Source organism: Paraburkholderia sp. RAU6.4a (assembly GCF_050435625.1).
Lineage (GTDB): Bacteria > Pseudomonadota > Gammaproteobacteria > Burkholderiales > Burkholderiaceae > Paraburkholderia > Paraburkholderia tuberum.
On the sequence record NZ_JBNDKQ010000001.1, the window covers coordinates 690,972 to 806,314 of the forward strand.

General features: G+C 59.1%; 94 protein-coding genes and 15 pseudogenes (1 of these 109 only partly in view). 73 read left to right on the forward strand and 36 right to left on the reverse strand.

Annotation, left to right across the window (positions count from 1 at the left end; genetic code table 11):
* Positions 1 to 7 precede the first annotated feature (7 nt).
* Genes sufC through nirD form a run of 6 tightly spaced genes read left to right on the forward strand, consistent with a single transcriptional unit; the run spans position 8 to position 4,519 of the window.
* A complete protein-coding gene (gene sufC, locus OKW40_RS03135) occupies positions 8 to 799 on the forward strand; it encodes a Fe-S cluster assembly ATPase SufC (RefSeq protein WP_184058733.1) in 792 nt (263 codons plus the stop codon).
* Positions 796 to 2,118 carry a Fe-S cluster assembly protein SufD gene (gene sufD, locus OKW40_RS03140; RefSeq protein ID WP_429488089.1) on the forward strand — a complete coding sequence of 441 codons (1,323 nt, stop codon included), beginning with the start codon at positions 796 to 798 and terminating at the stop codon, positions 2,116 to 2,118. Before sufC ends, sufD begins: the two co-directional genes overlap by 4 nt.
* Positions 2,115 to 3,368: a cysteine desulfurase gene (locus OKW40_RS03145; RefSeq protein WP_316251658.1), complete on the forward strand. Its 1,254-nt coding sequence runs from the start codon at positions 2,115 to 2,117 to the stop codon at positions 3,366 to 3,368. Before sufD ends, OKW40_RS03145 begins: the two co-directional genes overlap by 4 nt.
* Entirely contained in the window at positions 3,365 to 3,820 is a 456-nt protein-coding gene (gene sufU, locus OKW40_RS03150; RefSeq protein WP_184058729.1) for a Fe-S cluster assembly sulfur transfer protein SufU, read from the forward strand. The genes OKW40_RS03145 and sufU overlap by 4 nt, the downstream gene beginning before the upstream one ends.
* Positions 3,821 to 3,828: 8 nt before the next feature.
* Positions 3,829 to 4,197 (forward strand): SUF system Fe-S cluster assembly protein, encoded by a 369-nt coding sequence (locus OKW40_RS03155; RefSeq protein ID WP_090811480.1) that lies wholly within the window; start codon positions 3,829 to 3,831, stop codon positions 4,195 to 4,197.
* A 1-nt stretch (position 4,198) separates the two neighbouring features.
* Positions 4,199 to 4,519, forward strand: coding sequence for a nitrite reductase small subunit NirD (gene nirD / locus OKW40_RS03160; RefSeq protein WP_090811477.1), 321 nt, complete (start codon positions 4,199 to 4,201; stop codon positions 4,517 to 4,519).
* Positions 4,520 to 4,619: 100 nt separating this feature from the next.
* On the opposite strand, the pseudogene OKW40_RS03165 reads toward nirD, so the two are convergent.
* The 6 genes and pseudogenes from OKW40_RS03165 to OKW40_RS03190 all read right to left on the reverse strand — a co-directional run.
* Positions 4,620 to 5,128: pseudogene (locus OKW40_RS03165) on the reverse strand (IS66 family transposase); the annotation flags it as partial.
* Positions 5,129 to 5,346: 218 nt separating this feature from the next.
* Positions 5,347 to 5,616, reverse strand: a pseudogene (locus OKW40_RS03170) (DDE-type integrase/transposase/recombinase); the annotation flags it as partial.
* Between the two features lie 112 nt (positions 5,617 to 5,728).
* Entirely contained in the window at positions 5,729 to 6,070 is a 342-nt protein-coding gene (locus OKW40_RS03175; RefSeq protein WP_429488091.1) for a hypothetical protein, read from the reverse strand.
* 3 nt (positions 6,071 to 6,073) lie between these two features.
* The gene (locus OKW40_RS03180) at positions 6,074 to 6,871 is read right to left on the reverse strand and encodes an alpha/beta hydrolase (RefSeq protein ID WP_429488093.1); all 798 of its coding nucleotides are present in this window, start codon (positions 6,869 to 6,871) and stop codon (positions 6,074 to 6,076) included.
* A 755-nt stretch (positions 6,872 to 7,626) separates the two neighbouring features.
* Positions 7,627 to 7,935, reverse strand: coding sequence for a hypothetical protein (locus OKW40_RS03185; RefSeq protein WP_184058723.1), 309 nt, complete (start codon positions 7,933 to 7,935; stop codon positions 7,627 to 7,629).
* Between the two features lie 196 nt (positions 7,936 to 8,131).
* A complete protein-coding gene (locus tag OKW40_RS03190) occupies positions 8,132 to 8,350 on the reverse strand; it encodes a hypothetical protein (RefSeq protein ID WP_090811471.1) in 219 nt (72 codons plus the stop codon).
* Between the two features lie 75 nt (positions 8,351 to 8,425).
* Between OKW40_RS03190 and OKW40_RS03195 the strand changes: the two are divergent.
* Positions 8,426 to 8,551, forward strand: a pseudogene (locus tag OKW40_RS03195) (IS30 family transposase); the annotation flags it as partial.
* Positions 8,552 to 8,782: 231 nt separating this feature from the next.
* On the opposite strand, the gene OKW40_RS03200 reads toward OKW40_RS03195, so the two are convergent.
* The gene (locus tag OKW40_RS03200) at positions 8,783 to 9,862 is read right to left on the reverse strand and encodes an alcohol dehydrogenase catalytic domain-containing protein (RefSeq protein WP_187611930.1); all 1,080 of its coding nucleotides are present in this window, start codon (positions 9,860 to 9,862) and stop codon (positions 8,783 to 8,785) included.
* Between the two features lie 116 nt (positions 9,863 to 9,978).
* Here OKW40_RS03200 and OKW40_RS03205 point away from each other — a divergent pair, with 116 nt between their 5' ends.
* The 5 genes and pseudogenes from OKW40_RS03205 (at position 9,979) to OKW40_RS03225 (ending at position 16,303) form a co-directional block, all read left to right on the forward strand.
* Positions 9,979 to 10,752 carry a helix-turn-helix transcriptional regulator gene (locus OKW40_RS03205; protein ID WP_429488095.1) on the forward strand — a complete coding sequence of 258 codons (774 nt, stop codon included), beginning with the start codon at positions 9,979 to 9,981 and terminating at the stop codon, positions 10,750 to 10,752.
* Positions 10,753 to 11,179: 427 nt separating this feature from the next.
* The gene (locus OKW40_RS03210; protein WP_429354970.1) at positions 11,180 to 14,206 is read left to right on the forward strand and encodes an ankyrin repeat domain-containing protein; all 3,027 of its coding nucleotides are present in this window, start codon (positions 11,180 to 11,182) and stop codon (positions 14,204 to 14,206) included.
* A gap of 94 nt (positions 14,207 to 14,300) precedes the next feature.
* Positions 14,301 to 14,483 (forward strand): annotated as a pseudogene (locus OKW40_RS03215) (LysR family transcriptional regulator); the annotation flags it as partial.
* Positions 14,484 to 14,952: 469 nt separating this feature from the next.
* The gene (locus tag OKW40_RS03220) at positions 14,953 to 15,189 is read left to right on the forward strand and encodes a hypothetical protein (protein WP_184058717.1); all 237 of its coding nucleotides are present in this window, start codon (positions 14,953 to 14,955) and stop codon (positions 15,187 to 15,189) included.
* Positions 15,190 to 15,499: 310 nt separating this feature from the next.
* Entirely contained in the window at positions 15,500 to 16,303 is an 804-nt protein-coding gene (locus tag OKW40_RS03225) for a transglutaminase-like domain-containing protein (RefSeq protein ID WP_429488097.1), read from the forward strand.
* A gap of 513 nt (positions 16,304 to 16,816) precedes the next feature.
* Here the strand turns inward: OKW40_RS03225 and OKW40_RS03230 are convergent.
* Both OKW40_RS03230 and OKW40_RS03235 read right to left on the reverse strand, forming a co-directional pair.
* Positions 16,817 to 19,267, reverse strand: a complete 2,451-nt coding sequence (locus tag OKW40_RS03230; RefSeq protein WP_429488099.1) for a glycoside hydrolase family 15 protein — start codon at positions 19,265 to 19,267, stop codon at positions 16,817 to 16,819.
* Positions 19,251 to 19,724: a TOTE conflict system archaeo-eukaryotic primase domain-containing protein gene (locus tag OKW40_RS03235; protein WP_429488101.1), complete on the reverse strand. Its 474-nt coding sequence runs from the start codon at positions 19,722 to 19,724 to the stop codon at positions 19,251 to 19,253. Before OKW40_RS03235 ends, OKW40_RS03230 begins: the two co-directional genes overlap by 17 nt.
* 742 nt (positions 19,725 to 20,466) lie before the next feature.
* On the opposite strand from OKW40_RS03235, the gene OKW40_RS03240 reads away from it, so the two are divergent.
* The gene (locus tag OKW40_RS03240; RefSeq protein WP_429488103.1) at positions 20,467 to 20,889 is read left to right on the forward strand and encodes a type II toxin-antitoxin system CcdA family antitoxin; all 423 of its coding nucleotides are present in this window, start codon (positions 20,467 to 20,469) and stop codon (positions 20,887 to 20,889) included.
* Positions 20,889 to 21,206 carry a CcdB family protein gene (locus OKW40_RS03245; protein ID WP_429354965.1) on the forward strand — a complete coding sequence of 106 codons (318 nt, stop codon included), beginning with the start codon at positions 20,889 to 20,891 and terminating at the stop codon, positions 21,204 to 21,206. Before OKW40_RS03240 ends, OKW40_RS03245 begins: the two co-directional genes overlap by 1 nt.
* A 340-nt stretch (positions 21,207 to 21,546) precedes the next feature.
* Here the strand turns inward: OKW40_RS03245 and OKW40_RS03250 are convergent.
* From OKW40_RS03250 to OKW40_RS03260, 3 genes and pseudogenes are all read right to left on the reverse strand, one after another.
* Positions 21,547 to 21,757, reverse strand: a pseudogene (locus tag OKW40_RS03250) (helix-turn-helix domain-containing protein); the annotation flags it as partial.
* Between the two features lie 77 nt (positions 21,758 to 21,834).
* The gene (locus OKW40_RS03255; protein ID WP_260321061.1) at positions 21,835 to 22,020 is read right to left on the reverse strand and encodes a hypothetical protein; all 186 of its coding nucleotides are present in this window, start codon (positions 22,018 to 22,020) and stop codon (positions 21,835 to 21,837) included.
* A gap of 491 nt (positions 22,021 to 22,511) precedes the next feature.
* Positions 22,512 to 22,784: a hypothetical protein gene (locus OKW40_RS03260; RefSeq protein ID WP_429488106.1), complete on the reverse strand. Its 273-nt coding sequence runs from the start codon at positions 22,782 to 22,784 to the stop codon at positions 22,512 to 22,514.
* Positions 22,785 to 23,145: 361 nt separating this feature from the next.
* Here OKW40_RS03260 and OKW40_RS03265 point away from each other — a divergent pair, with 361 nt between their 5' ends.
* From OKW40_RS03265 to OKW40_RS03335, 15 genes are all read left to right on the forward strand, one after another.
* Positions 23,146 to 23,787 (forward strand): hypothetical protein, encoded by a 642-nt coding sequence (locus OKW40_RS03265; protein WP_429488108.1) that lies wholly within the window; start codon positions 23,146 to 23,148, stop codon positions 23,785 to 23,787.
* Complete coding sequence (locus OKW40_RS03270) at positions 23,784 to 25,781, forward strand: hypothetical protein (protein ID WP_429488110.1); 1,998 nt, start codon at positions 23,784 to 23,786, stop codon at positions 25,779 to 25,781. Before OKW40_RS03265 ends, OKW40_RS03270 begins: the two co-directional genes overlap by 4 nt.
* Before the next feature lie 9 nt (positions 25,782 to 25,790).
* Positions 25,791 to 26,771, forward strand: a complete 981-nt coding sequence (locus tag OKW40_RS03275; protein ID WP_429488112.1) for an ATP-binding protein — start codon at positions 25,791 to 25,793, stop codon at positions 26,769 to 26,771.
* Positions 26,772 to 27,017: 246 nt separating this feature from the next.
* A complete protein-coding gene (locus OKW40_RS03280; protein WP_429488114.1) occupies positions 27,018 to 28,589 on the forward strand; it encodes a hypothetical protein in 1,572 nt (523 codons plus the stop codon).
* Between the two features lie 552 nt (positions 28,590 to 29,141).
* The gene (locus OKW40_RS03285; RefSeq protein WP_429488116.1) at positions 29,142 to 29,384 is read left to right on the forward strand and encodes a helix-turn-helix domain-containing protein; all 243 of its coding nucleotides are present in this window, start codon (positions 29,142 to 29,144) and stop codon (positions 29,382 to 29,384) included.
* 303 nt (positions 29,385 to 29,687) lie between these two features.
* A complete protein-coding gene (locus OKW40_RS03290) occupies positions 29,688 to 29,903 on the forward strand; it encodes a hypothetical protein (protein WP_429488118.1) in 216 nt (71 codons plus the stop codon).
* Positions 29,904 to 29,947: 44 nt separating this feature from the next.
* Positions 29,948 to 30,397 (forward strand): hypothetical protein, encoded by a 450-nt coding sequence (locus tag OKW40_RS03295; protein ID WP_429488120.1) that lies wholly within the window; start codon positions 29,948 to 29,950, stop codon positions 30,395 to 30,397.
* Positions 30,394 to 30,576: a hypothetical protein gene (locus OKW40_RS03300; protein ID WP_429488122.1), complete on the forward strand. Its 183-nt coding sequence runs from the start codon at positions 30,394 to 30,396 to the stop codon at positions 30,574 to 30,576. The genes OKW40_RS03295 and OKW40_RS03300 overlap by 4 nt, the downstream gene beginning before the upstream one ends.
* A 65-nt stretch (positions 30,577 to 30,641) precedes the next feature.
* Entirely contained in the window at positions 30,642 to 31,043 is a 402-nt protein-coding gene (locus OKW40_RS03305; protein WP_429488124.1) for a hypothetical protein, read from the forward strand.
* A gap of 174 nt (positions 31,044 to 31,217) precedes the next feature.
* Positions 31,218 to 31,553, forward strand: a complete 336-nt coding sequence (locus OKW40_RS03310) for a hypothetical protein (RefSeq protein ID WP_429488126.1) — start codon at positions 31,218 to 31,220, stop codon at positions 31,551 to 31,553.
* A complete protein-coding gene (locus tag OKW40_RS03315) occupies positions 31,543 to 31,902 on the forward strand; it encodes a hypothetical protein (protein WP_429488128.1) in 360 nt (119 codons plus the stop codon). Before OKW40_RS03310 ends, OKW40_RS03315 begins: the two co-directional genes overlap by 11 nt.
* Before the next feature lie 68 nt (positions 31,903 to 31,970).
* Entirely contained in the window at positions 31,971 to 32,393 is a 423-nt protein-coding gene (locus OKW40_RS03320; protein WP_429488130.1) for an antitoxin Xre/MbcA/ParS toxin-binding domain-containing protein, read from the forward strand.
* Positions 32,394 to 32,432: 39 nt separating this feature from the next.
* Entirely contained in the window at positions 32,433 to 33,122 is a 690-nt protein-coding gene (locus tag OKW40_RS03325; RefSeq protein WP_429488132.1) for a hypothetical protein, read from the forward strand.
* A 13-nt stretch (positions 33,123 to 33,135) separates the two neighbouring features.
* Positions 33,136 to 33,828, forward strand: a complete 693-nt coding sequence (locus tag OKW40_RS03330; RefSeq protein WP_429488133.1) for a hypothetical protein — start codon at positions 33,136 to 33,138, stop codon at positions 33,826 to 33,828.
* A 163-nt stretch (positions 33,829 to 33,991) separates the two neighbouring features.
* On the forward strand, positions 33,992 to 34,453 hold the full coding sequence (locus OKW40_RS03335) for a hypothetical protein (protein WP_429488135.1): 462 nt from the start codon (positions 33,992 to 33,994) through the stop codon (positions 34,451 to 34,453).
* A 370-nt stretch (positions 34,454 to 34,823) separates the two neighbouring features.
* Here OKW40_RS03335 and OKW40_RS03340 read toward each other — a convergent pair.
* A pseudogene (locus tag OKW40_RS03340) lies at positions 34,824 to 34,963 on the reverse strand (IS5/IS1182 family transposase); the annotation flags it as partial.
* Between the two features lie 202 nt (positions 34,964 to 35,165).
* Here OKW40_RS03340 and OKW40_RS03345 point away from each other — a divergent pair.
* The 5 genes from OKW40_RS03345 to OKW40_RS03365 all read left to right on the forward strand — a co-directional run bounded on the left by OKW40_RS03345 (position 35,166) and on the right by OKW40_RS03365 (position 41,433).
* Positions 35,166 to 36,659, forward strand: coding sequence for an aldehyde dehydrogenase family protein (locus OKW40_RS03345; protein WP_429488137.1), 1,494 nt, complete (start codon positions 35,166 to 35,168; stop codon positions 36,657 to 36,659).
* A gap of 15 nt (positions 36,660 to 36,674) precedes the next feature.
* On the forward strand, positions 36,675 to 38,453 hold the full coding sequence (locus OKW40_RS03350) for a thiamine pyrophosphate-binding protein (protein WP_429488139.1): 1,779 nt from the start codon (positions 36,675 to 36,677) through the stop codon (positions 38,451 to 38,453).
* A complete protein-coding gene (locus tag OKW40_RS03355; protein ID WP_429488141.1) occupies positions 38,440 to 39,576 on the forward strand; it encodes a Rieske 2Fe-2S domain-containing protein in 1,137 nt (378 codons plus the stop codon). The genes OKW40_RS03350 and OKW40_RS03355 overlap by 14 nt, the downstream gene beginning before the upstream one ends.
* Positions 39,577 to 39,633: 57 nt before the next feature.
* On the forward strand, positions 39,634 to 40,437 hold the full coding sequence (locus tag OKW40_RS03360; RefSeq protein WP_429488143.1) for an SDR family NAD(P)-dependent oxidoreductase: 804 nt from the start codon (positions 39,634 to 39,636) through the stop codon (positions 40,435 to 40,437).
* Positions 40,438 to 40,530: 93 nt separating this feature from the next.
* Positions 40,531 to 41,433 (forward strand): alpha/beta hydrolase, encoded by a 903-nt coding sequence (locus OKW40_RS03365; protein WP_429488145.1) that lies wholly within the window; start codon positions 40,531 to 40,533, stop codon positions 41,431 to 41,433.
* A gap of 53 nt (positions 41,434 to 41,486) precedes the next feature.
* Here the strand turns inward: OKW40_RS03365 and OKW40_RS03370 are convergent, their stop codons facing one another.
* Entirely contained in the window at positions 41,487 to 42,776 is a 1,290-nt protein-coding gene (locus OKW40_RS03370) for a citrate/2-methylcitrate synthase (RefSeq protein ID WP_429488147.1), read from the reverse strand.
* A 191-nt stretch (positions 42,777 to 42,967) separates the two neighbouring features.
* Here OKW40_RS03370 and OKW40_RS03375 point away from each other — a divergent pair, with 191 nt between their 5' ends.
* From OKW40_RS03375 to OKW40_RS03385, 3 genes are all read left to right on the forward strand, one after another.
* Positions 42,968 to 44,146 (forward strand): porin, encoded by a 1,179-nt coding sequence (locus OKW40_RS03375; RefSeq protein ID WP_429488149.1) that lies wholly within the window; start codon positions 42,968 to 42,970, stop codon positions 44,144 to 44,146.
* Positions 44,147 to 44,283: 137 nt separating this feature from the next.
* Positions 44,284 to 45,618, forward strand: coding sequence for an MFS transporter (locus OKW40_RS03380; RefSeq protein WP_429488151.1), 1,335 nt, complete (start codon positions 44,284 to 44,286; stop codon positions 45,616 to 45,618).
* A 752-nt stretch (positions 45,619 to 46,370) separates the two neighbouring features.
* Positions 46,371 to 47,948 (forward strand): methyl-accepting chemotaxis protein, encoded by a 1,578-nt coding sequence (locus OKW40_RS03385; RefSeq protein WP_429488153.1) that lies wholly within the window; start codon positions 46,371 to 46,373, stop codon positions 47,946 to 47,948.
* A gap of 469 nt (positions 47,949 to 48,417) precedes the next feature.
* Here the strand turns inward: OKW40_RS03385 and OKW40_RS03390 are convergent, their stop codons facing one another.
* On the reverse strand, positions 48,418 to 49,296 hold the full coding sequence (locus OKW40_RS03390; RefSeq protein ID WP_429488155.1) for an IclR family transcriptional regulator: 879 nt from the start codon (positions 49,294 to 49,296) through the stop codon (positions 48,418 to 48,420).
* A gap of 918 nt (positions 49,297 to 50,214) precedes the next feature.
* On the opposite strand from OKW40_RS03390, the gene OKW40_RS03395 reads away from it, so the two are divergent.
* From OKW40_RS03395 to OKW40_RS03435, 9 genes are all read left to right on the forward strand, one after another.
* Positions 50,215 to 51,258: a homogentisate 1,2-dioxygenase gene (locus OKW40_RS03395; protein ID WP_429488157.1), complete on the forward strand. Its 1,044-nt coding sequence runs from the start codon at positions 50,215 to 50,217 to the stop codon at positions 51,256 to 51,258.
* Between the two features lie 134 nt (positions 51,259 to 51,392).
* The gene (locus OKW40_RS03400) at positions 51,393 to 51,569 is read left to right on the forward strand and encodes a hypothetical protein (protein WP_429488159.1); all 177 of its coding nucleotides are present in this window, start codon (positions 51,393 to 51,395) and stop codon (positions 51,567 to 51,569) included.
* Positions 51,511 to 52,344, forward strand: coding sequence for a 3-keto-5-aminohexanoate cleavage protein (locus OKW40_RS03405; RefSeq protein ID WP_429488161.1), 834 nt, complete (start codon positions 51,511 to 51,513; stop codon positions 52,342 to 52,344). The genes OKW40_RS03400 and OKW40_RS03405 overlap by 59 nt, the downstream gene beginning before the upstream one ends.
* An 87-nt stretch (positions 52,345 to 52,431) precedes the next feature.
* Positions 52,432 to 52,809 (forward strand): nuclear transport factor 2 family protein, encoded by a 378-nt coding sequence (locus OKW40_RS03410; protein ID WP_429488163.1) that lies wholly within the window; start codon positions 52,432 to 52,434, stop codon positions 52,807 to 52,809.
* 20 nt (positions 52,810 to 52,829) lie between these two features.
* Positions 52,830 to 53,597 carry an SDR family NAD(P)-dependent oxidoreductase gene (locus tag OKW40_RS03415; RefSeq protein ID WP_429488165.1) on the forward strand — a complete coding sequence of 256 codons (768 nt, stop codon included), beginning with the start codon at positions 52,830 to 52,832 and terminating at the stop codon, positions 53,595 to 53,597.
* A 44-nt stretch (positions 53,598 to 53,641) separates the two neighbouring features.
* On the forward strand, positions 53,642 to 54,418 hold the full coding sequence (locus OKW40_RS03420) for an SDR family NAD(P)-dependent oxidoreductase (RefSeq protein ID WP_429488167.1): 777 nt from the start codon (positions 53,642 to 53,644) through the stop codon (positions 54,416 to 54,418).
* 239 nt (positions 54,419 to 54,657) lie between these two features.
* Positions 54,658 to 55,842: an OmpP1/FadL family transporter gene (locus OKW40_RS03425; protein WP_429488169.1), complete on the forward strand. Its 1,185-nt coding sequence runs from the start codon at positions 54,658 to 54,660 to the stop codon at positions 55,840 to 55,842.
* Positions 55,843 to 56,026: 184 nt separating this feature from the next.
* Entirely contained in the window at positions 56,027 to 57,205 is a 1,179-nt protein-coding gene (locus tag OKW40_RS03430; RefSeq protein WP_429488171.1) for a porin, read from the forward strand.
* 139 nt (positions 57,206 to 57,344) lie between these two features.
* Positions 57,345 to 58,679 (forward strand): MFS transporter, encoded by a 1,335-nt coding sequence (locus OKW40_RS03435; protein WP_429488173.1) that lies wholly within the window; start codon positions 57,345 to 57,347, stop codon positions 58,677 to 58,679.
* Between the two features lie 547 nt (positions 58,680 to 59,226).
* Here OKW40_RS03435 and nadC read toward each other — a convergent pair.
* The 7 genes from nadC to OKW40_RS03470 all read right to left on the reverse strand — a co-directional run bounded on the left by nadC (position 59,227) and on the right by OKW40_RS03470 (position 67,536).
* Positions 59,227 to 60,087, reverse strand: a complete 861-nt coding sequence (gene nadC, locus OKW40_RS03440) for a carboxylating nicotinate-nucleotide diphosphorylase (protein ID WP_429488175.1) — start codon at positions 60,085 to 60,087, stop codon at positions 59,227 to 59,229.
* Between the two features lie 818 nt (positions 60,088 to 60,905).
* Positions 60,906 to 62,327: an MFS transporter gene (locus OKW40_RS03445; protein ID WP_429488177.1), complete on the reverse strand. Its 1,422-nt coding sequence runs from the start codon at positions 62,325 to 62,327 to the stop codon at positions 60,906 to 60,908.
* A 125-nt stretch (positions 62,328 to 62,452) separates the two neighbouring features.
* Complete coding sequence (locus tag OKW40_RS03450; protein ID WP_429488179.1) at positions 62,453 to 63,433, reverse strand: ornithine cyclodeaminase family protein; 981 nt, start codon at positions 63,431 to 63,433, stop codon at positions 62,453 to 62,455.
* Between the two features lie 7 nt (positions 63,434 to 63,440).
* Positions 63,441 to 63,962, reverse strand: coding sequence for a hypothetical protein (locus tag OKW40_RS03455; RefSeq protein ID WP_429488181.1), 522 nt, complete (start codon positions 63,960 to 63,962; stop codon positions 63,441 to 63,443).
* 53 nt (positions 63,963 to 64,015) lie between these two features.
* On the reverse strand, positions 64,016 to 65,494 hold the full coding sequence (locus tag OKW40_RS03460) for an NAD-dependent succinate-semialdehyde dehydrogenase (RefSeq protein WP_429488183.1): 1,479 nt from the start codon (positions 65,492 to 65,494) through the stop codon (positions 64,016 to 64,018).
* Between the two features lie 18 nt (positions 65,495 to 65,512).
* On the reverse strand, positions 65,513 to 66,376 hold the full coding sequence (gene dapA / locus OKW40_RS03465; protein WP_429488185.1) for a 4-hydroxy-tetrahydrodipicolinate synthase: 864 nt from the start codon (positions 66,374 to 66,376) through the stop codon (positions 65,513 to 65,515).
* Between the two features lie 41 nt (positions 66,377 to 66,417).
* The gene (locus OKW40_RS03470) at positions 66,418 to 67,536 is read right to left on the reverse strand and encodes a cupin domain-containing protein (RefSeq protein ID WP_120294783.1); all 1,119 of its coding nucleotides are present in this window, start codon (positions 67,534 to 67,536) and stop codon (positions 66,418 to 66,420) included.
* A 217-nt stretch (positions 67,537 to 67,753) separates the two neighbouring features.
* Between OKW40_RS03470 and OKW40_RS03475 the strand changes: the two genes are divergently transcribed.
* The 6 genes from OKW40_RS03475 to OKW40_RS03500 all read left to right on the forward strand — a co-directional run bounded on the left by OKW40_RS03475 (position 67,754) and on the right by OKW40_RS03500 (position 73,172).
* Entirely contained in the window at positions 67,754 to 69,007 is a 1,254-nt protein-coding gene (locus OKW40_RS03475) for a citrate/2-methylcitrate synthase (protein WP_429488187.1), read from the forward strand.
* 98 nt (positions 69,008 to 69,105) lie between these two features.
* Positions 69,106 to 69,687, forward strand: a complete 582-nt coding sequence (locus OKW40_RS03480) for a TetR/AcrR family transcriptional regulator (RefSeq protein ID WP_429488189.1) — start codon at positions 69,106 to 69,108, stop codon at positions 69,685 to 69,687.
* 66 nt (positions 69,688 to 69,753) lie between these two features.
* Complete coding sequence (locus OKW40_RS03485; protein WP_429488191.1) at positions 69,754 to 70,839, forward strand: alkene reductase; 1,086 nt, start codon at positions 69,754 to 69,756, stop codon at positions 70,837 to 70,839.
* A 101-nt stretch (positions 70,840 to 70,940) separates the two neighbouring features.
* Entirely contained in the window at positions 70,941 to 71,819 is an 879-nt protein-coding gene (locus OKW40_RS03490; protein WP_429488193.1) for an SDR family oxidoreductase, read from the forward strand.
* A 54-nt stretch (positions 71,820 to 71,873) separates the two neighbouring features.
* Positions 71,874 to 72,326, forward strand: a complete 453-nt coding sequence (locus OKW40_RS03495) for a LysR family transcriptional regulator (RefSeq protein ID WP_429488195.1) — start codon at positions 71,874 to 71,876, stop codon at positions 72,324 to 72,326.
* A 141-nt stretch (positions 72,327 to 72,467) separates the two neighbouring features.
* Positions 72,468 to 73,172, forward strand: a complete 705-nt coding sequence (locus OKW40_RS03500; RefSeq protein ID WP_429488197.1) for an SDR family NAD(P)-dependent oxidoreductase — start codon at positions 72,468 to 72,470, stop codon at positions 73,170 to 73,172.
* A 535-nt stretch (positions 73,173 to 73,707) separates the two neighbouring features.
* Here OKW40_RS03500 and OKW40_RS03505 read toward each other — a convergent pair.
* Positions 73,708 to 74,122: pseudogene (locus tag OKW40_RS03505) on the reverse strand (tyrosine-type recombinase/integrase); the annotation flags it as partial.
* A 383-nt stretch (positions 74,123 to 74,505) separates the two neighbouring features.
* Between OKW40_RS03505 and OKW40_RS03510 the strand changes: the two are divergent.
* Both OKW40_RS03510 and OKW40_RS03515 read left to right on the forward strand, forming a co-directional pair.
* Positions 74,506 to 75,471, forward strand: coding sequence for a DNA-binding protein (locus OKW40_RS03510; protein WP_429488199.1), 966 nt, complete (start codon positions 74,506 to 74,508; stop codon positions 75,469 to 75,471).
* On the forward strand, positions 75,468 to 76,961 hold the full coding sequence (locus tag OKW40_RS03515; protein ID WP_429488201.1) for a tyrosine-type recombinase/integrase: 1,494 nt from the start codon (positions 75,468 to 75,470) through the stop codon (positions 76,959 to 76,961). The genes OKW40_RS03510 and OKW40_RS03515 overlap by 4 nt, the downstream gene beginning before the upstream one ends.
* A gap of 375 nt (positions 76,962 to 77,336) precedes the next feature.
* Here the strand turns inward: OKW40_RS03515 and OKW40_RS03520 are convergent.
* Positions 77,337 to 78,339, reverse strand: a pseudogene (locus OKW40_RS03520) (transketolase family protein).
* Entirely contained in the window at positions 78,336 to 79,181 is an 846-nt protein-coding gene (locus tag OKW40_RS03525; protein WP_429488203.1) for a transketolase, read from the reverse strand. The pseudogene OKW40_RS03520 and the gene OKW40_RS03525 overlap by 4 nt, the downstream one beginning before the upstream one ends.
* Positions 79,182 to 79,422: 241 nt before the next feature.
* Between OKW40_RS03525 and OKW40_RS03530 the strand changes: the two genes are divergently transcribed.
* Positions 79,423 to 79,902: an amidohydrolase family protein gene (locus OKW40_RS03530; RefSeq protein ID WP_429488205.1), complete on the forward strand. Its 480-nt coding sequence runs from the start codon at positions 79,423 to 79,425 to the stop codon at positions 79,900 to 79,902.
* A gap of 206 nt (positions 79,903 to 80,108) precedes the next feature.
* Here OKW40_RS03530 and OKW40_RS03535 read toward each other — a convergent pair.
* A pseudogene (locus OKW40_RS03535) lies at positions 80,109 to 80,252 on the reverse strand (ISL3 family transposase); the annotation flags it as partial.
* Positions 80,253 to 80,731: 479 nt separating this feature from the next.
* Here OKW40_RS03535 and OKW40_RS03540 point away from each other — a divergent pair.
* The 4 genes from OKW40_RS03540 (at position 80,732) to OKW40_RS03555 (ending at position 84,626) form a co-directional block, all read left to right on the forward strand.
* Entirely contained in the window at positions 80,732 to 81,001 is a 270-nt protein-coding gene (locus tag OKW40_RS03540) for a hypothetical protein (protein ID WP_429488207.1), read from the forward strand.
* Positions 81,002 to 81,055: 54 nt separating this feature from the next.
* Entirely contained in the window at positions 81,056 to 82,030 is a 975-nt protein-coding gene (locus OKW40_RS03545) for a PDR/VanB family oxidoreductase (RefSeq protein WP_429488209.1), read from the forward strand.
* 68 nt (positions 82,031 to 82,098) lie between these two features.
* Complete coding sequence (locus OKW40_RS03550) at positions 82,099 to 83,415, forward strand: Rieske 2Fe-2S domain-containing protein (protein ID WP_429488211.1); 1,317 nt, start codon at positions 82,099 to 82,101, stop codon at positions 83,413 to 83,415.
* 5 nt (positions 83,416 to 83,420) lie between these two features.
* Complete coding sequence (locus tag OKW40_RS03555; protein ID WP_429488213.1) at positions 83,421 to 84,626, forward strand: Gfo/Idh/MocA family protein; 1,206 nt, start codon at positions 83,421 to 83,423, stop codon at positions 84,624 to 84,626.
* Between the two features lie 27 nt (positions 84,627 to 84,653).
* On the opposite strand, the pseudogene OKW40_RS03560 reads toward OKW40_RS03555, so the two are convergent.
* From OKW40_RS03560 to OKW40_RS03570, 3 genes and pseudogenes are all read right to left on the reverse strand, one after another.
* A pseudogene (locus OKW40_RS03560) lies at positions 84,654 to 85,163 on the reverse strand (transposase).
* A gap of 977 nt (positions 85,164 to 86,140) precedes the next feature.
* On the reverse strand, positions 86,141 to 87,088 hold the full coding sequence (locus OKW40_RS03565; RefSeq protein WP_429488215.1) for a VOC family protein: 948 nt from the start codon (positions 87,086 to 87,088) through the stop codon (positions 86,141 to 86,143).
* A gap of 41 nt (positions 87,089 to 87,129) precedes the next feature.
* Positions 87,130 to 87,966 (reverse strand): fumarylacetoacetate hydrolase family protein, encoded by an 837-nt coding sequence (locus OKW40_RS03570; RefSeq protein ID WP_429488217.1) that lies wholly within the window; start codon positions 87,964 to 87,966, stop codon positions 87,130 to 87,132.
* 258 nt (positions 87,967 to 88,224) lie between these two features.
* On the opposite strand from OKW40_RS03570, the gene OKW40_RS03575 reads away from it, so the two are divergent.
* From OKW40_RS03575 to OKW40_RS03590, 4 genes and pseudogenes are all read left to right on the forward strand, one after another.
* Complete coding sequence (locus OKW40_RS03575) at positions 88,225 to 89,220, forward strand: ABC transporter substrate-binding protein (protein ID WP_429488219.1); 996 nt, start codon at positions 88,225 to 88,227, stop codon at positions 89,218 to 89,220.
* A 56-nt stretch (positions 89,221 to 89,276) separates the two neighbouring features.
* Positions 89,277 to 91,043 (forward strand): FAD-dependent monooxygenase, encoded by a 1,767-nt coding sequence (locus tag OKW40_RS03580; RefSeq protein WP_429488221.1) that lies wholly within the window; start codon positions 89,277 to 89,279, stop codon positions 91,041 to 91,043.
* Positions 91,044 to 91,179: 136 nt separating this feature from the next.
* Positions 91,180 to 92,553: an MFS transporter gene (locus OKW40_RS03585; RefSeq protein ID WP_429488223.1), complete on the forward strand. Its 1,374-nt coding sequence runs from the start codon at positions 91,180 to 91,182 to the stop codon at positions 92,551 to 92,553.
* Between the two features lie 118 nt (positions 92,554 to 92,671).
* Positions 92,672 to 93,855 (forward strand): annotated as a pseudogene (locus tag OKW40_RS03590) (porin).
* Positions 93,856 to 94,047: 192 nt separating this feature from the next.
* On the opposite strand, the pseudogene OKW40_RS03595 reads toward OKW40_RS03590, so the two are convergent.
* Positions 94,048 to 94,732 (reverse strand): annotated as a pseudogene (locus OKW40_RS03595) (transposase); the annotation flags it as partial.
* 399 nt (positions 94,733 to 95,131) lie between these two features.
* Between OKW40_RS03595 and OKW40_RS03600 the strand changes: the two are divergent.
* Together OKW40_RS03600 and OKW40_RS03605 are read left to right on the forward strand one after the other, a co-directional pair.
* A complete protein-coding gene (locus tag OKW40_RS03600; protein ID WP_429488225.1) occupies positions 95,132 to 95,749 on the forward strand; it encodes a MarR family winged helix-turn-helix transcriptional regulator in 618 nt (205 codons plus the stop codon).
* Positions 95,750 to 96,420: 671 nt separating this feature from the next.
* A pseudogene (locus OKW40_RS03605) lies at positions 96,421 to 96,767 on the forward strand (Asp/Glu racemase); the annotation flags it as partial.
* Between the two features lie 555 nt (positions 96,768 to 97,322).
* Here the strand turns inward: OKW40_RS03605 and OKW40_RS03610 are convergent.
* A complete protein-coding gene (locus OKW40_RS03610; protein WP_429488226.1) occupies positions 97,323 to 98,120 on the reverse strand; it encodes an IclR family transcriptional regulator in 798 nt (265 codons plus the stop codon).
* Positions 98,121 to 98,367: 247 nt separating this feature from the next.
* Here OKW40_RS03610 and OKW40_RS03615 point away from each other — a divergent pair, with 247 nt between their 5' ends.
* The 7 genes and pseudogenes from OKW40_RS03615 (at position 98,368) to OKW40_RS03645 (ending at position 105,684) form a co-directional block, all read left to right on the forward strand.
* Positions 98,368 to 98,682 carry a DUF485 domain-containing protein gene (locus tag OKW40_RS03615; protein ID WP_429488228.1) on the forward strand — a complete coding sequence of 105 codons (315 nt, stop codon included), beginning with the start codon at positions 98,368 to 98,370 and terminating at the stop codon, positions 98,680 to 98,682.
* Positions 98,679 to 100,220 (forward strand): solute symporter family protein, encoded by a 1,542-nt coding sequence (locus tag OKW40_RS03620; RefSeq protein WP_429488230.1) that lies wholly within the window; start codon positions 98,679 to 98,681, stop codon positions 100,218 to 100,220. Before OKW40_RS03615 ends, OKW40_RS03620 begins: the two co-directional genes overlap by 4 nt.
* On the forward strand, positions 100,221 to 100,955 hold the full coding sequence (locus tag OKW40_RS03625; RefSeq protein WP_429488232.1) for a maleate cis-trans isomerase family protein: 735 nt from the start codon (positions 100,221 to 100,223) through the stop codon (positions 100,953 to 100,955).
* Positions 100,956 to 101,016: 61 nt separating this feature from the next.
* Positions 101,017 to 101,535 carry a cupin domain-containing protein gene (locus OKW40_RS03630; protein ID WP_429488234.1) on the forward strand — a complete coding sequence of 173 codons (519 nt, stop codon included), beginning with the start codon at positions 101,017 to 101,019 and terminating at the stop codon, positions 101,533 to 101,535.
* A 97-nt stretch (positions 101,536 to 101,632) separates the two neighbouring features.
* The gene (locus tag OKW40_RS03635; protein WP_429488235.1) at positions 101,633 to 102,502 is read left to right on the forward strand and encodes an amidohydrolase family protein; all 870 of its coding nucleotides are present in this window, start codon (positions 101,633 to 101,635) and stop codon (positions 102,500 to 102,502) included.
* Positions 102,503 to 103,288: 786 nt separating this feature from the next.
* A complete protein-coding gene (locus OKW40_RS03640; RefSeq protein ID WP_429488237.1) occupies positions 103,289 to 104,455 on the forward strand; it encodes a porin in 1,167 nt (388 codons plus the stop codon).
* A gap of 79 nt (positions 104,456 to 104,534) precedes the next feature.
* Positions 104,535 to 105,684 (forward strand): annotated as a pseudogene (locus OKW40_RS03645) (IS110 family transposase).
* Between the two features lie 512 nt (positions 105,685 to 106,196).
* Here the strand turns inward: OKW40_RS03645 and OKW40_RS03650 are convergent.
* From OKW40_RS03650 to OKW40_RS03660, 3 genes and pseudogenes are all read right to left on the reverse strand, one after another.
* Positions 106,197 to 106,658: pseudogene (locus tag OKW40_RS03650) on the reverse strand (transposase); the annotation flags it as partial.
* A 98-nt stretch (positions 106,659 to 106,756) separates the two neighbouring features.
* The gene (locus OKW40_RS03655) at positions 106,757 to 109,687 is read right to left on the reverse strand and encodes a Tn3 family transposase (RefSeq protein WP_429488239.1); all 2,931 of its coding nucleotides are present in this window, start codon (positions 109,685 to 109,687) and stop codon (positions 106,757 to 106,759) included.
* Between the two features lie 711 nt (positions 109,688 to 110,398).
* Positions 110,399 to 111,352 carry a DNA-binding protein gene (locus tag OKW40_RS03660; protein ID WP_429488241.1) on the reverse strand — a complete coding sequence of 318 codons (954 nt, stop codon included), beginning with the start codon at positions 111,350 to 111,352 and terminating at the stop codon, positions 110,399 to 110,401.
* Between the two features lie 179 nt (positions 111,353 to 111,531).
* On the opposite strand from OKW40_RS03660, the gene OKW40_RS03665 reads away from it, so the two are divergent.
* The gene (locus tag OKW40_RS03665; protein WP_429488243.1) at positions 111,532 to 112,719 is read left to right on the forward strand and encodes a tyrosine-type recombinase/integrase; all 1,188 of its coding nucleotides are present in this window, start codon (positions 111,532 to 111,534) and stop codon (positions 112,717 to 112,719) included.
* Between the two features lie 475 nt (positions 112,720 to 113,194).
* Here the strand turns inward: OKW40_RS03665 and OKW40_RS03670 are convergent, their stop codons facing one another.
* Together OKW40_RS03670 and OKW40_RS03675 are read right to left on the reverse strand one after the other, a co-directional pair.
* Positions 113,195 to 113,863, reverse strand: a complete 669-nt coding sequence (locus OKW40_RS03670; protein ID WP_429488244.1) for an IS6 family transposase — start codon at positions 113,861 to 113,863, stop codon at positions 113,195 to 113,197.
* A 274-nt stretch (positions 113,864 to 114,137) separates the two neighbouring features.
* Positions 114,138 to 115,343 carry the final stretch of a hypothetical protein gene (locus OKW40_RS03675; RefSeq protein ID WP_429488246.1) on the reverse strand. It continues 3,030 nt past the right edge of the window, so 1,206 of the gene's 4,236 nt are visible here — the last part of the coding sequence; its start codon lies off the right edge, out of view; it ends in the stop codon at positions 114,138 to 114,140.

A 115,343-nucleotide genomic window follows, 5' to 3' on the forward strand; every position in this document is an offset into this window, starting at 1 on the left:
TCGGACCATGCTTGAAATCAGTAATCTGCAGGTCGAAGTCGACGGCAAGAAAATTCTGCGTGGCATCGATCTGGATGTAAGGGCCGGCGAGGTGCACGCGATCATGGGTCCAAACGGCTCGGGCAAGAGCACGCTTGCCCAGGTGCTGGCCGGGCGCGAGGACTTTGCTGTCACGGGCGGCGAGGTCTCGTATCTCGGCCGCGACCTGCTGGCGCTCGCACCCGAGGAGCGCGCACACCAAGGACTGTTTCTCGCGTTCCAGTATCCCGTCGAGATACCCGGCGTGAGCAACGTTTATCTGCTGAAGGCGGCGCTGAATGCGCAGCGGCGGTATCGTGGCGAGCCGGAGTTCGATGCGATGGAGTTTCTGCAACGGGTCAAGGAGAGGATGACGCTGATGCGGATGGACGAGAGTCTGCTGTATCGCGCCGTGAACGAAGGGTTTTCCGGCGGAGAGAAGAAACGCAACGAGATTCTGCAGATGGTCGTGCTGGAGCCCCGGCTCGCCATTCTCGACGAAACGGATTCCGGACTCGACATCGACGCATTGCAGATTGTCGCGCAGGGCGTCAACAGCATGCGCAGTCCAGAACGGGCGATCGTGCTCGTGACGCACTATCAGCGGCTATTGGACTACGTCGTGCCGGATCGCGTGCATGTGCTGGCGAATGGCCGGATCGTGAAGTCGGGGTCCCGTGAACTGGCGCTGGAGCTGGAGCGTAAAGGCTATGGTTGGATCGACGATGAAGCGGTGCAACCAGAAAATACAGCAAGCCAGGAAAGTGCGGGGCATCCATGAAAAACGAATCTCTTGACTATTTCCATCAGTTTGGGCAACTCGCGAAGACGTTGCCCGGCGTTGAGTTTCCATGGCTGCGTGCCGCGCGCCGAAGCGCGTTCGACCAGTTCGACGCGCTGGGTTTGCCGACCACGCGGCACGAGGACTGGAAATACACGAACGTGTCGGCGATTGGCAAGCGTCCCTGGCATTTCAAGGCACAACGCACGGACGATAGCGACGTGCGGCACGTCATCGATGAACTCAAGCTGGACCCTGCCGCGCATCGACTGGTCTTTGTCAACGGTCGGCATGTGCCGCGGCCGTCGAAACTGAATGGTTTGCCACACGGGGTATTTGTGGGCTCGCTCACCCGGGCGTTGAGAGAAATGCCACAACAACTGGAATCGGCATTCGCTTCGCAGGCGTATTCAGATGGCTTTGCCGCGCTAAATACGGCGTTTATGACGGATGGGTTTGCCATCGTGCTGCCGCCTGGCGAGGTCATCGAACAACCGCTGCAGATCCTGTTCCTGACCGACGAAGCGGGTCTTGCGGTGCAGCCGTTCAATGTCGTGCTTGCAGGAGCACGCTCGGGCTGCACGATCGTCGAGCATTTTGTAGGGCTGAGCGGCGACGCGTACTGGACCAATGCGGTTACCCGCATCGTCGCAGACGAGCAGGCGGACGTGCAGCACTACCGGTTGCAGCGAGAGGGCCCGAAGGCTTTTCATATTGCGTCGGTCGCCGCTGCGCAGCAACGGGGCAGCTGTTTTACCTCACATGCGTTCGCGTTCGGCGCCGCGTTGTCGCGCACTGGTATCGGCACAAGCCTGAACGCCGCGAACGCGGAAGCGACGTTGAACGGTCTCTATTTCGTCGGGGGCCGGCAGCACGTCGATCACCACACGCGCATCGATCACACAGAGCCGCATGGCACGAGTCGCGAACATTACCGCGGGGTGCTCGACGGCGCGGCGCGCGGCGTGTTCAACGGGCGCGTCATCGTGCATCGCGATGCACAGCAAACGGACACGCATCAGGCGAATCACAACCTGCTGCTGTCACGCGATGCGGAAATCGACACGAAGCCGCAACTCGAGATCTACGCCGACGACGTGAAATGCACACACGGCGCGACGGTCGGTCAACTGGACGACAACCAGCTGTTCTATTTACGTGCACGAGGTGTCGAAGAGCGCATGGCACGGGCGCTACTGACATACGCATTTGCGCGCGACATAGTCGAAGGTGTGCGCATCGATTCGCTGCGTGGCCGGCTCGAAAACCTGCTGTTCGCGCGCACCCCGGAAGGCGAGCGCATCAGGGAGCTGCTATGAAGCCGATCGAACAGATGCAGACGCCCGATCCGCGCAATGTCGAGCACTGGCGAGCCGATTTTCCGATTCTGGGCGAGCGCGTGCATGGCCGGCCATTGGTCTATCTCGACAATGGCGCCACGACGCAAAAGCCTGCCTCGGTCATCTACGCGGAAAACGCTTACTACCGGCATAGCAACGCCAATGTGCACCGCGGCGTGCATCTGCTGTCGCAGCGCGCGACCGATTCATTCGAGGCCGCACGCGCGAAGATTGCACGCTTCATCAATGCGCAGCGTCCGGAGGAGATCGTGTTCGTGCGTGGCACGACCGAAGCGATCAATCTCGTCGCCCAGAGCTATGCTCGCCCGCAGATCAAGCCCGGCGACGAAATCCTGATTAGCGCGATGGAGCACCATTCGAACATTGTGCCGTGGCAGCTCGTCTGCGAGCAGACGGGCGCGGCGCTGAAAGTCGTGCCGATCGACGATACGGGCGCACTCGATGCCGGCGCGTACGAGCGCTTGTTAAGCGAACGTACGCGGCTGGTCGCGATGACGCACTTGGCCAACGCGCTCGGCAGCATCAATCCGGTGGAGCGCATCGTTGCAGCGGCACACGCGCGGGGCGTGCCGGTGCTGCTGGATGGCGCACAGGCAATCACGCATCTGCCGGTCGACGTCCGCGCGATAGATTGCGATTTCTACGCGTTGTCCGGGCATAAGGTGTACGGACCGACTGGCATTGGCGTGCTATACGCCAAGGCCGCACTGCTTGAAGCGATGCCGCCATGGCAGGGCGGCGGCGACATGATCCGATCGGTAACGTTCGAGAAAACGGAATACAACGCGATTCCGTGGAAGTTCGAGGCGGGTACGCCGAACATTGCCGGCGCGATTGCGCTGGGCGCGGCGCTCGACTATGTCGACAGCATCGGCATGGAAGTCATCGCCGCGCACGAGAACGAACTGCTCGCCTATGCGACGGCCGCCCTGCGGGTGATACCGGGCTTGCGTTTTATCGGTAGCGCACGCGACAAGGCAGGCATTCTGTCGTTCGTGCTCGACGGCGTGCATGCCCATGATGTCGGCACGATTCTCGATCATCACGGCATCGCGGTGCGTGCGGGCCATCATTGCGCGATGCCGGTGATGCAGCGTTTCGGCGTACCGGCGACCGTGCGCGCGTCGCTCGCCCTCTACAACACGCACCAGGATATCGACGCGCTGATCGAAGGTCTCGGAAAGGTCAGGGAGATATTCGGAAAATGAGCGATCTGCGCGATCTGTATCAGGAAGTCATCTTCGACCACTACCGGCGGCCGCGTAACTGTCATGGACTGTCCGGTGCCAATCACACGGCTGAGGGCTATAACCCGCTGTGCGGCGACCGGATAACGCTTTATCTGCGAATCGAGGACGGCATCGTCAAAGAAGCGAGTTTCGAAGGCGCGGGCTGTGCAATTGCGACAGCATCAGCGTCGCTGATGACCGAGGCGCTGAAAGGCAAAACGGAAGCAGAGGCCGAAGCGCTGTTCGGGCGCTTTCACGACATGGTGACAACACCCGCTGCAGGGCAGGCGACAGCCGCGCCGGAGATGGGCAAGCTGGCGGTGCTGTCCGGTGTACGTGAATTTCCCGAGCGTGTGAAGTGCGCGACGCTGGCCTGGCATACGCTCCACGCCGCGCTGCACGACGAGGATCGCCCCGTTTCGACAGAGTGAGGCAGACGATGAGCACATTCGACTGGCTGAAGCGCGCTGAGGCCGCACAACCCGGCAGTGGCACGACAACAGAAGGTCTTGAAGAACGCGTGATCGATGCACTGCGCACCGTGTTCGACCCGGAGATTCCGGTCAACATCTACGATCTGGGGCTTGTTTATGGTCTTGACGTGGACGAAGCCGAAGGCCGCGTTGGGATCCGCATGACGCTGACCGCGCCCGGCTGCCCGGTCGCGCAGACCTTCCCGGCGACGGTGGAGGATGCGGTGTTCTCGGCGAGCGGAGTGAACGACGTGCACGTTGAACTGGTGTGGGATCCGCCGTGGTCGAGAGACCGGATGTCGGATGCGGCGCGCCTGCAATTGGGGATGCTTTGACATGTCAGACTGGGTCGACGTCGCTGCGATCGGGGATTTTCCGGCCGGGTCTGTTCGCAGCGTCGAGGTCGACGGCGCGCAGGTTGCTGTGTTCAACGTCGACGGCACCTGTTATGCAATCGAGGATGTCTGCCCGCACGACGGCGGCATCCTGACTGGCGGTGTGGTCGAAGGCGACGTGGTCGTCTGTCCGCGCCACGGTGCACGATTTTGCATCAGGACCGGAAAGGTGCTGGCGCCGCCGGCATATGAGGATGTGGTGGCGTTTCCGGTGCGGATCGAGGCGGGCGTCGTTCAGGTGCGTGACGAGCGGTGGGATTGAGGTGCGCTGTCGACCGGCTCTCGTTCTCAGTAAGCGGCTCAGCTGGGCCGTTCGTCCGTTCGCGCGCGCGTGAGGCATGATGGCGAACTGGAGCTGGCGGTCAGGTGGCGGGATTCGGCGGACTGGCTCGCGTGTGCAGTTTGTTGGCCACACACCAAGGCAGGAGCTCGTCGATGCAATTGATTTTGTGATCGGCGATGTGGGTTAGCACGTAGTCCAGGTAGGCGCGCGGATCGATGTCATTCAGTGCGCAAGTTCCGATCAGTGCGTACATCGCGGCTGCCCGTTCGCCGCGATGTTGTTGTCGATCTCGAGCGTACCGTCTTCGCAATACAGCGTCAGTGCGCTCCACTGGTTCAGCGAGTAGTTGATTGCCCTGGCTGCATCGGACTTTGACGAAAGCGTTTCGAGCTTTGCCCTGAGCCACGCTTCGTAGATTTGAAGCAGTGGCCTGGCTCTCTCCTGCCGTATTCGCAGCCGTTCGGCCGCTGGCTTGCCGCGAATGGAGGCCTCGATGTCATAGAGCCCGCCAATATATTCGAGCGCCTTTTGCGTTGTGTCGGACGGCGTGCGCACGTGGACGTCGTAGAACTTTCTTCTCGCGTGGGCATGTTGTCGGGAAATGTCAATTGCGGCCGAATAAGCGCGATCGAGGCCCGGGGTCGTGTGATCGACTGCTTTTCCTGCAGCGGTTATGTACAAGACCTTCTTGAAGTTTCCCCAGGTTCATTTCGCCGAGGAGCGTTTCGACGTCATCGGACAATGAGGGTTCATAAAGCCCACAGATCATTCGCGGCTCATCAGTTTCCTCACGGCTAGACAGGTAGGTCCTGTTCAATCAGGTTATTGAGATATTTCGAGGATCGAACCTTCATCTCACGCACCGCGCGTTGTGGGGCGGCATAGCCATCCAGTGAGATGGTCTTCGGCGGCTTGCCCTGATGTTTGAGAGCTTTCCTGAAAAAGGCTTTGGCCGCCTTCACGTCGCGCTTTGCACGTAGCATGAAGTCAACTGTCTGGCCGGCCCGATTCACCGCCCGGCGGAGCTACACCCACCTGCCGCGGATCTTCAGCTACGTTTCATCGACACGCCACGACGGCTCTCTATTCGTTCAGCAGGACACTCTAACCGATTCGCTTGCGCCGTTTGCACCATGTATGGACGACTCCCTGGGGTTACGACTCCGCAGAATCGTCGTGCTGTAATGGTCACCGCCCTGTCATTATCCGGAGGATTTTCTGCACGATGCGCTCATGCTGCTCCAGCGCCTCATCAAGCGTACTTGCTCCGTAGCTCCTGTTGTCTTGCGCCTGCATTCCGGCGACGCGCGTCACGAACAGCAAAGCCTCCCCGGTTTTCGGTTTGGCCACACCACGGAAGCGGGTCGTGACCGTTACACCGTAGTCGTCCAGCAGTGTGCGGCGGAAGATCAGTTCGTTTTCCGTCATCCAGCGCGACCACGCGCCGTGGTCGAACACCTCGACAGGCCTGTTCTTCGCATCGAGAACATAGATGCGCTCCGAGTTGGACGAGACCGGTGGCGTCTTCATATTTCAATGCAAAGGCGTGAGAAGGAAGTCGGTCGCCTCCCGCCACCAGGTTTCGTCGACGTGGCCAATCCAGTCGTTATGGTCAGCCGCCTTCACCACCACGAGTTTTCTCGGTGCGGACAGCGAGTTGTAAAGCGCCTCGCCGTAGCGCGTAGGGACGATGCTGTCGCGTTCCGCAACCACGACGAGAATCGGGCGGTCGAACGACGCCAGATGGGTCACGCTGTCGTATCGGTCGCGCAGCAGCCACCTCACGGGCAGCCACGGATAGTGGTAAGCGGCGACGTGCTCGAGCCGATCCCATGGCGTGATGAGCATCATGCCTGCGATCTTGTCGCGTTCGCGCGAGCCGGCCGCAGCCACCACGCCGGCCCCAAGCGATTCGCCGATGAGCAGCAGCGGCGCTCCATAGAGGCGATGTGCGAGCGCGATGGTTTGTTGAGCATCGTCGACCAGACTCGCTTCGCCTAATGCACCGGTGCGCGGCCCGTAGCCTGGATATTCGGCGAGAATCACGCGCAGCCCGAGCCGGGTGAGCGCCGCGGCATAGAATGAGCGGTGGCCGGCATGCCCCGCGTTGCCATGAAAGACGATGACCGTGGCGCGCGCGGACCCGGCCGGCTCCGCCACGAGGCCCCTGAACGCCTCAGGTGTCGGCCAGGCGCGCAGTCCGCCGGAGGTGACCTCCTCGATTGCGGCCTTCTGAGGGAAGTAGAGAAAACGATCCTGCAAGATGGCGACTCCGGCTAACACGGTCATGTACGCGACGGCGAGGCCGACCATCATTCGGGTGAATTTCATCGTCTTGCGCTCGACCCACCGAACTTTTCGATAGCACACACCCAGTTTAGCGCGCGGTCGCCACCGCTCATATTCAGGCGTGTCGTCAGGATGTGGGCGTCTAAGTTATGGTACGGAGAGTATTTCCCTGCCTTGTATCCTCGATATTTTCCGAGCGACGCGACCAGGCGCGGGGTTGGTCCGTACGAAGCAGCCCAGAACAGACTGAAATCGAGCGCGACCGACGCTAGCCGTGCGAAACAATGCTACGTCCCGGCTCGTGCGCCCGCTTTTTGGCGCACCTCGCATCGGACGAATCCGGACCCCTTATCCTCAAAGCCGTCATCCGCATGGCTGGTTCTCCAGAAGACCTGCCTGATAACCGTCGCGTACACTTCGGCCATAGCGGTCGGTTGCCGATCGGGCAGCGTGCGGCGGCAGCAGGTCGCTTTGCTGACCTTCGCAAGCCGGTGCCGATGAATGTCTGCTAAGTCATGGATGGATGAGTCTTGCCGACCCAGAGCCGACTTCCGGCATGTCGAAGCATCAATGGCTCTTTGAAGAGTGAAGCGGACTTTCGTCGCGGAAAGGCTGCTGGTGGGTCATCGGCCTGAGCCGACGTTCGCCGATCAAATTGGTGCGGCTGTCGCGTATCGCGTTGCTGACTTTTACAAACTGGCGTCGGCGAATGTCAGCTCTCTCTGTCCATCAACGAGTCTTACCGACCCGTCCAGACCTTTCACAGTCCGATCGCCGACGGCCTCAAAGGTATGCCGTCAAAGGTGCGGCAAATCGTCAATGCATTTTTCGACATGATCGCCAGGGACATCCGTGTCGATCCCGGCGGTTCCGTCGGTGTGAGAGACAGACACAATTTTTGGCCCGAGATACCGTGTGCCACCAAGCGTAAAAAGGGACCAAACAACATCTCCCCGACGGATCGCGGCGACGACTTCGACCACCTCCACAATCGCCGGGGGGGACAGCCATTCACGCGTCGCCGGATCGACGGGAGCCCAACGCACATGGGTAAACCTGTCGTTCGTCGGGTTGATGCGAACGGCGTCGATAGCAAAAGTTGTCACATCTACCTCCATCATCCTGACAAAGGGATGTGTGCATTATGCGCCGCTTCTTTTGCCGGGGATCAGCAGGATCGGTCGTGAGGGCCGTTGTCAGCCCTTGCTGCACGTATCGCTCTCGCCTGACGCGTGCCCCCGAACTGGATGTCTGGTGCGTGCGGCGAATACTCCGGGACAGCCCGGACCTGGATAGTGAAGCCTAAGCGGAGTTCTCGTCGCACCACTGAATCGCCCAACGCTGCGCCGCCTCAATGGCATCCGCGTCGGAGGGGTAATCGCCGAGGTCGCCCGAATACTTTACCTCGACGGCATCGCCACTCGCCGAGGCGCGCCGGTAGATCTTCGCGCGAGCGTAATAGCGGCCGCCTTCATCAAGAGGTGACGCGTCGATGTGGAATTGTTGGTAGTCGAAATGCATGGCTGTCTCCAAACGATTGCCCTAATCGTCGTCGCGTTGGACGAGGTGGACCTCGTTGTCACCGCCAAGGTCGCTCTGTCAGTGTATTCGCAGGCCAAACTCAACGCTGTGGCAAGACGACTGAACGAGCGTCCAAGAAAGACACTGGACTACGAGACGCCCGCCGAACGATTCCAGCAAACTATTGCATCCACCGGTTGAATCCGCCGGGCGGACCCGCCGTCTGAATGTCTGCGCGACGGAACGGACGAATGACGCTTGATGGCCGGCAGTACGCGTTCACACCAACCACGGGAAAGCTGCCGTTGAGAATTCCAACGTCACCTCTGTAAAACGTTCATCGAACTGGTGCTATCGGCCATGACCGGTCACTCGACATTGGGGGCTGAATCGTCGACAAAGTATGTCCGGCGTGAGGCGAGAGTCCGCCGTCTAAGGACGGATCACCGTCATCCTGTATGGGCCGCCGTTCGCAGCTGCGTGAGCCACCGCGTCGTTAGCGTCATCAAGGGGGAAGGTTGTGACGTCAAAGTGGCCGAGATCCAGCAGCCCGGCACGGATCAAGCCCGTCATGCGCGTCACTGCTGCGGGCGGATACATCCATTTGCCGCGTATCGTGATGTCGTTGCGCATGATCCACGCATAAGGCAGGTCAAGCCCTTCGCCGCCGAGCATGCCGACGCCACCCATCAGCACGACTCGTCCATAAGCGCGGACGGTCGTGACCGCCGCGCGCACCGTGGTCGTGCTAACCGACGGCGGCATCAGATCAATCACGCAATCGATCGGACAGGGCGCCGCCAGCCGCATCCGTTCGCGGTCCTCTTCTTCACGACCCGAAAGCTTCACGGTCCGGATGCGCTCGCCGAAGCGGCGTTCCAGATCCGCGAGGGCCTGTTCGTTGCGTCCCGGCGCGACCACGCAGCGCGCGCCCATCGCGAGGGCGACGGCGACGCACGCGCTGCCGAAGTTGCCTGTCGCGCCGCTCACGAGCAACGTCTCACCTGCCTGCAAACCAGCTGCGAGCAGTCCGCCGTAGGGCACCAGCATGACATTGAGCGCACACCACCGGGCGACATCGGCCGGATCGATCTCCCCGATGCGAACGGCGTTTTCCGTCGGCACTCGCACCTGTTCGGCGAAGGGGCCATCGTGAAAATGCCGTTGCAGACGTTTGCCGCCGTCCCCGCGCGCGCTCCAGCCCTGTAGTGCGATGTCGGGGATCAGGGCGTCGTCGCGCGAGCGCACGGTCGGATCGCAGAACACCCAGTCACCCGGCTTCAGGTGCGTGGCGTCCGGGCCAATAGCACGCACGCGACCAATCGCGCCGCAGCCGGGAACCATCGGCAGGTCAATTGGGTATCGGCGTTCGCCGCTGAAGACTTCGTTCGCGTAGGGCAGCACGGGGGCGGCGGCGACATCGACAATGACCTCGCCTGTGCCGATCAAGGGGGCCGGCATGTGTTCGATCTCGAGTGGCATGCCGAGCGTCTTCAGAATCGCAGCTTTCATTGTCGGTCTCCGGTCAGGGTAATTGGACGAGACCATTCTGGCAGGCGTAGCATTCGTAACAAGGCCTAGCACTATCCTAGGACTTCAGCGTGCCTCCCAAGGCGAAAACGACAATCATGACGACATCGAGTCGAAACGAATTTGGCGATTTCCTGCGCTCACGCAGGGAAAAACTGAGTCCGGACGCGGTCGGACTCAACGACGATCGGCGCCGCCGCACACCGGGCCTGCGACGGGAGGAAGTGGCGGAACTGGCGGGCATCGGCGTGGACTGGTATGTGCGGCTCGAGCAGGGCCGAACCGTCAGGCCGTCCGATACCACCCTCGACGCGCTCGCTCGCGCCCTGCGCCTCGGCAAGGTCGAAACAGCACATTTGCGGGCGCTCGCGGGCAACGGCGATCGGGTCGCGTTCACGCGCGAGAGCGTCACTCCGGCGATCGAACGTCTGGTCGCGCGCCTTGATGTGCCGGCGTACGTAACCGGCAGGCGCTGGGACATCCTGACGTGGAACACCGCCGCTGCGGACCTCCTGGGCTTCGACCGTTTCGCCGAAGCGGACCGCAACATCCTGGTCTTCATGTTTATCGAGCCGGAATCGCGGCGGCTCTTCGGGGTCACCTGGTCCGATGAAGCCCGTCGAATGATTGCGCTCTTTCGCGCGACCCACGATCTCCATACCGACGATCCGGCGTTTATCGAACTGGTCGAGCGCGTGCGTGCCCGTAGCCGGGAGTTCGCGCGGTGGTGGGACGCGCATGACATCCGCAGCAGCGTGGCCGGCCAGAAAGTGCTCGCGCACCCGCAGCGAGGCACGCAGCGCTACGAATACACGACGTTTCAGGCGAACGATGACCCTGCACTAAAGTTGGCGATCTACACGCCTGTCTGAGCGGTCGTGTGGCGGGAAGCTTGGTGCATTCCGGGGATGGCTCAGCGAGATGCGTCCGCCTTGCTCCTTCCTGTGACGCCACTGCGCCTGGCGCCAGGCAAGCCCATGGGCGAATGCGAATTTGTTGCCAGGTCGTCGCGATATCTGAAAGCTGGTCGCGTACCAGCTAAACAGTTCCGCACATAGCTTGGACGACCGTTATGGAGAAAGGGGACCGGCCCTTGTGGGTCGACATGAGCCAAAGCGTATCGGGCAGGAGACGGCCCGAACCGGTCATTCAGCATGAGGAAATACCCTGTCGTAGGGCGTCCGGTCCAGGTCGGATAACTGCCGTTCAGGAATGACCGGAAAACTTGCTAGAGAGGTTGGCAGGCCAGACGGCCATGAGAGAATTCTTTCTTGCTCTTGCACTTGTCCTCATCGCCTCATGAAGATTCTCGAATACACAGGCCTCGACACTTCACGCGTCAAGGCCAGCTACGACAAGGTGTCCGCGGCCATCGCCCGCCACGACTTCCGTGCTGCCCAAGTCAAGAAGCTTGCCAATCTGAGCCACGGCAAGTTCTACCGGGCGAAGCTGGATGACGCCGACCGGCTGCTGTTCTCGCTGGTGCGCCACGGGGATGAAGTCTGCGCACTGATGCTGGAAGTGATCGCCAATCACGCCTACGATAAGTCACGTTTCCTGCGCGGCGCGGCGATTGACGAGAGCAAAATTCCAGACATCAGCGCTGATGACGCCATCAGGGAGGCGCAAGCTCTACGCTACCTACATCCGGAGCGTACCGGCATTCACCTGCTCGACAAACCGATCTCGTTTGATGACACGCAGGAGACCATTTACCGACAGCCACCTCCCCTGGTTGTCGTCGGCAGCGCTGGCAGCGGCAAGACCGCACTGACGCTTGAAAAGCTCAAGCATGCCGAAGGTGAGGTCCTCTACGTCACTCACTCCGCCTTCCTGGCGCAGAGCGCCCGCGACCTTTATTACGCCAACGGTTTCGAGCATGGCGCTCAGGATGCCGTATTTCTGTCCTACCGGGAGTTTGTCGAGTCGATCCGCGTTCCGGCAGGACGCGAGGCTAGCTGGCGCGACTTTGCGGGCTGGTACTCGCGTATACGGCAGAACTTCAAGGATGTCGATGCCCACCAGGCTTTCGAGGAGATTCGCGGCGTGATTGCCGCCGGGTCGGGCGGTGTCCTGTCGCGCGACGAGTATCAAGCACTGGGGGTGCGTCAATCGATCTTTCCCGTAGAACGGCGCGACCAACTCTACAATCTGTTTGAGAAGTATCGCGCCTGGCTGGCCGAGGCAAAGCTCTACGACCTCAATCTGGTCGCCCAGGACTGGCAAGCGCTGGCTGCGCCGCGCTACGACTTCGTGGTTATTGACGAGGTGCAGGACATCACCACCGTGCAACTCGCGCTCGTGCTGAAAACCATGAAGAAGCCTGGCCATTTCATGCTCTGCGGGGATTCCAATCAGATTGTCCATCCCAATTTCTTTTCCTGGAGCCAAGTCAAGAGCCTGTTCTGGAAGGACCCGAAACTGGCCGAGCGGCAGGAATTACGCGTGCTAATGGCCAACTTTCGCAACGGGCTGGAGGCCACTCGCGTCGCCAATCAGTTGCTCAAGATCAAGCAGCGGCGCTTCGGCTCCATCGACCGGGAGAGCAACTTCCTGGTCCAGGCCGTCGGCGGCGAGACCGGCCAGGTTACGCTGATACCCGACAAGGACGCCACCAAGCGCGAACTGGACCAGAAGATTCGCCAATCCGCCCAGTTCGCCGTCCTGGTAATGCGCGATGAGGACAAGGCCGACGCCCGCAAGCACTTTGCCACGCCGCTGTTGTTCTCGATCCACGAAGCCAAGGGTCTCGAATACGAGAACATCGTGCTCTACCGTTTCATCTCGGATCACCGGGGCGAGTTCAACGACATTGTCGAGGGCATCGCCAAGACCGATCTGGCGGTCGAGACACTGGATTACAAACGCGCTAAAGACAAGAGTGACAAGTCGCTCGAAGTCTATAAATTCTTCGTCAATGCCCTGTATGTAGCGCTGACGCGCGCCATCAAGAACATCTACATGATCGAGTCGGACACAGGGCATGATCTGTTCGGGTTGCTGGATCTGATCGTCGGCCAGACCAGGATCGAGGCCAGGCAATCCACGCTCGAAGACTGGCAGAAGGAAGCACGCAAACTTGAACTGCAGGGCAAGCAGGAGCAGGCGGAGGCCATCCGCCGCACCATCTTGAAGCAGGTCCCGGTGCCGTGGCCGGTGTTCGATGAGGCCAAGGTCAGGGAACTGCTGATCAAGGTCTTCCGCGAGCAGTCTCCGGGCAACAAGGGCAAGCAGCAACTCTTTGACTATGCCACCTGCTTCGATGAACCGCAGCTCGCCGAGTGGCTGGCAGTCGAGGCGAAATTCGAGCAGGCACGAACCTTTGATCAGCAGCGCGCGGTGTTCGCCCGCAAGAGCTACGTCCCTTTCTTCGCCAACCGTTTCAAGGACATCCTCAGGCAGTGTGACCAGCATGGCGTCGATCATCGTCTGCCAATGAACCAGACGCCGCTGATGGCCGCAGCTGCTGCAGGAAATGTGGCGCTGGTGGAAGCCCTGCTGGAGCGCGGTGCCGACCGCGATGCCGTCGATCACTATGGTCACAATGCCCTGCACTGGGCTTTGCGTCAGGCATTTGGCGATGCAAAGTTCGCTGCTGGCCCGCTGGCGGCAATCTATGAATGCCTGGCTCCGCCCTGCATTGATGTCAGAGCGGGCGATCGCTTGGTCCGCATCGACCGGCATCTGTCTGAATACTTTCTGTTCCAGACCCTGTGGGTATTGTTCAAAGCACGATTCAGCAAGATACGAGGCAATACAGACAGCGCGTTCCAGACCCAAATCATCCTCGATGCCTGGCAACACTTACCCGCTAACATCGCGCGGCCAGAGCGCAACAAGCGCCAGCATCTTTCTGGCGTGCTGGCGAGGAACGAAATCGACAGAGACTATGCCTACAATAGATCCCTGTTCCTGCGCGTATCCACCGGGCGGTACCAGTTCAATCCCAAACTCGCTGTGCGTCGCCGCCAGGGCGAAGAAGAAAACTGGGTCCCGATCTACACGGCACTCAACCTCCCGTTGATTAGCGAGTTTGCCTACAACGACGGCTGGATCAGCACCTGGGACAATATCGACAAGCTTGTGGTCCTTGCTGGACTACCTGAACGAACCACACCCATCGCGGCTGAACGCTTCGCCGAACGGCAAGCGGCCAAAATGAGGGAGCTGGACGAACGCAGAGCCAATCAACTTGCTGCCAAAGCACGCATTCGTGCAGCCGCCGAAGCCACCCAGAACAGAGCGCCACGATGGGGAACAAAGGAAGCTAAACGGCTTGAAATCGAACGTGTGAAACAAGAAATCGAAAGACGAAAGAAGGGGTGACTTGCCGATATTTCTTTTGGGGCGGCTTTCGGCCCATCAACTGTCGTTCGCTCAGCGATCCGGGCGGACATTCGAAGATCCGCTTCGCTCAGTTATCGCAGCCCGCAGGCTTACGCATTGGGGTGGCCTGGATGGCCCTGACATCGCACTATGGGCGCTTTATCCTTCGCGGCGCTTGCTAAGCCCTCGCGTTTCCGCCTTTCTCGATCACATTAAGGAAGCATTCCCCTTGGGGAGACCCGAGGAATTGGCAGGATTTATAGGATCGGAACCGTGAGACCGGTGCGGACCACAGGTCGCTCTTACGTTGAGTGCTAACGGCTGCGTGCCACCGCGTATGACCATCTCGTGTCATCGGGAAGCGCGCGGCAAGGCATGGGCTTCCCAGGACCAGGCCATCGGGCACAAGTCGGCCACAAGCCGCCCTTCACGGGGCAAGCGAAAGTCGGGAATTGCGAATTCAGGTACCAGCGGCTCACGGTCGAAGGGTCGGGGAATCTTGAAGCATCTGGTGCAGCCGGAAAGAACGCATCTCGCGGCACCCGGTCCCTTCCCGACGCTCGGCACGTCTGTCAGGACCATCAGTACTCGGGGCGCAGTTCAACCAATAGGCAATTGCCGTCTCGAACGCCTCTGCAAGCAGAATTACGACGCCGGTTACCGACCTCGTACGGGATCAGCGCCTGTAGCCGGATGAACCATGCAACGTTCGCGTGTTAGTCTCCGATAACGACATGGAGGCTTTCATGCAACGAGTGATCACCTATCGTGGCTTCGAGATTCACGTCGAGTTGACTCCGGCTGCGGAGGACACGTTCAACGTGACTGTCCAGATCAAAGGCGGTACCAACCTCGAAGTGCTCGGCGCGCGGGGGGGCCGGATCGCGCTGCGCAACGGCCCTTTTACTGAACGATGGGCCTACCTGGTTGGGGAAGTCGCCGGTCAAGCCGCAATCGACCTGCTGCTTGGCCCGACTGGCTGATTCCATTCCTGTTTCGCCGCCTCGACACACTCACTCGTCCCGCCGAGTACGGTCACTAGCTGCGTTCGACGTCGCACGCACGACGGTCGTCGCCGTTGAGAGCATTGGCGTCAGGCCCAATCTCTCACCGGGAGACGGCGTTCATTTCATTTCAACAGACCATAGGGCCGCTCAGGCCAGGTAGCGGCGATTGTTTTTGAATGCGAGCGTGACGCCCGTCGTCGTGGGATCATCTGTTGTGGCTGTCTCGGGCCGCACGCCTTTGAGTTGCCAGCCCCAACCTCCGGGATCAGACGAACAGGATAAATATATGAAGCTTCGCGTCGGATACGAACTGTCGTACGAGTGCTCACAACCGACGCCGATGATGCTGATGCTGAACACGCACTTTTCGCATGCAACGGATATTGTCGAGGCAGATCTGCTCGTTACCGATCCGCCGGTGGCGACGAGGCAGTACCGCGACTTGTTCGGCAACCTGTGCACGCGGATAATCGCGCCCGCCGGGCGGGTTGGCTTGAGCACGACCGCGCTTCTGAATGTGCCAAATGCGATGGAAACGCGTCCGAAAGACGGTCGCGGCCATCCAGTCGAGCAGTTGCCCGACGATACGCTCGTTTTCCTGTTGGGTAGCCGCTATTGTGAAACCGATTTGATGGTCGACGTCGCGTGGAAGGTTTTTGGACAGTGCGCGCCGGGCCGCGAGACTGTTCTCGCAATCTGCGACTTCGTGCACCGGCATATCGCATTTGATTACCGGCACGCGCGGCCGACCAAAACCGCAGCGGACGTTTACCGCGAACGAAGAGGCGTCTGCCGGGACTTCGCCCATCTGGGCATCACGCTATGCCGCGCCATGAATATTCCGGCTCGCTACTGCACCGGTTATATCAGCGATGTCGGTTTGCCCCCCGTCGCAGCGCCAATGGATTTCGCGGCGTGGTTTGAGGCCTACGTAGGGGGTAGCTGGCAAACCTTCGATCCGCGTAACAACGCACCACGCATCGGGCGCGTTTTGATGGCATACGGTCGCGACGCCGCCGATGTTGCGATAAGCAATGCGTTTGGGGCCGCCGTGCTAACGCACTTCAAGGTGCATTGCGATCAGGAATAACCGCGCACAATTGGCCATTGCTGAGCCGACGGGGAATTTTTGGATCCCCTCCCGGTAACGTAGGCATTTTGGACCGCGCTGGCCTAATTGATTGCGCGCCTGAGCGTCACCGCGTCGTTCACCCGTTCCACGCGTCAGTCGTTCGGTGGACTATGGGCGACCGGATGCGCGGCGGAGTATGTCCAGCAAAGTTACTCGGCGAATGAGCGCTATGCTCCTGGACGGAGACGGCGAGGCCCCTCGAAACGCTTGACGGACTGACTCAGGGCGCGAAGTGGTTTAACCGGCTGGCCAGCGCCCGCAACTTCATCGCGCACATCGGCGCGTTCTATCTGGCCCTCGACACCACCGAGCCCGCTTGGGACCTGCTGCTCGTCAAAGGGAATTCAAACAGTTCGATGACCCGCGTACCTACGTGCGTTTCTCCAGCGTCATGGAGATCATGGACGGCTTAGATGAAGTCGTGTGTTTCTCCATGACGGAAGCAATTGTCTGCCGTTGGCGACGCATCGCTTAGGATTGGAGGGCGACGGAAAAATTCTGCCCTTGCCACGTCTGACTCGAGGTCCAGAAGAAGGTGAATGCAAGCGATGAACCGGCCTGGGCTGCTTGCGTGACCAGATCGACGTAGTAGATGCCGAGCGCCGTTGCGGTGGCTTCGCTGTCCTCCGACGTGGCCCAGTCGTCGATCGTCCAGCGCAGGCGGAAAGGCGCAGCCAAAGGGATCCGAATTGTCGTGGCGGCCGGAATCGACGGCAGCGGGCGGTTGAAGTTCCAGATTTCGATATTGCTGCGAGCGCGCGGCGCCTGGCCGGGCTGAGACTGATAACGATCGGCGACGACTTTCAGGTGGTTAAAGACCTGACCGTCCGAAGCGGAGCGAACGAGCTTGATGTATTCGGCGTGGGCCCACGCGAGCGGCATGGCAGAGCCAGTCGGCCCGCCAGTGACGAAGGGCGGGTTTGCCAGATCGGGCAGATCCCACACTTGCTCGGGAAGCAGAGCGCGCGTTCCGGCGAACGCCTCGAGAGCGCGGATGTAGGGGGTGGGGTCGCCACCGGCGGCCAATTCGTAATGGCCGCGTTCGCCAGTGAGCAGCGGCCAGGGGCGACCAACGCCGAAGGTAGCGCCGTCGTACCAGTCCTCGCCGAGATTGCCTTGACCATAACCGTCGTGGTTGTATCGGTAAAAGGCAGGCCCCTGCGGCAGAATTTTTCTGATTACTGCATCGACTACCTTGACCGAGTTGACGATGATCGGATCGTTCGCGGCCCGAATGCCATAGCGCACCAGTTCGAGAAAACCCGCGTCCACGATGGTGTTTGCGTTGTAGTCTTTGTTCCAGACGGTTACTTGGGCGGTATCTGGATCTTCTGGAAAATTAAAGACGCCATTGACATGCGTTGGCAAGATTCGAATGTAGTGCTGCGTCACGCCCGGAACCGGTGAGCCTTCCGCAGCGACGCACCATGTCTCTAGATGCGATTCCAGAAAATCCGCGTATTCGAGCAGGAACTGGGCGGTACTGGCGTCCGCCCATTTAGTAGCCGCACAGACTAGCGCCGCGATGTTCGATGCCAGTGTCGAAGGGGAGTATCCTTCGAGTTCTTCCCATCGTTCCTGCTGAGTCATGGGGCCGTTCTTGATCAATGCGCCTGCTGCGGCCAGCACCATGCCGGTGGGATCGAACTGACGCAGCAGACCGGCTTCGCTCAAGTGATAGGCCAGAATGATTGGAAAGGAATATTCGTCGAGCTGCGAGGCATTGTCCCGCCAAGGCTCGCCGTCAATGAAAAACTTTTGCGGAAAGCTACCATCCGCCAATTGCGACGCAGCGAGAAACATCAGCCCGCGTAGGGGCGCATCCTGCGCGCCCGCGGCCAGCAGCGCGAGTGCGCTTTGGCACATGTCACGCGGCCAGACCATGTGGTAGCCGGCAGCGAGGTCCCGCACCGTCTGTCCCCACGGGATGCTCAATGAAGCCACCAGTGCGCCGTCGGCCGTCTTGTCCTCATGCGCGAGCAACACGTTGCGGCTCATGTTGAAAAGCGCATTGCCATCGCCCGTAATGTTCGACTTGGGCTGGAACGGGTCGCGAACAGCGTCGTTCCAGCCCTGGATGAACGCTTGCTTGTGGCTGTATGGGTCGGCGGGTCCGTCGAAGGGGTAGGCCAGCGCCTCGGATACGGCGGTCAGCGCCTTGTTGGGCGTGCTCTGCGTAATCGGCGTCGGTTCGTCGACGCAAAACGCCAGTGCCAGAACGAATTGATTCTGCCCTGCGCGGTTGATCTCTGCCGTCACGGCGACGTATCCGTCCTTTGCTGCGTCGTAGTTCCAGACCGGCAAGCGCTTGTTTGCGATGATGTCGGTCCAGCCATCGTTCACTCCCACGAAGCCGCAACTCGTCGTGCCGAAGCCGCAGTCGGCGCCCAGCGCGAGCCAGTAATGGTCACGCGTCGCGACCAGGCGATCGCCATTTGCGGTGCTGACGCGATGCGCGGTGTTGCCAGCGCCGTATCCCGCCATGTGAGGTGTCAACAAGGCATAGACGTGCAGTTTGTTAAGAAAATCCTGGTCCCCCTCCAGTGTCGTGCGAACCAGCACGCAGGCCGAACCCTTCTCGGCGATCACGTCCTGCACGACGGTGTAGGGTTGCCCTTTCGCCTGGGATGTGAGCCGGCAGGATAAGGCGGGCGGCTCCGGCCATTCGCATCGATGGTCGAAGTCCTTCTGCGCGTCGTGATAGAAGGTCGACCCGTCGGTAATGATCAGCTGGAAGTCTCGTACCTGAGGGGTGTCGACATCCGGGAAGTAGATTTCCGTGAGGATGCCGCCTGCTGTCGTGTACCAGACCTGGCTCGACAGCGAGTACGCCGTTCCGACGGCGTCTTTGTCCGCGCGGCTCCAGTTCAGCGGATTGCCAGGTGCGCCCGGAGCCGGATTCGATTCAAGCAGATTTGCCATCGCATCTCACTCCATATCTTTGCTTAGATCGATCAGAAATCCACGTGATGAGCAGAAGAGCGGGCATGCTACGCATTGTAGCTATCGAGGATAGCGCTTTTGACGTGCATAGAGAGGCACACGTGGGGCCGCTCAACTGCCGGAACGCCATCGCATCGTCCCGCCAACTCTCGTCGTCGAAGTCGACGGCGAGCAGGTAACAGGTACCGTCCGCCATTAGCGGGTAAAGGCCCACGGTACGATCGCCGGAAAGATGCGCATAGAAGACCTGATCGTCCAGTGACAGCAGCACCCGATGCGTGCAGTCCGCGCAGCGGATGCGGGGCTTTTCGCAGATGCCCGCGCGCCACTCATTCGCGCACACCGGCGCGTAACCGGATTTTCCGGAATTGCGGCTTTCCCACCGAAGCGGATAGACGTCAGTGCGGCCGCGGAAAAGCCTCCGGAAAAGTTGCACTTTCTGTAGTGGGGAAGTGGGGAAAGCGAGGAAGTGCCTGCATTTTGAACAGCCGGCGAGGCATTACGCGGGATCGCTTGCCCCGGGTTGCCTGGTACCGGGCACAATGGCTCGCAGCATGGCAGCGAGCCGGCTGTTTTCGGCCTGCAGACGGGCGAGTTCTGCCCGCAACTCTTCGCGCGTGAGATCGTCCCACTCTGGGCGTGACAGGTTGCCGTCGTTCGTCGCCTCGTCCGTTGCTGTCCGAGGGGTAAGACATGGGCGACCGGGCTCTTGGCCGTGTCAGCCGCGCGGCCAGGCGGGGTCATCAAGATTCGGCTGAGACCTGGCCGCGTAGTCCCTGCCCGCCATAGTAGACGCCGAGCATCGCGACCGTCTCGCCCAAAACGCGGTATGCGATCACAGCACGGCCGCGGGGAGGGTATCGAGCTCGCAGAGTGTGACGATGGCGTCGACGTATTCGGCCGCCTTCCGTGGGGCGCCTGCGGTCGCGATTGCTGCCTCCAACTCGCCAGTTGATCGCATGCGTCCGGCGCAAAGACCACACAGCTTCAAGTGCGGCAGCGACCAGCCCGACCGAATCGCGCAACCGGGCCTCGATAGCACGTTCACGTAAAGCGAGTTCGGGCAGGACGTCGTGGATGACTTCTGACTCCGTCGCGTTTCACCGCTCCGGACGCGCCTGCGAATTTCCTCGGCCATTTCGTTCGGAAGCGTGATGCTCATTTGCCGGGTGGTTCGCATGGCGGCGCTTCACATTCCTATAGGATTAAGCCTGCACCTTGTGCCGACAGGCGTTGCGCACGAAAGGGAGGGCTTGCCTGCGCATATGACCGCAGCCTTCTCGACGCGACGGCACCAACTGCCAGATGCGGGTTATTATGTGGATAAACATGCGCATTGTTCGCGCGGAGAATTCACCATGGCACATGCAGCAACAGGCGGGGCGCGCAAGGCGACGAATGTCACGCTGCCCGTGGACGTGTATGAACGGGCGAGAAGTCTCGGCATCAACTTTTCCCGCACCTGCGAGCAGGCCTTGCGCGAGGCGATTCAGGCCGAAGAAGGCCGGCGCTGGGCTGAGGAACACGCCGAGTTCATCAGGCACACGAACCAGTGGGTCGAAGAGAACGGACTTCCCTTGGCGCAATACCGGATGTTCTGATGGCGCGATTCGACGTTTATGCCAATAGCGGTAGAGGCCGCGCCAGTACACCGTATCTTGTCGACGTGCAAAGCGACTTTCTAGAAGGTCTGTCGATCCGCGTCGTCGTACCGCTGATTCAGGCTGATGCTTTTCCGCCCGGGAAGCTCCCGGCGGACTTCACGCCATCATTCGATATCGGCGGCATCCGGTGCATCCTGCATCCGGCGTTTGTCGCGGCCGTGCCCTTAAGCGAACTGGGGCCGAAGACCGGTTCGCTTGTCGAACACCGTGAGCGGATCACGGCCGCGCTGGATCGCCTCCTGGGCGCTTACTAATTATTCTGGACGGTAGACACGCCGGGGCAGGACATTCCCGCTATCTCAGGCGGGCATACCAGAGTCGCCGAGCTGCGCCGTCTAGCTTGTCGAGAAGTGTGGCAGCGTGCGACCACGGTATTTATGCAACGGGCTGTTGCACAAATGCCCAACGGCGAAAGGCTTGCGCGCGCATGTACGCATGTACTTGAGGCCGCTGGGCGAGAACCCGCGCATGTTGGGAAACACTGCATCGAGATCGCGCGCGAGCCGCTCGACGGCACTGGCATCCTCAGCCTGGTTCCTTCTGCAGGTCGAGGATGTCCCGTCTGATCTCCCTGTACAGTGTGACCAGCTCACCGTTTGCGCCGGCCATGGCGCGCCGACCTGACACGAGTCCTTGCGGTCCGTGTTCACGCAGCCGGCCGACAAGACGACGGATTTGCCGCGTCGTCAGCCCAAAGTCGCTTCGCAGCCCGCCACGGTCTGAGCACGCCATCGGCAACATCCTGAATCACTTTGTACCTGTCCAGTTCGCGCATCGTCATCGTGATCCGTTCGGTCGCAGCCATCGCAGGCTCCAGCGCCGAGGTACGGGCCGCTGGTCAGCTTACGCGCCACGGAAGCGGACATTTGAACCTGGCCAGATTCACGATACCGCGCTACCAGCCGCTCGACCTGACGCACGGTCAGGCCAAGTCGCCCGGCGGCACGCCCGGGCTTGAGCCCGATGTCCACCACGCCCGGGCTCGAGCCCGATGTCCACCACGGCCTGGATCACCTTCAGACGGTCGAGTTCGCGCATGTTCAATGTCACCAGTGCGGCTGGGCTCATGACTGGCTCCTGCGATCGCGCAGCAAAATGCCAGCTTGCCAGTCACGGTAAAACACGACATTTCAATTTAGCGGAAACGCAGTGCGTGAACGTGAAATTCTAACCATTAACCACCGGCGGGAGGTGACTGCCTGCCTAGCGTTCGTCTGCCTCCTGAACCGCCCGGGCGCGCAATTCCAATCGTTCCATCACGTGCTAGCAGCCCGCTCCCAAGCCGCTAGAGGAGCCGAACCGCATCAATTTGAACCAAACGCAATTGTCCTACTCGTTCTGGGGTCTGCGCTTGGGGATGCAATTTGCCAACTTCATCCGAGGATTCGACAGTCTGGAGGGATGGTGGATTGACTTGTTGGGCCGCCCTGACGGACGACGAAAACTGCAGTACCACTGCAATGAAATTGCTCACATTTTGAATTCATCGCGAGAGCGATTGACGCAAGACCGATGCTTACACGGCGCAGCTTGGAACTCCAGCAGGGCATCACCGGGGGTCACACAACGAGGTCATAGCCGGCAAGCCCTCTGTTTCGGGCATCGCCTGCGGCGCCCTGAAATGTTCGGGAATTGCTTAATGTACCGATCACCGGGGAAAGCGCTTCACCGCGCGGCCAGGGTTTTCCCGCGGCGCGCTGTTCATTACACGCAGAGGTCAGGTCTGGAATAAGCGTTTTGACGCTTGATACCTTTAACAAAACCGGATAAAAAATACCGGTAATGCGCATTTTTTCCGAGTGGCGACGCACTTGATGGGTAATGCGGTGCAAATACAAATTTTTTTATGAATCAAATCGAATATAACTTTATTAAGCGGGAAAATAGTATTGAATAACCACATCTCACGGTGAAATCTATGATGCAGGAAAGAGCTTTACGAAACAGATCCGAATTTGTAAAACTAAAAAAGTTACGCCGCTTACACGGGCCAACGTGAAAGCGGCGTCTTTGATGAGGAGAACACTAGCGAGCTATGTAAATTTTTAATGACGTTGTCAGCTGACGGTGCCGGCAACGTTTTTCAACAACTTGCCGATTTGATTTTGGTTGATTGGTGGACCGAAGTCAAGGGCTTTTTGCGTCCGGAATTCCAGCGAGAGCTGCCTGATTCCGGGGCGGGAAGGACTCGTCATGTCACGCAATACGCAATTCGAAGATCGTCTCGAGAGGTTATCCGCTTCTGCGGCGATTCGATCCAGTGATCGGGGTTTGTGGATCGCTTTCGCCTTTTATTCACCGAAAAACAAACTGAAGATGATAGTCAATGGTATTCCGGCAAATTGCCATTTGCTTCTTTGCGAGGGCAATCCGCAGATCGTAGGGTTTCGGCCGATAAGTCTTGTGGAAAGTGGTTCAAAGCGCGTCCGACAGTCCGCTGACGTGTTCTACCAGAACGGGGAAACAGAAACTTGGGTCTTTTCCTGGGAAAAACCCAACAGCGGTTCAGTCAGTTTCGTCGAACCGACTTCGAATGTCCGATGGAAATGCGCTCAAGAACTGGAGGGCAAGGACATCCTGATCATCAACTGGATCCGCCTAAGGGCATTTATGAGCGCCGCCCGAGGTTTGTCCACGATTGGAGAGAGGACCCTCATCAGGCACCAAATGGATAAATGCGAATGCGTGACGATAGGGGAACTCATTGACCTTCCCGGCGTTGATTGCGGCTTAATGCTTTCTGAAATCGCAACTGAACTGGCTTCCGGTGAAATCGTCTGCGAACTCGAAAAAGTGGAGTTACGGAGAGGGACAGTCCTGAGGAGGATGTTATGAACTCGGGATACCGAAAACTGGTCGTTCCGGAGGAACTGAGGGATACATCGAAATGGCCTTGCCCGGAAGAAAACCTGGTGCAGCGACCAGACCGCTACTTTCGGATCAAGAGGGCGATACAGATGCGCATGTTTGGCGATACGTATGGGCAGATTTTAAAGGAAACAGGCGTGCCGAAGTGCGAAGTCATACGGCAGATACGACGCTGTATCACCGAGCATCTCCCTGGGCATATTGTTGGCTTCTATGCACTCGTGCCGCATGCCCGGGTACAACCGTACATCAGGACCAAGCGTGTACATTGCGATCTTCTTTCGGGTTCAGCCGGCGCAGCGGGGGCGCTTGAAAAATTGTTCCGAGAGCACCCGGACGCACGCAAGTTTGTTCACCGCAAGTTCTTGCCCGAACCCCATCGGGCGGCCTGCAACGATATTTGCATCACGTACGCGAATCTGCATCGAGAGTTCATCCGTTTTCTAATTGATAACGAGCATCTTGAACCGACTGAGTGGCCCAGAAGCACAAAAAACGAGGGATACAAGTCCCTCCGGCACTACTGCGATGCATTGATCGGGACCTATCCTGAACGATGGTTGCGCGTCAGAAAAGGAAAACAGGCTGCCTGGCGCGCGAGAATTGGCCGCGGTATCGCGCCGCTGTTTGATTTCCACGAGCCTTTGGTCGCGGTTCAATTGGACTATCTGATGTGCGACGCTGCGGGTGTCTTTCATTTCAAGGACCCCAAGGGATGTGATCATCCGATCCCGGTGAAGCGTTGGTATGCTGGGCTGCTCGCCGAAACAAATACGTCCGCGGTCCTTGGTTGTTATTTGTCATTTGAGACTAATCCGAGCGCGGATTGCGCCTTGGCGACGGTTAACAGTTCATTCGCGCACGAGTCGCCTGCATTGACCGGTCCATTGGTGAGGCTCATGCCTGACGGAAAATCGCTCATGGTAAGTCTCGTTCCTGAACTCAGAAATCTCGTGTGGGCCGTGATATCGGTCGATAACGCGTGGTGCAACACTGCGAATGACTTCGTTAATAACGTAATTGATGCGCTCGGTTGCACTGTGATGTTTGGTACCAAGCGGGCATGGTGGCAGCACGCGGTCATCGAGCGTGTCAATGGCGCCCTCACGGCCATGGGATGGAAATGTTTGCTGTCTACCTACGGTGCCGGGCCCAAGGATCCACACCGTGGTGACGCAACGAAAACCGCTCTTGAATACGACATCGACGTTGATTGGATCCAAGCGCTATTTAGAGTGAACATCAGGGATCACAACCTCAATGTCGGGGGAGAGTCCAATTTTGGAGCTACCCGCGTTGATGTGTTTAGACATTTGCTGACATCAGACTATCTTCCGCAGAGGTTGCCACAAGAGAAACAGGACCCAGCAAACCTGAGACTACTTTGGCATAGTGTTGACTGTCGAATCACAGCGAGCAGAGCGCGTGGCGAGCGCCCTCATGCAAACGTCGACTACTGCAGCTATACAAACACAGAAATCTCGTCGAATTTTTCTCTTTGTGGCCAGCGTATGCGCGTCTGGATCAATCGACTCGATGTCCGGATTGCATACGGCGTCTTGCTGGACGACAAGCGATCTGTCGGACCGTTGGAGATAGAAAGACGGTGGAGTCACTACCAAATCGCATGGCAGACCTTCAAGCTGATCATGCGTCAACTCCATTCGCGTCCCACCTTGCGGAAAAGTAAAGATCCGGCAGCGGCGACGAACGCTTTTATCAAAGACAGGGTTCTTCAGAATAGTAGGAAGTCTCGTCCGAGACAGTCGGGGGAGGCTGCGTTTGCAAAGGCGCTCGAGGATGCTGGTGTCGGACGCGCTCGTATACTGCGACCGCGCGAAAAACCCACTCAACGCAAACGCGGTCGAGCATTCGGGCTGCTGGAGGTAAGTGCCAAACCGGTTCCTGCACCGGGGTTTCGCGGCCATTGGTTGACGCCCCGCCATAACAGACGAGCGTAAGGTGACCAAATGCCAACAAATGATGGAGTATCTGACGAGTGGCGAAAAAGTCAAATCCTGCAGCATCCACTGCTTGATACGACCGGGTCAGGTTCGCTTTGGACGATTCCCGTAGATGATCTGTATACCGATATAGCACGATGTGTTCTCCTTCGCAGGAGTGCTTTTATCGAAGAAACAACCGGGCAAGGCAAGTCTTGTGCGATGCAATTGGTGATCGATCAGTTATCTCGCAACCTCGACGGGCTGGTCTGCATCCACTTCATTGCACAGACCAATAGAGTGCCGTCTGTTCGCGCATTTTTTTTGGAATTCCTTGCTGCTTTAGGTCACGAGCATATGTCCGGGGAAACACAAAAATTACGCATGAGAGTAAGGCGTAAGTTAGAGGAGGTCGCATTGAGTACCGCAAATTCCGTGTCGGTACTTTGGATCGATGAAGCCCAAGCCTGGACACGCGAGGAGTTTCTGTTTTTGCGCGATGTTCAGAACGGCCTCCGTGACATCGGCAGAGAACTTGTTATTTTTCTTTCTGGTGAGGAACCCTATCTTTCTCGTAACATGCAGGACGTCTCGTCGACTTTCAGTCCCGCGATCAACCGTCGTTTTGCGATGACTCGCGTGCGCCTAGGAGGATATGGAAAGGAAGAGCTCAGTGACCTGTTTGAGCAAATCGACAGTGCAGTTTGGCCGGAGTCATCAGGCATCACCTGGACGCAGTTTTTTATTCCTAAGGCGTTTCAAGCGGGCTTCCGCCTTCGGAGCGAGGTCGACGCGTGTATGGCCGCCCTGCAAAAAGGAAATGTACTGGACAGAGAAGGTCTATGCCAACCATGGTTGATAAGGGACGTTCTCTCGCGTTTCTTCATTGACGTCACGGACATCGACGTCGCGGGCCTAAGTATCGCGGCCGAGAACTGGACTAGTGCTATCCAAGATTCAATTGGAGGGGGGGGCGCAGATGAAGGCGATACCGGTGAGCCCACATAGGCGTTGGTCTCTACGAGCGTCACTGCAGATACTTACGGGGCTCTTCTGAGTCTCATCGACGAGGTGCATATGGGCGAAAACTCCCGGAGGTAAACAGGCGCGTCAGGACGGGCGTGGCATGACTGTCCTGTCAAGAATAAGGATGGATTTCGGTTTCTATCCCGCCGATTTTACGGAGTGGCGTGCCGGCGGGCGTGGCGCCCTTTGTCTCCAAATGCGAATTGGAAGCGAGCACAAGGCGGACAAGTGAAAAACAATTGCGGTAGCGGTATGGATGCCGAATCGAACTCATTCAAAGCCAATCACACGGACTTGGGCTGGTCGGGCCTAGCGTGGGGCTCGCTGCCCTACGAATCTACTGTTAGCATCGTGTGGCGATTTGCCTGGCGCAACGCCTTGACGGGAACCGAGGTATGGAAACTGTCTCGAATATCCGCAGGGAAGCGTCATCCGCCACCCTTTTTTGGACAGACGCTGCAAGACCCGGGGATCAGAAGACTGGCCACCGGGACGGGGTTGATACTGCCACTTCCGGAAGAGTGGCGTCTTATTGGAAGGACTAACTGCATCGGACAGATTTTCCGGGTTCAACTTTCTCTCTGTCCGATTTGCGCCCAGTCCGCCTATCATACTTTTCTCTTTCAGCTTCCGTTTCTTCACGTTTGCCCGGTCCATAACGTTCCTTTAACCACGGTCTGCCAGTCGTGCGGCGCGCCGTCTCCAGACTACAAATTTACACCTGAATTTTTTCAATCCGACTGGGGCTGTGCTCATTGCCATGAGGCGATTGCCGGTCAGGCGCCGGATTTATTGGACTTCCTCGACCTTCGGGAGCATGCGCAAGCGTTGAAGCGTGCGTTCAGCCCGTTGGTGCATTGGATTGAAGAGGTCAATCGTTCGGCCGCGGGCTTTGAGCGTCTGACTTTGTGTCCGCACGCGCCACGCCGATACGCGCGCACCCTGTTGGAAAGTGCGATATGTGCAGTGCGTCGGCCGCCGGATCTGGCGATTGCGCCGCACTTTAAGGTTCTTTGCCTGAATTGGCATTTGCGACTTCGACCGCCGCGCCCCGAAGTGCGTATCAACCAGACCGAAAGGGACGATTGCCCATACAGCGGGTCTTCGAACCTGACGGAATTCTTCGCGTGGCTCCGGAGGAGGATTCCCTCGACCATTCCCAAACGGGAACCGTACTCGTCACGGCAATGCACGACGGTCCTTGTCTATGAAGGGACCATTTGGCGCATCCGACAATGGCTAATTGAGCGTCATATCAGATTAGGGCTTGAAACCAGCCTGCACGACTGTCCGAGATTCGAACATGGTCGTGTGATAACTGCGGGCTGGGACAAGTGTGAACTGTCGTACCTGTTGCTGCGCCTCTGGTGCGAGCGCGGGGTGGAGAGAAATTGGACCGTTGCTGCTGGACCGATTACTGGATCGGGATGCATTTGCCCCTCCTTCGCAGCGGTCGGGGATCGCGTCCTGCGCATCCCTCTTCGCGCGGCAATTCTGGCGGCCTATGGAACAGTCGTCTGCACGGTGGGCGCCTCCAAATTGGCAGGTGATTTCTTGACGCTGCCACCGAGGGACAGAATGGAGACCATGATGGCATACGAGTACCAAACAGACTACCTTCACCATACCGGACTTGTTATCATGCCGGTCATCGAAGATTTGATGACACGGTTTCCTGAGATTCGCAGCAAGCTCGACGAGAACTGGTCCGATCGTTGGACACGCATTTCCGAGGCCCCGTTCTTCCGACGGCGAAGCCACGTAGACTTTCAACCGGCGCGAAGGCTGCCTCTCCCGTAGCCGGAAATCTCTCCGCTGATCTCGGCGCTCAACGCACGACAGCAGCTCCCAACGCGATTCAACGAGGGAAATGCTCTGCATGTCAGTGGTTTTTGTGTCACAATTCTCGCGTCTATGAGAGATCGTGACTGTGACAGGACATGCGCACGAAATCGCACTCGAAGCACCAGACGACGAGGATTCGGCTCCCGCTCGGCGCGTCAATATTCGCGACGTTTGAGCGCCACGATGATCTTTTGATCATTGATTGCGAAAGGTCCGGGCTTTCGATAATGCTGCTGCTGAACCCTGATACGGAAGCTTGTTTTCGAGTGAACCACGGGTGTCTATCCATTGGGGCGTGGATGGCAGTTGACGTTCTATGCACAGCAGAGCAAGCGGAAGAACTGGTTAGCGCAATTGGTCCTCGACGATTGCCGCGCTTTACGTTCACGAAATGAGGCCGCACCTGGCGGTCGCGCAACAGTGGGCTGGCAGGCGTGTCAGCCCGGCGGAAATATTGTGACTTAAAGTCTACTGACGGAATGACGGGATGTTCGCAGTATTCTGCGCATGCTGCGCACCCGTACCGTTCCCCCTCCACAACCACCATCAGCCCGAGAAGCGCTCGCACTGAACCTTCGACGCATGCGCTCCGAGCGGGATTGGACGCAAGAGGACCTGGCGCACTACAGCGGGTTAGACCGCTCATTCATTGCTCACGTCGAACGGCAATCTCGAAACATATCTCTTGACAATTTGGAAAAGCTTGCGATCGCGCTCGAGGTGCCGGTCGCACGACTACTGGATTATTGATTCGCGCAGCGCTGGCGTCGCCTGACACAATCAAGGCGTGCGCTGGCGCTATGGCACAGTCGGTACGCGAATGTTTTAGAAATGGAAAGTCGGTCAACGCCACATTCCCCGGATGCGTTCCAGATGGAGTCGGGCGCGAGGCTCTTCCATTGAAGTGGTTTTTGCGTCACAATTGGTACACCTTCTGCCTCCTGTGGACGTGAGATGCGCAGACGAACCCAAACGCCAGAGCTCGGGAGCGTCGACTCAGTCAAGTGCTCCGCTGATTGTGGCGTCGCGGTGGATATCGTATATGGTGACCGAATGGTGTGGATCATTGCAGAAAAGCTCCGATTTACCGTCGCGGTCGGCCTGGATGATCTCATCGACGTGGGATACAACGTGAAGTCGCGCACGTTAGGTATCGCTCTTGGCTCGTCGCTGAATTATGTTGAGATTCCTTGCTCGCGCCGACAGGCCGAGAACATCCTCGTTCATGTGGGATGGGACGTTTCACGAATGCATATTCAACAAGCTTGAGCTGGTTCTCTGGGACGTGGAAACGACGTCATGCAGGACAACGCGTGGTGGCTGGCATGTTGTACCGAGGTCTCTTCAATGTGTCAAACGCCGCCCCCGACACTTCGCGCTCCAGTCAGATGCGCGTAACGATCGAACTGCTGCCAGACGGCGACGAAGCGCTCGCGCGCCCGCTCGCCGCGATGACCATCGCCAACGACGACACCGGCACACCACTAAACGGCCACTATGACGTGACGCTCACGCATTTCCGACGCTACGGCTCGATCTTTAAGGGGACCGCCCGACTCGAGGACTTCGACCACGAGCGGCCCGCCGTTGATCTGGTGGCCGCTGCGCCGTCGGTGATCAACCCGTTCAAGCGCGGCATGGCAAGCTTCGCCGAGAACGAGGAGCCCGGTACGTCAAAGGGCAAACGACGCTTTGACGCAAAGGCGGGACGCGTGAAGATCGTACCGGATTTCGATGAACCGCGAGACGCCAATCCGACATGAGGACACCCGCCGATCCCGCACACCTGCATCTGGAGAAGCATCGGCGCAGCCTCGCACTGCACCGGCTCATTGCCGAGAAGATCCGGCGCGATCCGACGCTGTTCGACCGTGCGCGCGAAAACCTGGACCGCTGGATGGCAACGGGACCGGTACCAGCACGCGGCACCCTACCTCAATGAGTGGCGGGCCGCGATCGACCAGGGCATCGATGCAACGATCGCCCTGATGACCGATCCGGCGGAGCATGCCACTGATCTACGGCAATCGGCGCCGTTTGCTGGATTCCTTTCGGACGATGAACGGCTCGCGTTTCTCGCCGAGTGGCGCGCTCGCCATCCGCGCGGGCGTCGGGAGTAGGGCGATGGCGTTTCAGGACAAGCTGCGCGCGCTCATGTTCGGTATTCCCGCCGGGGTTCCGTCGCAGAACCTTGGCGGCGAAACGGTCCTGCTCCTGAAAGATGTGCCGCTGGAGCTTGAGTCCGCGTTGCGCGGCTGGCTCTGGTCGCAGCCCGCGCTCGTGCGCGAGGACTCGCCCTCGTACGCGCTGCGCTTCGACCCGGCCGATCGCATGGCGATTCCGTGGGACGTGTGGGAACACTATCTGTCGTGGGTGCAGGACACGCTGGCCGACGCGCTGAAGTTCTAAATGTGCCCGTCCCGATCATGCGCGTTTTCGTCGACTCCGAACCTACCGATTTACGGCAATCCACCTCCAAACCGGACATTTCTAATTAGCCGGAAAGTGGAAATTTCAGAATGGCCTCGACAGCCGGTGATGGCCCGTCGCACGGACGATATGCATACCCCTTCGGAGGTCCGGATGGCTCGTGAAAAGAAGCTCGCTGATCGGCTTGGCCGGTGGGATCCGGCTGCATCCTATGCGGGCGAGGTGTGGCCCGGTGTTGCAAGTGACCTTGCGGCAGCCGGGGCTGATCGCCCTTCGCCTGGCCGTGGTCCATGTGACCCGTGGCCGCGCTATTTCCTCGACACGGAGTTCGACGCCTGCCAGCTCATCAGCATGGCGATCGTCGGCGAGAACGGGCGCGAGTTCTATGGCGAGTGCTCCGACTTCGAACGCCCCCTGTGCAGCGACTTCGTGCGCGCGACCATGCTGCCGCAGCTCGGGCCAGTTTCCCGATCGCTTGATGCCGTTTAACCAGTTGCGCCGTGAACTGCTGGACTGGCTGAACCGGGTGCGAGCGAAACCAAAGCCGGTACTATGTTTCGACTTTCATGGCGGTCGGCAACTCGTCGACCATCTGCTCGGTGGCCCCCTGCCACGTGGCTGGAAAACGGAAAACATTTCTGACAGACTCGATGCCCGGCGCGTTGCCGGCTACTTCGCGAAACATGTGGCGAACATCACGCGCTGCACGACGCCCGCGCTCACGCGAGCGCGTTTATCTGAGGAGCCAACCATGATGACTGTCGCTGAACTGATCGAAATCCTGCAGCGTCGGCCTTCGTCATCGTGCAGGGCTAGGAAAGCGGCTTTAATGGCGTAACGGGCGCGGCTCCGCAGCCGATCGTCGTCAATGCTGGACATCGTGAGGGGGATTGCTTGGGACCATATGTGCCGGCGGTTCAGGGCGGCGGCGATCATGTGTCATCCTTCGGGATCGACGCTGCGGCTGACGAACTGGCTGTGTCGATCGCGTCGACGCTGCCTAACGCCGCAGCGGATGCGGTGTTGTCGCGGCTGCGCGGCACGGTGCAGCGTTTTGAAGGGACAATCGGTCCAGTCCGGCCTGGCAATGACAAACCCGGTTTCAACGATGAGATGGAACAAGAACTCGCTGACCACGCGGCACGCGTCTTGAGCGTTCATGCGAAGGCCAGCGACGTGCTCGAAGACCCGGCGATCGCGATGCAGTGGATGCTGCGCCCCACGGTGCTGATGGTCGGCGATCGGCCACCGGATGCACTGGCGACGCAAAGCGGTTATGACCGGGTGCGCGATCTGCTCATGCGCCTTGAGCGCGGTAGTGGCATCTGAATCTGGATCGATCCCCCGGCAGTGGGGCGGAGCAAACACATGGTCAAGGAACTGAAGGGCATCATCCACAAGCCGGAACAGCCAGTGTCGACCGACGATATGCATGAAGCGGTCGGGCAGCACATCAAGGGCGAATGGATCGGCGGCTCGCCCGGCTTCATGGACGAAGGCCGCGGCGACCAGCAACAGGCGCCACGGGCAAGGCACTTTGGCGCGCTTGCGGGTCGCGTATGCGCATCGCCCGACTTCGACATGCCGCTCGAGCCGGTTACAGAAGCGAAATGGCCGCGTGCGCGTGTTACCTGCGATCCCGGGCGCCGCGTGCTGGTGGCCACCCTCGACAGCGGCCAGCAGTTCGAAGCGCACGACGCGCGCGAGCTGGCCGAGTTGATGCATGAATCAGGTGTGCGCGCGGGCGAGGTGGCCATGCTGCGCCTGCATGACGATGAAGAGAACGGCGTGGCGACAGGCGATCAGATTGCGATTCTCCAACGCCTGCGCCAGCTGACCGCCCGTGACGAGCGCACCGCTCAGTTGCAGGCGGTGCCCGTGCAGATGCGCGATGGCAGGCCGTATTACGTTCGGCTGCTCGATGTGCCCCAGCCTTGGCAGGACGAGTTTCGGGCCGCGTTGCGCGGCGCGGGCTGCCCCGCGATCGACGGCGAGGGCGAGTGCGCCTGGGCGTGGGACTGGTGCAACTGGCTGCAGGGGCGCTTTCCGCACTATTGAGGGCATACGTAACATGGCAATCAAGGACAAACATCACGCGTTCATCTTCGGCATCGCTGCGGGCGTGCCGTCGCACGAGCTCGCCAGCGAAAAGGTGCTTTACGCAACCGATGCGCCCTACGAATTTCGCGACGAGCTGCTGCCGCGCTGGCTACTCGCGCACGACGGCTGGACCGATTGGGACTCACCGGCGCGCGTGGTGCGGCGCGATGCAAGGGGCAAGCTCGCCTACACGTGGCAGAGCTGGGAGGCGTTCATTGACTGGATGACGGCCACGCTCGATGCGGCGCTCGTGGACGAGCGGCAGGCGGGCGCATCGGAAGGCGACACCACCGCGCCAAACCTCGCCGCGCTGCGCGCCGGGATGGCGGCAGCCGAAGCGCCGCTTACCGACGCCACCCGGCCGCATGCGCTCAAGGCCGGGCTGGAGGCGGGGGTGCCGTTTGCTGAGCCGGAATGGGGCTATGTGGTGTACCTGCACGATGTGCCGCTCGAACTATGCCGCGCGCTGCTAGGCTGGCTGTCGGCCCGATTTCCATCGGACCCGGATGGATCGACCAATCCCGCCTTCTGGGTGGATGAGGATGGCCGGGCGGCGCTCATGTCGGCCCGCTGGGAGGAGTTCATTTACTGGCTGTGCAAGTTGCTCACTGACGCGCTCGACGGGCTGGAAAACGCCCGTGAACAGACCGAAGAAGGCAACTAGAAGCGCCCGCCTTGGGTCGGGCTTCAGAGTTGTCTATCTCATTCGTCGTAGGGCGGACCTGTGGGATGTGGAACGCGCTTTCCACGGGGCCGACCACTTGGGGCAAGGCTTTCCCTCTAGACATGCCTTGCGACGGGCGAACCTTGATTTCGAGGGATAACGCATGTGGCTGTTTGTCGATACCGAATTTACCGATTTCATCGACTGCGATCTGATCAGCGTCGCGTTCGTAGCCGACGACGGCCGCGAGTTCTACGGCGAGCGGTCCGATTTCGATATTTCCAGCTGCAGTGAATTCGTGCGCGCGGCTGTTCTGCCGCAGCTCGGCCAGCATGCGGGCCGCCTGTATACGCGCGAGGCGCTGCGCGTCGCGCTACTCGGATGGCTCGATCAGTTCGCCAACGAACCGGAGCGGATGCTGTGCTTCGACTACGGGGGCGACTGGGAGCTGCTGTGCAATCTGCTCGATGGGCCGCCCGCCGGCTGGCAGGCTTGCCACGTTGGCGAGGTGATCGACTTCGTCCGGTTGGAAAGCTATTACCGTGCGCATGGCGGCCGGCATCACGCACTATCCGACGCCCGCGCCAACTGCTACGCAATGGGAGAGATCAATGCTGGATTCTGAACTGGCAGCAGGAACCAGCACGATGAACAGTCGCCCGCAAGCGCCCACGCCGCGACAAGGGGAACAGGCCCGGCGTCGGCTGCACACCGGTAGTTACAGGTTTAGTTGCGCGAGCGTCGGCCGTCCTGAAATTGCTACCCGCGACCTCACGGTCCATCCACTCTCTATCGTCCGGCGTCGCCATTTTCTCTGCCTGAGGTGCTGCTTTAGGGTTGGTCTGTTTTTTCAACTCATCGATATGTAGACCTGATAGATTAAGTTAACGGAAAACCGCAGAGTTGAAAATCATCTAGCGGGCCTCCGGCCGCTGCCCTGAAGGGCAGCGGGGTTAAAGTGAGTGTGCCCAATCACCCTACCCGAACGGGAGGCCCGAAATGAAATATTGCTGCACTGTCGTGTCGACGATCACGCGCTCAAATTTGGCCGGGTTAACCGCCTTCATTTGCACGGCGGCGGCAACGTCGTCGCCAGCAGTTTTTCGACGCCGGCTTCTCCCAGCGCCTGCCGAAACGGCGGCGACGTGAGAGATATGCGCCTGAAAGTCGATGCCGACTCGCCCGCCGGGCGAAAAACGCTAATTGGTTGATTTCCGAATCAAGATTGAATCCTGACGACCAGCGGCTTATCTTCGTTCCATCCTTGACTCCCTTTGGGGAGCGGAAGATGAGTCGATAACTTACACGGTCAAACTATGTCGTCAAAGGAATTCAATATGTCTACCGCGCCGATCGAACATGATCTGTCCGCCCTGGTGGCCACGAACCTGCCCAAGCAACGGGGCCTCTATTACAACGGGGCGTGGCAGGCAGCGTCGGGGAGAAGCGAGCGCAGCTACAGCCCGGGTAGCGGGGAGGATCTGGGCACGTGGTCTGTGGCGAGCGAACGGGACATCGACCGCGCTGTCGCATCGGCGCTTCGCGCGTTCCCGGCCTGGCGTGCTACGCCTCCGCTCGAGCGCGCGGCGAAGCTGCGTCGCGTTGCAGAGATCATTCGGGCCAATGCCAGAGAGCTGGCGCTTATCGACGCAGCGGACTGCGGCAATCCGGTGCGCCAGATGATGGACGACGCTCACGTCGCTGCCACGCAACTGGAGTATTTCGCCGGTCTCGTGCTCGAACTGAAAGGCGAAACGATCCCCACCCAGAACGGCTCGCTCGATTACACGTTGCGCGAGCCGCTCGGCGTGGTGGCGAGAATCACGCCATTCAATCATCCGTTCATGTTCGCCGCAGGCAAGATTGCCGCGCCGCTCGCCGCAGGCAACACCGTCATCGTGAAGCCGCCCGAGCAGGCGCCTTTGTCGACGCTTCGGTTGTTCGAGTTGCTCGAAGATGTCTTCCCTACCGGTGTGCTTAATTGTGTGACGGGCGATCGCGATACCGGTGCATACCTGGCAGCGCACAGCGACGTTGCCGCGATCGCGTTGATCGGAAGCGTCACGGCGGGCAAGTCCGTCATGCGTACGGCTGCCGAAGGGCTGAAACCGGTATTGCTCGAACTGGGCGGCAAGAATGCGATGATCGTTTACCCCGACGCGGACATCGAAGCGGCAGCGGCGAGCGCCGTTCGGGGGATGAACTTTACGTGGTGCGGCCAGTCCTGCGGATCGACCAGCCGACTTTTCCTTCACGAGTCTATCCATGACGTGGTGCTTGATCGCATCGTCGAGCTGACAGGGTCGGCCCACTATCCGGGACTGCCGACGGATCTGCGCACCACGATGGGCGCAGTCATCTCGGGTCAGCAACTCGACAAGGCCGTGATGTATATCGCCGGGGCGGTGCAGGAAGGCGCGCGCGTAGTGTTCGGTGGAGGCCGCCCGCGCGATCCGCAACTTGCGAAAGGGTTTTACCTCGAACCAACGATCCTCGCGGACGTCTCGCCAGCGATGAGAATTGCCCGGGAGGAGGTTTTCGGCCCTGTCCTCTCGGTCTTACGCTGGTCCGACGAAGAGGAACTGTTCGCGGCGGTCAACAGCGTGGAATACGGGCTCACTGCATCGATCTGGACTAACCGCCTTCAGGTGGCGCACGCGGCGGCAGCCCGGGTGGAAGCGGGGTATGTCTGGATCAACAACTCTTCGACTCATTTTATCGGCGCGCCGTTTGGCGGCTACAAACATTCCGGGATGGGCCGTGAGGAATGCAAGGAGGAGTTGCTGGCTTTCACGCAGGTCAAGAACGTCAATATTACTTTTCGGTGTTAGTTAATGACGATGCTAATGAACAGCCAAACGACCTGTACGTGGGGCAGCGATTACATCGCAGAACTGATGAAGCACATTGGCCTCGAGTTCATCGCGCTCAATCCCGGGTCCAGCTACCGGGGTATCCACGATAGTCTCGTCAATTATCTCGGCGACGATGGTCCGAAAATACTCACTGTCTTGCACGAAGAGCATGCTATCGCGATCTCGCATGGATATGCGAAGGTCACTGAACGGCCAATGGGTGCCTTCGTGCATGCCAACGTCGGTTTGATGCACGCGTCGATGGGGATCTTCGACGCATACTGCGATCGTGTCCCGGTCATGGTGTTTGGCGCCACCGGCCCGGTGGATGCGGCAAAGCGGCGTCCGTGGATCGACTGGCTGCATACGACCAAGGACCAGGCCGCGATGATTCGGGCTTTTGTTAAGTGGGATGGCGAGCCGACGTCGCTGGAGGCCGCCCGGGACGCCATGATGCGCGCGCACCGGATTGCCTGTACCGGGCCGCGAGGGCCGACCTATGTTTGCTTCGATAGCGAGCTCCAGGAGGCCGAGGTTCAGTCTGCGCCACCGCTGCCACGGCTTGCTCGCTATCGCGTACCGAACCGGCCGGCGGCACGGCCGCACGATGTCAAGGCCGCCGCGGAGAAACTGCGCGCTGCCGCGAATCCACTCATTCTCGTCGGCCGGGGCTCGCGCGACGAGGGAGACTGGGCGCGACGCGTACGGCTTGCTGAACATACCGGCGCGAAAGTGCTGACGGATTTTAAGCTGGCAGCTGCGTTTCCGACGTGGCACCCGTTGCATGCTGCGCAACCCGGTTATTTTCTGGATAGTGACGGCATCGCGGCCTTGCGTGCCGCCGATCTGATACTGAGTCTCGACTGGATCGATCTCGCCGGAACGCTTCGCGAGGCATTCGGTGACGGCGAATGCCCGGCGCATCTGATGCATGTTTCACTGGATGAGACCCTGCACAACGGCGTGGGCGGCGAGCAGCAGGCAGTTGCGCCGGCGGATACGTATCTATTGTGCGACCCGGACGAGTTCGCCGGACAACTGCTTGAAGAACTGCGCTCAACGAGCGGCCCCTTGCTGGCACCGCAATCTCGGCAGAACGATTCGAGGGGCTTGCGGCGGTCTGAGCCCCAGGGAATTGACGGCATGTCTTTGGCCGGCTTCTCTTCTGCAACCAGCGCCTTTTTGCAACAGGAGGCACCGACCTGCCTGATCCGTACGAATTTGGGGTGGCCCGGCGGAGCGCATCCAATCGGGCATCCTCTTGACTATCTCGGTTATGACGGCGGAGGTGGCGTTGGGTCTGGGCCTGGCATGGCGGTCGGAGCGGCGCTTGCGCTGAAGGGAAGTCGCAGACTACCCGTAGCGGTGCTCGGAGATGGAGACTATCTGATGGGGGCAACGGCGCTGTGGACTGCGGTGAACTACAAAGTCCCGCTACTGATTGTGGTCGCCAACAACCGGTCGTTCTTCAATGACGAAGTGCACCAGGAGCGTGTAGCGCTACAGCGTGATCGACCGGTGGAGAACAAGGGAATCGGGCAGCGTATTGAGGGCGCCGACATAACCATGCTCGCGAAGTCGCTCGGGGCGCAGGGTATCGGTCCCGTAAAGTCGGTCGACGAGTTGTGGTCGGCCCTGGAGGCAGGAGGCAGTGCAGTGCGAGCAGGACACGTCGTGGTCATCGATGCGTATGTGGCTCGCGAGTATGCGAAAACAATGGCCAACGGGCTTGCCCGTGGAAAAATGGAGACAAATCATGAACGTGGATAACCTTATTTCGACGGGCAGAGAGACCCTCGGAGGGCGGTACATGCGGATGTTCTGGCAACCCGTTTCCTTGCTGGAAGACCTCAAGGCGGGGCAGGCAAAGCCGCTGCGGATCATGGGTGACGACTATACGATCTACCGTGGAGAAAGCGGCAGCGTCTACCTGACCGCCCAGCGTTGCGCGCATCGCGGAACGCAACTGTCAGCGGGTTGGGTTGAGGGCGAGACTATCCGGTGCCGATATCATGGATGGCGTTACGACGAGACCGGGCAATGTGTCGAGCAGCCAGGCGAGGGTAACCGGCCGTTCTGCAGCAAGGTGAAATTGCGCAGCTGGCCAGTGCGAGTCTTTCAGGGCCTCGTTTTTGCCTTTCTCGGCGACGGGGAGCCGCCTGCCTTCCCGACATTCACTGAACTGGACGCAAACGCACTGGTTGAGACCTACGTCTACACGCGCCGCTGCAACTTTTTTTCCGGTGTCGACAATGCGCTCGATGCGATACATGTTTCCTACACACATAAGCAGGTGTTCCACAAGATCCTCGATATTCCGGATCTGAGCGTCGAAGAGATCGCTGAGGGCGTAGTGTTATTCGAAGACCGGCATAACGGCGAAATCCGGATATCCGAATGGCTCGCCCCGAATATCCTGCGCGTCAAGACGCCATTCGGCGAAGAACAGGTTGAAGGAGAATGGATCGACTACTGGGTGTGGCGCGTGCCGATTGATGACGGCAGCCACTATTCCTTTGCGCTGACGCACGTTCATGTGGAGGGTGACGCAAGGCAGCAGTATCTCGAAAGACGCCGTCATGTGCGGTCGCTACCGGTGCCGCCTGTCGATGATCTGGCGAAAGAGGTGCTCCGCGGCGCGCTCACCCTGGAGGAGGCGAGGGCTCACATGGGTGAACATGATCCGTACTACGACATCATTCTCGAAGATCACGTCGCTCTCGAAGGACAGGGCGTTGCGCCTGATCGCGCGAAGGAGCACCTCGGCCGGGCCGATGTGGGAGTCATCGCGGTCCGGAAACGTTGGCTTGCCGATCTCGATCTGATCAGCAATGGAACGACGCCTCATGTCTGGAGCTACGCACCCAGGAGCCGGATTACGGCAGGGGTCTAGGTGCACCGGCGAAATGCCAGTGAGTCACAAAAGAATCAGTTGAATTGGAGTTTATCTATGACGATGCAAGAGACCTCAAGCCCGATCGACTTTACCCGCCTTGCGCCACCAGCTGGTGCGCGCATGCTCGTGGTAGGGGGCTGCGGCGGAATTGGGCAAGCTCTGGTGAATGCGGCGCTGATGAACGATCTCGAGGTGGCAGTGTTCGACTTGCCGGCCTCCTTCAAGCGCCACGACCTGCCAACGGGAGTGCTCAAGTTCGAGGTAGACGTGACTGACGAAGATCAGGTGAAAGGAGCCTATGGGCGGCTTGGCGAGCATTGGGAAGGCATCGACGCTCTCGTCAACACCGTCGGGGTTGGCGTTTCGCCGCCGCGACGCTTTGAGACCTTTTCAGGGGCGGACTGGAGTCGCTTCCTGTCATTGAACCTGCTGCAGATGGCCCTCACCTGTACGAACGCTTTGCCGCTCCTGAAGGGAGGCCGAAATGCCAGTATCACCGCAATCGGGTCGTTGCACGGAACCTTGCCTCCAGAGGGTTTCGGTCCGTACGGAGCGGCCAAAGCTGGGGTGGCCAACATGATCAAAGGTCTCGCCCTTGAAAACGCTCCGGTGATTCGAGCCAACTGCGTTGCGCCGAGCGGCATGCTGACGCCGTTCCTTGCGGGAGGGACCGGCCATGGCGGCGAAGACGGAGACACGAGCTGGCTTGATACGGAGGCGTTGACCGAAATAACACCACTCAAGCGCCTGTGCACGCCAGAAGACGTAGCAGCGGTATGTTTGTTTATGGCGAGTCCTGGCGCCCGTTACATCACTGGTCAGACGATCCAGGTTAGCGGCGGGCGAGTAATGCCCTGACTAAAGATCGCCTAGCGGTTCGACTTCAAACCTGGCGATTGGCGCTCCGTTTCAGCGCCGTGCCAGGTCACCTTTCTTGCGGGTGTTCAAGGTATGGAACTACTGAACGACAATCTCTACACGGCTCCGCTGATTCGCGCCCTTCGGAGCGTGGGCGCCGACGTGAATCCTGAAGTCATGGCTGAGACACTGGAACTCTACAGGCCATTTCATCAATCCGGTCCGGGTCGGGTTACGCGTAACGCGCGGTACGGTCCTGACCAACGGCATGTTTGTGACATTTTTTCGCCTGCTGAGCCGGATGGCCGAGCTCGACCGCTCATCATCTTCGTACATGGTGGGGGCTTTGTCAGAGGCGACAAAGAGATTGTCCAAGAGCGGATTTACGACAACGTCGGATGGTGGGCTGTACGGAATGACTTCATCGGCGTCACGATGAACTACCGACTTGCTCCGGGACACAAATGGCCAGCAGGCGGTGACGACGTCGGGAGCCTCATTGACTGGTTGGCTGGAAACGCGCTGCCCTGTGGCGGGAAACCGGATCGGCTAATCGTGGTCGGCCATTCTGCGGGCGCATCTCATGTGGCGACGTGTCTCGCGCGGCTTGATCGGCTCGGGCCGGCAAGAGAGAAGGTTGCGGCGGCAGTGTTGTGCTCCGGTCTATACGATGTCGAAGCGCTGTCCAGAGCGGGGCGTGTTCCGACCGCATATTTCGGCACGGACAAAACGCAATACGCCGACATGTCGTCGTCGCACCGGCTCGCCGCACTGAACATCCCGTTACTGGTTACCATTAACGAATTTGAGCCGACGCTTTTTCAGGAGCAGGGGGAAAGCGTAGCTATCCGGATGCATTCCGCTTCGGCGGATGTCCGCGTCCGATACGCCTTCTTGTCCGGGCATAACCACTTCTCGTGTGTGTTCAATGTCAACCTGCCGGTGCACGACCTGCTCGGTATGCACATGGCCGCGTTCGTGAACTCAGTGTTGTAGGCCATGCGCAGGCGGATTCGATTGGCGAGGCGTCGAAACGTGAAGCCACGCGCTTAGAGTCCGACGTATTTTGCGTGCGGCCGAACCAGGAAGCCCGCCATTCGCTGCTCGTAGGCGTGTGCGATCCAGCCCGCGCTTCGGGCCAAGGCCATGATTGCACCGGGCGAGCGAGGCGGATGGCCGAGTGCGATCGACAGGACAGAAAGGCCAATCCCCAGGCTAGGTGTCGCACCCAGTTCATCTTGCGCGGCCCGTACACAGCGTAACGCGCGAACCGCCTCCGGATCAGCCTTACGAACCTCCTCACATAGCTGCAGCAAAAACTCGCCTCTCGGGTCTCCCGATGGATAAACCGCGTGATTGAATCCGGCCAGCGGCTCCTTGTTCTTTGCCGCCCGTCTCATACGCGCCAGGTACTCTTTCGGCGACGCCGCCCGCCGCAGAAGATCTTCAGCGATATCGCATCCCATGCCCGTCTGGATGCCTTCGAACGATCCCAGCGCAGCGCTAACGCATGAATGGATGTCAGCGCCTGCGGAGGCCGCAATGCGAGCAACGAAGGTCGAAGGAGCCAGTTCATGGTCGGCACAGAGCACGAGCGCTGCGTCGACCGCACGCGTCGCCTCTTCCCCTCTAGCTCCACCCAGGGCTCGAACTACCCACTGGGCGATCGATTCGCCTGCCTTCATCGCACAGTAGGCCGGTCTGTTCCTTAGCAACCCAGTGGCGCCGGCCATGGTCTGGACGACACTGCGTGCAGCCAGCGTCGGTGCGCCAGCGGCCATCTCCGGGTCAGAGCCGAGCGATGCGGCCCAAGCCTCGACAAGAAGCGAAAACAACCTACGGGGGTTATTGGTAGCGGCGATCGGACATAGAAGACGGGCGAACTCGAGAAAGCGTGGGTCGATTTCAGGCGGCGCCCACTGCGGCGGTATCTGCGGGAGCAGGCCGCTCCACAGGAGCTCCACGCACTGTTCAAAAGTCCGCCCGGAGCGTGCGAGCTGGGCCGCAGATTGCCCCCGATACCGGGGGCCTTCGGGGGTGAGCTCCGTAATCGCGGACTGCATGACCGCACCGCCGCCGGTCCGAAGCGCACGCTGCGAGACATATTCGAGTGCTCGCTTCGATCGCCCCCGCATCTGTAGCGCTTCGATGTCTTCGCGGTAGTAAAGGCTGGCCTTTCGCTTATCGGGATTTACGGTGCGAATCAGTCCGCGACTCACATAGGCATAAAGCGTTTGTGCCTTCACGCCGAGCGCGGCCATTGCGGCCTTCGCGTCGATCAGGTCGGGAGATTGGTCTGTCATAGGAGCATGCAACCGATTGGTTGATTCGAAAATCAAGATTGAACGCCCGTCTCGAGAAGTGTACACCGTCATTGTTGGAGTAAGCGTGCGACGTTCGCTACCTTATGAGCTCAAGAGATACCGGTCCGGTAGTAAGGTGTGCAACTGACACTCAGGAGGTGGGGGAAGAAAGTTAGATACAGAAGCAATCGTTCATACAAAATAGGATAACGAAATAAGGAGACGAAATGAAGGGAGTTGATCCAATTTCCGTTGCGAGCCTGTTGTGCTGCTTCGTGCACGTCGCCCAAGCGCAAAGCTCGGTGACGCTATATGGCGTATTTGATCAAGGCCTGCTCGCTGTGACCAATGCCGGCGGAGGACACGTCTATCAATCTTCGAGTGGCTGGCTGTCCGGGTCCCGATGGGGCCTGAAAGGGTCTGAGGACTTGGGCGGAGGGTTGAGGACCATCTTCGTTCTGGAAGGGGGATTTGACGGTTCTACCGGGTTGTCGTTGCAAGGCGGCAGTGAGTTCGGCCGGCAGGCCTATGTGGGGATGTCGGGCCCATACGGGACGCTCACCGCTGGTCGTCAGTACGACATGGTGGTCGACCATCTCGGATATGAAGGCATGATCTCGGAAATCTGGAGTGGGGCATTTGGGTGCCACCCCGGGGACGTCGATAACCTATGCAACAGCCGGCGCATGAACAACTCTGTCAAGTACTCGAGCCAGAGAATAGGTGGCTTTTCGTTTGGTGCTGCATACGCTTTTGGCGGCCTTCCTGGCGCATATGCGCGCGGCAGTATCTGGTCGGCGGGCGGGGACTATACGCTCGGGGCAATGAGCGTGGGCGTAGGATATTTCAATGTCAACGGCCCAAACACAGCCTACTACGGCGCATCCGGTATCGCGGGGACGTCGGGCGCTTTTTCAAACGGACTCGGTTCCTCGCCGGTCTACAGCGGGTTCGCGACAGCGAACCGTCAGGAGACCCTCGCGGCGGGCACCAACTATACGATCGGAAGCAACACCCTCGGTGTTACGTACTCCCACACGAGGTTTGACAATCTCGGGACGTACGACGTGGTGAATACGCCCGCGCTCACTGGCACGGCAACACTGCAGAACATCGAGCTTCGCTACGCGATTTACATCACGCCGTTTCTATTAACCGGCATCGCGTTCCACTACACCTCTGTGGGCGCGGTCGGTAGCCTCTCCGGAGCCCGATACCGGCAGATCAATCTCGGGGTGAACTACTACGTGTCGAAACGAACAACCCTGTACGCGGTGTTCGCCGGTCAATCGGCGAACGGTGAGAATTCGAACGGAAGGCCCGCGGTTGCGGCGCTTGCGTTTGTTTCAGCCTCGTCAACGAGCCGCCAACTTGGTGCCCAAATCGGCATTCGCCATCTGTTCTAGTGAGTGCGAGTCCAGCACGGTGAGGTAGGTAATGTAATCAACGTCAATGCACAGGCACATCGCTCGATGCGAGGCGTTCGTTTCAAGCAAGTTCAGCAGAGATGCTGTCCCATGTCTTCAGTAAGGCGGAGGGGTCGATGACTCATCGTTATATGGATGTCCAGGACTTTCTCGATTCTCAGAAAGGATGCCGCCTTCAATGGATCGTCGTCGCATTGATGTTCGTCTTCTGTCTCGTAGACGGGTTCGATGCGACGGTCATTGGCTTTGTGGGGCCATCGTTGAAGTCGGAGTGGAAGCTGATGGCGTCCGATTTAGCTTTGATTTTCGGTGCCGGTATGGCGGGGTTATTCGTGGGTGGATTCTGCGGCGGTCCTTTGGCGGACCGTTATGGACGGAAGCCCGTCATAGTGGCGGCGGTTGCTTTTTTTGGCGCCACGACGTTCGGCTCTGTTTTGGCCGCGAACGCGAGAGAGATGGTCGCGTTAAGGTTCCTCACTGGCGTGGGACTGGGCGCGGCCATGCCGACGGCTTTGACGCTTCTCGCCGAATTCGCACCGAATAGCATGCGCGCGAGGATGACAGCATGGGCGGGTATCGGTTTTACCCTAGGGGGAGCATCTGCCGGACAGATCGCTGCCTATCTCATTCCTGCTCACGGATGGCGTAGTGTAATGGTAACTGGCGTCGTGTTTCCTTTCGCCCTTTGCATGCTGCTGGTACCGCTCCTGCCTGAATCGCTGCGATACCTCGTTGTGCACGGTGGACGAGAAGAGAAGATAAAGAAGGTTGTCGAAAGAATCGATCCCGAGCTTTCGCTGACTTTGACCTATCGCGGCGATGAGAGACCCGCCCGTGCTATTGAATCTGCCGGAGCGCTGTTCAGTGCAGATCTGCGGATGGTAACTGCGATGATCTGGATAACGTACTGCTGTAGCCTTTTTCTGTTTTATCTTATGAGTAGCTGGTTACCGCTGATTTTGAACAGTTCTGGCATTGACATGAAGCATGCAGCGAAGGTTTCGTCCGCCTTTTTGCTGGCCGGTGCTGTGGGCATGCTGCTTCTTGGGGTCGCGATGGACAGATTTCGCGGAGAGACCGTGTTGAGTTGGGCTTATGTGCTTGGGGCGGTTTCGGTGTCCCTCGTCGGCTTTACAGCAGATCCGATCGTCGCCACGTCTCTGATCGTTTGTTTCGGTCTGGCAATAGGCGGAGCGCAGAGCATTATTCCGGCTCTTGTGGCAACGTGTTATCCCACGTCAGCAAGGGCAACTGGAGTAAGCTGGGCATCGGCCATCGGAAGGGTGGGTGCTTTTCTTGGGTCCGTCGCCGGTGCCGTGATGCTTGACTTGCATTTGTCGAACGCAAGAATATTCGCACTTCTTGCGATTCCCGCGATGGGGGCCGCGATTGCTCTCATTGCGCTCGGACGCATTCGGCAAATGGCGCGAGCGATACTGACCACTCAGTGACATTCATCGTGTCTGTCCGAGCTTGCTCCGAAATCGGCGGATGTTAAACCGGTGCGCCGTTCTGTCTGCTGTGGTTAAGTGGAGGGCGCCCCGCGACCTACCCCAAATGAGTTCAGTGAGCTGTTTTGAACCCGTGAAGCGGCAGCATCGCGAAATCGAGCTGCATGAAGTGGTCGCCTATTTCCGGCGGGGCTCCAACTTCGCTAACCAACCACCGGATGCATGATGTTCTGCTCACATCGACCATCCGGGGGAGCACGGAGTATACATCTCAATCATCGCGTGCTGCCTGAAGAACCCCTCGGACTCATACTTCATTCCTCGCGCGGATATTGATGTTTAGCCCGCGACCGTCGACCATCCTGACCCGCACGTAAAGCCGTTCAAGAAGTCGACCAGGCGCTCTTTACCTGACGCTCCACGATCACACCCGGGCTCGGAGGGTCTCGACTGGAAGGGCTCAGTCAAATTGAATACCTGGCACTTCGGTGTCCCCGATGTAGGGATACTACGGAAGGGCGGTTTCAAGGGTGAAGCGCAACAGCGGGATTAATGTTTAGAGCCTTGAGGTTGACTTGCTGATGCGAAGGTCCTTCGCTGTCCGAGCGCCTACCGGTGAACGCTCACCGTCAGTGCTCTGGCTCGCGCGAGGCGGCCGCACTTAACTTCATATGAGCCGAGCCTTCAGCGAAGTTCTTACGCGCAGCGTTCCGAATACGCTTCCACACACATCTGAATCGCAAAGGGCAGACGTGAACAGCTTTGCACAGAGCATCAAATTCAAGATCATTCTTGCGTTCGGGGTTTGCGTGACCCTAATGGCGGGGGTCGGTCTTTTCGGCATATTTGGGCTTGCGAGACTGAATTCGAACATGAGCGAGTCGTATTCAGGCAACACGGTTCACATTGCTGATCTTGCCGAAGTGCGCGTCGCCCAGCTGGATCTGGGCCTCCAGATCCGGCGGATCCAGGTCTTCCGTGATCTCCATCAGACGAAGGCAGGCATCGAAGCAATCCGTGCGGATCTGGCGCGCATCGACAAGGCATGGAGTGACTACTACTCTGGTGGAATCTCCAGCGACAAGGAAAACGAAATCGCAGCGAGGGTCAAGAATATTCAGCCGCAGTTCAGGGCGGCACTGGACGAAGCGGTGGCGGCGATGGATGCGGGTAACTACGATGCTGCCGTCCCAATTGTGAACAGGCTGGGACCAATTGCCGGACCCTTGAATGACGCGCTTGGGGAGGATGCCGCCTTTAACCTTGTTCGGGCCAGGCAGTTTGCAGATGCAAGCGCAGCGACGTTCAGGACGATTCTCGCGATCGCCATCGCGCTGGTCTGTCTAGGCGTCGTTGTGGCAATTGGGGCGTCGATGTATCTACTGTGGGCAATTTCGAATCCGCTTAATAAGGCTCTTGGCATTGCAAGTCACATCGCCGACGGTGAGCTGGAGCATCGGATCGACATCGTATCGCGCGACGAGTTTGGGCGGTTGCTGGAAGCGTTGAAGAAGATGGACCGGCAACTTGCCGACACCGTTCGAGGAATAAAGACGAGCACCGAATCAGTCAGGCTGGCGTCGCGCGAGATCGCCATAAGCAATACCGATCTGTCCGCCCGCACGGAAGAGCAGGCAGCCTCGCTCGAAGAGACTGCGGCGACCATGACACAATTGACCGAAACGGTAAAGCGGAACGCCGACAATGCACGACACGCCAATGGGCTGGCGACACGCGCCTCCGATATTGCAGACGTTGGCAATGAATCCGTCCAGGGCATGGTTGGAACGATCGAAAAAATCAGTGGTGGTTCGAGCAAGATTTCCGAAATCACAAGCGTCATCGAAGGCATTGCGTTTCAGACGAACATCCTGGCGTTGAATGCCGCCGTCGAGGCGGCCCGCGCCGGTGAGCAAGGGCGTGGTTTCGCCGTGGTGGCAAGCGAGGTCCGCAGCCTCGCTCAGCGTTCTGCGGCCGCCGCGAGGGAGATCAAGGCATTGATTGGCTCGTCCGTAACGATGATTCGGGACGGTGCGAAACAGGCTATCGAAGTTGGTGCCACGATAAGCGAGGTGAGGCAGGCGATCAGGCAGGTTTCCGACATCGTCGGCGAAATTGCCGCGGCTTCCGAGGAGCAGAGCCGGGGCATCGAACAGGTCAATCAGGCCGTTGGTGAGATGGACGAGGTCACGCAGCAGAATGCTGCCCTCGTTGAACAGGCCGCCGCCGCCGAGTCCCTCCGGGAGCAGGCGACGCGGCTCGGCGTAGCTGTATCGGTATTCAAGCTAGCTGGTGAGGGCGCGGTCGCGTCGCGGATGCCGGAACATTGACCGCGCGGAAAACGCATACTATGCGGAGAAACTTGCACGCACAGTTCTTAGGCGGCTGGGCGCGGCCAAACCCGCCTGGCTACCCAACGACGTTGGATCTCGCGAGCGCGACGATCGGCTCCAGACCCGCCAGGTAGCTTCGACTACAGCAGTCAGAGTGCCTTGCTATCGCTAGGCGGCGGTACTCGATGGTCGGTGATTCAGTTCGCAAAACACTTTGACAACTTCCTGCTCATAGAAAAGCACCCTCATCGAACGCATCGCTGATCACCCTGTGAACCGGATCGACGAACGCTTACCTTGGAACGTCGCTCTATGCATACCGGCCTACCGCTTCGATCTCGTTCGCTAGCGGTCGATCCTCGCACACGTCAACGTAATCCGCGACGGTGTAGATCGAATGCTTACGTCACTACATACACGCAGGGGCCTTTGCGGGCCGGGTTGGTCAACAGAATTGTCTGCATCGTTATTTCACAAGACTCGACGCCACGCGTTCCGCCCCGTCGATCACCAATTCGGACAGGCGCCGGACCTGTTTCGGATTCATTCGCGTCACGGGCGCTGAAATACCTAACGCCGCAACGAGCCCGCGGGTCGGATGACGAATCGCGGTGGCCACCGAGCAGACGCCCGACTGGCTTTCCTCGAAGTTGGTCGCGTAACCTCGCTTGCGAACTTCCTCGAGTTCTTCCTCCAGCGCCAGCCACTGGGTGATTGTATTGCTGGTGAATGATTGAAGCGGACCGCGAGGGTACATGGCACGCACGGATTCAATCGGCAGCTCGGCCAATATGGCTTTGCCTGCGCTGGAGGCGTAAGCAGCGAACACTTTCCCCACTGGCACAGACACTCGCAGCGCCTGGCTGCTTTCGATGGCGTCGATATAGCGAACGTTACCGTCCTCGAAAATAGCCAACTGAACGGTCTCTCCAGTCTCAGCGGCCAACTCTTCGAGAACCGGGCGGGCAATTGTCCGGATGTCCATTCGTTGAACGGCCGCCAAACCAACTTCGACAAGCGCGTTGCCAGGTTTGTAGATTCGCGACACAGGGTCTTGCGTTACGAAACCGTGATAGACGAGCATCGCCAACAGGCGATGGACGGTGGAATGGCCAACGCCGAGCTCCTCTTTCGCGTCCGAAAGGCGAATCTGGCTAGTGCGGCGAAACATAAGAAGAAGCCGAAGCACATTGTTGACCGATTCCAGCATGTAGCGAGGCGCTGGCGACTGCGATGTTGCTGATTCGTCTGTCGAATCTGTATCGGCAACCTGTTGCGCCTCAACAAGTTTCTGTGTGGCAGAAACCCGGTCAATTTTGCGCGTTGTACTTTGGAAGTCAGACATATAGTTGGTACCCGTGCACGTGAGCCGAAGTTAGTTCCAGAGATGATATACGCTCCGCGCGAAACTTCGTCAACGGCCATCTCAGTCACTTTCGGTTTTGCCTGAAAAATATAGATAAATCAAATGGATAAGAAATTATTGAAGCCGCTCGCGAGGCGGGGCGGACCATCTTCGCCCGGGGCGACCCAGCCGTTTTCATTTCGTAATGGCCAGGAGATGTTTCTTCAGAGAAGAAATGATTTCTGAAAGTGCTTGACGTTTTTTGTCTTCTTGCAGAAAATAGTTTCTGAGATGTGGAAATGTGACCATTCACGGTCGATGCCACACTGGCGCACATGACATACAAGCAACGCGCCTGATCTGGAGGCGAAGATGTGTAGGAGACAAAGCCGGCGGCACCTTGCGGACCGCGGCCTTCATCTATCGGAAGCAACCTTGCCCGGAATCCGGGCAGAAGGTGCTATGGCGGTCCCTGTGTCCGTTCAGGCGCAGCGTCTCAATGCACTTGATGCGGGCGCCGTTGAATCTGGCGCGGCCCGATGCCGTTCCCATTCCCGGAAAATCACGGCTCAATTACCGGCGCGGGCAAGCGGCCCCTCGTATGCCGCAGCAATCAGCGTTGGTAAATTGTCCAGCACCGACTTAATGAGCCACGCGGTTAGTATGTCCGCGCGGGCGGGCGTGCGTCCTGCGTCGTTCACCGCGCCGCGCACAGCTAATTGTGACGACGCAACGAGTACCCCTTCAAAGCGGCACAGCAGTGTGGCCCCGAGATGTTATCAACACGGGCGAAACGCATCTTCGAACAGGCGATCTGGTGCGGCATGCGTCCTTGGACGCGCGGAATCGATGCGCTGATTAAATGAACCGTCACGTGAGCAACGAACTTGCGAGTTGACGAACCAAGGAGATAATTAAATGACGGACGAAACAAAAGTCGGCAAACCCGCCGCACAACTCTGGACGCGCGAAGGTTTCGGCGGGCCGCTATCGGTCGTGACACGTCCCACTTATGGCCCGGATTATCTGTCAGTGGAGGGTAAGCATGCGCCGCGCCGCTCAGTGCTAAACCGGATGACTCCGCGCGATAACGATGATGTTGATGCACTGCCTTCTGTCGTGGCGAGCTCGAAACTTGGTGTGCGTGTCCTGGTATCCGGGCGTCGCAAACCGATGCCGTTTGTGGTGCGCAACGCCGAAGCCGATGAGATCCATTTTGTCCAGACGGGAACAGTCGGGTTCGACACAGATGTCGGCAGCCTGACGGCGGAAGAGGGCGATTTTGTCTGCATTCCACGAGCCGTTGCCTACCGGTTCGGGCCTGTCGGGGAGTCAATGCGCAGCGTGATTATTGAAAGTCCGTCGGCCATCAGCCTGACCCCACCTGCACCGTTCGGCATGGTCAACTTCGCGCGCGACGTCAAGTATGCCGAGATCAACGCCGACATCCCCGCGGGCGGACCTACGCGGTTGATCCTCAAGACAGCGGACGACGAACAGACCGTGTACCTGATGCCGCACGACCCGCTCGCAGTCAGCGGTCGAATGGCGGGAAACGCGCCTGTCTGGAAGCTCAACCTGACGAAGATCCAGGTTTTGACCTATCTGCCGGACGGCGGGCCGCCGAGCCCTTTCCTGTCGTCGACAAACGGTGAACTTCTGATGTTCAACCTCAGCGCACGCATCACAAATCGGCCCCCGGTCCATATCAACGCTGATTTCGACGAAATGGTCTGCTATGTGCGCGGCCCCGGGGCGTGGGGAGGCTGTACCGAAGCCGGAACGCTCACGTGGGTGCCGAAGGGGGTTGTCCATCACGGTCCGTCTGAAAATGTACCGGAAGGCTACATCGCCTGGCTGATAGAAACGCGAGCGACACTGCGCTGGACGCCTGAGGCCATCGCTACTTCTGAGTTGATGGAAACCGGTCAATACGGCCCGCATCCAAGCCTGCGCAAATGAGGTCGTGCGCGACGCGAGCCGTCGCGCTGACAGTACCGGATTAAATTCATTCGCCGTTGAACGGCTTAACGATGAAAGCTGGATGAAATTAGTAGTCCTATATGCTGGATTTTAACTTGAAAAGGAGTATTACCATGATTGAAAAACTTCCTCTGTGGGAAGCCGCCAAGCGTGAGATGGAAAACTACCAGTTTGTCGCCGACGCGGACACCCAACCGAAATGGGACGTTTCACCGAAGATCGCAATCAACGTTGCGGTCGCCGGACGCTTCGATGATGGCAAAGCCAACGTCGATCCAGAACTATGTTGACGAGGCCTCGCGAGTCATCGAAGGCGGGGCATGCGGAATCCATATTGACTTCACCTGGGTAACCGACGACAAGGGGCGCCGTCTCGATCGCGATCTGCCACCCGTCGAGGCATATTCGGCTGTTCTCGAGCCGTTGCGCGCGCGTTTCGGAAACGACTTCGTATCGAACCTCAACGTGCTTAACGGCACGAGCTTCGACGTGTGCGTAAGCCCCGCGCGTGAGGGGCTCGCGGAAGTGGCGCCGTGCGCCCCAGGACATCCGGAAGCGTTTGCCGTTCCTGCTGTGCAAGCGCTCGAGGAGGTCGGCGTCAAGCCGGAACTCGCCGTTCATAGCTCTGGCGAAATCGAACTTGCGAAACGGCGCTTCATCGACACCGGCATCCTCCAGAAGCCGTACAACTGGCTGATCCTTTATGGGCTGCCTTTCAATGTTGGCCGCACGCTCGTCTCCGGCACATGGGTGAGCAATGCTCAGGACATGACGCGCCACATGTTCCTGATGGTGGATCAGATCCGCCAGATCGACCCAACGTCTGTGATTACGGTGTGCGCTGCCGGTCGCGCCAGCCTGTACATGACCACGCTCGCAACGATGATGGGACTGCACGTGCGCGTCGGCACAGAAGATACGCCGTGGAAGCACCCGAACAGTGATGCCCGTCTCAAGGACAACCTCGAGATGTTCAACATGGCGAAGGATATTGCCGGGTTGCTGGGGCGTACCCCGGCCACCGCGAACGAATACCGCGCACTGATTGGCAAGGCTGCTCGCTGATAGCACGTGTGCAAGGCGCGTCCCCGGCGCCTTGCATCTGCACCAGAACCGGGACTGAAAATTATACAAGGTCAAAAGGAGACACCTATGGCCACAGAAGTGACGTTGTCACCGTTCGAATTCGCTGCTTCGGTTTATGAAGCCTGCGATTCGATGGACGAAGAGCGGTTTGCTGCGTTCCTCGCCGAAGATTGCGTGTTCGTCTACGCGAATGCAGCACCCGTGATCGGCCGCGTGGCCGCAGCAGCATCTGTCAAGTCTTTCATGGCGTTGATTGCCCGGATCAAACACACATTGCTCGAAGTATGGCAGTGCGACGACGTGATCGTATCTCGCATGCAGGTGACCTACACGCGCAAGGATGGCACCACTCTTACGGTCCCGGCGATGACAACGTGGCGCGTGCGCCAACGGGAGATCAGTGAGTACCTCATTTATGTCGACGTGTCGTCGCTCTTTACGTGACGACTCCAGGGAGACCCGGAATGCTAAATGAGCTGGAAGGTAAATCCATCATCGTAACCGGCGGAGGCACTGGGATAGGGCGCGCGACGGCGCTCGCGTGCGCGGCGGCCAGAGCCCGAGTCGTCGTTGCCGACGTGAATCTCGAAGCGGGGCGGGACACGGTCTCGGTCATATCCGATCGGCGCGGAGAGGCGATTTTCGTCCGTACGGATGTCTCGAAGGAGGAACAGGTCGAGTCCCTCGTGCGAGACACTCTGCAAGCGTTCGGCCGTCTCGACGGCGCCTTTAACAATGCAGGTCTTTCGCAGACCAATCTGCTGTTGCACGAACTAACCGCCGAACAATGGCACCGCATCCAGAGCGTCAATTACGACGGTGTGTTCTTTTGCATGAAGCATGAAATCCGCGCGATGCTGCGGTCCGGCAAGGGTTCAATCGTCAATGTCTCCTCTTCGCTCGGCCGCGTCGCCGTACCGCGCGCGGCTGAATATTGCGCCTCCAAGGGCGGGGTGCTCGCGATGACGAAGGGCGTTGCCGTCGACTATGGCGCACAGGGCATTCGCGTCAACGCTGTCCTTCCGGGCATCACCCGAACGCCAATGGTCGAATCGTTGGCCGCACAACCGCAATTCGCCGAATTGTTGCCGCGGCTGGAAGCACGTCATGCATTGGGTCGACTTGGCTCGCCAGAAGAAATCGCGTCCGCCGCCGTGTGGCTGCTTTCTGACGCCTCCTCGTTCGTCACCGGGGCCGAACTGGCCGTCGACGGCGGCTACCTCGCTATGTAGCTCTGGTTAGTTGTCCGCGCCACCGAAACCGAAGGGAGATGAATATGAATGAGACAGGCGGGAAGGGAAGGCTTGCTGGGAAGGTCTGCATCATAACGGGCACGGGCGGGAGCATGGGCAGAGCTGCTGCGCTGATGTTTGCGCGAGAGGGCGCCCGTGTCGTCGGGTGCGACGTATCTGAATCTTCCGCGCAACAGACGGTCGATCTCGTGCGCGCTGCCGGTGGTGACATGGTATCGATGCAGCCATGTGACCTCACTCGAAAGGAGGATTGTAAAAAACTTGTTGACCTTGCGGTCACGGCCTACGGGCAGCTCGACGTCCTGTTCAATAACGCCGCGATGGCCTGGTTTGCCCCGATCACCGAAATCAGTGACGATGACTGGTACAAGACGATTGATAATGAACTGCACCTTGTTTTCCAGTTGACGCGCGCGGCGTGGCCGGATCTCCTCCGAAGTTCCGGCTCAATCATCAGCACGGCATCGTGTTCGGCCTGGCAAACCTACGCGGCGTTGCCAGCGCTTGGGCACGCGGCCGCAAAGGGGGCGGTAGTCGCGATGACCCGCCAGCTTGCCCTCGAAGGAAGAAAGCACGGACTGCGTGCGAACTCAATTTCCCCGGGACTGATCGAAACGAACCAGACCCGTCAGCTACTTTCCGATCGCGCCTGGTCGGAAGCCATGATCGGCAAGATCATGCTGGGAAGGATGGGTCAACCGGAGGAGGTTGCAGCCGCCGCTTTGTTCCTTGCTTCGGACGAGAGTTCGTTCATTACAGGAACCGATCTTCGCGTTGACGGAGGAACGACCGCCTGGTGACGACTCGGGGAGCGCGGACATCGATAAGACGGAACTAAAAAAGGACGCCGTTCACAGAAACCGCGCTGCTGATTCATATGGCAAATCGATCCCGATATTCAGAATTTAATTATTAGGTATCCATAACAATAAAAGTAAGGCATTGGATGAATCCAATGCCGATATAAAAAACAGGGCGATTGCCGCGCAGTGTTTCAGCGCGCGGTGAATTGAACCGATAACAGGGAAACGGAGACAGGATGGAACAGCGCAGGATCATTTCGCTAGCCTTGATGATTTCGGCCGGCATGGCGAACGTGTGTTTCGCAAGTACCGGCATTTACGCAACCGGCTACGGCACACGCGAGCAAGGGATGGGCGGCGTCGGCATCGCAACCGGCGAGTCGGCGCTTGCACCGGCAGAAAACCCCGCAGGCATCGCGTTTTCAGGTGACCGCCTGGATATTGGTGGCGGCCTGTTCTTCATCCACGGCGGGGCTCAGGACAACGGCGTCTCCTACAACGCGAAGACAGGCATCACGCCGATGCCCGAGTTCGGCTATGTGAAGTCGCTCTCACCTTCGCTCGTGTTCGGCGTGGCGTCGTGGGCGTCTGGTGCGTCAATGAGTTACAGGGCGCCCTATGGGGGTATCCCCGGAAATTCGAATACGTATTCGCAAGGTGTTTTTGTGCACATCGCGCCCACTATTGCGTACCGCTTCGGGGCTGAGAAGAACCATGCACTTGCGCTGTCCTTCGTCGGAGCGCTGTCGACTATCGATGTCGAAGGCATTCAGGGCCAAACGGGTCTGCCGAATCAGGGGCGAAACTGGACGCCCGGTTACGGGTTCAAGATCGGCTGGATGAGCCAGTTCACCTCCCAGCTGTCGATCGGCGCGTTCTATGCGTCAAAGGTTCAGTACACGCCCTGGCATAAATACGACCACATCTTCGCGGATGGAGGACGATTCGAAGAGCCGGAACAGTATGGCGTCGGCATCGCTTTCCGACCCACTCCCAAGTGGCTGCTTGGATTCGACTGGATCCGTTTCAACTATGCCAAGACACATGTGCTTGGCAACCCGGTGAATTTTAGCGTGCCGCTCGGAGACATCAATGGTTGCGGATTCGGATTCGCTAACACCAATGCTTACCGCTTTGGCGTGCAATACGAGTTGACCGACCGGATCACGGTGCGAGGCGGCCTCGAAATGACCGACCAGATCGTGACGCCGGACAGTACGGGATTCACGTTTCTAGCCCCTACGACGCTCAGGCGCACCTACACGGTCGGCGCTACGTATCGGATCGGCAAGCAATCGGAACTGTCGTTTGCTTATGCGATATCCCCGCGCGTGCAGGTCAATGGGACCGCGCAAAGCACACGGACCAATCCGTATGCGCAGAACAACTTCGTTGCACTCGCCTATACGAAGAAATTCTGACCTTGGACGAAGCCTGAATAGGCGAGTGCCTGACGCGAATCGGGACTAAGGCGCGAACAGGAAAACGTATTCTCGAAACGTCGTCGCGCAGTCGAAGTGAGTTTGTTGGAGCGGTGAAATCATACGAGCCTGGCGACGATGCCGTAACTACGACGTCCGATGCCGGTGCGAAAAAGGAGCGGAGATGAAAGTCGGCGAAAGGTGGCTTATAGCGGTCTGCGTTGGAGGGTGCGTTGGCGTTGCGCACGCGCAGAGTTCGGTCACGCTGTACGGCGTATTTGACCAGGGTGTGCTGGCGGCGACGAATGTGCACGGCGCGCACGTTTATCAATCGTCGGGCGGCTGGCTGTCAGGCTCGCGATGGGGCTTGCGAGGTGCCGAAGATCTTGGCGGAGGGGCGCAGGCCATCTTCGTTCTTGAGAACGGCTTCGACGGATCCACCGGAACCGCACTGCAAGGCGGTCGACAGTTTGGGCGTCAGGCCTACGTGGGACTTTCCAACTCGTACGGGAAACTGACGTTTGGGCGGCAATACGACATGGTCGTCGACCATCTCGCTGTTACTGGCATGACCGCGGAAATATGGGGCGGTGCATTCGCTTGTAGTCCGGGCGATGTTGACAACCTGTGCAACAGCCGGCGCATGGACAATTCCGTCAAGTATTCCAGCCCGTCGTTCGGCGGCTTTTCATTCGGCAGTGCCTATAGCTTTGGTGGAGTTCCGGGGGAATTCTCCCGGTCGAGCATCTGGACTGCAGGCGCGGATTACTCCAATGGTTCGTTGACTGCAGGCGTCGGCTATTTCAATGTGAATAGTCCGAACACAGCCTCCTATGGAGGTGCCGCAGTATCCGGTACCGCCAACACCTTTACGAATGGTATGAGTTCGTCACCGGTCATTAGCGGCTTTGCGACGGCGAATCGGCAGGAAACGTTAGCAGCTGGCGTGAACTATACGATCGGCTCCAGCACGTTCGGCGCGTCCTACACCTATACCCGTTTCGACGGGCTGGGGACATTTGCCGTGGCAGGCACGCCAGCCCTCAACGGGACTGCGAAGGTACAGAATGCCGAAGCACGATACTTTATCTACGTCACGCCGTTCCTTGTGACAGGAATCGCCTTTCACTACACGGCGGTGGGCGCCGCGGGCAGCATTACTGGCGCGCGGTACCGGCAGCTGGATCTCGGCGTCAACTACTATCTGTCCAAACGCACGACGCTTTATGCAGTTTTGGCGATGCAGTCTGCAAACGGACAGGACTCGACTGGCAAACCGGCGGTCGCGGCACTGGCGTTCGTCTCACCGTCTTCGTCGAATCACCAGGCCGCCGCGCAGATCGGCATCCGGCATCGATTTTAGGCTGACCGTAGTCCAGGCTGGCTGCGCAGGCGGGGGAGATGGCAATGGCTGTCTCCCGTTGGTCCGACGATGTGGTGGCGTAACTCGCCGCTCAATCGCGGCCAGCGACCGATTCAAATGACGAGGTATTGGAGGAGTGATGAATCAGGAACATGTTGACGTCCGGGATTTCCTGGACGCCCAGAAGGGTTGCCGTCTGCAGTGGACAGTTGTGGCGCTGATTTTCGCGTTCTGTCTCGTCGACGGCTTCGACGCAACCGTGATTGGTTTTCTTGCCCCGGCTATCAAGGCGGAATGGGGATTGTCCCCCGCCGACCTTGCGCCTATATTTGGTTTCGGGATGGCGGGCCTGCTGGTCGGTGGTTTGATCTGCGGTCCTCTGGCGGACCGCCGTGGTCGCAAGCCGGTAATTGTCGCCGCCGTCGCATTTTTTGGCCTGACGACGCTCGGCGCCGCGCTCGTTGATAGCGTCAGGGCGATGGTCGCACTTCGTTTTCTGACGGGAATCGGGCTGGGTGGCGCAATGCCGATTGCGCTGACGCATCTGGCCGAGTTCGCGCCGACCAACATGCGTGCGCGAATGATGGCGTGGGCGGGCATCGGCTTCACTCTGGGCGGGGCTGCGTCAGGCCAGGTTGCCGCGCATCTTATTTCGCATCTGGGCTGGCGCGGTGTGATGATATTCGGTGCCGTGCTACCCCTGCTGCTGTGTGTATTGCTGATTGCGTTTCTTCCAGAGTCGTTGCGCTACCTCGTCGTTAGAGGCGCTGATGAGTCACGGATCCGCCGGGTCGTTGAGCGGATCGTCCCAGACTTCGCCGGCAAGCTGATTCACCGTGACGTCGAAGAATCAGGCGGTAATCGTGTGTCGGTTCTGGCGCTGTTCCGGCAGAACCTGTTTGCGACGACGGTGCTGATCTGGGCCACGTACTGTTGCAGTCTCTTCCTGTTTTACCTGATGAGCAGCTGGCTACCGCTTATCCTCAGCACGACAGGGATGACCACGCAACATGCAGCCACTGTCTCGTCGATCTTCCTACTTGCGGGCGCGGTTGGCATGCTGATACTCGGCTTTGCGATGGACAAGTTTCGGGGGGAAGTGGTGCTGGGCCTGGCCTACGCGGCTGGTGCAGTCTTCGTATGGCTGGTCGGGATGTCCGCGGACCCGACGACACTGACTGCGCTAATCATCTGCTTCGGACTGTCAGTGGGCGGAGCGCAGAGCATCATTCCGTCTCTGGTCGCGTCGTGTTATCCAACGCCAACGAGAGCGACGGGAGTCAGTTGGGCGTCTGCGTTTGGCCGGGTGGGCGCATTCATCGGATCGATAGCGGGGGGCATTATGTTGACTTTGCATCTGCCCACCTCGACAATATTTTCACTGATGGCCGTGCCTGCGGTGATTGCGGCAGTTGCCTTGCTGGCATTAAACAGGGCACGGCATCCGGTGGCGACGCCCGTACTGGGCAAATGACTCGAGTCCCGCGATGAACGCGGGCGATCGGCGGCGGGCGTCATTCGCCGCGGTGCTGGTTAGATGCGCCCATCCTCGAACCGGCTGGAGATTGCGTTCACCGGTCGAAACGGTCGTCGAAGAACGGGGCCGTAAGGAGATTGCTCGCGGGCGCACTGGCAGCGCGGGGCCCGATTCCGCACTGTAAGGACGAACAGATTTCGCGTTGCCGCTAAGGGGAACGGGACACCTGCGATCGCGTCCCGATCTATTGTCCGTCCAGTGCCCTTATCTCCCACGATGTATCGCGCCAGTGACCATGCTTCGTCGGAATCGGCGCGTTACCAGCACCGCTCGATCAGCGATCCAGGCATAGTCGGGACCATTGCGAAATCGTCGGGCAAGGGGAGTGACGCCAGGGAGGCCGACGCCCCATCCGGTTGTATTAATCCGAAGCTACGGATGAAGTAAGCGCGGCCGTGAGGATGCGGTCGTTGCTCAATCGCATTCGCTTTTCAGTTCCGGCTGAAAACCTGTGCTGTCTCAGATCGATGACGTTCATTCGGCATCAGGCGTGAATCCGCATCGACAAGTCGATAGCGCGAACATGCTTGGTAAGCGCACCACTCGAAATACGATCGACGCCGGTAGCGGCGATTGCGCGCAGGGAATCCAGGTCAACGCCGCCGGACACCTCCAGAACCGCGCGACCGCCGTTCACGATGAAGGCGTGTGACATGTCGTCGAGGCTGAAGTCATCCAGGAGGATGCATTCTGCCCCTGCGTCCAGCGCCTCCTGGAGCTCGACGAGGTTTTCCACTTCGATCTGGATGCTGATGTTCCCTCCCAGACTCTTTGCTTGCTCGAGCGCCCGGCGCACCCCGCCTGCAGCAACGATGTGATTCTCTTTGATCAAGATGCCGTCCCACAGCGCCATGCGATGGTTTAATCCGCCTCCGACGCGCACGGCATACTTCTGCGCTTGTCGAAGTCCTGGCAGCGTCTTCCTTGTATCGAGAATCGCACATCCTTTGGAATTGGGCGAAACACCCGAAATTTCGTCGACATAGCGACGTGTCACGGTGGCTACGCCGGATAGCATTTGCAGGAAGTTCAGTGCTGATCGCTCTGCAGACAATAGGGCTCTTGCGTCGTCGCTGATGCGACACACGGCCGAGTTAGCTTTAACTGGTGCGCCTTCGTGAACAAGCCATTGAATTTGCGCGTCGGTGTCCAGCCTTGCCACACAAGCTGCGAACCAGGACTGGCCGGCAACCACTGCGTCTTCTTTGGCCGTGACAAAGGCTTGTACGCGTTTCTTGGGCGGCACGAGTCGCGCGGTCCGGTCCCCACGTCCGATATCCTCACGGAGCGCATCTTCGACGTTGCGCTCTAGCGCCTGCTGCAGAGTCTCGTTGCACTCGAGCATCTTTTCTCCAAACGGTGCGCCATCGGTGCCCGGCACGCACGCTATTTTTAAATGTTGTAGGACACGTAGGTCGACAGGCGAGGAATTTCGTGCAACGGCACCATACCGCCAGACAGGCCCTGACTGTCGTGCTGGCATTCAGATGTTTTCACCGTGCGGCGACGGTAGGGATCCCGTACAGCCAATAGCTGTCACCAGGCGAGTCGGGGAGTACCTGGGGCATTTCCTCCACGAAAGGCCCGGTTACCGTGGTCGCACGCGTAATGGAAAGTTGCTCGAACGCAGACGCCTTTGAAATTTTCCCTGGTCAGACATTGCCAGCGGGCAGCTAAGATCCAACATGCCCGTGCACGGACGCTGCAATCACGCCGCAGCACACCACGAAGCGTTCATCGCCGGACGTTCGATATCGGGCGGGAACACACGCCACGTACCGTCATCGTGGAGGAAGAAGTAGATTGTCAAAGCGCCTGATGGTCGCAATGCTTCCACGCAGATATAGCGTCCCCGATTGGAAGGCATCCGACCAAACTGGGTGACTCGGGCCGGCATCGCCGGAGTCGGCCCAAGCCACTTTTTGACCAGTGAGCGCAAAGGTCTGTCTATCGTACCCATCGACTTCTCCTTCAACTTTCCAGCACTGATGCAGCCAGCGACATCAACGTTCGAATAACGAGTCTGATGTCAGAGGTGACTCAATTTCATTCCGTGCCCCTGAAAACACGAGGCCGCCATTGGAGGGAGAACAGAGCGGTGCTCCATTGCGCTCAGCGCCTTCCGAAATAAGCGGTGATTCAATTCTGCCGTTGGAACGACTGTCAGGTATCCAGCGCAGGTGTCACACTTTCGCTGGAAGGCATTGCACCGTATACGAGCGCAGCAGTAAGCAACAAGGCGCCCCCGATGGCGATGAACATGGCATCGTATGTGCCTGACCATTGCTGGATAAGGCCCGCAAGTAAAGGTCCTAACATCGCCCCCACCCGCGACAATCCGAGAAAAATACCGACACCTGTCCCCCGGATTTCCGTGGGATACATTGCTGCAACCAGATTGTTGAGAACTATCTGGGATCCAACTACGAACGCCCCCGCCGCGGCGACCGCAATGATGGTCGTGTTGTGATTATGAGATCGCGCTAACACCCATATGGCTGCGGCGCCAAGTACGAAGCTTATGGCGACGACGCGTCGGCGATCGCCTGACCGGTCTGCCGCGAAGCCCGCCAGGAGGCCGCCGAAAACAGCCATTGCGGCGAGCAGGGAGCCGTAAGCAAAGCTTGCCGACAGGTTTTCGCCACGCTTGAGCATGATGGTCGGGAGCCAGCCGGAGAGGCCGTATGCCGAAAACAGGCTGAGTGCGCCCGCGCAACAGCAACTGACAGTCCGGACCCAGTAATCGCGTGAGAAAAGCACGCGCGCGGAACCGCGGTGCTCGATTCTGGTCGGCACGTACAACTGCGCCGACTCGTAGCGCTGCGCACGATCAGGACGGATCTTTCCGAGCAACACTCTCAGTTCCGACCAGCGGGCGCGGCTCGCGAGGTAGTGGGGCGACTCTGGAAGCCAATGGACGAGCACCGTAAGCGAGAGCAGCGCTGCGCCAGCGTAGTACAAGCTCTGCCAGCCGAAACGGGGCGTCAGCCATGCCGCGACAATGCCGGCCGATGACGCGCCTGCGAGCCAGCCAAGCGAAAAGAACCACGCAGTGAAAACGTTCGACACACGCGCTGGCGCAATTTCATTGATATAGGTGACGGCGATCGGCATGAGCAGGCCCAGTGCCAGGCCCATGACCACACGCAGCGCGACATATGAGAAGAAGTCATGCGCTGCGACGGCGATCGCTAGGCTCATGATGCCGGATGCCCAGCATCCGAGAAGAAGCACCTTCCGGCGGCCAAGGCGGTCGCCTAACAGTCCTGAGACGGTCGATCCTGCTGCGAAGCCTGCCAGGCCGCTGGAGAGAAGTACACCGATTTCACCCGGTGAAAGGCGCCATAGCCCGGCGACCGAATGGACGATGTAGGCTGCGTTGTACAGGTCGTAGCCATCAGCCAGAAGTATCAGCGATATCAACAGGCCCAACCGGATGTGGAAGGGCCGGAGGGGGGCGTTGTCGATCTCCTGCCTTACGTCAAGGCGTCCCGACGAGTTCCATCCCGCGCTTGCACGGGGCGCCTCAAGGTCCACGTCGGGTAATGACGCGAGAACCATTGTGTCATTCAGCCTGGCCTTCATTCTTTGTCTCCTACACATTATGAACAGCAGCGGTAGTTATATGAGCGCCCAGTGCGGTGGAGGCGCCCCGCGGCCCGAGGCGCCGTCATGCCAGACGAACCCGCAATGGCGACGCCGAACGCAAATTACGCGAGCCGCGGCGCTTTGCGCGTTGGAAGCGGGAGCGGGGCGCCGAGTCCGGCACGCGTTGCACGCTCCAGAATTTCGACGCCAAGCGCCAGGTCCGACACTCCCATCCCCATTGCCTTGAAGATAGTGATATCGTCGTGAGCGGTGCGGCCATTCTGTCCGGCGATGACATCACACAACGAGTTGACATCTGCCCAACGACCGGATTCGCCATAGGCCCGAATGAGCTCGGTCGAAAGGCGTTGCGCCGCGGGCAGGTCGTCAACGACGGCGCGCGTGCAGCGGGCGAATACATTCATTTCAAGTTCGACGCGCTCCTCGGTAATCGCCCCTACCGCGTTGATGTGGGTGCCCCGAGCTATGCTTGAAGCAGACAGGAATGGCTGTTTGGCGCGCGTTACCGTGGTGATGATGGGTGCATCGGCGACGACCTCATCTACCGAACTGGCTTCGACGATTTCCATATGAAACGTCTCACGCGCTCGGGCGATAAACGCCTGCCGCTTCTCGGGCGTTGGGCTGAAAACCCGCACGAGGCGCAGCGGCCGTACTGCTGCCACTGCGGCGAGCTGCGACAGGGCCTGCTTGCCGGTACCAATCAGCGCCATCACGTCGGCATCGGGCTGTGCAAGCCACCGCGACGCGACGCCGGATATCCCGCCGGTGCGCATCTGCCCGAGCGCGAACGCCTCGATGACCGCCTTCAACTGTCCCGTTGCGGCATCGAACAGAATCAGCAAGGGGCATGTTCCGCCGGTAGTGTGCGCCCATGTTTTCGTTCCGACGATGCCTGTCTTCGGATAGGTAGCGCCGATGGCGTGCAGGTTGTTCTCTCCCCAGGCGACATGCGTTTTCACCATGTTGCGTGCATCGCCAGTCGCCTGTTGAGCCAGGCCTCGCTCGAGCGCGCCGATTGCGTCGGAAAGGCTCATCAATGCGACGACATTCTGCTCGGAGATCCAGATCGGTGAAGTCATCTCGCTGTTACTCCTCGAAGATTGACGGGACCGGCGGTGCCAGTCGGAGGGTGTTGACCACGATCGCGTGAGTGACGTAACGCCCAATCAACATTGCGAAGGCCATCGCTTCGGATGGCGGAACGAGACTGGCGAGTGCCTCAAACTCGTCCTCAACGCCGATTCCACGCTTCTTGAGCGCCGCAAGCGCGTAGACCTGCGCCGCCTTTTCGACATCCGTCAACGCTTCGGCCGACGCCGGATCGAGCCTGTTGACCTCCGCGATCCATTCGCGGGGAAAGCCCAGCTTCGCACTCAGACGTTCGTGCTGATGGCGTTCATAGCGGTTCTCCATGTAGCTCGCCACTGTCAGTGCACCGAGTTCGGTCAGCCGGTCCGGGAGCGCCTTCTTCAATGCGTCCGTGAAATGCATGAATTGCAGGATCACGTCGGGCGCATTGCCTGCGCACTTGAAGAGTTCGCCCAGATACCCGAGCCGTTTCACGCGCGGCTCCAGATAGGCTGCGAGGTCGGGGGGCAGCGACTCCATCTCGAGCCGGGGGATACGGTTACTCATCGTTGTCTCCTTTTGACGGGTGCGCGTCAGAACGCACCGGCGAGCACGCCGGCCTTGATTTCGAGGTAGTCGTCGACTCCGTACACAGAGCCTTCGCGTCCGACGCCGGACGCCTTGACTCCGCCGAACGGAACGACTTCCGATGAGATCGCGCCGGTGTTGATGCCGACCATGCCGGCTTCGAGCGCCTCGAACACGCGAACAATCCTGTCCATGCGGGACGCGAAGAAGTAAGCCGCGAGGCCGTATTCCGTATCGTTGGCAAGCGCAATGCCTTCTTCTTCCGTGTCGAATCGCACGATCGGCGCCACGGGGCCAAACGCTTCCTCGCGAAAGAGCCGCATATCGGGAGTCACGTCGCGCACAACCGTCGGTTCAAAGAAATTGCCGCCGAGCGGATGAGGGTTGCCACCGACGGTCACTGTCGCATCCAGCGCAATTGCGTCTTCGAGCAACGCGCGGAGATGGGCAATGGCATCGCTATTGATGAGCGGCCCTTGATCGACGCCTTCTGCCGTTCCCGGGCCCACACGTAGCTGCGTCACTGCACGCTCGAATTCCGTGCAGAACGTGTCGTACACGCCCTCCTGAACCAGAATCCGGTTGGTACAGACGCAGGTCTGTCCGGCATTGCGAAACTTCGAGAAGATCGCGCCCGCGACAGCCTTCGGGATGTCAGCGTCGTCAAATACGATGAACGGCGCGTTGCCACCCAGTTCCATTGAAACCTTCTTGACGGTTTCAGACGACTTGGCCATCAGTTCACGACCGACTTCGGTCGAGCCGGTGAACGTGAGCTTGCGCACGACCGGGTTGCGGCAGAGTTCATCGCCGATGCGGCGGGCGCTGCCCGTGACAACGTTGATGACGCCCGCGGGAATGCCAGCTTCCTCGGCGAGCACGGCGAGCGCCAGCGCGGTGAACGGGGTGGCGCTCGCTGGCTTCAGAACCACCGTGCAGCCCGCTGCAAGCGCCGGTCCGATCTTGCGGGTAATCATCGCCGCCGGAAAATTCCATGGCGTAATGGCCGCACAGACGCCAACCGGCTGCTTGACGACGATAATGCGATGGCCGTCGGCAGGGGCGGGGATCACATCGCCGTTGATCCGTTTCGCCTCCTCAGCGAACCATTCGATGAAGGATGCGGCGTAGCGAATCTCTCCGCGCGCTTCAGCGAGCGTCTTGCCCTGTTCGGACGTCAGAATCAGTGCAATGTCCTCGATATGCGCAATCACCTTGTCGTGCCACGCACGCAGCAATTGCGATCGATGCTTCGCAGTGGTCCGCTTCCAGGATTCCAGCGCTGTCGCTGCCTGCTCAATCGCGCTACGGACCACTTCGACCTTAAGGTCAGGGACGCGTCCGACGATTGCTCCCGAAGCCGGATTGCGCACGTCAAGCGCTGCCCCGTCGCCGGCTTCGATCCACGTGCCGCCCAGGTATGCGGCCTGACGCAGCAGATCGGGACGAGCGAGGACGGGCGTCGCCAGCTTATGTGTTGGCATGTTTATGGCTCCTCGTCCTCAGATGAGACCTGCGCGTTCGAGCACGTGCTCGAGGCGTTTTTCGAGTTCGGGAGTCGCAGGGACCATGGGTAGCCGATGCTCGTTGACCGGCAGCAGGCCCAGCCGCTTCATCATGTACTTGATCGGAATCGGATTGGTGTCGAAGAACACTGACAGATTCAGTTCAAACAGATCGAAGTGCAGCTTTCGCCCTGCCGCAAGGTCGCCTTGGTCGACGGCCTCGAAGAGGTCGGCGACCTTGCGGGGTGCGAGATTGCCGACCGCATTCATCAATCCGCATGCACCGACCGCGAGCATCGGGAAGCTCAGTTCCTCGAGGCCTACAAACACACGCCAGTCGGGCCCGAACGTGTCAAGCATGTGCGTGACGAAACCCATATCGTTGACGGCGTGTTTCATGCCGATGAGGTTCGGCACGCGCTCCCGGATTGCCTTGACGGTCGCGAGATCCACGTTCACGGCCGCGCGCCCCGGGATGTGATAGATCATTAGCGGCCGTTCTGTGCGTTGGCCAACTTCTGCGTAATACTCGACGAGGCCGCGTTGTGGCGGCTTGATGTAGTACGGCGTGACAACCAGCAGCCCGTCGACGCCTGCTTTGTCCGCATGGGAAGTCAGCTCAAGCGTTTCCGCTAGCGATTGGGAACCGGTCGCCGCGATCACCGGCACGCGACCGGCCGCAGCCTCGATCGCCACGTCGACAAGGCGATTGCGTTCAGCAGTCGTCAGCGTGCTGGGTTCTGCCGTCGTGCCGTTGACGAGCACGCCGTGACCGCCGTTGGCGATCTGCCAGTCCACGAGCCGCGCGTAGGTGTCGTAGTCGACCTCGCCGTTCCGGAACGGCGTGACGATCGGGGTCATTGAACCCCGCAATGAAGAAAGTTTGTTCATCGATCGAGTCCTCAGGTTGCGCTCTTGCGATTGGTCTGGAAGCCCGTCTGGGTGCCCAGCAGCGCCGGCGCTTCCTTCAAGCTCTCCTGCCAGAGGAGCGATTCCATGTAGATGTTGAGTGGCTGATCCTGAATCGTCAGTTCATACACGGGCTCGTCGTGCGATGCATGGTTGTGCACAGCCCAGCCGGGTGCCGACAGCATCAGGTCGCCCGCTTTCCAGTCGTAACGGTTGCCAGCGACCATGCTGTGGCCCGAGCCGGAAAAGTAGTAGTTGATTGCGGCCGATACGTGGCGGTGCGGACGATCGACGATCTTTGGCGGACGGATTGTCATGGTTGCAAAGAAGTTCGGCGTGATGCCGTTCGTGCGCCCCGTCGTCGGGTTGTACATCATGTAGAGACGTCGGCCCACGTACTCGCTGCCAAGTGCGGCGAGTTTGTCGAGTTCTGCCTTTACGTTTTCCCACGGGAAATGGAGCGGCTTCGACTCGACAACGGTCGGGTTGATCAACGTCTCATACGGCATGAGCAGGCCGCCCTCGGTGCCGATCGGGAACGTGCCATAGGGATTCTTGCGCCGAGGATCGTCATCAGAGTGGGTAATCGCAGGACCGCTCTCGACGTCAAGCGCAACATCGAAATCCGGCACATAGATTTCCATGTGCTGAAGCAGCGGGATGTTCGAGTACACCAGCCGGACCTGGATGTCGTCCGAGTCATTGATGTGCTGATAGGCGACGAATGACGGATGGTTCCATACGTCGTATTGACGGAATGCAATAGAGCGGCCGGCAACGATCGTGCGACCCGCACCGCGAATGCAGAAGTTGACCTCAGTCGCGTTATGGCGCATGGGTTGCGTGGCTTCGCCCGGCAACAGCACCTGCAGCATGACCTGGATGCCGGGCGCGAGCCCCGGTGCGTCCTTACGCGCTGAGGGATGCACGATCAGCGATTGCCGGCGTCCGTCGGCCGGGGCCGGCAGGCCCGCGAGGCGAGCCACTTCGCCGTCGATTTCCTCGCGCGTGATGACCACAGGATCCCAGTAGTGATTGTCCCGCGGACGTGTTGTTGTCTGATCGACAAACGACGCCTCGCGCCGTTCGAACGCGTGCTTCAGCTCATGCATGACTGCCTCCGTTTTCGGTAATGGATTTGTGCTTCGGTCACGTCGCTGCGCAACCGTTGCCATCCGAAAACGATAGACTTCATTAAGGATTCGATCAAGATTGATAATTCAAATCAATATAAATGCGTTGGCTTGCCGCTGAGCCTTGTCTAATGGGGGTTCCGGCGCTCGATGTACAATTGATTAAATCTACTTTGTCAAAGGAATGCGTCGTCCCATGGCCAAGGATTTATTGACTCGAAGCGAAGTGCTCGAATTGCTCAACGTCAAGGCGGGCACGCTCTACGCGTACGTGAGCCGGGGCTTGATCAAGACGGCTCCGCACCCGGACGGTCGCAAGAGCCTGTATTTCCGGACCGACGTCGATCGTGTTCGCAGCCGCAAACGTGGGCGACCGCCGCAGATCGCCGCGGCGGAATCCACGATGCACTGGGGTGCGCCGGTAGTGGCCTCGGCAATCACGCAGATTGCCGAGGCGGGCCCGTCCTACCGAACCCGCCCGGCCGTCGAAATGGCACGCGTGGGAGTGTCGTTCGAATCGGTCGCGCAATTGCTGATGACAGGAATGTGGCAAGACAATTTCGCGGCCTGGCCGGCCATCGACACGCCGGAAGATGTGAAGCAGCTGATTGATCATTACCAGGCGTCGCAAGTGGCCACCGATATTGGCAATCTGCTCGGCATGGTGACATTCGCGTTGGGTATGCGCGGCAGAGGACCGGCGGAAATCGCGGACGGCGCATCCGTGCCGGCCGCGCGGCTGCTGATGCAAACGATGGCTGGCTGCCTGGGTTTCCTGCAGACGTCGCGTCGCTTCGCAGCGCGCCAGGCATTCGAGTCGCTTCCGGCGTTTATTCTGCGCGTCAGCGGCGTTGATGCCTCGCCGGAGGCTCTGCGCGCATTAAATGGAGCGATGGTCGTGCTCGCCGATAACGAACTGGCGCCGGCGACATTCGCCGCGCGCATTGCTGCATCGACCAACGCTGACCTCTTCAACTGCGTTGCAGCAGCAATAGGCTCGCATCTCGGATTCTCAACAGGCACGGCCACCCACAAGGTGGAGTCCGCATTGCTTCAGACGATGTCGGCCAAGGACCTGGCGCAGCGCAAGAGCCTCGTCAAGGAGTACGGCGCAAGCCTGTTCGGTTTCAATCATCCGATGTATCCTGGAGGTGACCCCCGGGCGGACGTCATACTGGACCTGGTCCAGGCACTCCCGAGACTGGACAGCGGCACCCGTAATACTCTCGCATTTCTCGCCGAACTTCGCGCACAGCAGCAGGCGCATCCGGGCGTCGCAATAGCGCTGGTCACGCTTGCCCGGGCGTTGGGGATGCCCGACGGGTCTGCAACGGCGATCTGGGTGCTAAGCCGCACGAGCGGCTGGGTGGCGCACGTGCTGGAGCAGCGCACGATGGGCTTCCTGCTCAGGCCGCGCGCGAAATACATAGGTAGCGCTGCCTTGCGCTGAACTTATCGGTTGCCCCGGTGATACGCACTGTTGCAAAAACCATTGTGGACCGATGGGTCCGAAACGGCTACCATATCGAATAAGTCAGGGGGAAAAAAATGGCAAGGCCGCGTGAATTTGATGAAAGGGAAGCGTTGCTGCAGGCAATGCAGGTGTTCTGGAGCCAGGGTTTCGAGGCGACGTCACTCACCGACCTGCTGAAGGCCACCGGTCTGAGCAAGAGCAGTCTTTATGACACGTTCGGAAGCAAGCGTGAGTTGTTCCTGGCAGCGTTCGAGGTTTACCGGTTGGAGAGAATGCGGATGCTCGACGGTTATCTGAAGAGCAAACCGACTGCATTCGCATCGATTCAGGCCTTCTTCGAGATGGTGGTTGAACACGCGCGCCTTGCCGATCGGCCATTTGGCTGCATGAGTTGTAACGAGGCCGTTGAATTTGGGCCGCATGACGAGGAAGTACAGCAACTTATTGCCCGGGATTTCCTCGGAATAGAAGATGCGCTCGCGCATGCTATTGAGCGCGGCAAGACAGACGGTTCGATCCCCCGCGATAAATCTGCGCGAAAACTGGCGCGCTTTCTCACCGTCACCCACCAGGGCTTGCAGATTATGGCCCGCTCGAAGGCGGACGTCGGCCGGCTTGACGATGCGCTTGGAGTGATGCTGCAGGCGTTGCAATAAACGGTTCCCACCCGAGGTGGGATTTATTTTGACTATTTTGGACCGCATGGTCCGTTATTGAAAAGGATGATGAACATGACTGCAAAATCGCTTGATCAACTGCTTTCGCCCGTGCAACTCGGCGCATACAAGCTGCGCAACCGGATGGTGATGGCGCCGCTGACGCGCAGTCGCGCCGGCGATGGCGACGCGCCGACGCCGCTGATCGCGCAGTACTACCAGCAGCGCGCAAGTGCCGGCCTGATCATCACGGAGGCTTCCCAGATTTCGCCGCAGGGTAAGGGCTATCCGCGCACACCGGGCATACACTCCGCCGCGCAGATCGCGGGCTGGAGGCAGGTGACTGATGCAGTGCACGCAGAAGGCGGTCGCATCTTCCTGCAGATCTGGCACGTCGGCCGGCTGTCTCACCCGTCAGTGCAGCGGAACGAAGCGTTGCCGGTCGCGCCGTCCGCGCTTCGGGCCGACGGCGAAATCTTCACGGCGGAGGGACTCAAGTCCCTCGTGACGCCGCGCTCACTTGAGCTGGAGGAAATCTCCGGTGTCGTGGCCGACTTCCGCAAAGCGGCGGAAAACGCGAAACTTGCTGGCTTCGACGGCGTCGAGATTCACGCAGCGAACGGTTACCTGATCGACCAGTTCCTGCGCGACGGTACAAACGTGCGTACGGACGCCTATGGTGGCTCGATTCAGAATCGCGCGCGCTTCCTGAAGGATGTCGTGGAAGCCGTCGTGCCGGTGTTTGGCGCCGATCGCGTGGGCGTTCGTCTGTCGCCGATCTTCAACGGCTTCTCGATGAGCGACAGCGATCCTGCAGCGACGTTCGGGTACGCCGCAGAGCTGCTTGGTCAATATGGGCTCGCGTATCTGCACGTGATGCAACTCGGCGAAGGGGCGTTCGACTTTAAGGCGCTGCGGCAGCGCTTTAACGGCGCATATATTGCGAACGGTGGATACGATGCCACACGGGCTGAGTCGGCGATCGATGCGGGGGATACGGACCTCGTTTCGTTCGGCACTCTCTTCCTCGCTAATCCGGATCTGGTGAATCGCTTCCGCGCCGGATCGCCCCTCAACGAGGCCGACCGAACGACTTTTTATCAAGGGGAGGAACGGGGCTTCACCGACTACCCCGCGATAAACGCTGCCTGATAGACAGCGCGTCGAAAGCGAAAACGCCATCCACGGCTGGAAAGTCGGGTCGGGTGGCCGACCACGCTAGTCGCCAGACCATGCAAATGAGGATAGAGAAGATGTCACGCACGATTCTCGTCACCGGCGCAACGAGCGCCATTTCAGCCGAAGTTATCAAAGGACTTGTAGCCGCGAATCCAACAGTTCGCGCGCTGGTACGTAACCCGGAAAAGGGCGATTCGCTCGCGCGATCCGGCATCGACATCGTCGTGGGCGACCTTGAAAAGCCGCAAACGCTGGACGCGGTGTTCGCTGGTGTGGACACCGCGTTCATGCTGACGCCGCCGGGTCCGCGAGCGCCTGAGCAAGGGTCGAACGCGCTGTGGGCAGCGCGCCAGGCTGGTGTACGGCGCATTGTCCGTTTGTCAGCTTTCGGCGCCGCACACGACGCGCCTACGATCAATGGACGTCTGCACGCACTGTCCGACGCCGAGCTCATCGCCTCCGGTTTGAGTTACACGATTCTGAAGCCGCACTTCTTCATGCAAAATCTGTTGATGGCGGCGAGGAGCGTGGCGGAGCACGGCATATTGCCGCTTCCAATGGGAAACGGGCGTATGGGGATGATCGATACGCGTGACATTGCCAGCTTTGCTGCACGGGTGCTTATGTCCGATGGCCATGAAAACGTCAGCTATACGTTGACTGGGCCCGCGTCGATTTCGATGGATGAGACGGCGTGCGCGCTTGCCAGTGTGCTAGCAAAGCCGGTTCGCTATCAGGACGTGCCACTTGACGCGGCGCTCCGGAACATGGCGGAAATGGGCTTTGAGGACTTCACGCTTAACGTTCTGCACGATTATTTTGTGGCCTACAGCGGGAACTGGGGTGACGTCGTGACAGATGATATTTCGAGGGTAACAGGCGCACCCGCGCGCAACGTCGCAGAATTCGCACGAGACTTTGCCGACGCGTTTGGCGGAGTACGGGTGGCCTGATAGCCGTTCGATTGATGTGTGCCGAACGGAGGTCAATGCGATGGTTGCCTTTGAGTGGATACTCCGTCGGGCATGGATGCACGATCGGACGTACCCGTTTCACTCTTCTCGCCAGAACGCCGTGTCGGATCGTTATGGCTGACCGACCCGCAGAACAGAATCGAAGTGAAGAAAATGTCCTCAATTATTGACAGCGCTGATGCCGAACCGAGTCACTTTCTCTACTTCGCCAGCGTAGTGCGCAACGGAAGCTTTACCCGCGCTGCAGAAGAGATTGGAGTAAGCAAGTCGACGTTGAGCCGGGCTGTAGCGAGCATGGAAGCGCAGTCCGGCGTGGCGTTGCTCGAAAGGACGACCCGGCGGATAAAGGCGACAACCGCTGGGCTCCAGGTGTTCGAATGTTGTATGCAAGTTCGTTCGGCAGTACGAAGAGCGCAGGGTGTGCTCGATATGCTGAGCATCCGATGCTCCGACGAATCTCTCGCTCGCGCGCCGAGCCGCCGTTGATCAACTTCTCTGCGTGGTAGCGATAGATGCTGGTCTGGAAACAAGCGGATTGTTTGTCTTCGGAAACATTAGCGCGGCACGCTATTTGTAATAGCCTGGGAATCGGCTCGAAGATAAATCTGCTCAAAATGGGAGTACGTCATGAGTGCCGAGAAAGAGAGAGCGGTAATCGTCGCCGGCGGGGCAGGTGCCGTCGGTGAAGGCATTGTGAGAGCGTTCAGAAAGGCGGGTTACGCTGTCGTTGTCCCGTCGCGAAGCGCGAAGCGTCTGGAAGCGCTGCGCGCGGCAGTTGGGGATGGGCTTGATCTCGTCGAGACGGACTTGTCCGATCCTGCCGCTGCGACGGAATTTGCCACCAATGCTGCCGCGCGGCACGGCGGAATCGAAGTGGTCGTTGCAGCGCTTGGAGGCTGGTCGCACACCGGCCGTTTGCTCGACGCCTCCGCTGAAGTCTGGAACCGGGTCTTGGAGGACGGTCTGACGAGTCACATGCGTACAGCGCAGGCGTTGGCGCCTCTTGTGGCCACAACTCGTGGCGTCTATCTATTGATCAATGGGGGCGCCGCAGAACAACCGGTGCCTGACTACGGGCCGGTGTCCATTACCGCAGCTGCACAGGCCATGCTTATGCGCGTTCTGGATCAGGAGCTCGCGACCTCGGGTGCGCGGTCACTGACTCTGCTTGTCGACAGTATTGTCGCGACGCGGTCGAGGGAGCATCCGAAGGCGCAGTGGATTACAGCTGACGAAGTGGGAAGGCTTGCCGTTATGCTGGCCTCACCAGAAGCCGCTCCGTTCGCGGGACAGGTGGTGCGTGCAGGTCAGCTGCGCCGGAAGGCAGTCTGAGACACAGTCAGGCAAGTTGGCTGACAAGGATTGCATATCATGTCTGAGAGCCTCTGCGAACTCATTGACTTCCTCAGGCGCCACTGGAACACAATGCACCGCAGGAATCTAGCGCGCCCGGCATGAGCCGAACGACTGGAGGCGTATCGCGCGGGGCCCTTTTCACTTTGGGCGCGAACGAGGTTTGTGAGTACTGCCGCGTTGGGTCGAGGGCGGCGGACGTGCGGAGCGGGCGAGCGGCGCCGCACTGCCAGATCAGAACACGGACCCGCCGCACAGGAGGCGAATATTTCGCGGTACCATTCGTTGCTTGGTCGCCATAGAAACGCTGATCCCAGGTGAGTGCGACTTCAAAGGGCGGGACCTACCCGGCGGCCCGAGCTGTAGCAGCGCAAAGTGCTCGGGCACCATGCTAGCCAGGTTGGTAGGGATCGGTTATTTTCGCTTCTGAACTGGACTGTCACGGTTCATCCCGAGTTGCCAAACGGCCGCCCTCAGCATCCAAACTTTCTTGTGCATACACCCCCAAGGTGGCGCGGTCCCGACGGCCCTTGCCCTGCTCAATGCGCAGCGTCATACGTTGGCTGTCGACGTCGCCGACCTTCCGGGCCACCACTTCGCTTGCGCGCAATCCTGCGCCGTAGGCGACTGACAGGGCGGTCTGGTGCTTGAGCTTGCCGGCCGCCTCGATGAGGCGACGCACTTCATCGGGACTGGGTGCGACGTACAGTGTGCGGGGCACGGACACAGGGTGCATCCTGACCATCAGGTCGGGCCGGTCAAGCGTAACCCCGAAGAAGAAACTTCAGGCCGGTGATGGCGTGGTTCGGTGGCACGGGCGATGTGCCGTGATCGACTAGATGCAACTGGTGGCGCCGCAGGTCCTCGAGGCCGGCCGTGTCAGGGGAGCGCCCGAGAAACCGGGCAAATTCGCGCACGATGTGCAGGTAACCGATTGAGTTATTGCCAATGATGCCCGCGAGGCTCACCATCAGGAACTGGTCGTCATCCGACTTGGTATCCCCGTGATTTCAATACAGATTACGACGACAACGCGATCCAGGTGCGACAAGGGCTAGCGCTCAGCCCCCAATACTATATTCAATAAAATCAGATACTTGCTGTCTGGTCTTTTTGTGTTACCTGAGAAACGGTCTGGCAAGGCTTATCCGGCCGTCAGGTGCTTTGACGGGCGACATGGGGCGTGTTTGGCAGCGATAATTTTAGTTATCTCTGATAGCCATGCATAGACGAGTAAAAAACTGTTTTATAACGTTATATCCGTGTGGAATAATATGGCGGAAATGGTCCTCTTCCCCGCCAGGAGTCCTGCATGCCCCGCCCGGCCGCCGTTACCCCCGAACAGATCCGTTCCGCCGTGCTGTCGATGCTCGCTGAGGCAGGCGATGCAGAGCCGCCCACCGGCGAACGCTTCCGCAAGATCGTGTCGGTACGGAAACTCCGCGCGCGGCTCGGTGCGGGCGATCCGGCTACGCTTTCACGTGTGCTGAACGCGATCGAGGCGGACGTTGTACGTGCGGGCCTCGCCGATATCGCGATGCCTGGCATTCCCGTCGAAATCGCCGAGCAGATGCGCGCGCTGTGGCAGGCGGCCGTGGCCGTGCAACTTGACGACGTGGTGCGCCTGAAGGCCGATGCACAACAGGCGATCGCGGCGGCCGATGCGGCGCGCACCGATGCCGAACTGCGCGTCGAACTGCTGCGCCAGGAATTGAGCGAGCTGCGAGCGGCGGTCTCCTCACGCGACATCGAACTGTCCGATTTGCGGGCCCAGAACGCGATGCTGCGCGACCGGTGCGCGGCGCTCGATGCGGCAGCCCAGGAACGCCAGGCGCAACTCCACGCCGCGACAGCGGAGCGGACTGCGGTTGAGCGCACGCACGCGGGCGCACTGGCGGACGTGCAACATCGTTACGAGGCGCTGTCGAAACAGTTGCTGCAGGAAACCGCCCACCAGCGCGAGGCCCTGAAAAAAGAGCATGCGCACTCCACGTCGCAACTCAAGTTCGCCGAGCGCCGTGTTGCCACGCTTGACGGCGAACGCGAACGGCTCGAAGGCGAACTCGCGAGCGAGCGCGAAGCCCGCCAGCAGGCGGTCGGCGAAGCGCTGGCGCTCAAGGCGATAAACGCGAGCCAGTATGCGCAGCTCGACGAACTGCTGCGCATCGTGTCGGCACAGGAGGCCCGTCGCGCACCGGTGGCATCCAGCGGTCTCGCGACCGCGAGGCGCACCACCGGCACCCCGAAGAGCGGCACGACGAAGCCCAGGAAGTCATGAGCGAAACAACGAACCCCGCCGACTGGATCGATGGCGGCATGACGCCACCGCGGCGGCTGTCGGCGGACACTAACGCGGCGCTCGCGTATCTGGCCGACACGCTCGGCCACGTTGTCTACACGCGCTGGACCCTGGCGGCGATCAAGGGCCGGTGCGCGTCGCTCGCCGACACGAAGGTGGCCCATCCTGCGGTCATGCGGCAGTTGCTTGATCACGCGGTCGTGATCGAGTACTGGGATCGCGGCCGTGTGCGCACTGCGGCCATGGACGATGCGCCGACACCGGAGGCGGTGCTGCAACGGGTTCTGCATACGCATCGGCGGCGCTTCAAGGTCTCGCCCGAAGCTGGGTTGCCGGCGGCGACCGGTGAGCCGATACGGGATACGACAGCGCTGGTCACGGTGCCGCAACCATTGATCGCGTGGCTTGCTCGGGCTGGACGCTTCGCGAATGTGGTGAGCGCAACCAACACGCTCGGCGTGGGCGACGACGCGCAGGCTGTCGCGCTCTTCCTGCGCGATCGTGCGAGCCGCTCGCCGCATACACTGCGTGCATACCGGACCGAACTGCGGCGGCTGGTCACGTGGTGCGAAGCGCAGCAACTCGGTCCGCTGTCGGATCTCACGCGCCACGACCTGCTCGCGTACCGGCAGGCATTGCGCAAGCCCTCTCATGACGCCGTCGACGAGAACAGCCGGACGGTGGCGGAAGCGACCCAGGCACGGGCACTCGCGGTCGTCGCGAGCCTGTTCCGCTACTGGGCCGAGACCGGCTATCTGACCGCCAATCCGGCTGCAGGGCTCGTCCGTGGCGGACGCTCGCGCACGAGCTTCGCACCGCAACGGATGCTGCCGAGCGCGTTGCTTGCCGCATGCGACGCCTGGGTCGCTGAAGCTTTCAACGACGATGATGCGCTGGTCGTCGCGCGGCGCCGCGCAATCTGGGCGCTGTACCGGTACGCCGGCGTGCGCCTGGTTGAACTCGTGTGGTCTGACGACGCGCAGTTGCCGAAACTCGACGTCGACCGCATCAACGACATCGAGTGCTGGACGCTGCACGTGCTCGGCAAGGGTCGCAAGACGCGAGCGGTTCCGTTACCGGGACTCTGCGTGCCGATCCTGAGAACGTACCGGCAACTGCGCGGCCTGCCGCCGCAGCCCAGTCTCTATGAGCATGCGGCGCTGATTCACGGACTTAAGGGCGGCTCGCTGCACAACTCCGGCCTCTACGATGAGGTGAAGGCAATCTTCATTGCGACGGCCGACCGCATCGAGAAAGCCGATCATGCGGGCGCTGCGCGCCTGCGATCGGCATCACCGCACTGGCTGCGCCACGGCTATGCCAGGCAACTCGTGGTGGACCATCAGGTGCCATTGCCGGTTGCACAGGCTCTGCTCGGGCACGCGTCGGTGCAAACGACCGCCGGCTACGCAAAAACCGACTTGTCGCAGTTGCGTGCCTTTGTGGACCAGACGTTCAGCGACCGTTGATCGAGGCCGTGTTGAGCGCGCCGCGCGGCTTGTGCTGCTTGCCTATCGGTTTGCGGTTCCGAATGCTGAGCGTGCTGGCGTTGCCTGATCGAGCACATACGCTATCCAGTTCGGGGGCAGACGACTGAGTCCGGCGACAAGCAGTCATTGCGCAGACGTCATGCAATGGCCGCTTGAGGATGAAGCATAGTCATTGGAAACGCCTGGCAACGACACAGGTAGCTCTACGCAAGACACGCATTTGAATCGCCAGACCATCCAACGATTAACGTCAACCGGCATGTCAACCGGCGGGCTGGCTTCTGTAGGCCATGGCAAACGAGTTTACGGTCCTCAACTATGGCTTTCACGTCGCCCCCGGGAAAGCGCGACGCCTCAGACCAACCACCGCTTGATCGCCTCAACCATCGTCGACGTGGAAATTCCGTAGCGGTCATGGAGCGTAGGTAACGCACCGGCAGCAAGGAACGCATCCGGCAGTCCCACCTGCCGGAACGGACAGGACACGCCCGCGCGCATCAGTTCCGCCGCCACCGCTTCGCCGAGACCGCCAATTACCGTGTGGTTCTCCGCTACCACCACGAGTCGGCCCGAGCGCTTCGCTTCGCGCAGAATCGTCTCGGTGTCGAGCGGCTTGATGGTCGGTACGTGCAGCACGCCCACGTCGATCCGATCGTTTTCAAACGCCTTCGCCGCTTCAAGTGCGCGCATCGTCATGATGCCGGACGAGATGATCAGCACGTCGGCGCCGTCGCGCCACATCTTCGCTTTGCCGAGTTCGAAGGTGTAGTCGTATTCGTCGAGCACAGCAGGTACGTTGCCGCGTAGCAGGCGCGCATACACCGGTCCCTTATGTGCGGAAATCGCCGGCACCATCTGCTCGATATCGAGCGCATCGCACGGGTCGATCACGGTCATGTTCGGCATCGCGCGCATCAACGCGAGGTCTTCAGCCGCCTGGTGGCTCGGACCATAGCCAGTAGTCAGACCCGGCAATGCGCAGACGATCTTGACGTCGAGGTTATCCTCGGCGATCGCCTGATGCATGAAGTCATAGGCGCGGCGCGTAGCGAATACCGCATAGGTCGTGACGAACGGTTGCGCGCCTTCGTGCGCAAGGCCGGCCGCCGCGCCCATCCAGCAATTGCTCCGCCATGCCCATCTGGTAGTAGCGCTCGGGAAACTCCCTGGCGAAAATGTGCAGGTCGGTGTACTTGCCGAGGTCGGCCGTCATGCCGACGACGTTCGTGTTCTGCCGTGCCAATTCCACCAGTGCGTGGCCGAACGGCGCCGAACGCGTGATCTGTCCTTCGCCGGCGATTGAGGCGATCATCGCCGAGGTCTTCAGGCGCGGCTTGCTTGTCGTTGCGTTGCTCATGCTTGTCTCCCTGCTTCGAGTGCCTGCAGCGCCAATTGCCATTCGTGGGCATCGACGCGGATAAAGTGGTTCTTCTCGCGTTCTTCGAGAAACGGCACGCCGCAACCCATGCGTGTATCGGCGATGATCATGCGCGGTTGCGCAATGGGATGCGCGCGGGCCGCGTCGAACGCAGCGGCCACGGCGGCGATATCGTTGCCGTCGACGCGTTGTGTAAACCAGCCGAACGCATTCAGCTTTTCGACGAGCGGCTCGAACGCCATGACCTGCGTCGACGGGCCGTCGGCCTGCTGGTTGTTCACGTCGACCACCGCGATCAGGTTGTCAAGCTTCCAGTGACTGGCCGACATGATGCTTTCCCAGATCGCGCCTTCATCGAGTTCGCCGTCGGAGAAGAGCGTGTACACGAACGAAGCGGAATGCTTACGTTTGAGTCCAAGACAACGGCCGACCGCGATGGTCAGTCCGTGGCCGAGCGAACCACCGGACATTTCCATGCCAGGCGTATAGCTAGCCATGCCGGACATTGGCAAGCGGCTATCGTCGCTACCGTAGGTTTCGAGCTCTTCGGCCGGCAGAATGCCTGCTTCGAGCAGCGCCGCATACAGCGCGATCGCGTAATGTCCGTTGGACAGCAGGAAGCGGTCGCGCTCTTCCCACTCAGGGTCTTCCGGGCGATAGCGCATCGCGCCAAAATAAGCAACGGCCAGCACATCGGCGATGTCGAGCGCCTGCCCGATGTAGCCTTGTCCCTGGACTTCGCCCATCAACAGGGCGTTTCTGCGGATACGGTAAGCGTGCTCGGCAAGCGATGCCGTCGACGCTTTGGATGGACTGTTCATGTTGTCTCCTGTGATCAGTCGGAATGGGTGAAGGAGGTTCAGCGGTTCACTGATTTCGCGGGCACCAGGAAGACAAGGCAGGCACCGAGCGTGATAGCGGTCGAGATGAAGATCAGCCCCGCTGTTGATTTACCTGTCAGGTCGTTCAGCCGGCGCGAGCCTCATCGGTGTCAACAGCTGCCGTCAGTGTCTGAATTTCCACCGCGATCCGGTGAAGACGTTTATCGATAACCCAAATCTGATGAGCGATCCGCAATGGCGTCGAGGCTATGCGTTGCTCAAGCGCTACGACCTGTCGTTCGATCTGCAGCTCTACTACACCCAGATGGAAGACGCCTTGTCTCTCGCACGGGAGTTTCCCGATACGCTGATGGTGCTCAACCACACCGGCATGCCAGTCGACCGGACCCCGGAAGAGATCGAAGGCTGGAAGCAGGGCATGAAATCGCTCGCATCGGCTCCGAACATTTTCTGCAAGATATCCGGGCTGGGCATGGGTGACTGGAAATGGACGGTGGATAGCATCCGGCCGTTCGTGCTGCACGCGATTGAAGCGTTCGGCGTAAACCGCTGTATGTTCGCGAGCAATTTCCCGGTCGACAAACTGTTTAGCAGCTATGACGCGGTTTTCAACGCATTCAAGGAAATTACGCAAGAATTTTCGTCCGACGAGCGGCGCGCGCTATTTCACGACAATGCGGAGCGGGTGTACAGGCTCTGACATCAGCGATACTGCGATGTGGCTCTCCACAGGGTGTGGCCCGATACGCTTTTGTTTCGAACTTTGGGGAGGACAGTGACCTTGCCAACATGCTGCATCTGCTCACCCTCTGGTTCGAGCACCGGCTGTTCCTGACCGCGACACCCCACAACGGCCACACCCGATGCTTCTCGGGCCTCCTGGAGCAGCTCGATCCTGTCCGCTTCGCCCGGCACCCCGGGGTAGGCAAACCGGCTGCCCGCGACAAAGTCCACGGCAATCGTCAGTTCCGCGCCGAAATCGACGCCTTGCACATACCAGGGCGCCTTGATTCCCAGGGCGGCTTCAAACAGTTGGGTCTGGTTCGTCATAACTTGCTTTGTCTCGCAGGGCTGGTTGCCGCATTCTGCCGCACCCAGCCCTGCCTCAGCTTATTTACCCCACGCGCGTCAAGTGTTCGCATCGGCGGCCTTGCGCCCGCACTTGACCCGCCAGTCCACCCACTCGAGATTCGAAAGAGGCAAATTTGAACCGGCGCTTCGATTAAAGCTGAACTATCTGGGTCTTGGTTTACTTATTGTAAGTTTGAACTTTCGTGGCGCTGTTCCACCTGCCGGGGCATCCGAGAGCGGACGTTCCAGCGCTGCGAGAAGTCCCAGTGCCTCCTGCGGGCAAACCCTATTGCATGATGATGTTTAGATATCTAAGATAGAGGTAGGGTTCATGACAAACGTCCTCGCAGTGTCATGAGTTAGAAATTCGCATACAAAACTTTGGCCAGCCATTCGTAGCCCATAACAAAACGGGGAGCTAGCTGCATCAACGAGATGCGAAGTTGAAGGAGAGGTCGATGAGTACGATAAACAGCTCTTTACGTCTGCTGGTCGAAAAATGGCTTGGGCCGACTCCGGCCATGTCGGCCCGGGTGACCCGGTTCGGCCGCATGAGCTCAAATCAGCGGCGCTATGTATGTGTGGAGGCATTGCGGCCAGCAGGCACATTGGCAATTTATTTCTTCCTCCACGATGACGGTGTGTGGTGCGTGTTTCCACCTGCGGTCGAACGTCCTGCGATGAGCGTTCATCATTTGCAGCGGGATTGCGGCTCGCTGATTGTTTAGCGAATTTTTAACTCACGACCTACTAAGGTGATGCAGTGCGCAAGGAGAAAGGAAATGAGTGAAGCCGGGGAGCAAGAGCTCGTGTTTTCACGGCTGGTCGTGCACGAGAAGAAGGAAGTCGCAAAGGGAATTTTCAGCTTCGAGTTGAGAGCCCCCATGCAAGGCGATCTGCCGCCCTTTACGGCGGGCGCCCATGTTATGGTGCGCGCCCCCAATGGCACGATGCGTAACTATTCGCTTTGCAACGCTCCGGCCGAGCGGGACCGCTACGTGATAGCGGTAAAACGCGACGCGTTCGGACGTGGCGGGTCAATCAGCATGACGGACGAACTGAACGTAGGGGACGGGATTGACGTATCGGGTCCGCGGAATGAATTCGAATTGAACACCCGAGCCACCGATTACGTCTTCGTAGCGGGAGGTATCGGAATAACGCCGATTCTTTCAATGATGCGTACCCTCAAGGCTCGCGGCGACGCCCGTTTCGCGCTCTATTACTGCACGCGAAGCCCGGACATGACCGCATTTCGCGATGAGTTGAGCGGCCAGGACTGGTCATCGCACGTCACGATTCACCACGACTTCGGCGACGGTGAGCGAGCCTTCGACTTCTGGCCGGTATTCGAGAAGCCTGCGAATAATACTCATGTCTATTGCTGCGGCCCTCGACCGCTGATGGATGCGGTTAGGGACATGACCGGCCATTGGCCTGAGGGTCATGTCCACTTCGAAAGCTTCGGCGTGGACTCGACACTTCTGGCTCAAAACGAGCCATTCCGTGTCACCTTGCATCGCTCGGGCAAAAGTTTTGAGATTCCGAAGGGCAGGTCGATTCTCGAGATCCTGCGCGATCAGGGCATCCGCGTTCCCAGTTCGTGCGAGAGCGGCACCTGCGGATCCTGCCGTACCGGGCTGTGCAGCGGTGCGGTCGAGCACCGCGACATGGTTCTTACTGACGAAGAGAAGGCGAGCCAGATCATGATCTGCGTTTCACGTGCCAAAGACTCCGAGCTGGTGCTTGACCTCTAGGTAGAGGATCTGGCCGGATTAGAACGTCCAACGGACGACATAGCTATCAAACTTTCTGGGAAACAAAAATGCTCACAGATGAAGAAAATCAATTGCTCTGCCGCATTGAAGGCGACGCATTAATGGGGCAGATGATGCGCCGACATTGGACGCCGGTCTGCCTGATTGAGGAGGTCAGCGAACCTGACGGGGCTCCGGTTAGGGCGCGAATTTTTGGGGAAGATTTAGTGGTATTCCGCGACACCGAGGGGCGCGTAGGCGTTATGGATGAGTACTGTCCTCACCGCCGAGTTTCCCTCGTTTTCGGACGCAATGAGGAATGCGGGTTGCGCTGCCTCTATCACGGCTGGAAGATGGATGTGAAAGGTAATGTTATCGAAATGGTCTCCGAACCTCCGGCGAGCCAGACGACGAAGAAAGTTAAGCATCGCGCATATGAAACAAAAGAATGGGGCGGGTTCGTTTGGGCCTACATGGGACCGCAAGACGCCATTCCGCAATTTGTACCCCCGCCTTGGGCACCGACGGCTGGCGTACGGGTGACTATTGCGAAGGCTATCCTGCCATGCAATTGGGCGCAGGTGCTCGAAGGCGCGATAGATTCGGCACATAGCTCAAGCCTGCATTCTTCGGATATCGTCCCTGCCCGTGTGAACAGCGCAGAGGCGAAAATGGACGCCACATGGCTGCGTCCGTCAACGGATAAAGCCCCGCGCATGCAAGTCGAGCGCACGACGTATGGCTTCCGCTATGCGGCATTGCGCCGTCCTATCCAGAACGCTTCGTCCCACGACTACGTACGCTCGACAGTATTTGTAGCGCCGGCCACTGCGCTCATTCCGCCAAACAATACCTATAACATTGCCAACGTCAACGTACCGGTCGACGACACGACAACGGCCTTTTATTTCTTGGCCTGGGGCGATCCGGACAATACCCCCGATACCGAGACGTGGCGAAAATACTTGGGTCAGCGCGTCGGGACGGATCTGGACGAACGGTACCGTCCCCTGCGCAACAGGGAAAATAATTTCTGGCAGGACCGGGAGTCTATGAAAAACGGTAGCTTCACCGGCATTCAAGGCTTTCCCAATCAGGACATCGCCATGTGGGTAACGATGGGTCCAATTTCCAATCGGTCAGAAGAGCGACTGGGAGCGAGCGATCTCGCCGTCGTCGAGTTCCGTCGCGTTATGCTGGACGCTCTCAATGCTTTCCAGGAAGGGGATACTGCGATCGGCACCGGTGAGAAGGCACCGCCGCGGGGGCTCTGCTCGTTCCAGGCGATAGTTCCAAAAGATACCGATTGGCGCTCGTTCGATGCTAGTCCAGTATGGGAGAAGCGCGAGGGCGTCGCCGCTGGCGAGCCGAACTATCAGGTCTAGCGCATATGACCACGCTCCATCGATTTTCCCAACCGTTAAGACTGGGTGTGGCTGGACTGGGGCGCGCGTTCTCGCTGATGTTGCCGACGTTCCTGAGCGATCCGCGTATCGTCTTGGCCGCCGCCTGTGACCCCCGAAAAGAAGCAAGGGAACAGTTCAGCACGGAGTTCCGCGCGCCCGCTTATGACGATGTTGAGGCGCTGGCGGGCGATTCCTCGGTCGACGCGCTTTACATCGCTAGTCCCCATCAGTTTCATGCGCAACATACACAAATCGCCGCTGCCCACGGCAAGCACGTTCTTGTGGAAAAACCGATGGCGCTCAGCCTTCTCGAATGCGACACAATGATCGAGACGTGCCGCAAAGCGAAAGTGCATCTGATTGTAGGGCATTGCCATAGCTTCGACACGCCCTACTTGAGGACCCGCGAACTCGTCGAGTCCGGACGATTCGGCACCGTGCGGATGATCCACTCGCTCAATTACACGGACTATTTGTACCGACCTCGCCGTCCCGAGGAATTGCTTACTGCTGAAGGTGGCGGGGCCATCTTCAGCCAGGCAGCACACCAAATCGATGTCGTACGTCTTCTCGCCGGCAGCAGGGCAACGCGGGTGCGTGCCGCGGCGGGTAACTGGGACACCGCGCGACCGACCGAGGGTGCATATAGCGGCATCCTCTGGTTCGAGAACGGTGCATTCGCGTCGGTTTCTTACAGTGGATACGGGCATTTTGACTCCGACGAATGGATCGGCTGGATTAGCGAGACTGGCTGCAAAAAAGGACCAGAGGCCTACGGGCTTGCGCGTCGACGTCTCTCGAATGTTCACTCGTCCAATGAAGAAACGCGCCTCAAAGCAGAGGGCACGTTCGGCGGCTCAGCATACATGCCTCCCACAGGCCGTTCAGACCGGTATCTTGGTGGCCACCACCACTTTGGACCTCTGATTGTATCGTGCGAACGCGCAGACTTGCGGCCTCTTGCCGACAAAATACTCATCTATCGCGATCATTGCGTTGAGCAACTTCGCCTCTCGATTCCCACTATCCCGCGGGTGGAAGTAATCGATGAACTACACGCCGCGGTGTTCGACGGAATTACTCCGTTTCACGATGGCAGGTGGGCGCGCGGCACGCTGGAAGCCTGCATCGCAATGTTGCGCTCGAGCCGCGAGCAGTCCGACATTATGCTTGGCCAAGCTGAAAGATAGGTCTGGGTCAGTAATGTCCGGTTAAATTTATAACAGATTCAGTTGGTTGGGATTGCGGCATTTCCGGGAGTGATGGACCAGGCCGCAAGGTGCGCGAAATCTCGGTTTTCGCGAACACAAAGACCGAAAGAATCTGTAGCAACGTGTAGAGCGAGGCATCGAGTTGAAGCTCCTTGTTGACGACGGCGATCAGCACGTAGGTGGGCACAGCGCGCCAGGTTTGGGTCTTCACCGCGTTCTCGCTTGTGCCGAGGGCTTGATGCGCAGGGGCTGCTTGATCCACTTGAAGAACCGCTCGACCTGCGAGCGATTCTTGTACAGCGCGGCGATGATCAAAGGTGGCAGCGTCGTTGTGGTCATGAACATCATTCTCTTGCCCGATTCCGGGTCCTTGAAGGGGATCCGCAAACGCTTCGGATAGTCCTGTGCGGAATAAATGCCGTGCCGGGCATCATGAGTTAAAAGTTCGCGGTACAAGGTTTTGTGCTTGATTGGCGCCGGCTTGTTCCAGTGCCTTCGAAGGACTATGCGAGCGATCCGATTTCCTGTGGCATGAGTTGCATCGCGGCTACGGTAATTGGGAGCCGACTCAACGGAAAATGAAGGAGCAGCCGATCGCTAGCACAGGAAAATCTCTGCGTTTGATGGTCGAAAATTGGCTCGCACCGGATCCGGCGATGGCGGTTCGAGTCACCGTGTTCAGGCACGTCCGCTCGCATCAGGGTTGCTATGTACGCGTCGAGGCACTGCGACCGGCGGGCTCGGTTGCAATGTTTTTCTTTCGCCACCGTGACGGCACATGGAGCGTATTCCCGCCTAATCCAGAACGGCCTGCGATGAGTGTTTCCTGGCACGGAACGTGATTACGGTATGGGGCGGACACCTATCAAGATCTATCAGTGATTGAAGTTCGCTTTGAACAAACGACGCCCAAAGATGCGCAGGATCTGGTCGCGATTAATGCAATGAGCGCAAGGATTCGCGCCAGCCACTGCGCACGTAAAGTTCCCGTCTCAAGGTTGTTGACCTCGGTCCCGTTGACGAACGCGAACCGGTACCGGTAGCAAGACGAAAGAGTGCGTCCGCGAAAATTGGGCGATGGCACGCGGCGCGCTCACTAAACCCCGCATTCTTTTGAAGTATCCGCTGTCAGGAGAACGTCATAGCGGCGAACCGCCGCAGAAGCGGTCGAAGAGGCCTTAGGTTCTCCCGCAGATGATCGTAGACGCGAACCATAGGTAAAGCCGCTCGAACGTCCCTTATCGGTCGCGGCGTACCAACCGCTGGGTTGCGGAACAGAACGCTCGACTATCCAGTGTGTGGTCGAGAGCGCTGCCGCTAATGAGCCGACGGCGCGATTAGCGGTGTAACGCCGCGATGTCGCAGGCGTCATCGATTGCGGTTCCGAAGCATATGCTCGCTCACCTCGGCGAGATATGGTTAGCGCAAACGGGGGTCCGGGTGCTCACGAACTTGGGCATGGAGCGTTGCGCCTATTTGCGGCATACAGCGCCTTAATCAATCTCCGTGTTGACGATAAAGTAGGGCGGGACGTCGGGTCCCCACAGATACAAGGAGTCTTCAGGCGCGTGATCGCCCGCAGGCCACTCGACGCCCGCGTCGACATAATCGATGTGCGCCGAATACTCACTGAACGATCCCCACGGGTCACGGACGTAATGGAAGTAGTTCGAGCCGAGGACATGTCGGCCGGTACCCCAGCCCTCATGGTATCCGGCCCGCGACATCTGAGCCGCCCCGAGACCGACTTCGTCGACGCCGTCGACCTCCCATGCACTGTGATGCCAGCCCTTGGCGGAACTCTTTACGAAGGCGATCAGATGATGGTCAGAGCCATGAGGCGCATGGGAGAACGCGATGATGTCCTGAGATCTGTCTGATAACCTTACGCCAAGACCTCGGCGATAGAACTCGAGCGCGCGCGACACGTCAGGTGTAAATAAGAGGACGTGCGACAGTCGCCGCGGCTTGACAATCGCCGTCGCTGCTCTATTCGGCGAACCGCGAACGTTGGAAGGAACGTTGATCCAAGGATTCGGTTCCTTTGCGAAAGGCGTGGTCTTTGGTCCGACCTTCAGTTCAAGCAAGTTGCCATCGAGATCCCGGAACCAGACGCCTCCGTCGCCCAGGGCCTGCGGCGGCCGGTCTGCTCCGACTGCACCCGCCACCTCAAGCTGTTGTCGCAAGCTAGCAAAATCCCGTTCAAAGCAGCTCACCGACAAGTATGCCAATGCTTTTCGTTCGCCTTTGAAGATGCGGCCCCATCGGTGGCCATCCGTCGCGCGGAGCTCAAGGCCATGCGCATCGCGACAGACGTCTAGTCCGAAGGACGAAAAGAAATGCTCCGCGGCCTCCAGATCGGGCACCGTCAACGCAAAATGGTCGATGGAATGTATGGCTACAGCCGCGTGATCGCCAGGTAACAGATTAGACGCGCTCACGTTCGTCTTCTCCTTTGAATGTTCGGGATTCGGGACGCTCTTCAGTCCTGTTCATCGACGATAGGGTTGACGAGCGTACCCACCTGGGAAATGCTGACTTCACAAACATCGCCTGGCTTCATCAGCAAACGCGGCTTTCGCGCCCAGCCGATCCCGGACGGAGTCCCCGTGACGATCAGGTCTCCCGGTTCCAACGTAATCGCTTCACTGATAATGGAGATAATCGTTGCGACATCGAACAACATGTCGTCCGTGCTCGCTGATTGAACCACTTCGCCGTTCAGCCGCGTTTGCAGATGCAGGCCTTTGCCGCCGGGCGGGATTTCGTCCGCCGTAACAAAGTCGGGGCCAAAGCCGCCGGTCCCGTCAAAGTTCTTGCCGACAGTCCACTGCGGCGACTTGAACTGATATTCGCGCACTGACCCGTCGTTGAATACCGAGTAGCCAGCGATGCAGGTAAGCGCGTCTTCCTTTGCAATATGACGTCCTCCCTTGCCGATCACAACGGCCAGTTCGCCTTCGAAGTCCAATGAATCGGAGCAACGCGGTCGCACGATGGGAGCATCGTGCGCAACAAAACTCGTATGGAAGCGGGGAAATATGGTCGGGTAGTCAGGCTGCTCGTAAACACTTTCCGCAGTGTGATCCGCATAGTTCAGACCGATGCAGAACGTTTTCGGCGGCCGGCTCAGCGGCGGCAGTAGGGTGACGTCTCGTGGATCGACCCATACTGATCCGGGCATGCGCCCATACTCGACCAGATCGATACCGCGGGCGAGCAGGGATTCAAGTGATTCCGTGCCCACTACGCGGATCCGGTCGTCTTCGCGAACGCCGAGAGTGGCCTTTCCATCCAGCATGAATCGGGTGTAGCGCATCGGTATTTCCTTGCGGATTTTTGAGTGAACCGGGTTTGCCTTACCTTGACAGCAGGGGAAGGCATGGATAGATTATGAGTTAGATATCTAAGTTTAGCAAGCGGCTGAACGCAACCTTGGGGCCGGTGCTTACCCTATAAGTACCTAGTTACCCTGACGGTGTCGCAGCAATGAATTGGCGAAAGAATGGCGTCTAGTTTGGTGGGCCGAACGGTCGGCCGCTGTCCCTCTCACACTTCAAGATGAACGGCAGGCTCTATGAAAAAGTTGGCTATAAGCGTGGCATGTAAGGACTATGATCGGGTGCGGGCGATTCGCGACGGGCGGGTGGGCATCGAAGGTTGCGAGGTAACTTTTCTCGACTTGAAGCCCGAGGAGCTTTTCTTCCGCGCTTACAAGAGCACCGAATTCGATGTCTGCGAGCTTTCGATGAGTTCGTACATGTTGGCGCTGAGCCGTGGCGAGACTACGCCGTATGTCGCGGTGCCGGTGTTCGTATCGCGCACCTTCCGTCACTCAGCGATCTATGTGCGTGAAGATCGCGACATTCATCGACCGGCAGATCTCCGCGGTAAGCGAGTTGGCGTTCCTGAATATCAGGTTACGGCGGCGCTTTGGGTACGGGCTCTGCTCGACGGTGAATATGGTGTGACACCTGCGGATTTTGAGTGGCTTCGGGGCGGTCTCGAGGAACCAGGTAGGGTCGAAAAGATGACGCTCGACCTCCCGTCATCGATCCGAATTTCGCCAATTTCTGATGACACAACCTTAGACGCCATGCTCTCTGATGGCGGCATTGACGCGTTGATCGCGATGCGCCCACCCGGCTGCTTTACTCGCGGGCAGCCGGGTATCAAGCGCATGTTCGAAAACTATCGCGAAGAAGAGACGAGCTACTACAAGCGCACCGGCATTTTCCCCATCATGCACGTGGTCGGAATTCGGCGAGAACTGGTGCAACAGCATCCATGGCTGGCTAATTCGGTGGTCTCAGCGTTCACCGAAGCCAAGCGCGTCGCAGTGGAGGAGTTGACCAATCGCGGTGCGCTCGCAGTTACGTTGCCCTGGTTAGGTTCCCATATCGATGAGACTGCCGCGGCTATGGGTCGAGATTTCTGGCCGTATGGCGTGGAGCCAAACCTCCCGACTCTTGAGGCAATGGTCAAGTACGCCTACAAGCACGGTACAACAGTGCGCCAACTGAGCGTGCCTGAACTCTTCGTTCCGTCGACACTAGAACGCTTCAAGGTCTAGCACATCTCGCTGTCGTGCAGCGTTTTCGAGCAAATTCAATCTGGCGGAGAGAGCAAGTGAGTGCATCAAACGGAATCCGGCACGTGCCGGTTGCAATCGTCGGAGGCGGACCGGTCGGACTGATGCTGGCCATGTTCCTCGATCGGCACGGCGTTCGCAGCGTAGTCTTCAACACAGAGCGCACAGTACGCATTCACCCGAAAGGCAGTACGCATAATTCCCGCACGATGGAACATTATCGGCGGCTGGGATTCGCGGATCGCATCCGAGGGTTAGGTCTGCCACCAGATCATCCTACCGATGTCAGTTATTTCACAAGCTTCAACGGCCATGAACTGGCGCGCATTGCGCTTCCTTCTGAGCAAGAGAAGCTGAAGGCCCGCGATCACTCGGACAGGCTTGATCAAATCCTCGAGCCGATTCACCGCGCAAATCAGATGTATGTGGAACCCATCCTTTTCGACGAGGCGCAACGCCGGCCCAATATCGAACTGCGGTTCGGTTGGCAAGTTGATGAATTCCACGAGGGGACCGCTGATATCTCGCTCGCTTGCGTACACCAGGAAAGCGGGCGCCGCGAAGAATGGCACGCCGCGTACCTTGTAGGTTGCGATGGCGGTCGCAGCTCCGTTCGCCAAAAACTGGGAATTCGCTATGAGGGATTCGAGAATTTGAAGCAGGCGTTCTTCGGCGGCAAGATGGTATCGACCTACTTGCGAGCGCCGACGCTGTATCGGGACTTTCTCGGCGACAAGCGGTCGTGGCAATACTGGATCGTGAACCCGCATTTGCGCACGGCGATGGTGCCGCTAAACGGCGTTGACGAATTCTTGTTGTGGACACGCGACGACGACGACGACAATCCTCCGTCGACCGATACGATCCGACGGGTACTCCGAATGTGTGCTGGCACCGATGTCCCGTTCGAGATTCTCGCGCACGGCAAATGGACCGCTGGCGTAGCGTTAGTGGCGGAGCGTTTTGTTGCAGGAGCACGCATTGCACTGGCAGGGGACGCCGTGCATCTCTTTACCCCGACCGGCGGATTTGGCATGAACACAGGGGTGGACGACGCAGCCAACCTAGCCTGGAAACTCGCCGCGCTGGTGCAGGGCTGGGGGGGCGCTAGCCTACTGGCGTCGTACGAGGCCGAACGAAAGCCGGTCGCTGTCCGTAACACCAAAGCTGCACGGACGCTCGCGAAAAGCGTTGGGAGCGTACCGGTACCACCAGAACTAGCCGATGACAGTGACGCCGGTGCTCGCGCGCGCGCTGCAACAGGTGCGTTTCTAAGTACCTTTGGGGAGGAATATGCGTCGCTTGGGGTACAACTCGGCGCGCGATATGACGGCTCACCGATCATCGTCTCAGACATGCCCCCGCCAGCCGATGATCTTTTCAACTACGTCCCGTCGAGCGTTCCTGGGGGCCGGGCGCCGCATGCGTGGCTGGGAGAGGGCAGGGGAGCAGGCAGCTCCCTATTCGACGAGCTAGGCATCGGATTCACGCTGCTGTGCCTCAGCCCAGGAACAACCGATACATCGCTCATTGAGGCAGCCGCAGCCAAACGTGGCATGCCGCTAAAGGTGCTTCGGTTGGACGACCAACGTACCAGCGCGATGTACGGAGTCAAATTTGCTCTGATTCGTCCCGATCAGCATGTCGCATGGCGGGGTGAAACTTTGCCGGCCGACCTCGAGCATCTGTTATCCAGCGTATCCGGCGGGGATCGCGAGGCGGCAAGCACGAAATCGGAGCAAGGGCCAGCCTGGCCGATTGAAAGTGATCCTTTTCAGCACGGACGAGTCGGAGCAATTTCTTGAGCCTTAAATGATTTACGAAAGATGAATGGCGCTAGCAGCTGTCCTGAAACTGTTAGACGGCTGCGCCGCGCAAATATGCTTGTGCAAGCCATAAATGCAACACGGCAACTAACCAACCCGACCGTGGTGGAGACAAATGAGCAATAGGATCAATGTCCGCGAATTTCTAGATTCGCAGCGCTTCTCGCCGTATCACGGCATCGTTACGGTGCTGTGCTTCCTGGCGATGCTTATAGACGGGTTCGACAACCTACTGATGGGGCACCTCGCCCCAGCAATCAAGGCCAGCTTCGACCTGGAGGCGGCGCAAGTGGGACCATTAATCGGCGCCGGCCTGCTAGGAATCGGCATCGGTTCATTTACGTCTGGACCGCTTGCCGATCGCTTCGGACGCAAGTTGCTGGTCGTGGGTTCCGTCGGACTGTTTGGAATCTGTCAGTTGGCTTCCGCCTTCGCACCATCGCTCACTATGCTAATAGTGCTGCGCTTTTTGACCGGCCTCGGGTTCGGCGGAGCAATGCCGAACGCAATCACGCTCACCGCAGAGTTTTGCCCGAAGCGCTGGCGCCCCCTCGTCCTTAATATGTTGACGGTGTCTAACCCGCTGGGCGGATTCCTCGGTTCGTTGATCGCAGCCGCGCTTCTAGCGGGGCTGGGTTGGCGAAATATGTTCCTCTGGTGCGGTGCCGTTCCCTTGTTACTGGTTCCTGTTCTTTGGACATTCTTGCCGGACTCCGTTCGGTTCCTGCTGATCTCCGGGAAGCGCACCGCCAATGTCGAGAAAACGCTGCGACGCATTTCGCCACATCGCAACTTTAAAGGCGCACAGCTTTACATCGATGAGGTGAAGCTTGTCGGATCGCCGGTCGGGATGCTGTTCCGACAAGGTCTGCTTGCAGGAACAGTTGCTTTGTGGTGCGCGCAGTTCTTTAACATGGCGGGTATGTACTTCCTGATGAGTTGGCTACCGACTTTGATCCATGCCGCTGGTCTGCCCATGCGTAGCGCGTCATTAATGACTGCGCTGCTGATGGGTGGCGGGGTGCTCGGTTGCGTCGCTGATGGCTTCTTGATGTCCCGGTTCAACGCGTATCGTGTGATCGCCGCGCTGGCGCTGGCTACAGCGGTACTCTGCGTCGCCTTCGGGCAAGTGGTGCAGACGCCGTCACTGATCGGCGGCGTAGCGTTTGTCACCGGCTTCACGGTCTGCGCTGCCGTTGGCGGCATGAACTTTGTTGCCGCCGACTTTTATCCGACGGCAAATCGCGCCACGGGCGTCAGCTGGATGCTTGGAATCGGCCGACTTGGATCTGTCGGCGGCGTTATGGCCGGAGGCCTGATGCTGAGCGCACACTGGGATCTGGCTACGCAGTTCATAATTGCCTCAGCGACCTTCGTGATCGCCGCTGCTAGCATCTTCACGATGCGTCATGTCGCCTCCGGCGGAGCCGGTGTTGACACGGCCACCACCGTGCCGTCGGATCCCTTGGTGCGCCCGAACAGTCAATAGAGAGTCCTGGCATCGCAGGACGAGAGGCTTGCGTTACACCCGCGACGGGGAGCTGACGGGAACGCCATGTCGACTTGTGAGCTATCGCCCCTCATTACATTTCAATACGATAATTAGGATACTTAATGACAAAATCATCCTGGCGCTTGCCTGCACGGCTAGCGTAGCGGTAGCGCATGCCCAAAGCGGTGTGACCCTTTACGGCCTGATCGATAATGGATTGAATTATCAAAGCAACGCAGGAGGCAAACGCCTGTACAACATGTCGGCAGGCGAACTGAACGGCAGTCGTTGGGGCTTGCGTGGTACGGAAGATCTGGGCGGCGGGCTGGCAGCGATATGCGTACTCGAGAATGGCTTCGATGAAAACACCGGCAAGCTCGGACAAGCCGGGCTCCAGTTCGGCCGGCAGGCGTATGTTGGCGTCGTCAGCGGCGTTGGCGCCGTAACGCTCGGTCGTCAGTACGACTCGATCGTTGACTACGTCAATCCGTTCGCCGCGGCAAATACGTGGGGAGGAACCTTCCTCGCGCATCCTGGCGACGTCGATCAGCTCGCGCACACCAATCGCACAAACAATTCGGTCAAATTCAAAAGCCACGATATCGGAGGATGAAGTTTTGGGGGGTGTACAGCTTAGGTGGTGTAGCGGGCGACTACACGCGCAACCAGATCTTCTCCCTAGGCGCAGGTTATAGTCGCGGTCCATTCAGCGCGGGCATTGGTTATCTGAACGTTCGAGATCCCAATGTGTCTTTTTGGGGTAACACCGGCGCACCAGCGGCTGTCGTCGGGGGGATTCCGGGCGCGAACTTTGCGGGCTCACCGATCACCACGGGCTTTGCCTCCGCGCACACGTCGCAGACCATTGCGGCTGGCGCCGATTATAAGCTTGGCCAGTTTCTCCTTGGTGGCAACTATTCGAACACGAAGTTCATGGCGCTCGGCAACACTTCGGCCGGACCGGTACCAGCAGGAGGTATCAGCGGGACGGCGACGTTCAATACAGGCGAACTGAATGTCACCTACCAGGCGACCCCCGCTTTCTCGCTGAACGCCGCGTATTCATATATGAAGACGAGTGGTGTGACGGGATTCACTGGAGCAAAATACCAACAGGCCGCACTGGATGCGAGTTATTCCCTGTCCAAGGAAACCATTCTTTATATACTCGGTGTGTATCAGAAGGCTAGCGGTATCGATTCGACGGGACATGACGCGGTTGCGTCGATTTATACAGTGAGTCCATCTACGTCGAATCATCAGGGCATCATACGGGTTGGGCTGGAGAAGAAGTTCTAAGCTGGCATCAGTGCCCGCCTCTGTTCAACGAGGCGGCTAACAGGCTGCGCAAATTCGCATCGACGCGCGCACCTCCCGCCGGACGCGGCTGATACCGCGGCTTTTCGCAGCGCGCAGTATCAGCGCGAATTCAACGTGCATTTTTGCGGTTCGTGAGCATTTCGAGGCCTCGTGGCTGTCACTTCAGCCACTTCGGTCGACCTTCTTCATTTTGAATCCACGCACCATCACCTCCCGCATGCGCCCCACCGTCTTGACCCAACCAAACGACTGTTCAATGAGCTTGCGCTTTTGCTGCGAGAGCGCATAGCCGACCGTCTCCGCAATAGTGTCGACGGCCGAACGGCGATTCGACTTGTTCCATCAGTGCGCGAGGCGTGCGTGTCGTTGCCGCGCGTCTCGCCCTTGAAGCTGCTGCCACCGCCATTCTTATCGTCGTCGCGGCCCTTGCGCACGAAACTCTTGTGGCCCGATCAAGCCTAAATCAGCGTGCCGTCCACGCTGAAGCGCTCGCCCGACAGCAGCGGCTCGTTCTCGGCCAGCGCCACTACCACGTTGAAGAACTCGATCACCGCGTCATGCTTGATCCGCCGTTCTCGGTTCTTCGTGAACACCGTGGGCGCCTATACCGCACCGTCGATCGCCAGGCCGATGAACCAACGGTACAGCGCCTGGATCAGCATCGCGCGCAGCGACTTCTCCGGCGCAATACTGGGCCGCCCACCTTTGCTGTCGGCCTCGTATAACCGGGTCCCATCCTCGCCAGCGCCTCGTTTGCCATCTTGCGGATCGCCCGCAACGGATGAGACGCCGGAACGAACTCGTTCAGCTTTCTGAACGTGAACGGGCTCTCGGTGACGGTGTCGGTGCCGCGCATGGTCGTCCGCAAGATGAGGGGCTCTCAGCTCAACGTCCCCGCACGCTTTCCGATGATCGGTTCGCGAGCTATTTCAGCGGCCTGCTAACGCACCAGTTCAAATGAACGCGACTCGTTCCCGAGGCTCATGTTGGGCTTGCCGGGACGCGGCTGAGCGAGCGGATCACGCGCTATTGCTGGAAATGTTACGCTGAACAGCACAATGTCGTAGGGAGGTGACCAACCGGTGCCTTCCATGGCCTTACAGTCGAACGGCCGCTACCCGGTGCGCCATCCGAAAAAAGTCACTGGTGCAATGCAGCAAGTGTGCCGACGGTACTCCTAGCGGTGCAATTGCATGTCTTCCACACCTTCGCGGTATCATGGATCCTAATGAACGCTTGAGATTTGGACAATTTGATGGCACGAAAGAATGTGATCGCTGCAGATTGTAATAAGACGGGTCCGTCCGGCAAGTCTCGGTCTGAGACAGTCGAGGTACTGCGCCACTGGCACGATACTGTGCCTAATGACCGTCTCGCGCATCTTGTTAGGGACGCGTCGCGAGCAATGGTGCGCGCTTTGCAAATGCGCCTCACAGAACACGCCGTGTCTTTCGGTCATTGGACGTTTCTTCGCATCTTATGGGAGACAGATGGGCTGACTCAACAGGAGTTGAGCGCACAGGCAGGAGTAATGGCGCCGACCACGTTCGCAGCTGTCAGGGCGATGGAGGCGTTGGGCTACGTCGAACGTCGGCAAAGGCCAGACAATAAAAAAAACGTGCATGTCTTTCTCACCGCGGAAGGACGGGCACTAAAACGGAAGCTCGTTCCGCTTGCCGAAGAGGTGAATGATATAAGCGTCACAGGGCTAAACGACCGCGAGATTAATATTGCGCGGAAAGTACTGCTCGCTATCATCGAGAACCTGGCCGACGATGAGTCAGACTCAACCGATCCGAACCGCCGGGTATTTTCCACGCGCGAGCTAGGGCGGCTTATCGCAGAACGCGGCGAACTGTCGGAGGAACGGTGACGGGCTTGTCGAAAAAAGGTCGTGCGGGCAAGAGGGGTGCAACGCGGGACATTATGCCGGCCAGATGAACCGCGACGTGGGCGTGACCTGGACGCTCTTGGTCTTCGCGGAGTGTTGGTGAATAGTGCAGTCGCCAGCGTGCCAATGTGACGTTCTCGCTGACTGTGGATCCTGGCCGATGTCATCGAGTCGTCATCGAGTCGTTCTCAAGCAACGCGAGCCCGTTTTCACGTAATATGGTCCCGCGTGTGCGGATATTTTCAGCTAATGTATTTCGAAACGGCGAGGTAATCGGTTCGTGCGTCGGACGCTAGAGCTACCAGTCCATACGGTGTTTTTCTTCGTTCTCGCGGTCCCCCCGCGTCACAATGGTTGCCGCCGGGATAAAACCGCAATCGGGGCGATAAAGAGAGAACAAGTTGGCGCGTTACGGAAAGACATTCAAGGACGGGTCGGTGGCGAAGGCTTTGATGTCCACAGCCACCGTGAACCATTCGACTCAACTGGCATACCGCAGACCTGTTCGTCGCCGCTGCCGTGCCTGCAGCGCTGGCGCTTTTCGCAATTCTCTCCTTCTGGCGCTCCGGCAGTCTGCCGGCATCGGGCAGTGCGGCGCGATTCGGTCGCGCAAGTAGTGCCGGCGCACGCTGAATCGCTCTGGGATTTTCATCATGCATAAGCTATATCGCATCGGGCAGATCGTGCCCAGTTCCAACACCACGATGGAGACGGAGGTTCCCGCAATGTTCCGGGCTCGCGAGGTGATCCGCCCGAAGCGCTTTACGTTTCACTCTCGAGCCGCATGCGCATGCACAAGGTGACTAGGGAAGAATAGGCAATGAACAAGGAAGGTCTGCGGTGCGCCGCCGAGCTGGCCGACGCACGCGTCGATGTGATGAGTACGGCGTGCCTGGTTGCGATTATGGCAATGGGGCCGGGATACCATCGCGAGACCGAGAGCGCATTGACTGCAGTCGCACGCGCCAATCAATCGCTGACGCCAGTGATGACCTCGGCCGATTGGGTATTCCGACGGTGTCTACCGCCGCTTGTACGGTGCACCAGATGCTCACGCAGCTCGGCTTGGAACCGACGGCACCGGGCGCTGGCGCGCTGCTCAGCAATGAGTAGCCGCGCCGGCCTTCACGAACAGGCAAGAGGTCTGGCCGGGATCGCGAATATCTGAAGCTTCAGATATTCGCGATCCCGGCCGCCCCTAACGGTGCTGCCTCGCAAGTGCCGACCTGTCCGTCATTTAACGACATACAGCTTCGACGGCTGTGTCCGGCCATGAGAGAGCCAATCCCGAATTTTGGCATCATGCAATTGCGGCAGCGAACGGTCGGGAACGAGAGGGTCGAGAGAACACTCGAAGGTGACGCCTATTATTCTGGTTCGGTGAGACGCCAATCTCCGAGTCGAGGATAGGCGGGAAGAAGACGTCACCGTTGCCGCGTTGCTGTGGAGCTTGGACAGAGATACGAGCGGACTAGCCGTTTGCGAATGGTCCCCACCTCGGACGGAAGGATGTTCACGACAACCTCGGGCGGCCGACACCCTAACGGCACAATAGTCACAATTTTCGCTGCGCGCCATTCAGTCGTTCCGCCAGCGTATGCGCACCACTCTTCAAGATCGCGGCCTGATATTCATAATCGTCCCGTAGGACCATTTTGCTCGGATAAGCAATGCCGAGCGCGGCAACAAGTTCGCCGTCGCGCCCGATGACCGGTACGGCCATCGCGCCAATGCCAGGGACACGCTCTCCATCTGACGTGGCGTAGCCTCGCCGAAAAACCAATTTCAACTCGTCTGCCAATTCGCACGGCACCACGATGGTTCGGCTGGTGACACGTTCGAAGGGCGCCGTCTGTAACATCTTTTCGCGCGTGGCTTCGTCAGTGTAGGCAGCCAGCACCTTTCCGGCCGCAGTCGCATGGAAGGGGAAGTAGGAGCCGAAATTAGAGGCAAGATCGACCGGTACTGATCCGGCGATACCAAGCAGATAAAGGGGCTTGAGATGGTCAAGCACCGACAGGGTCGTGTTGAACCCACTTCGGTCTACAACGCCTCTAAGTACCGGGAAAGCCTGCCGCGTGAGTGGATGAAACTGCACGAACCGCGCACCAAAGACGTACGCCGATAACCCCACCGCATAGGAGCGAGACCTGGGATCCTGCTCCAGCCACCCCGCATCGCGAAAGCTTCCGAGCATGCGCGATACCTGGCTCTTGGGCAATCCGAATCGCTCGGCCAACTCTCTCACAGTCTTGCGCTCGCTGCCTTCGTTGAAGGCTTCTAGCAACCGCAACGCAGTTGTAATAGTTTTCATAGGAATTGCTGTAATTGCAACGCCGACTGATGGCGGCATGTCTCCCAAGCCTTTATAACGCCTCGCGCCCGCCCATGCAATCCTCCGTGGTCCATTGCATTTATTGCAACGCGTTCCTTTTTCTGGAAATTCGCCACCGATACGGGCGAGAATGACCACACCCAGTTAGATGCCTAATAAAAATCATTGGCGTTTGCCTGCTGGCCGGTTTGCCATCGGCGCGCAAGCTTGCTGAGTGGGTAAGACATGGTCGGTACAAGAGGCCGTTCAAATCAGGAGACATGTTATGCAAGCAGTCACACTCGGGCAAGCAATCGCGCCGCCCCTAAGTCATCTACGATCGGTCGCTATCCGCCGCCAGCGGGTTTCGCTGAGTGTCACCGTTGCACTTCTGGTAGCTCACTTTGCATTCGTGTGCTCGATTGCGTACTACAAGCCGCAATTGGCGTACGAACTAATGCCCGGACTGTCCTTGGCAATCGTAGTGGGATTCTCAACCGTCGCGTTTGCGCTCGTACTGACCTTCGGATACGTCACGTGGATTGACCGAGTACACGACAAAGCAGTGCGCGAACTGCATACCGAAGCGGAGGCGAAATGAACGCGGCGACGGCAGGACGTGCCAACTTTGCTTCCCTGACTTTCTTCGTCTTGTTCCTCTGCTCCACGCTCGCCATAACGTGGTGGGCCGCGAAACGAACGAAGACATCCGACGACTTCTTTGCAGCGGGCGGCAGTATTGGACCGCTGCAGAATGGCGTTGCGCTGGCCGGCGATTTCGTTGCGGCGGCCGGTTTTCTTGGGATTTCGGGTCTCGTTTCGCTCGTCGGCTTCGACGGCCTGATCTACGCTATTGGGGGCGTGATCGGATGGCCGGTTATGTTGTTTCTGTTCGCCGAGCCGCTTCGCAATCTTGGTCGATATTCGTTCGGCGATGTGCTGGCATATCGGCTCGATGCACCCCGAATCCGTGTAGTGACTGGAATTACCACTCTCGGTATCACCATATGCTATCTCGTCATGCAGATGGTCGGCGCAGGGGATCTCGTCCACCTTCTCTTTGGTATGGATTACGACCTCGCCATCTGGATTATCGGCGGTTTCATGCTGATTTATGTCATCTTCGGTGGCATGCTCGCCACAACTTGGGTCCAGATCATCAAGGCGGCGTTGATGTCGTTCGCGGCGATCGTGATGACCTTTCTCTCCCTTCGACTTTTTGACCTTGACCCAATTACGCTCTTTGCCGCAGCGGCGGCACAGCACGGCGCATCTGTTCTGTCTCCAGGCAAGCTCATTTCGAATCCGCTGGACGCAATTTCCCTCAGCATTGCGCTCGCTCTCGGCGTAGCGAGCCTTCCCCACGTGATAATGCGATTCTTCACTGTGCCTGATGGCCGCGCAGCCCGTCGGTCCCTCGTTTATGCGACGTCGATCATCAGCATCTTTCTGATGCTGACGTTCATCCTCGGCTTCGCTGCGATGCAACTCGTTGGAACGGCGGAGATATCGGGTATGGATCGCGGCGGAAACATGGCGATTCCGCTACTCGCCGAGAAGCTAGGCGGCCCCTCATTCCTTGGCTTCATCTGCGCAGTGTCCTTCGCGACGATCCTGGCTGTCGTCTCTGGCCTCCTCATCACTGGCGCGGCCACTGTGTCGCACGATCTGTTCGACGCTGTTTGGAAAAAGGGTCGAGGTTCGCAGAAGCAAATCATGCTGGTTGCGCGATTGGCGACGGTCGCCCTGGCACTAGTGGCAATCATCCTCGGGCTGGTGCTGCGCGGGCAGAACGTGGCTTTCCTAGTAGGACTCGCGACTTCAGTCGCAGCGGCAGCAAATTTCCCGGCCATATTCCTGGCGATCTACTGGAAGCGCTACACGGTCGCAGGAGCTGTGTCAGGAATGCTCGTCGGACTCGCGTCGAGCCTGCTGTTCATCTACTTCTCCCCAACCATCCAGATGGACGTCCTCAAGCATTCGAGTGCGTTGCTGCCTCTGCGCAATCCCGCAATAGTGTGTGTGCCGCTCAGCTTTCTGGTCAGCGTCATAGCTTCTCTGCTCACGCAGCGCAGCAACAACACACAGCGTTACGAACAGATCGAGCGACGAATTCTTCTGGGTGCCACGGAGTCTTGAATGTCAGATATGTTTGTGAATTATGGTGCCCGGGCGCGTATCGGCGTATTGCTTCCGTCTGGAAACATGGCTGCCGAACCCGAACTCACTGCCATGATGCCCGAGGGCGTCGCGTGTCACATCACAAGGCTTCCGCTGAAGGGAAGCAGCCGGGAAGATCTTCTCGGCATGACAACGCACGTCGAGTCAGCCGCATCTCTGTTGAAAGATATGCAACCGCGTCTCCTCGTATTCCATTGCACGGCTGTTTCGACGTGGGATACGTCGATGGACGACTCACTCTGCGAACGCATTCAGACCGCGACTGGAATTCGGGCTATCACGACGGCTAAAGCAATCGTTGAGGCTCTGCGCCATGTGGGCGGCAAAAGGATCGTGCTCCTGACGCCGTACATCGAGGAGATCAACACGCGTGAAGTGGCGTACTTGTGCCAACACGGAATCGATGTCGCGGAGTATCACGGCCTTGGGCTTCATGCACCCGACGAGATGATGGCGATCGAGCCCGAGTCGTGGCTTGAGTTCGCGCTGAAGCATCGCGATGACAGTGCCGACGCGTATCTTATCAGTTGCGCCGCCATCCGCACGCTTGGCGTCATTGACGCTATGGAAAAGGTGTTGGGCCGTCCTGTGATCACGAGCAATCAAGCGATGGTATGGCACGCACTTCGTGTATCAGCAATAGACGATAGTGTTCATGGCGCGGGTAGCCTGTTGTTACGCCCGGGCAAGTGAGCCATCTTCAACTGCAGCCTCACGGCCGCATTTTATGTTCGAACTTTTATCAGGAGACGACATGTCAACACACACGACGCGCGAAGTCGCACCTATCGCCAATAGTGCAAAAGAGTGGCGGGATGCTATGGTGAAGATGGCGGAGAAGAAGACGCCGAGTTTCTTTCATATCCGTGCCCGCTTGCCCCTACAGGGACGCACTAACCAGGTTCTTGGCGCCTCTCCGTACATGAACGTAGTATTGAAAACCTACGCAAGCGGCGGCGAAAACGAAATTCACGCCCATACGAACGAGGACCATGTCTTTGTCGTCTTTCAAGGTGGCGCCACCTTTTTAGGTCCGCGTGGGGAGCAACGGCTCGTAGGCAAGAATGACTGCGTACTGGTGCCCGCAGGCGCGCTCTATTCGTTCCATGCCAACGAAGGAGAGCCGCTAGTCATGCTCCGCGTAGGAGCTGCCATTGATCCAACGACGGACGTACTTGCCCGCGTGGATGAGCACGGGCAGCCGTTCGACGGTTACTCCGAGAAGAACAAGGAGGTTGAGATCGTGCTTGACGAAAATGCATGGTTCGAATGAAGCCGATTCCCGCCAACTGTGTTTCCCGTCGCTAACTGGCGCCTGAGAGCCAGCGCCGCGGGCGCAGATTTACATAACGCAATTTACTGGATTATCTATGCTAGATCTCTGCCAACCTCCTCTTTCGTTCATCCGGAAGCCAGCTTTTGCGTTACCAGCTGGCGCGACCGACTGTCACGTCCACGTTTATGGCCCGAATGCCAATTACGCAGTCGCACCAACTCGGGCTTTTGACGCTCCCGAGGCTCTCCCAGCGACGCTCGCGAGCGTGCTCGACGCGATGGGCGTCGAGCGCGTCGTGCTTGTACAGCCAAGCGGATATGGGCTCGACAATCTTCGGCACCTCGACGCCATCAAGGAAGTTGGCCGCCCTGCACGTATGATTGCATCGCTACGCGCCGATACCCCCGACTCCACTCTCAAGGAAATGAACGAACTTGGCGTTCGGGGCGTCCGTTACACGATTGGCCATGCGGGAGCGGCGCCCCTTTCCGAAATGCCTTCGCTTGCAAGACGCATCGCTGATTTCGGCTGGCATATCCAGTTGCATGTGATGAGCGATGGTGGCGGTAGCCCACTGACAGAAATGGAGCAGGTCCTCCTCGAACTTCCCACGGACGTTGTAATTGACCATCTTGGGTCCCTTCGTCCGGAACGAGGACTTTCGCAACCGGGCTTCGAGACGCTAATGCGACTTGTCGATGCAGGCAAGTGCTGGGTGAAGCTGTCCGGTGCTTACCGCGTTTCGGCCACACCGCCGTATGTGGACATGGTTCCTTTCGTCGCTCAGCTTCTCTCCATGCGTGCAGACCGCCTCGTCTGGGCCAGCGACTGGCCTCATGTGGCTTTCAAAGGGATCATGCCCAATACAACCGATCTGCTTGATCAGTTGCTGACGTGGATACCTGATGAGGCCCAGCGCAATACCGTACTGGTCGACAACCCTGCCAAACTTTACGGGTTTTGATGCGCTATTGACGATGGTTGCTTGCTGCGTGGCGAGTGGTCATGGTTCACGCGGCAGCGCCATATTGGTTCTCAAAATAGCTCGTCCGAGCAAGGAGACGCCTTCGAGAGGCACGAAGGCAAGTCTTCCCGAAGGTCCGCGCTAGCACGTTGTTTGCTGATGCCTCTCATCACCAGAACTACTTCCTGTTCCTTCGCGGGAAGCCAAGACAACCTGCCATTGTCTAAATCAGGAGCCGGATCGCGGTGACAGACGTGCCATCAGAAATTTCCGCTGTGCTGCTCGTACATGCCGAGCGCCATCGTCACCACGCCGGGCAGGTTGCCTCCAGATTCCTCGATCAATGGCCCTTTCTCAAATGTGATACAGGATCAACGAGTGCGCAACAGGCCAGAGCAGGTACGCGAGGATCACGGCGGATTGGTAACGTAGTCGCTTGACGACACGTGCCACAACCGAATACAGGTCCCGCTTCATCGATTGCATGATTTGTTTGGCGATTGGTAGCATGCCGGCCGTCGTATCGTGACCTCTGCGGCGAGAGGACGCCCTGCGCCTTGTTTTCTAGCTGGTACGTAAACGTGACAACAGTAGTTCGTTTCTCGCCGGGTTTGTCCTTAGTGATTTGCGCCGTGCATCTATCTAAACTGCATAATTAGCTATCTAATATAGTCGTAAGAAATCCACCCCGATCAATAAGTGGATTGTGAAAAAAGATAGAACTTGCACTCTATTTTGTGGTGTGCTCGACCTTGCAGAAAATTACTAAACTTTAGGAGATCCAGTATGCGAAAAAAAATTGGGATATCTATTTTTCTGTATATATTTAGTTGTACTTCGCATGCACAAAGCAGTGTGATGCTGTATGGAATTCTTGACGTTGGTTTTGTCTACGCGAACAATACGGTCAAAAACGGGCAGGGGGGAGCGCTCTATTCTCTAGCTTCGGGTAATCTAATGGGGAGCCGTTGGGGACTAAGGGGAGTGGAGGACCTTGGCGGCGGCCTGAAGACTGTTTTTGTGCTCGAAAATGGATTTTCTGTGGCCAACGGTACCCTCGGACAGGGCGGTGACTTATTCGGACGTCAGGCGTATGTAGGTCTTTCGAGCGACAAATTTGGCACTGTCACCCTCGGCCGGCAATACGACTCGGTGGCGGACTATACAGGCATCTTTATAGCCGGCGCGCAGTGGGCGTCTTACTACGGATCGCACCCCGGCGATCTCGACAACATGCTCAATACGAATCGCGTGAACAATGCAATCAAATTCGCAAGTAATACCTATGGCGGCCTGATATTCGGGGGGCTATACAGTCTAGGGGGGCTCCCGGGGCAAAGCGGTCGAAATCAGATCTGGTCGGCAGGTGCGCGTTATGCCAACGGTCCTTTGCAGTTGGGAGCGGCATACCTCAATGTCCGAGATCCGAATTACTCCTTCTTCGGAAATAATGCGACGTCAAGCGCCACGGGATCGAACATGTCGGGTAGCCGGGTGTATTCCGGGTATGCATCAGCGAGGACTCAACAGGTGGTGTCTGCGGGGGGCGCATATACGTTCGGAGCGGCGACCTTCGGCTTAACGTATTCGAATACGCAATTCAGAGACATCGGCTCTTTGCCCGGTCTTCCTGCGGAAGGTGCTGGTGGCAGCGCAAAGTTTCATAATGCCGAGGTGAATTTCAAGTACCAGATCACTCCAGTCTTGTTGATCGGAGCAGCCTACGACTACACCAAAGGATACGGAGTGAATGACGCGAAATATAATCAAGGCATGCTGGGTGTGGATTACTTCCTTTCGAAACGAACCGACCTCTATGCGACAGGTATCTATCAACACGCGTCAGGCACGGATTCAACAGGAACAAAGGCGGTCGCGAACATCAGTCTATTTTCACCATCTTCGACCGCTAATCAGGTAGCGGTAACGATAGGGATTCGGCACAAGTTCTAGATACTATGCGGGCAGCACGAGTGAAGCCTCAGGTGTAAAACGGGAGCCACAAACCCTGTTTTCCAAGAGGAGTACGCAAATGAATGCGCCTCGCACGGCCCTTCACGGGCAGGATACAACCATCACCGGATCGCTGTATGTCGCCTTCGAAGTGGGTGACAGGAGCTGGAAGCTCTCGCTGGGTAATGGGGTCCGGGCACCGAGCCGCTGTACGGTGGCCGCCGGCGATACGGCCGCAGTCTTCACGGCGATTGCGAAGGCCAAGGCACGCTGTCATCTGGCCACCGATGCTCCGGTGCGCAGCTGTTATGAAGCCGGGCGTGACGGCTTCTGGCTGCACCGCTGCCTGGAAGCACATCAGATCACGAACCTGGTGGTGGATTCAGCCAGTATCGAAGTGAACCGGCGCAGACGCCGCGCCAAGACTGACCGGCTTGACAGCGACAAGCTGCTATCGATGCTGATGCGTTACTACGCCGGTGAACGCCGGGTGTGGGCGGTCGCGCGCATCCCGACTCCCGAACAGGAAGATGAGCGGCGGGTACACCGTGAACTCGATCGCCTGCGCCAGGAGCGCACTGCCCACAGCAACCGCATCCGCTCGCTGCTGGTACTCCACAACCTACGGCCCGAGAATCGGTGGCCGCGCGTGGGCGCACTGGTGGGCGCAGCACACCACGCAGCTGTTGCCAGCCCTGCGCGCCGAGATCGAACGCGAGTTCGAACGGCTGTCGCTGGCTGCCAGGCAGATCAGGACGCTCGAGGTACAGCAGCAGCGCGAGGTGCGCAGCGGTGCGCACCCCGCGATTGCGCGGCTCGCGCACCTCGCGGGTATCGGAACGGGCAGTGCCTGGGTCCTGGTCAGGGAACTGTTCGGCTGGCGACAGTTTCACAACCGCCGTGAAGTGGCCGGCTGCCTAAGCCTGGCCCCGACGCCCTATGCCAGCGGTACCAGTGAAGTTGAGCAGGACATCAGCAAAATCGGCAACAAGCGAGCCCGATGGCTGATGGTGGAACTGGCGTGGAGCTGGTTGCGCTTCCAGCGCAGCAGCCAGCTAAGCGAGTGGTTCAACGAGCGCTTTGCAGGCGGTGGCAAGCGTATGCGACGCATCGGCATTGTGGCACTTGCCAGACGTCTGGCGGTCGCGCTATGGCGCTATCTGGAATTCGGCGAGATTCCCCTCGGGGCAACCCTCAAGCCGCCTGCGAAGAAGGTGACGGCGACCTGAACAGCCAACGTCGAGCGGCAACAGTGTTTGAAGGTTTGGCGCGCCCGGACAGTAAGAGGGTTACCTTCTGAGGTAACCGTAGTTCTAGATGGGGCGCGTCCGTAATGGGGTGGTTCCTGCGCATTGCGCATGCGGTATTTGGTGACCGGTCTGGCGACCGGCACGGATAGAAGTTGGTCCGGTCAACTGTCCGGACTTCAGGCACCCCGGCCTCACTGCTGTTCTCGCTTGATATGGAGGATTACAAAACATCTGAACGGACAGGTTATCCACGGCCGGCCAGCGTCGTGGTCGTAACAGGCGACCCGCCGGCCGGCCGTGGATAACCTGTCACGCTCTCGAATGGGAGATAACTGACGGAAAGATGGATCGCGAAAGGGCTTGACTTCCATTGCCCCATAGAAATCTTACAGTGTCACATAATTCTTTCTGGTTGACAGTTGCATTGTGGAGCGTGGAAGAGTGTTCGCAGGAGATGAAGCCCGAGAAGAATCCGCAGGGTGGTAATGGAGTCAGGAACGTGGCGCTGCGCGCGTTGGACTACCGCGAGGGACGTAATCCGCGGGAATGGCAGGCGTCGCGCGTTGAATGAGGTTTTTTTTAACTTCGTCTGCCGATCCCATGCTGAGGCGCTGGGCCATCAGGAACCCATACGCTGCGATGCTCAGGGTGGCGTGGTGGTGAAAGCCGCGCCACCCCCGGCCTTCATAGTGACCGAGGCCAAATTCCTGCTTAAGGTCCTGGTAGTCGCGCTCGATGCGCCAGCGCATCTTGGTCACGAAGACCAGTTGCTCGATTGTGGCGTCCGCGGGGGCCGTACTCAGGAAGTATTTGAGAGGCTCGGCATCCTCTTTGGGCCATTCGATGAGCAGCCACTCCTCCGGACGTTGTTCACTGCTCCAATAATCGCGATGCGCCGGGCGAACGCGCACGGCCGCGAAACGAGACTGCAGGGCTGCGTTGCTCCCTTCTCGTCAAGTGACGCTCTGGTAGGGGGGTGAACAAGGTAAGCGCTTATGCACTGCAGAGGATAAGGCAGAGCATAATCACGAACCTTGTTGAGCCCCCAACTTCAACCTGTGCGCTGTGAAGCTGTGACCACTCCCGCCACAAGACTGGGCATGAGCCGATGCACATAGTCGGCGATCGGGAAGTCGAAGGTACCGCGCAGATTGATACCTTCCAGCGACGTCGGGGCGATGCTGCGTAGGTGTTCGGGTAACACAGGCTGGTTGCCTAGCTTCTCGATGGCGTCGAGTGCGCTTTCCATGTGCTGCGTATTCCACGCCATGACGGCGTTGGTCAGCAACGTCAGCGCCGAGGAAACAGCCATCATCGAGTGGCGGTGACGCGTGAGTTCGATGGGAATCTTGCCCTGGTGAATCGCACGCTGCACGTTGTGGACCGCCTCGCCGCGATTGAGTACATGTTTCAGTTCGCTGCGAAATGCCGGCACGGTGAAGTAGTCGATCAGGAAGATCGTACGGAAAAGCCGTCCGAGATGGACGCCGCCATCGTAGAGCGGCTGTCCCCGTGCGGCGGAACCAAAGCGCGTCAGCGCCTGCACGGCCGTGCAATGGCCGCTTTGCACCGAGGCGGCCACGCGTACCAGACCGTCCCAGCTTGTCTCGATCGCGTCGAGACAGACGTCGCAATCGGTGATCGCCGCCAGATCTGCCGGTACCAGGAAGTCGGCCGGTACGTGCAGTCGCCTGTCCCGCAGATGAGCGAGCCGTGGGCAGAGGTCGAAGCCAAGCAGCCGGGACTGGCTCATCGCGAAATCGGTATACCCATGGGTATCCACGGAAAGCATGGCCACGTCGTCGGTACTGCTTTGCCGGATCACACCTTCGATCGCGACGCCCGCCTGCCGCTCGTTGAGTACGATCGGCTGGTCGTAGAAGATGCCCCAGCGATCGCGCACATGCGTGTACATGCCAATCGACGCAGTGCGCCGTCGCGGATCGGCGCGCGCCTGCCAGACCGTTTTCGTCGTTTCCAGCGACATCATGTCCGACGACGCAAGATCCGCGCGGCCCCAGTGCTGCGTGATCGGATGCCTGTGCATGAATTCGAGCACAGCATCGGCAGCCTGACGCAGCATCCGCTCGTCCGCGATGCGACTCATCATCTGGCGGATCGCGGTCGCCGACAGTTCCGGCACCATGCGCGCTATATCGGCGGCGGACATCGACGTGCCGTGTGCGAGAACCGCGGCATAGACCATCAGCAGTTCGGTGCGGGAGCGCGGCTCTCGACCCAGCAGTATCCAGCTGAAGCGCACGGTGCTGTCGACCTCGAGAATGATCTTCGGCAGTTGTCCATCCGGCCGGGGCGCAAAAATCGCTCGGCGCAGCGACTCGAGCGCGGCATCGTGTGGCTGGGCGTTCAGTGGGCCAATATGGACTGCATCATCGGCGCGCACCTCGCCGCGCGCCACTGCTTCGCGAAGACGTTCCAGACCGGCATTAAGATGCTCGATGACTGGCTTGAGAAATTCCTTTGGATCCTGCGGTAGTTTCAGGTGGCCGTAGTAGTGATTGCGTCTGGCGTGCCACTCGTCGTCCGGGATCAGCAGCGTGGCCTGGCTGCGGAAATCGAAGCTGTGCTCGACGTAGACCGAGCCGTTGCGCAAAGCGACGCGTAGCGCGAAAAGGGTTGCCCATTCGAAAGCGAGCAGCGCCTGGTTTCGGTCTTCGTTCTCGATCATGCGTTGCCAGGCCCGACCAAGCTGGATGGTCGTGTTCTGCGGTAGCTCGACCGATCTGCTCGCATAGAGGTCGCGCAACAACGCGAGTGCCTCGATAACCGGATGCGCTGTCTGCGCTTCGAATGGTAGCGTCAACAGCCTGGCGAGCATGGCGCGGGCGACGCGCCGTTTGGATGTCAGGTGCGCGCGAACCAGGCTCGCGCGGCTGGGCGTCTCCTGTTTGAGCGCCGCATCTGCCAAGGCGCAGAGCTGCACGACCAGGTCGTCGTGCGTCAGACTTTCGTCGGTGGCTATCGCCTTGACGGCGGTGGCAAAGTCGTGCATCTGCGCCTTAAGGTCTGGCCGCGTGGCCGAAACCCTGCTGTTCGCTTCGTTGAGGGATTTGCGAATCCAGCGGCCGAGCATCGAAAGCAACTGGTCGGTGGCGGTACAGAGTGCATACCGCATAAAGCATGCGGCCTCAAGCCGCCGAGACGACTGGATTCGCTTGCTGACCGATGGTTTGCGATGGGCGCAGCGCCGCGCGAAGTGGCGCACGGTTGCCTCATTGCATGTCGTCGGCCAGTTGTTGTGTACGCCAAGTTCGACCAGTCGATCAATCTTGCGAAACAGTTCGCTCATCTGATGCGTCGAGTTGCGCAGCGGCACCGACCAGAGCCATTGCTGCAGGCTCGCAACCGATCCATGAGGCTGCGGCAGCAGGCTTCCCCAGCGATCAAGTGTCGTTTCGCTGAACGAGTGGACGAGGCTGCCGGTCAGCGTCGTTTCGACATCGCGCGCGGCCCGCACAAGCAGGGGCATAAGCGCGCGGTCCTGCTGCATCAGGATGCGATGTTCATAAAGCCATCGCTTGAGCTCCTGCATGAGATCGGCGCGATTCGGGCGCCCCGCGAGCCGCTCCTTGAGCCAGCGCACGACATAGCGGCGCTGATGTTCGGCCATCGGCACAAAACCGAGTGTCTGATAGGCGATCGCCTGATGGTCGAAGAGCGTCCGTTCGCGCGTTTCGTAAAGGGTGCGTAGAGTACCGAGGTCTGGCGGCTCGATTCCGAGGTGTCTGCCAAGATGGCCCCACAGCACCTGTGGCACATACTGGTACGCATCGAGTGTCGCGCCCGTCATACGCACGAAGCCGATATGCAATGCAAGCGCAAGCCGGTAGAGGGGACTGCGGCGCGCGTTGATCAGCGCGCGCTCCTTGGAGGAGAAGGTAAAGAACGTGACGAGTTCAAACTCGCTGAGATCGCGCGGCATACGCCGCATGCCCAGATAAGCCAGTCGCCAATGTTCCATCGTCGTCCGCTCCGAAAGCGAAAGAGGGACCGATCAGCCTAGCCGGAAAAAATTCGTAAATCAACGGATAATTGTCGCAGCCTGCAAGCGTGTGGCTGACCGCGAAATCCAAACAGCAACCATTTGATTTATATAAATAAAATATTAGGGGCAGTCCGCTAACCCTTGTCGTGCCTAGATCGCGCTACCGTCGTAATCTGCATTGAAATCACGCCGCCGTGGACTTGGCTGTGTTATGGAGCGGGCAGGAGGGGACGGTAATAAGGTCGATCTATAGTTTCTTCCCTGAACATTTTTCGCCTCCGGAAATAGCGCACGCGAAGGGACATGCTCCGTCGTTGTGCCCTCGGCTTCGCACATATAACAGCGGGTAAATTGCATTCAGACCGTCCAGTTTTTTGAGAAACGAGTGGGCACATGGATGCAGAGACTCGAGCAGGGAGATCCGTCCAACCTTCATGTCCTTTATGGTCGTAGATGATTTCCATGCGAGATCGCCGGCTTGCCTCACGCAGCCGTCCTCCATCACATGTCGGCCAGCATCGGATATCGTTTGGCGCCTTCTTTGGTCGCATCCGCCATGTCACCTTTGCTTCGGTGCAACAGGAAACAAGCACAGGACCCTGATGACCGCTTTGCCGGGATATTTTAGCGTTCTCAGCGGGCAGGGCGGTGTGGCGGCATGCGGCGCGGCGCAGACCCCTCGCGTGATCAGGTTTGCGGACGCGAAACTCTGGCTCGACGGGCTGACGGGGATTTTTCACGGGCCTTCAATTGCCCTTGTAACAACGCAACCTGCTGAGCCAGACCATCGCGTTCGTGCTGCAGGCCACGGGCTTCCTGCGTGACGCGATCGTGCAGCTTCTCATGCCGCTCGGCAAGGCGCCTTTGTTCGGCGGCGTCCGCCGATAGCCGCTCGACGTCGCCGACAAGCTGCTCATTGCGCTTACGGACCTCGGAGAGCGCAGCCTCCGCCCGGCGTTGCGCGTCACGTGCCTCTTCGGTCTGCAGCATGACGCGTTTCTGGACACCTTCGAGCCGCGCCGTCGCACGGTCGACCTCTGCACGCAAGGCCGCTTCATGTTCGGCGTGGGTTGCTCGCAACGTTTCGACTTCACGAAGATGGGCTGATCGCACGTCGCGCAGCGCCTGTTCCGATTGCGCGCGGACAGCGTCCCTTTCGGTCGTGGCTGCTTCGGCCAGCCGGAGGTCAGCGTCACGACCAGCCTGGGCCTGCGCGTGGTCAGCAAGCACTACGGCAAGTCGTGCCTGCTGGTTGTCAAGCTGGACGCGAACAGTGCGAACTTCGGCCTGAAGTTCCGCATTGACGCTCTCGAGTGCCCGCGCGCGAGTGATGGCTGCCGCCGTTTCCGCTTCGAGTTCGTCCCCACGTTGGGCAAAGACCTGTTCGCCTTGCTCAACCGCAAGCGCCCACACCGACAGCATCGCCTTGGCGACCGCCGGCGGCAGTGCTGCGGCGAGCGCGTCGTTGCGCGCCTGCTCGTCCTTCCACAACTTCAGTTCGTCATTGATGGTGGTGCGACTGCCCTGACGGATTTCCGCGTAGATCAGGTCGACGGTGAGCTCATGCGGGAGCCGACCCACGGCGACGAGTCGCGCGGCGGCCTCGCGGGTGCGGATTCGGGTATCACTGATACGGCTCATGGGCGGAATTTCACCGTGAAAAGCGGTTGAAGAGGGCGTTTCGCCAGAAAACTATATATGTATATTGCTGTATAACATTATATATATAACGATAAGGAGGCAAAATTTGTGATAACGCCCATAATCGCAAGTTCCGATCGTGTACGCTGCGCAAAGGCCATTCGAAAACGCGTCACACCATGAACCTGCCCGCCACCGCCCCGGAGTCGCCCGACACCGCTCTGTCGATTGCGTTGCCCGCCGCCCTCGACGGGCGCGACGGCATCAACCGCGCACGGGGCGGGCATCGGCAGATCGCCGCGGACAGCGACGTCGAGGCCGTGCGCCTGTGGCTCGCGGAATACGCGGGCTCGCCGCACACGTTGCGCAGCTACCGCAAGGAAGCGGTGCGCCTGCTGCTGTGGGCCACCCAGGCGCTGGGCAAGCCACTCTCGAGCCTGACGCGCGAGGACTTTCTGCTGTACGAGCGGTTTCTCGCGGCACCCACTGGCGACTGGGCCGATCCAACCCTGCCGCGGCGGGGCGGTACGCGGCGGCTGTTCGACGGGCCGCTGTCGGAGCGCAGCCGGCATCAGGCGCTCGGCATCATCTCTGGCCTGCTGTCCTATCTGGTCAGTGCCGGCTACCTGGCGGGCAATCCGCTTGCACTGCGTCGCCGGACGGGAGCTGCAGGCAAGCGGATTCGGCGGGTCGAACGGTATCTGGATCACGCGCTCTGGGAGCACGTCCTTGCCAGCGTCGAGCAGTGGCCCCGGCTCACCGCGCGCGACCATCAGCACTACGAGCGCAGCCGCTGGCTGATCCGCCTGCTGTACGGCACCGGACTGCGCGTCTCGGAAGCGGCGCATGTGAAGGCAGCCGACTTCTATCAGCGGCGAGGTAACTGGTGGCTGCACGTGGTGGGGAAAGGTGGCGCTGAAGGAGAGGTGCCGGTGAGTGCTGTCTTGATGGCCGACTTCGCGCGTTATCGGGTTTTTTATGGGCTGGCACCGACGCCAACGGGGAATGAGACCGCGGCTGCCGTGATGAGCGTCACGGGCGACCCTCACCGGCACCTCACCCCGGCGGCGGTTTACCTGATCGTCAAGGAGGTTTTCCGACGCGCCGCGGCAATGCTCGACACAACCGATCCCGCCGGCGCTGGAACGCTGCGACGTGCATCGACCCACTGGCTCCGTCACAGTGCAGCTTCGCATCAGGCCGATGCCGGGACTGACCTGCGCTTCATCCAGAAAAACATGCGTCACGCATCAATTCAGACGACAGGCATTTATCTTCACGCCGAAGATGACCGGCGCCATTCGGAGACTGTGCGCGAAGATGAGAGCGCCGTCGCGCCAGACGTACAGCGCGGCCGGCGTTCCTGAAAGTACAAAGCCGGTGGGCAACTCGGCAGCTTGAAGAGTGCTGCTTCGGCTCAAAAGAAATGTCACAGGCGTTTTCGGGCACCGTACACGAGAACCGATCTCCTGTCGCATCTTATCAAGCAACGGATTCGAGGTCCGCCTTGAAGGGCGAGTCATCGGCCATTGCGGACGTTGGAGTATCGGCCGCTGTGAGGCAGGTGATCGGCGCTTTGCTGTCGTTCGCGCCGTCGTAGCCTCGAATGTCAGGTATCGATGCGACTGAATGGGTACTCGCGTTAAGAATGGACGGAACGTGCCCCACCCGTCGACGCGGTGACATAGTGAACGAATCCGCACGCGCTGACGGTATCAGAAATGTCCAGTTGGAAGATGATGAAGGTTTCCCGCGGCAAACCGGAGGACGCGAGATGAGCTATACGGGTTCTGTCTTAATAAGAGCCGACGAGGACAACTATGCGCAGATGTATAGTATTCCCTATGAAACCAATGAATAGAATTGCTCGGCGGGTGTCTGGCCCGTGCGATTACCTTTCATCTGCCCTTTGACGATCATGTGCATCACCTCGATGCCGCCGATCAGGACGCGCGCGCTGCGAAATTTCTTGAAGCCTATCATCGGCCGTGTTCGGCGCTTGACCGCACGGTGACCCTGTTCAACGACATTGTTCAGGTATCTTTGCTGACGGATCTTGATCGGCTGCTTGCGGGCGGCGTTGATGTCCTTGAGCGCAGCCAAGTTCGCTCCACTCTTATCGATCGTCACCGTCTCGGGGCCGCCGTTCCGGGCAATCGCCTTTTCAAAATACCGCCGGGCGCCAGCCTTGTCCCGGTGTGCACGCAGCAGGAAATCGACTGTGTGGCCGTCCTTGTCGACGGCGCGATAGAGGTATTTCCAATCGCCGTTGACTTTGATGTACGTCTCGTCCATGCGCCAGCTTTTCCCGACCGGCCGCTTGCGCCGCCAGAACGCATTCTCCAGCAGTGGTAGCAGCTTCAGCACCCACCGATGAACCGTCGAATGATCGACCGCCAAGCCGCGTTCAGCCATCATCTGTTCCCGATGACGCAGGCTTAACGGGTAGGCGACATACCAACGCACGCAAAGCAGAATCACATCAATCGGGTAATGCAGCCGTTTGAACACTCGTTTGAAGGTTCCGCCCTGCGTGCTGTTTCAAAATCATCGTTCGCAGTAGCTGGCATGCCGGAAGGCTCCCTCCGCGACTGTCTTTCTGCAATTGATGGCTCGGAAAAGGCCTTTCTGGAGGCGCCGATTCTCGAGCTCTCATACTGCGCAGACGAGTTGTCACGGCGTATTGGCGAACGAACCGCGTGCCGAGAACATCGCTCGTCGTCCAGCAAAACGGTTGTAACGCCTTGTATGACGCGTCGTCATGTCCTGGATGGTTAAAAGTTCGTCAATGCTTCTTTCGAAAGTCATCAGGAGCGGTAGCATCGATTCCGATAACACGAAGATAGAGCGAGCGGTTCTTTGATTCAAGTGCCTGAGCTTTCTTGCCGAGTAAGCTTAGCAATTCGTCGAACCCCACCGTCTTTCCTGTCTCCAGATTCTTCCAGCGTCTGTCCTTTGTCTGCAAGACCAGGACAAGAAAGCCGATAGTCGCCTTGTTGTGGCGCATGTACTGCCCAAGAAGCTGTCTTTCCAAGGCGATGACGTAATCATCGAGGGTCCATCGCTCTGACATCTTGAGTTCAATGGAGGCTCGCCAGTCGTTGCGACTGCACAGTACGTCCCGACGCTTCGACTCGGCTGTGTTCGATTCTACGGTTACGGAGTAGCGTCCGAGCGCATGGTGATTGAGTTCACTCGCGAGCAGGCGCTGGAATTCGACTTCCAGTGCAAGGCCGGCTTGTTCGCCAAGAACACCTTTTTTGTTGACACGAGTGAAATCCAGTGCGCTAAAGAAGTTACGCAGACTGTGCTCACCCCGCTCAATATCGTATTTGACCGCAAGGAGGTCGGAGTGAACCGCCATCGCCAGAGACAATGTGTCCGTTACGTCAGCCTTGAAATCGTTCTCGAACTGGTCGTAGCTTATTTGAGACAGAGGGGCCTTCGCAAACTGGCGCTCGCGCATCTCAAACTGGAGCGAGCGAACATACATTTTTTCCAGTCCCGACGCTGAGGTGAAAATGCGCGCCAGAACTTCGTAAGCGAACTGGGAGTTCGCTGATGCGATAGCGCCAAGTAATCCGTCGCGGAACCGTTGCGCATCATCACGTGTTGTGGGCGTGTAGACGACCCCATCAGAATGGGGAATGTCATCGGCCGGCGGGACCGCCCACTTTGTCCAGTGATAAATGTCCTCAAGCACCATGACTCCATCATCGCTGGCTCGGGCAAGCTGGGCCATCGCTCCTGTGCGATCTCGTCCGAAGTAGCTAGCCATCCTGGCAATAAACGCTCGCACCGCCAGCGGGTCTTTCGGTCCCCACTGACGCACCGCGCGCTGAAAGTTCACGGGATAGCTCATCAGCCAGTGACCGCCCCATACCGCCGCTTGGCGTAGAGCGGCGGATCGTGCGTTATCAGGCTCTTCCGGTAATGGCGACTTGAAGGCCCGTTTCACAATACCCGACGCTGTCCGTTCGAAATCGGATTG

Bases quoted from the DNA above. Each gene is read 5' to 3' on its own strand.
- sufC (WP_184058733.1), top strand. From the start codon at position 8: ATGCTTGAAATCAGTAATCTGCAGGTCGAAGTCGACGGCAAGAAAATT.
- sufD (WP_429488089.1), top strand. From the start codon at position 796: ATGAAAAACGAATCTCTTGACTATTTCCATCAGTTTGGGCAACTCGCG.
- OKW40_RS03145 (WP_316251658.1), top strand. From the start codon at position 2,115: ATGAAGCCGATCGAACAGATGCAGACGCCCGATCCGCGCAATGTCGAG.
- sufU (WP_184058729.1), top strand. From the start codon at position 3,365: ATGAGCGATCTGCGCGATCTGTATCAGGAAGTCATCTTCGACCACTAC.
- OKW40_RS03155 (WP_090811480.1), top strand. From the start codon at position 3,829: ATGAGCACATTCGACTGGCTGAAGCGCGCTGAGGCCGCACAACCCGGC.
- nirD (WP_090811477.1), top strand. From the start codon at position 4,199: ATGTCAGACTGGGTCGACGTCGCTGCGATCGGGGATTTTCCGGCCGGG.
- OKW40_RS03175 (WP_429488091.1), bottom strand. From the start codon at position 6,070: ATGAAGACGCCACCGGTCTCGTCCAACTCGGAGCGCATCTATGTTCTC.
- OKW40_RS03180 (WP_429488093.1), bottom strand. From the start codon at position 6,871: ATGAAATTCACCCGAATGATGGTCGGCCTCGCCGTCGCGTACATGACC.
- OKW40_RS03190 (WP_090811471.1), bottom strand. From the start codon at position 8,350: ATGCATTTCGACTACCAACAATTCCACATCGACGCGTCACCTCTTGAT.
- OKW40_RS03200 (WP_187611930.1), bottom strand. From the start codon at position 9,862: ATGAAAGCTGCGATTCTGAAGACGCTCGGCATGCCACTCGAGATCGAA.
- OKW40_RS03205 (WP_429488095.1), top strand. From the start codon at position 9,979: ATGACGACATCGAGTCGAAACGAATTTGGCGATTTCCTGCGCTCACGC.
- OKW40_RS03210 (WP_429354970.1), top strand. From the start codon at position 11,180: ATGAAGATTCTCGAATACACAGGCCTCGACACTTCACGCGTCAAGGCC.
- OKW40_RS03220 (WP_184058717.1), top strand. From the start codon at position 14,953: ATGCAACGAGTGATCACCTATCGTGGCTTCGAGATTCACGTCGAGTTG.
- OKW40_RS03225 (WP_429488097.1), top strand. From the start codon at position 15,500: ATGAAGCTTCGCGTCGGATACGAACTGTCGTACGAGTGCTCACAACCG.
- OKW40_RS03230 (WP_429488099.1), bottom strand. From the start codon at position 19,267: ATGGCAAATCTGCTTGAATCGAATCCGGCTCCGGGCGCACCTGGCAAT.
- OKW40_RS03240 (WP_429488103.1), top strand. From the start codon at position 20,467: ATGGCGGCGCTTCACATTCCTATAGGATTAAGCCTGCACCTTGTGCCG.
- OKW40_RS03245 (WP_429354965.1), top strand. From the start codon at position 20,889: ATGGCGCGATTCGACGTTTATGCCAATAGCGGTAGAGGCCGCGCCAGT.
- OKW40_RS03255 (WP_260321061.1), bottom strand. From the start codon at position 22,020: ATGAGCCCAGCCGCACTGGTGACATTGAACATGCGCGAACTCGACCGT.
- OKW40_RS03265 (WP_429488108.1), top strand. From the start codon at position 23,146: ATGTCACGCAATACGCAATTCGAAGATCGTCTCGAGAGGTTATCCGCT.
- OKW40_RS03270 (WP_429488110.1), top strand. From the start codon at position 23,784: ATGAACTCGGGATACCGAAAACTGGTCGTTCCGGAGGAACTGAGGGAT.
- OKW40_RS03275 (WP_429488112.1), top strand. From the start codon at position 25,791: ATGCCAACAAATGATGGAGTATCTGACGAGTGGCGAAAAAGTCAAATC.
- OKW40_RS03285 (WP_429488116.1), top strand. From the start codon at position 29,142: ATGCTGCGCACCCGTACCGTTCCCCCTCCACAACCACCATCAGCCCGA.
- OKW40_RS03290 (WP_429488118.1), top strand. From the start codon at position 29,688: ATGGTGTGGATCATTGCAGAAAAGCTCCGATTTACCGTCGCGGTCGGC.
- OKW40_RS03300 (WP_429488122.1), top strand. From the start codon at position 30,394: ATGAGGACACCCGCCGATCCCGCACACCTGCATCTGGAGAAGCATCGG.
- OKW40_RS03305 (WP_429488124.1), top strand. From the start codon at position 30,642: ATGCCACTGATCTACGGCAATCGGCGCCGTTTGCTGGATTCCTTTCGG.
- OKW40_RS03310 (WP_429488126.1), top strand. From the start codon at position 31,218: ATGGCTCGTGAAAAGAAGCTCGCTGATCGGCTTGGCCGGTGGGATCCG.
- OKW40_RS03315 (WP_429488128.1), top strand. From the start codon at position 31,543: ATGCCGTTTAACCAGTTGCGCCGTGAACTGCTGGACTGGCTGAACCGG.
- OKW40_RS03325 (WP_429488132.1), top strand. From the start codon at position 32,433: ATGGTCAAGGAACTGAAGGGCATCATCCACAAGCCGGAACAGCCAGTG.
- OKW40_RS03330 (WP_429488133.1), top strand. From the start codon at position 33,136: ATGGCAATCAAGGACAAACATCACGCGTTCATCTTCGGCATCGCTGCG.
- OKW40_RS03335 (WP_429488135.1), top strand. From the start codon at position 33,992: ATGTGGCTGTTTGTCGATACCGAATTTACCGATTTCATCGACTGCGAT.
- OKW40_RS03345 (WP_429488137.1), top strand. From the start codon at position 35,166: ATGTCTACCGCGCCGATCGAACATGATCTGTCCGCCCTGGTGGCCACG.
- OKW40_RS03350 (WP_429488139.1), top strand. From the start codon at position 36,675: ATGAACAGCCAAACGACCTGTACGTGGGGCAGCGATTACATCGCAGAA.
- OKW40_RS03355 (WP_429488141.1), top strand. From the start codon at position 38,440: ATGAACGTGGATAACCTTATTTCGACGGGCAGAGAGACCCTCGGAGGG.
- OKW40_RS03360 (WP_429488143.1), top strand. From the start codon at position 39,634: ATGACGATGCAAGAGACCTCAAGCCCGATCGACTTTACCCGCCTTGCG.
- OKW40_RS03365 (WP_429488145.1), top strand. From the start codon at position 40,531: ATGGAACTACTGAACGACAATCTCTACACGGCTCCGCTGATTCGCGCC.
- OKW40_RS03375 (WP_429488149.1), top strand. From the start codon at position 42,968: ATGAAGGGAGTTGATCCAATTTCCGTTGCGAGCCTGTTGTGCTGCTTC.
- OKW40_RS03380 (WP_429488151.1), top strand. From the start codon at position 44,284: ATGACTCATCGTTATATGGATGTCCAGGACTTTCTCGATTCTCAGAAA.
- OKW40_RS03390 (WP_429488155.1), bottom strand. From the start codon at position 49,296: ATGTCTGACTTCCAAAGTACAACGCGCAAAATTGACCGGGTTTCTGCC.
- OKW40_RS03395 (WP_429488157.1), top strand. From the start codon at position 50,215: ATGACGGACGAAACAAAAGTCGGCAAACCCGCCGCACAACTCTGGACG.
- OKW40_RS03400 (WP_429488159.1), top strand. From the start codon at position 51,393: ATGATTGAAAAACTTCCTCTGTGGGAAGCCGCCAAGCGTGAGATGGAA.
- OKW40_RS03410 (WP_429488163.1), top strand. From the start codon at position 52,432: ATGGCCACAGAAGTGACGTTGTCACCGTTCGAATTCGCTGCTTCGGTT.
- OKW40_RS03415 (WP_429488165.1), top strand. From the start codon at position 52,830: ATGCTAAATGAGCTGGAAGGTAAATCCATCATCGTAACCGGCGGAGGC.
- OKW40_RS03420 (WP_429488167.1), top strand. From the start codon at position 53,642: ATGAATGAGACAGGCGGGAAGGGAAGGCTTGCTGGGAAGGTCTGCATC.
- OKW40_RS03425 (WP_429488169.1), top strand. From the start codon at position 54,658: ATGGAACAGCGCAGGATCATTTCGCTAGCCTTGATGATTTCGGCCGGC.
- OKW40_RS03430 (WP_429488171.1), top strand. From the start codon at position 56,027: ATGAAAGTCGGCGAAAGGTGGCTTATAGCGGTCTGCGTTGGAGGGTGC.
- OKW40_RS03435 (WP_429488173.1), top strand. From the start codon at position 57,345: ATGAATCAGGAACATGTTGACGTCCGGGATTTCCTGGACGCCCAGAAG.
- nadC (WP_429488175.1), bottom strand. From the start codon at position 60,087: ATGCTCGAGTGCAACGAGACTCTGCAGCAGGCGCTAGAGCGCAACGTC.
- OKW40_RS03445 (WP_429488177.1), bottom strand. From the start codon at position 62,327: ATGAAGGCCAGGCTGAATGACACAATGGTTCTCGCGTCATTACCCGAC.
- OKW40_RS03450 (WP_429488179.1), bottom strand. From the start codon at position 63,433: ATGACTTCACCGATCTGGATCTCCGAGCAGAATGTCGTCGCATTGATG.
- OKW40_RS03455 (WP_429488181.1), bottom strand. From the start codon at position 63,962: ATGGAGTCGCTGCCCCCCGACCTCGCAGCCTATCTGGAGCCGCGCGTG.
- OKW40_RS03460 (WP_429488183.1), bottom strand. From the start codon at position 65,494: ATGCCAACACATAAGCTGGCGACGCCCGTCCTCGCTCGTCCCGATCTG.
- dapA (WP_429488185.1), bottom strand. From the start codon at position 66,376: ATGACCCCGATCGTCACGCCGTTCCGGAACGGCGAGGTCGACTACGAC.
- OKW40_RS03470 (WP_120294783.1), bottom strand. From the start codon at position 67,536: ATGCATGAGCTGAAGCACGCGTTCGAACGGCGCGAGGCGTCGTTTGTC.
- OKW40_RS03475 (WP_429488187.1), top strand. From the start codon at position 67,754: ATGGCCAAGGATTTATTGACTCGAAGCGAAGTGCTCGAATTGCTCAAC.
- OKW40_RS03480 (WP_429488189.1), top strand. From the start codon at position 69,106: ATGGCAAGGCCGCGTGAATTTGATGAAAGGGAAGCGTTGCTGCAGGCA.
- OKW40_RS03485 (WP_429488191.1), top strand. From the start codon at position 69,754: ATGATGAACATGACTGCAAAATCGCTTGATCAACTGCTTTCGCCCGTG.
- OKW40_RS03490 (WP_429488193.1), top strand. From the start codon at position 70,941: ATGTCACGCACGATTCTCGTCACCGGCGCAACGAGCGCCATTTCAGCC.
- OKW40_RS03500 (WP_429488197.1), top strand. From the start codon at position 72,468: ATGAGTGCCGAGAAAGAGAGAGCGGTAATCGTCGCCGGCGGGGCAGGT.
- OKW40_RS03510 (WP_429488199.1), top strand. From the start codon at position 74,506: ATGCCCCGCCCGGCCGCCGTTACCCCCGAACAGATCCGTTCCGCCGTG.
- OKW40_RS03515 (WP_429488201.1), top strand. From the start codon at position 75,468: ATGAGCGAAACAACGAACCCCGCCGACTGGATCGATGGCGGCATGACG.
- OKW40_RS03525 (WP_429488203.1), bottom strand. From the start codon at position 79,181: ATGAACAGTCCATCCAAAGCGTCGACGGCATCGCTTGCCGAGCACGCT.
- OKW40_RS03530 (WP_429488205.1), top strand. From the start codon at position 79,423: ATGAGCGATCCGCAATGGCGTCGAGGCTATGCGTTGCTCAAGCGCTAC.
- OKW40_RS03540 (WP_429488207.1), top strand. From the start codon at position 80,732: ATGAGTACGATAAACAGCTCTTTACGTCTGCTGGTCGAAAAATGGCTT.
- OKW40_RS03545 (WP_429488209.1), top strand. From the start codon at position 81,056: ATGAGTGAAGCCGGGGAGCAAGAGCTCGTGTTTTCACGGCTGGTCGTG.
- OKW40_RS03550 (WP_429488211.1), top strand. From the start codon at position 82,099: ATGCTCACAGATGAAGAAAATCAATTGCTCTGCCGCATTGAAGGCGAC.
- OKW40_RS03555 (WP_429488213.1), top strand. From the start codon at position 83,421: ATGACCACGCTCCATCGATTTTCCCAACCGTTAAGACTGGGTGTGGCT.
- OKW40_RS03570 (WP_429488217.1), bottom strand. From the start codon at position 87,966: ATGCGCTACACCCGATTCATGCTGGATGGAAAGGCCACTCTCGGCGTT.
- OKW40_RS03575 (WP_429488219.1), top strand. From the start codon at position 88,225: ATGAAAAAGTTGGCTATAAGCGTGGCATGTAAGGACTATGATCGGGTG.
- OKW40_RS03585 (WP_429488223.1), top strand. From the start codon at position 91,180: ATGAGCAATAGGATCAATGTCCGCGAATTTCTAGATTCGCAGCGCTTC.
- OKW40_RS03600 (WP_429488225.1), top strand. From the start codon at position 95,132: ATGGCACGAAAGAATGTGATCGCTGCAGATTGTAATAAGACGGGTCCG.
- OKW40_RS03610 (WP_429488226.1), bottom strand. From the start codon at position 98,120: ATGCCGCCATCAGTCGGCGTTGCAATTACAGCAATTCCTATGAAAACT.
- OKW40_RS03615 (WP_429488228.1), top strand. From the start codon at position 98,368: ATGCAAGCAGTCACACTCGGGCAAGCAATCGCGCCGCCCCTAAGTCAT.
- OKW40_RS03620 (WP_429488230.1), top strand. From the start codon at position 98,679: ATGAACGCGGCGACGGCAGGACGTGCCAACTTTGCTTCCCTGACTTTC.
- OKW40_RS03625 (WP_429488232.1), top strand. From the start codon at position 100,221: ATGTCAGATATGTTTGTGAATTATGGTGCCCGGGCGCGTATCGGCGTA.
- OKW40_RS03630 (WP_429488234.1), top strand. From the start codon at position 101,017: ATGTCAACACACACGACGCGCGAAGTCGCACCTATCGCCAATAGTGCA.
- OKW40_RS03635 (WP_429488235.1), top strand. From the start codon at position 101,633: ATGCTAGATCTCTGCCAACCTCCTCTTTCGTTCATCCGGAAGCCAGCT.
- OKW40_RS03640 (WP_429488237.1), top strand. From the start codon at position 103,289: ATGCGAAAAAAAATTGGGATATCTATTTTTCTGTATATATTTAGTTGT.
- OKW40_RS03655 (WP_429488239.1), bottom strand. From the start codon at position 109,687: ATGGAACATTGGCGACTGGCTTATCTGGGCATGCGGCGTATGCCGCGC.
- OKW40_RS03660 (WP_429488241.1), bottom strand. From the start codon at position 111,352: ATGAGCCGTATCAGTGATACCCGAATCCGCACCCGCGAGGCCGCCGCG.
- OKW40_RS03665 (WP_429488243.1), top strand. From the start codon at position 111,532: ATGAACCTGCCCGCCACCGCCCCGGAGTCGCCCGACACCGCTCTGTCG.